This is a genomic window from Corynebacterium sp. HMSC070E08 (assembly GCF_001808895.1).
Taxonomy (GTDB): Bacteria; Actinomycetota; Actinomycetes; order Mycobacteriales; family Mycobacteriaceae; genus Corynebacterium; species Corynebacterium hiratae.
On sequence record NZ_KV794728.1, the window covers coordinates 1 to 83,988 of the forward strand.

Sequence of the window (83,988 nt, forward strand, 5' to 3'; positions counted from 1 at the left end):
CCCGTCATGTTCTACCTCACCCCGCTACGCACTCCAAAACCGGAAGAGCCCTTTAAGCCAAGCAGTTATTTCGGCTTTTCTCGACAAACCGGATACTGCTCGGGAACGCTCTTCTTCCTTCTCAAGAACGACTCGACCTACGAAGAGATTTTTAAAGATCGAAACCTTGAAGACTTTGTTTGGGCCGCGAGAAATCTCAAGAATATCGAGTTATTCCTTTCCCAACATTTCACTGGAGATCAAGGACTTCGCAATAACCTAAAATTCTACGCATTAATGCGTTTGCCGAGTCTTAGGGCACTGCGTCGAAACACAAACCCAAATTTGGAAATCCGCCCATTGCCCCTCCGATTTTATCCCTTCGGATAGTCAGCTCACCGAAATTACGCATTGGATACTCGGACTTGCACAAGATTTGGCAACCAAACGGTCAGAATCTTTGGATAAAATCTGCAAGGGATCCGAGCTTAAGACAAACATAGCCAAAGAGTAGAGCAGATCAGAATCGATGAAAGCGCTTATTCAAGGTAAGTAAGTCAGCACAGCAGACGAGAGGTACCAGAGATTGAAACCTCTCAGGCTTAGTTCCACCACTTTTTGGTTGCTCGTATTGGATAACTCGATTTCCACTTCCTGTTAACGATGTAGTTTTGGAAGTAAGATACGATTTGCGACAGTACCGTCTACTACCTGAGATTGAGATCGATTCGTAAAAATCACTGGACGGATCCCTCCAAAGATGAAACTGAATCGGCTTCCAAAAGCAAAGGAGCCCCATGAACGACTACAAACACCTCAAGAAAATGATCGCCGATATGGTCGCCGTGCAGGGCATGACTCGGAATAACTACGCGAGTCTCAAAAGTCGCACGAAGCTACTGCTCGACGAAGCTGAAAAGAAAGGCTGGACCCTACAGCAAGTTTGGAAAAGCACCTGGTTATTTCTCGACGGCGGCAAAGTTGTGGGAGGTACCTACGAACATGCTTTGTCAAATCAGGTGCACCTAGCGCGAACCCTCGCGACCCACAAAGAAGCCACAAAGCTAGTACTTTCGACAATCGGAGTACCAGTACCCGAGGGAAAAGTGTATGAGCCAACAGACCTTCAGATTGCAGTAGACGAGTTCGCTTCGCGCACGAGCGCCAAGATCATGAAACCGTCTTCAGGGGCGACAAGCACGGCAGTTACTTTGTCACTACCAGATGAAGACGCCTTCATCGAAGCTTGGACGTTGGTTCGAGAGAAACTGCCAAAAGCTAAAATCCTAGTTGAGGATCTCGTAGAGGGCTTCGACGTACGGGTAATTGTTATAAACGGCAAAGCTGTCGCGGCTGCAAGCCGAGTGAATCCTTTTGTCGTTGGAGACGGCCAATCCACGCTCGAAGAGCTCGTTGCCGCCCGGGAGAGCAACCGCGCAAAATCAGCGTATCTCAAAAGGCATAAGACACCAATCGATGATGGTTTCCTTCAGACTCAGGGAACCACTCGTGGTTCCGTCATCCCCGACAATGATGTCATCCTGTTAAACCGTTCAATGAACGTCGCAGGCGGAGGTGAGTCGATAAACGTTTACGGATCGATCTCCCGCGAGTTACTCAACTTGGCGGAAAAGGCCGCTTCTGCACTGCCCTTCCAACCGATCGTAGGAGTCGACATCTTAACTCCGGATCTGTCGTCACGGGACGGCGTCGTTTTGGAACTGAACGTGCAACCACATTTTGATCTCCACCACTACATAACCTATGGTGAGCCGGTGAACGTCGCAGCATTGGAAATTGAATCTCTCACAACGGAATCGACGATTGGTTCATTGGCCAGAGCGGAAACCGGACGCCAATCATCTCCGTTCACCATAAGCCTCGACGGTCCTATCGAAATTCGGGTGTCACATTCGAAATAGCGAATTCCGGAGCTAGCAGCTCGCTGGAATCGTTGCCTCTCTTAAAGCTGAAACCACTGAGCTCCGAAGCATCTCACCTCTGGTGAAAGTATCCACAGATAGCCAATACGTTGTCAGCAACTCCGCCTGATAGTGCCTGGGATTCTACGCTTAGCCCCAATCTGGGGCAGGCTATGTTTAGCTGCGTTCCCCCTCGCTTTGTGGGAACTAGTCACTGGCATCAGTATGGCTTGTGTTCGCACTTGTCTGAATATATTCCAGAAGTGTTCCTATATAGCTTGTCAACATAGCGGGCGGATTAGCTGGCGTTGACAAGCTATATAGGAAACCCCAAATATCTTGAAGGTACTAGACTAGTAATCGTCAACCCGTCTCTTTATACCCAAGAAAAGTTTACGAAATGCCAAACACTATCGAGTTCAGCCACCTGGATGTTTCAAATCAACGCGTCTCCCTTCTTGCTAAATTTGATGGTCAAGAACATTCCTTATGGTACGAATTCGATCGTGAAGTAAAGCCCAGCACAAACGCCGTCGCAGTAGCCTTGAGCACTCTTTGCGGCACAAAGTTCGACTCAATCTTCTACGACTTTCCCATTGCTGATGAAACCACGCAGCTAATACAAAAATTCACTAAAACTCCGGTTACCAGCTCAGCATCTTGCATGCCCGTCGCGCCTCGCGGTGGTGGACGCATTCTAAGTTTCTCTGGAGGCTTCGACTCATTTGCGGCACTCCGATTACTGGGCAGCGAAGCCCACCTTGTTTCACTTGATTTCGGAGGATGGTTCGAACGTGAGGCTCGGTTCTTCAACAACTTCGATCCGCTCGTTATCAAAACCAATATTCGGCAAACCCCGACCCAGAAGAATTCGTTGGCCACAAACCATTGGACTTTCATGGCGACCGGCGCGATCCTCACTGCGGAGTACTTCGGAGCCACACAGCACTCGTTTGGCTCCATCCTAGGGGAAACCTTTTCTCGGCCAGTCAAATCTCCTAAACGGGTAGCACCACTCGAAATGATGGGATTGACGGAATCACCTGTCACTAATGGAATCACGGAGCTCGGCACCGCGAAACTTCTGCTTCAAAGTGATCCACAGCTCGTTGCTGATTCGATCAAGTCACTGGCCGGCAAGACAGATCGAAAGAGGTATTTAAAAACTGCAATAGCTACTCTCCTAGCACCCCAGTACTGCCAAAGCTTGAGCCTGCCGGAATTGCCCGGGAGTTGGTCCGCGCCGATTAGCATTACTGACTCATACACCACCACCATGAGCCTTTTGTACTTCATCTCAGTCGGTAAATTAGAGTTAATCGCTCCCCTATTCAGGGAAATTCCAGACAGTTTACTATCCTTTGCATCGGAAACCGACATGGAATTCATGCTGAAAGCCAATACTGACCATTACCAGTTTTCGCAAAGGAAGGATGCAGGAAAGCTTCTGGCAAGTTTAGAAAATTATGGCTTCTCCCCTTATACAGAGTTTGATTGGAACAACGCTAAGGCGACTCGACAGTTTTTAAACCATCTCTTCGGCAAATAGGAATTATCTTCGCTTTTGTCTTCATTTTTCAAAACAATAGAGACGACGCCGACTTTCTTTAATTCGTTTATTTTACCACAAAATAAGGAAGGTCTTGAGATGTACGCCTCAAGCCATCGGATACTTTTCTAGCTAATCGGACTGGCATCTCGTAACGTGGTATTTCTCCGAACGGCTCGCTACCTATACCTTTGACGGTACTTCTCCATAATCGTTTCCAAATCACGAAACAATGCTGGGCCGTACTTCGGATGGCGCAATCCAAACTCCACGCTGGCCGGAATAAAGCCGGCTGGGTTACCCAAGTCGTGGCGAATGCCTTCGTGAGCTACAACATGGACGGGATCGCCTTCAGAGATGAGCAGATCGATGGCATCGGTAAGCTGCAGCTCCCCGCCCTTCCCCGGTTTGATACGTCGCAAGGCATCAAAAATCGCACGATCCAGCAGGTAGCGTCCCGTAGCCACCAAGTTTGACGGTGCATCCTCAGCCGCAGGCTTTTCCACCATGCCCACGACCTTCTTTACGCCGTCCTCGTCGGTGTCCTCAATATCAAACACGCCATAGTTCGACACGTGTGCCGGATCCACCTCAACAGCTAACAGCACCGATACGCCATGCTCCTGGCGCACACGAATCATCTCGCCCATTGCTGCAGTGGGCTCGATGACGTCATCGGGAAGCATGACAGCAAAGTAGTCCTCGTCATCGTCCAAGACGGACTCCGCCAAACTAACAGCGTGTCCTAGACCCAAAGGCTTGTCCTGAACCACCGCCACCGGCTGGATAATCTGCGCGGCACGCTCAACCTTCGATGCCTGCTCATCCTTGCCACGTGCACGCAGGATCTCAACTAGGTCAGGAAACTCATCGAAATGGCGCATGACCTCGTCCTTGCTAGGTGAAGTCACAATAGCTAGCCGTGTTGCTCCGGTACCCGCGGCTTCTTCAGCAATCATCTCAATGCCGGGAGTGTCGACAACAGGCAGAAGCTCCTTCGGGACAGTCTTCGTCGCAGGCAGGAAACGCGTACCCATACCCGCTGCGGGGGCAACGACAGTGCGGACGGAAGTGGAATGAGCCATGGGTTAATCCTAATGCACTGGGAACCCCGCATAGGACCTCGGCCTACAAAAGAACGGAAGTTGTGGCGCACGCGCTTGTCGATGTCCACCCGTTTCCCTGCCTCACACGTCACCACAAACTAGACTTCGATCTGTCTCGTCCTCATGCACAAAGGAGTCTCTCATGCGTCGACCGCCACGCACCGGTAAAGCACTCGTTGCCTTAGCCCTCACCGCCTCTCTGGTTACCGGACAGGCAACCACCCCAGCACCTGCAGAGGCACAACAATTCCCATCCTTCCAGATGCCTGCCCTTCCCCAGTTTAATGAGGAACAGGTTCGGCAGGCCGTTGCTGCACTTGTTGCGCTTGCAGCAAGCGTCGGCGGCTTGGCGCTCATCGCCGGCATATTGCCCGGAGTCGGCTCCTCCAACGGCTCCTCGTCAGCCCCAGCACCGAGCACCACCCCTGCAACAACTCCAAGCACTCCCACTTCCACGCCTGAGTCCACTCAACCTTCAACCTCCCCGGCACCTACTGAGGAACCCAACTCCTCGGCGGAACCGACCACGAGCACAGCTCCCGCCCCAGTTACTTCCGTGGAGCCCTCCCCTGGTTTTGCGCAGCACGTAGCCGGCATCAAAGACCGGCTCGCCACCAGTGAAGAGAAAAATCCATTGTGGGCGTGGACCGCTCCCCGCGGCCCGCAGCTGACCCTGCCCACCCACGAAGGCAGCGGCCAAGCCACCCATCCTTCAGTCCTCTACTTTGAGAATGGTTGGAACGGTTGGAAGTACTGGATGGCAATGACCCCGTACCCAGCCAGCGATGAAGGCGCTGAGGATCCCAATGTGCTCGTTTCCAACGACGGCTGGACCTGGCAGGCTCCAGAGGGGCTAAATAACCCTATCGATGATCAGTTGGGCAAACCTAACCCGCACAATTCCGACACCCAACTCGTCATGGCTCCCAGCGGCGAAATGTACTTGACCTGGCGCATGGTCGATCGCCCGAACGGAAAGACCAACCGAATCTACCTAGTGAAATCCACCGATGGTGTGCACTGGTCGGAAAAGCAGGAAATCTGGACCGGCGAGCCGCACTTCATGTCCCAAGCCCTCATCTGGACAGGAGAGAAGTGGCGCCTCTACGGCGTCGCCAACCACACCGGTGTTCCTAATCGAATCATCTACTTTGAAAGCGACGATTTGAAGACGTGGTCTGCTCCTCGGTACCCCTCCATCGACCCCTACGTACCGAATGGTGAGCGCTGGTGGCACCTTGATGTTCAGCGCTACAACGGAGAATACATCGGCCTCGTGCACGTTATCCCGAGCGAAACTGTCCAGAAGGGCAACCTGTACCTGCTTCGCTCCAAAGACGGCATCAACTGGAAGCGCTCAGACACGCCAATCATTTCGCATGAGGAGTCCGGCTACCCCAACCTCTACAAGTCGACCCTTGTTCCCCACGGCAGCGGGGACAACCTCACCTTCGAGCTGTACTACTCCGGCTTCAGCGAAGGCCGCGCTGACTGGCGAATCAACCGTACGGTGGCGGAGCGTATCAGCGCGGAGTAAGCCCACCGTCGGCGTATCCCCGTTCAACGGGTGCGGACAATGCACGCACTCGTTGCGACTTAACGTCGTAATCAAAGAGAAAGGTCTGGCTTCCACGCACAATGCGTAGTACGCGTTTGCCGGGCCCATTCTCTTTGAAAGTGTACTCCACCTTGTCTTCTGGCTTGGCAACAACCACTGCGGTGAGAACACCGAAGTCCCGGCTGGCGCGGCCAAAGCCTAGTGTCCACGTATCAGTGGGTTTCTCGTTACGGAAAACAAGTCCACGCTGTCCCTCACGGTCGCCTCGGGCAAGGTTTGTATCTGTAGGGTCGAAGTAGCGCGAGCCGTCGATACCGTAGCGGATGAACACCAACTGGGTTCCATCGACAACAGATCGGAATCGAACTGTCTCATACTGCGAGCCCACGTATTCGAACTCTGGGGCCACATTCCAACGTTGCTCCGCGTACTCCACAGTGCGCGTCGGTTCAAGGCTGTCTGAGACCACAAAGGGGCCGCAGTCAACAAAGCACGCACTGCGATTCCAGTGAAGGCCTTCCCAAGCGGTGTCCTCAAGATCGAACGCCGACCACGATTCCTCGATCTGATGACCGACCAGTCGTGACGCTGCTTCAGCATCGTGCTCCTTCCCACGAACACTAAGCACATTATGAGCTAGGCGACTCTGGGCATAGGAACGTAACGAGCCCCTCACATAACCAGGGTGACCTGCATCAACGATGATGTTCCTTCCGCGGTCCCAGTAAGTCAGAGACAGGTGGTCAAAATGCCCATGAATTTGCCGCGGCGGCCCGAAGCGCAAGGTGTAATAGCTCTCCAAATCCTTAGGCCTGCGCTGACCAAACCCAGAACGCCCAAAAATGTAGCCCGCCTCATATACTTTCACTCGCGGAATCTCAGTCCCAGTTGCACCATTTGATAGCGCAAACTCCAACGCCCCTCCACGAACATACTCTGGGCGGCGTGGCATTGAGTCACCAATTTCAACGAATGTGCCGCCTGGGGTGAGGGAATGGGCAATAAATTCCTCCAGAGGCTGTTGCTTGGCACGCAGCTTCTCCGCACCCGGTGCCCCAAGCATTTCTAAAGCGTCAACAGCAGTCTTACGTAAACGTTCAATGTAGTTCGAGTACTCCGGTGCTTGTTCGTTGATGGCTCCTTCACCATCAATTATGACCTCAAGGCACGCTACAGCGCGCTCAGAACCGGTAGAGAGCATCGACTCATTACCCAGCCTATCCCCCACCACGAGCAGCGCAAGAGCCTGAGAGAGCCCATGGTTCCAGTAGCCGTCGAAATGCTCCATGAGCCACTGCCCGTGATAAGCGATAGCGTCGTACAGCCATTCGTCTTCAGGGAAGATTTCACTGAGGGCAGTCAGTGATGCCGCTCTAATCGCGACCGCGTGTCCTCCCCACACATGCTCATCGTCCTTCCATCTGGGAGTGGCGTGGTTCATCTCCCACCAGTTTGACGCCACTGTCCAGGCAAACTCTGCACCTAAATCGATCTCCTCTGACCACTCAGCCGCAGGTCTTTCCGCTGCCCGATCCACAATGAAGTCGATCCAATTCAGCGAGTGCAAATAGAATCGCACAGTCGGGTGCAGTTTCAGTTCCTCGATTTGAGTCCAAAACGGCTCGTCTAAGTCGAAGCGAACCTCGGGATAACTATGAATGCGGATCCCACCTCCCAGCACACGGGAGATTGTGTTCAGGCGACCTAAACCACCAGAAATGACGATGGGGCGTCCGCGGTCTGGGCCAGAGTATAGAGACATAACAATTCCTTTCGCACCGGCGGGAGACCCGTAAGCGTCCTCCTGTACGCCTCTGCGCGTAGTTAGGATTACCCTACCAACCTAGGCGACCTCGGTATTTCTCATGCAGCCCTTTAGCTACTTACTTCACTGCAGTCCAAGAAATCTGGACATACTGCTCTACCCATTCGCGTCCCGCTACAATAAGGAGTGGCCTAGGCAGTTAAGTAAGGAAATATCGTTGAAGAAAAAATTTGTATTACCCTTCGAAGCTAGAGCTTGTTCCCTTTTGGCCTACAGCGATGAATCGCTCGAACACGGATTTTTCGCGTACAAGGTTCAGTTTCCGTCTCTACCGGACCCGGAGAACTTCGCTCTCGAAAGTAGGTTGACGTGGAGTTCTGGGTTGGGTTCTCTATACCGATACTCGGAACCCGTAGAGGCACACAAACATTCCTCGCAAGCTTTCTTCGAATTGCCAGATGGATGCCGAGAAGTGGTCATCGAGCCCGTTAAATGGAAAAAGTCCAGTTCTCCTGCCCCCTCATTCGATTTCAATCTCATTGCCTATGGGCAGTGGTCAAGTGCAAATGTAGTTACTGTTTTTGGGGAGGAAATTCATGACTGATGTATCTGTTGTCATCGGTTTCCGAGACTGGGGTCTGAGAAGGCTCGAGCTCGCTCTAACGTCGGTCAAGGACTCTTTTGGCCGATACGATGGGGAGGTAATTCTTTCAGACTTCGGTTCCCTTAATCGGACTGAAAACGAGGAGCTCGCCGAACGAGTTGGCGCTAAGTATGTGTATTCAGAAGGCGAAGAGAATTGGTCGAGATCCCGCGCACTCAATGCTGGCTTCTCCATCGCCCAAGGCGAAATTCTCGTTTCAACCGACGCTGACATGGTCTTTACCCCGACCTCCTTCGAGCGAATCGTCGAGATTGCTAATCAAGAACCAAAGGCGGCATTCTTCCTCCAATGCCGTGATCTACCTGAAGGTATGGATGACTTGTGGGTATCCGAAAACCCGCAATCTTGGTCGACTATGGAAAGAGTATCCCGCTTACGGCCACGCTGGGGTATGGGCGGCATGATGGCAATCCGCCGAGAAGGCTTTGATCTGATTCGAGGATTCGATGAACGCCTTCACACCTACGGTGGAGAAGATCTCGATTTTGCCCAGCGAGCTCGCCGCGCCGGATATCGAACTTTCTGGATCGATGATGCGGACGTTCGGATGTATCACATGTGGCATCCGCCGACCATCAACACCGTCTCACAAACCGAACTGGGCCAAGCAGCAGTCCAATTCAATCGGAACGTCGTTTACAACGATAAGACCTTTATCCGAAACACTCGCCACTGGAAATACCGGAACGAAGATAAGAAGCCCATCGTGACGGTGGCTATCTCCACATTTAACCGAAGTCAGTTCCTCCGTGAGACGATTCTCTCTGTTTTGAACCAAACCGTCCAAGACTTCGAAATCGTCATTATTGATGACGGTGGCACTGACGACACCCGGCAAGTCGTTGAGTCTTTCAACGACCCTCGGATTCGTTACTTCTGGCAAGAAAACCAGGGTATCTCGGCTGCCCGCAACCACGCAGCGCAAGTAAGTCGAGGCTTTTATACAGCGGTTATCGATGACGATGACCTAATGCATCCTAGGAGACTAGAGTGGCAGCTGGAGGGAGTTGAAGCTGGCTCAGTTGGTAATGTCGGTTGCTTTATTAATTTTGAAGATTCCGATGGAAGCATGCAGCTGTTTGTAGGCAAGAACCCTACCGCCGAGAGAGCTATCCCTAAGGGGGCTGCACCTGGCCATGGCACATGGATGGTACAGACTGATGTCCTGAGGAAAGTGAAATACGATACTACGCTATCAAGCGGCGTCGATAACAACATTTTTCTCCGGATGCTGAGGTCCGGCTATAAAATCACGCACACGGGAAAGCCCGTTACTTTGCGCCGTATGCACCCTGGCCAAGTGACGAATACTGACGCCGGCAACCAGACTCGGGCGGCATCTGAAACTCTGAATTTCCTACGCTGGAAGTACGACGGTGCAGAGCGAAAGAAGGCCGAAGAGCTCTCCAAGAAAACACCGGAATGGCCGAAGATCGATGATAAACAGCTCATGATGGATCAGGCCCGTCCCTATCTTCCGGACCATCTGACAACGCGAACGGTAGTCACAAGCTCCACTTTGCCTAGCTTAGCCTGGGACGGTCAAGCAGCCTCGTCGACCATCAGAGTTCTTGATGGTTCCATGTCCCCTAACGAGGGAAGCGATCTCGCTGTATCCCTCATAAATGACGCTAGTTACAGCGACATGGCGTCGTTGCGTCAGACAGGTATCGATTTCGAAGTAAGCCAAACCAGCTCCACCGCTACTGGCGCAACTTTTGAGGCTTTAATCGGATGCATCCTTACGGCCCTCCAAGACCAACCAACTCAAATCGATTACGTCTTGTTCGTTCCCAACTCCGAGGGGCACTACGACACGTTCGCCGGTACCAAGGAGCAAGTTGCGGAGAAAATGTCATTCCTTGGCAATCCTGAAGGATCTTTCGTTGTGGGCGACAACTTTTTTGAGGTAAACTATGAAATTTAAACACATCCGCGAACCCGGCAATCGTTCCGGTTACGAGGTCGAGCTCTCCGAATATGATTCGGTCCCTCCTAGCTTGAAGTTGTTAGTTGATGAACTTCCCGAAGGCATCGACCCAAACCGTGAAGCGGTAGCACTCTACCTGGTTTTTCGGAATTGGTGTGGCGGCGAGTTCACTGTTCCACGGTGGATGTCTCCTCACACTGGTGAGGTCATTGCCGCCGATGCGAGCCCCGTGAGACTGAGTCCAGCTCCGTTTGAGTTTTATCCCAAAGGTCTACCTATTGGGACTCGAACAGTTGAATGCCATGACTCGATGAGTGGTTTATCGGAGGACACGATTGCCGTCCTTCCTGCACATTCGTGGTCAGGTGCCGTACGCGGGTATAACTCGGTCGCAGTCTCATCGAACGCATTCGTATTCCAACAAGATGATCAAGATATCGCTCCGCTTATCGGAATTGCGGTGCTTTTCGCAGATAATCTGAACGCCGACACGATTCGGGTACGTGGACGCATCGGAGCCGACCTAGAGCGCGAGATAGCATCGTTGCTCTCTAGCGTTCGCTTGGGATTCGAAGTCGAATATTGACCCCGACTCGCTCCCCTCTTGTGCAAACAGAGGGGAGCGGCTCTGTTACTCAGCGCTGCGGAAAAACTCTACAGTAGCACTGATTCCATCCCGCAACGATGTCTGCGGACTCCACTCAATCATCTGCGTTGCTTTTGAGGAGTCAAGTGATGAACGTGGGACATCACCTAATCTCGCGGGAGCAAAGATAGGTTCGTCCGGTGCTCCCACAGCCTTCGCTACCAATGTGTGGAGTTCGCGGTCGCTAGTTTCAATTCCGGTGCCAATATTAAACCGCTCGCCGTTTGCTTCATTCTTCGATGAAAGATAAAAGGCTCGTGCAACGTCCTTGACATAGACGTAATCACGGGTATTTGAGCCTGAGCCAAACACTTTGGTTGGTTCACCGTTGAGAAGACGCTGGCTGAAAATTGCCACGACACCCGCTTCACCGTGGGGATTCTGGCGCGGCCCGTAAACATTTGCAGGGGCCACGAAGCTACAACCAATGCCGTAGAGGCGGCTAAACATTTCCAAATAGAGTTCACCCGCAGCCTTCCCAGCGGCATACGGTGATTCTGGTGCCACGGAAGTCTCCTCGTCAACGGGGAACGATTCGGGCTGTCCGTAGATAGACCCGCCAGAGGAGGTATGGACAACTTTACGAACGCCATGGCGCCTTGCCGCGTCAGCAAGCTTCACCGTGGCCAGAACGTTCGTCTCACAGTCGTTCACGGGATCCTCGACAGACTTACGAACATCAATCTGCGCTGCTAGGTGATAGACAACCTCCGTAGGGTGTTGCGTAAACAGCTCATCGTAGTCAACGGTTCGGATATCGCCTTCGATTACGTTGACATCGCCGTTCTGTCGAGCAGATACGAGGTTGACCAGACGACCGGAGGACAAGTTGTCCAAAACTGTGACCGTATGGCCTTCTTCAACGAGAAGATCGACGAGATGGGAACCAATAAACCCGGCGCCGCCGGTCACGAGACAATGCATAGATGTGATGATAACACTGTCGCTCGTCACTGCATCTAATTTCAGTTCACGAGTATTTGCTCCCACTGTGGCATTACAGCAGTCACATCCCAACTGCGAGAATATTCTCTCGCTGCTGATCCCATCACTTTAAAGGATTCGTTTTCCCTGCCTTCCAGAATGACCTTAACACGAGCCTCTGGACTGCAGTCTTGGGCATAGTCACCGAAAACTTCCTTGACACCTTCGCGTTGCCAGAAGACAGGAATCGTCCGAGCAGCCATTCCCTCAGCTGGGGCTAGGTGGAAGCTCTCCAACTCGCTTGGAGACAAAATGTATCCAACGCCACGATGCCAGGAAGCAATATCAGCACTAAAAGGATCAAATACGACGTGCTCAGTAAGTAACTCGCTTCGGGCAATACGCTCAAAGAAGTCTAGGTAAAGTTGCTTTTGGACGGGGTCACTCCATACATGTGGATACTCCCACGGCATTCGTCCCTTAATACGCAAGATATAACGTTCGTCGATCTTCGCAAGTTGCTCAATTAAGTCGAGCGCACGATCCGGACGCTTGAGAAACGGAACCATGCCGACGAGCCCCAGTGCAAACTGCGCGTCACTAGTCTTCGGGCGATCAAAGTCAAGTAGATCGATGGTATTAGGCAAAACGATGGTCTTACTTTCGGCAAGTCCGAATCGCGCAATCGCCTGTTTACGGACCCATTCCGAGACAAATATCATTTTGTCAACCTTGTCCCAGGCGACGCCTTCCATCCATGGACCATCAAGTTCAAAGCGGTGCAGTCTGGCGACCAGTTTCGTCTCATGGGGAAGGTTATTCGAATACCAAGCCAGCGAGGGTCCTGCCCATTCACAAAATACCGTATCAGCCCATTCTGCGAGTTCTCGGCTAGTCTCCTCGTCATGTGTATGGAGCGTTGTCCACTTGTCTTGGCGCACTTTAAATGATGGATTTCGGGTAAGGAACTCCATCAGCTCGCCCATGAATTTGAGGTCATGGGACGCTACAACGATCCGTTGCTGCCGAATCTCTTCGGACTCTAACGCCGTGGATAAGGAGCCAGCGCGTTCGAAGTATGACATAAACCTTTCACGGGCTTTGCTCATCGAGAAATACTCGCTAGCTTCTGCCGCCTTCTGACGTGCTTCGGATATAAGTGGAAGGCCCGCTGCGACTCTTCTCGCGACTTCCTCAACTGTGTCATCGGCGCGAACAAAAAACGGGTAATTTTCGCCCCAGAGCTGTCGATGATCCTCAGTTTCGTTGACGATTGGTGCTGCGCCGGCCGCACCATACTCTAGCGCCTTCGTTGAGACCTCAAGGCTCGAATCTAATTCCGCTGTTCGCCATCCAAAACCGAGGTCAGCTGCCATGATCCGCTCGATGGATTCTGTACGGGGAAGCGCTCCCAGCCACGTCACCCCGCTATCAGCGTTGGCATGTGCCTTCTCCAGTGCTTCTCGCATTTTTCCAACCCATTGGGGGTCATCTTTGGCCCTGTTAAATTTCGCCCCCACCACATCGAGCTGAGCGTCAATACCGAGTTCCTTTAGTTTCTGCGGAAGCTCTAGCATTTCAAGGGTCCGCCACTCACGAGCAAGCTTTCCTGCGTACACGATTTTGAGTGTACGGTGCGTTGCCTTCTGCGGTTCTCTCGCAGTATTAAACGCGAAGTCCGGAATCATTGGAGGGATGAGCAGAACTTTTCCGGCCGCCTGCGGAACCAAGGATTCCCAATACGAGCGCGCAGCCTCGGTTTGCGCGAAAATCCGACGCGAACACTCTGCAATGTGTTTTAGCCGCTGTACATTGGTTCCGGATAGCTTTTTCGGGGGAAAAGGCAGGTCAGTAACATAGGACCACAGCATCGGAGAGATTTTCTCGTTCAAGCTGAAATCATAGACTGCTTGGAAGCCTCTCACTACAACCGCGGTAGCACGGTTCTCCTTAACGAGCCTTTCCACCAACTCAGCCGCAGCCGTCGTACTAAGGGCCGCGTCGTCTGCGATACCTTCGGGGGCATGGATGTGGATGTTTGCAGTCCCATCGATTGCGCTCAGCAGAGTACGGTTCTGCGGATGGCTTTTCAGCTGGATATGGACCTCATCGAAAACGCCAGAAAGCACTTCAGAAATTGACATCAGCCAGATAGAAGAGCCATCGATAACGTTCGGACTTACATCGCCGTAGACCACAACTGAGCTCATTAATCTTTCCCCTCTTCCGTACTATTGCACTCTGTTTCGCCGTGGAGCAATGCTCTAAAGACCGGTGCGTAAATATCATCATCCCAACTCCACGTAGTGGCGCTCTTCGAAATCACCACTGTCGCACGTTGACGAAGCTCTTCGGTGAAATGATTCGAGGTTTCGCTGGGGCAGACGATAACTACAGTTCCGTTTTCCTTTGCTTTTGTAATGTGGTCTAGCAGTCGGAGAAAACTGCTCGTCTTCTGCGTCGACAAAAGGCCCGACCACAAACCGCGCTCGAACTGGCTTTCTTCAATTACGAGATAGCTAGCATCTCTCAACGGTTTCCCTAAGAGGTGAGGTGAGGAGATGCGCTCAACACTCGCCAAGTTTTGCAAGGATTCCGCAGATTCGTGTGAGCCAATAAGCTCAATACGTCGCGTCCACATTTCAGAACGCGCGCTCATCAATCCGTGTAGAACTTCAGAGCTATCACTGTCCATAGTCTGTTCAGCAGCCAGGCGTCCAGCTGTATGTGCGTCAGGGCGTCCGAGGATGTGCGACGCCGGAATAGTTGATGGCGCAAATATGCTTTGTTTAGTGTGCCTCTCCTCATCAGGCTTTTCAGACAGGTCCGCTGTCAGCAATGACATGGGTTCCCTCGCAGCACGCCGGTCCTGCTCTTGGAGAGCCTTATAAATTTCCTGGAGCTGTTTTTCCAGGCGCAAATTGCGGCGTAAGGCTTCTTTGGTCAACCCTTCCGACTTCTTGCGTGCAGATATTGACATCACGGCAAACACAAACACGACCACAACTGCGCAAACAAGAAGTACCCTCCCGATAGCGCTGCTTGCCACTACAATAGCGCCAATAAGAAGTACGGTCGCCAATGCTACGAGGATGATCAGTCCCCGTCCGCGGCGAAAGTAGTCTAGGCTCATTGGAGTCATTCCTTCAGATGGTTTCCTGCTTACAGCGGGGGCGGATTTCAGATGATCCGCCCCGTAAACAATGGCTTAGCTCTGGATAGGTTTTTCAAGAAGCACCATGGGTGGTTCATACACAGCGGTGACTTCCGCGAGATAGTCGTGAGCCGGCTGCTTATCGTCTTTGCCCATGAGTCGGGCCCACTCGTGATACTGGGGTGCGACGACATCGGTCGGGCCATCAGCAATAATATGACCCTTTGAGATCCAGATCGTTCGTTTGCAGTTGTTCTCGATTTCTTTGATGGCATGCGAGACTAAGAAGAGGTTACCGGCGCGCTCTAGGAGCTCGTGCATGCGAGCACTAGCTTTGGCTCCAAACGCCGCGTCACCAGTTGAAAGTGCCTCGTCAATCATGAGGATGTCGGGCCGCACCGCTGTCGAGATTGCGAAGGACAACCGCGCGGACATTCCGGACGAATAAGTTTTCATTGGGCGTTTAATCGCATCTCCGAGTTCTGTCCATTCAGCAATCTCATCTATTTGCGCCTTCGCTCCTGAGGGACTCATTCCCAACGCCAAACAACCCAAGTAGATGTTGTGTTCTCCGGAAAGATCAGGCTGCAGTGCAGGTGAGACACCCATAAGCGTGGGTTGAGAACGAGTTAGAATGCGACCTGAGGTCGGCGCCAACCCGCCAGCAATCATGCTGAGAAGCGTCGATTTCCCCGAACCATTAAGACCGATGATGCCAATTGATTCGCCGGGTAACGCAATGAGTGAAGCATCGACAATGGCATCGACCACTGTTTTTCCACGGCTGACACGAGTCATACTGGCGTCTGAGGAGCGCCCCTGGCTGATTACATATCGTTTGGAGACGTTGTCTACGACGACGTTGGCTCGCTCCACATAATTGATGTCGGGAACGGATTGCATCTGAGCCGTACCCTTAGACACCTCGCTCGGGGATTCGGGAGTTTCTTGAACTTCTTGGTCGGCGGACTTATCCTCAAGCTCCTTTTTGGCTTCGAAGTATTCGCCTGGCGCGGGAGGCAGCTTAGACGAGTCGAACATATTTATCCTCCGCTCTCCAGAAGAAGATGAAGCCAAGTACAAATGCACCTAAACTCCATGCCAGAAGCTCTCCCCAAGTCGAAAGGCTTGGAGCGGTGCGATAAATCGAGGAATCGCGGACTGCGGTGAGGAAAATATAGCAGGGGTTGGCTGTCATTATTTGGTGAACGGCTGAATGCTCGGCAAATCTATCGATAGAAAACATCACGCCAGATAAGAAGAACAATCCGCGGGTCAAAAGGCCCAGTATCGTCTTCGCCTCTGGGACCTGGGCGGTGAGGCGCGCGGTGATCATCATTAGTCCGCACCCAAAAACGTGGATTAAAAGAAACAACGGAATAATGAAGATCAGAGTCCACGATGGGCCCGTTCCCCACTGGAAAAGAAACGCTGCTATCAGCGCCACCATAGCGGGCAACACGTTATCAATCATCGACCGCAGTGTGGTCGAAAACGGAATCGAAGCCCTAGGAAACTGAAACGCTCGGATCATCGATCGAGAGGACTGCATGAGGCTAATACCGGAATTCATAAGCCCCGTCATCATCGACATGAAAATGATGCCGATAAACAGGAAGCCAATGAAGTTCTCGATACCCCGTGAAGTCTTCAAAAGCATGCCGAAAAGGAATCCATATAACGCCACATCAAAAAGAGGATTCAAGACAAGCCACAATTGCCACAGGCGGTAGTCACGCGTAGTACGGAGTGCCTTTGCCCTCGCATCTGCAACGATGAAGAAGCGACGTGCCCACAGCTGTGAAATATAAGCACGCAGAGTCGGTCGCGTAGCAAGTGGATGCAGACCTTCCGGGTTAACAATCTGTACTCGGCCTTGGTGTTTCGCAACTTGGACGTTGAGCTCTTCGACTCCTCTCTGCGAAGTCTTGGAGCCTCGCCATGTATGCCGTGCCAAATGCATCAGCCCTTCCAGATCAGTTGTTGAAGAATCAGCGTAAATACTCGCGGTCTGCAATGTGTAGGCCGAGAATTGCTAACGGGCATTGTACCTACCCTGCCTGAGAAGTTCGTCGAGAACACTGCGAGCTTGTTCTATGTCACCCGCCGCCGATGAGAATGTAAGCGGAAGCTTCGAGAGTGGCGATTCGTCCACCGTGACACCCCACACTGCTACACCGCTACCGACGTAGTCAGCGTATTTTGAAGGCAAAAAGGGATTAACCGTGAAGGTCGAGCTACTCGTATCAGTATCATTCACTACCAGTGCATCGAAGTGCGTGGCTACGTTGAGAAACGTGAGGTACGGCATGTACCCGTTGATACGGAGCCGGCTGAACACTGGATGGTTCCATAATTCGCGGGTAAGTTGCTCGGGCTTCGCGGTAAAGATGTGAAGAAGAAACTCATCAGCATGAGGATGGTGTTCTAGTGCGGTAAGGACATCACCGATTCCTCGATTTGCGTAAAAGTTTCCGAAGTAGCCGATATTGATGCGTTTTGAGTCAAGCTCGTAGTCCGCTTCCACTAGGTGGTACATCTCTTCCGTGGGTACCGCATGATGGCGAATCGTCGATTTAGAGCGGACAAAGCTCTGTAGGTCCTCTGGATAACGCTCTAACATCACCCGCTGCTGATTCTCGTTGGTGAAAATGACTTCATCGGCGTACAGCAGTGTGACAAGCTCAGTGAGCTCGAAGTGCGTTGAATACGATATTTCGCGCCAATCGGAACGCTCTACCATCGTCTTCAGCCGGTAGGTAGTCACTCCTCGCGTGAGTTCACCTGAGCGGGGCGTACCGTCGACACCGACACTCAATGGATCCGAGAATTCTGCTTCCCATCGCGTTCCAGGATGTTTGCCTTTGAAAAGAGCGGCAGCAACGTGGGAACCGGACCAGAGGGCGCGCGAGTACATTGAGTCATATCCGCCTTGAACTTTGGCGCGTTTCGTTGCTTTACGTGCGGCTTGGCGCGCGTAGGAGCAGATTGCGCCCCAATGCGCGAAAGACGGCACAACATCGATCTCTTCGGCGTGCACGAGGAACGGATCGACAATTAGCCGCGTCGACTCGTCACGTCCCCGGACACGCTCCATATCGGCATAGTAGACGTCCACCAGCTCCGCGTCATTTCTGATGACTTTTGCCGTGACATTGGCTGAGGTATCCGCGTACGGGGGGAAGCAATAAGAGAAAACCAGCCGGTTCGCTTTTTCTCGGCGTAGGCCTTCCCAGTCCAAACCGGGAACGCCGACAGCCACTGCGGTATCGATAGCTCGCTGGGTATCGTCAGGATGTGCTTGGAGGTAACTTTTGACGAACCCGAACTGTGCTTCTTCGAGTGTGTGGAGAGCGCGGTGCTTCGGGTCAGCTTCATTGATTGTGCGAAGCTGTGCAATGCATTCAAGACGCTGGGTGACGTTAAAATCGAAGCTTTCGCTCTGGCGCGACACCGAATCAGAGCGAAGTGTGCGCACATAGGCAGAGCTCTCCCCTACCTTCGGCGTGCGGAAGAGCAGTCCTGGGATCTCAAGTAGGTGCGCAAAATACGCCACATCCTCGCCTGAACGAAGCAACTCATCGTAACGGTACTTCTGAGCTATCTCCGTGGGGATGATTTTGCTGGCATTAAAGCCCATAACCCACGGAGCGGAAGCGATCGGAGCAGTGGTACCACGCAATGCCGTAATTCGGGCGTTAAGCGAATTATCCCGGAAAGAGTGACCGTCAATGGTGTCAACGATAGGCAAGAGAGTGACCACCCCGTCATCGGCCTCTTTGAGGCCTGATTCGAGGTAGCGTGGTTGAAGAACATCATCATCATCGAGGAACGTGATGAAACGTCGGCGTGCGGATGCTATGCCAAGGTTACGAGCACGACCGGCCCCTGGGGTAAGACCGCGCAGTATTCGTATGTTCAACTCGGGAAACTGGCTAGTGAGTCCTTGGTCAAATTCGCGCGAAGTGCTTGCTTGTGTTGAAGAAACTCCGTCGCCGTTGAGTACGACGAGGACTTCGACGAGATCTTTCCTAATGCTCTGCTTTGCAAGCGAAGTAAGAGCAGAATAGAGGTTCATCTCTACAAGATTCGTTCCGTCTGTGTCCACGCCACCAGAGACGAAGGACGGGATAACAACTGAAATACCAGGAACATAGCTGCTCATCGAATTCTCTCCAGAACCTTATACATCAGGATTACTACTGAACCCGGCAAGTACTTTTTAAAAGGCTTAGCCAGAGGCGTGACTCGCGAAATGAGCAAGCTTCGCAATGTCACGGCGGTTACGGCAGGAGTGACCGGCTCTTGAGGAGCCGTGGACGGAGTCGCAGCAACCGTAAGCCCTTCAAGCCAATCCTCACTAGAGCGGTCCCCATTCTTCGCCTGCTCAATACGCACTTGAACCCAGCCATCACTGAGGTTGACCCCGGCAACGGCCATGTGCTCGCCTGTGTGATCTGCGACGAGCTGGCGAAGTTTCGACGTATCCGTTCGTGGAGCCCAAAACTCGATGTGGCGTCCCGCATCCACATAGCTCCTCAGGACTTCCATAGCTACATCCGGTTGAATGTCTAACAGCACTACTGGAAGAGGATCGACATCTGAAAGTTGCTTCCTAGTGAAACAGAAAGTTACAGAGCCTGAAGCCGGGGGCAGAACATGGGGAATTTCAGAGGATTCCAACAGCACAGCGTAGTCGGAGTCCACGGGAGGAAAACTCTTAAGAGAGGATATGCGCATCGGTGAACCTTCTCCTGCCCTATGGCTCTTCGTGCTGGTTGTTCACGGCATAGACGATGTCAAGGAATGCTTCGGGGACAACCTCGTCTCGCTGGGTGGCGACCCACTCACGCCCAGAAGGGGAAACGGTGAGCTTCGAGTGGTCGTCGATAAGCGTTGTCCATGCCTCCGCAAGCGCCTCAGGATTCTCTGGTGGCACCACGATTCCTGCACCGAGATCCTCAACGATTCGGGCCGCTTCCCCCTGCACCACTGCAGTGGTGTGGACACCTAAAGACATCAACTCATAGGTCTTGGATGGCACCGTGCGGTTGAGTGGATCCCAATCGGTCAGGTGGACTAGAGCCGTATCCGCCCATTCGTAGATAGTCTGCAGTTCGTCAGCAGGCACTCGATGCTCGATAGTCGCGTTAATGCCGAGAGCTTCCATCGTCGCTTTTGTGGCATGCCACGTAGCACCGTCGCCGACGATGCGCAGATTGATAGTGTAACCGCGGTCTTGTGCGATCTTCACGGCCTTCACCGCATTATCGATTTTCTGTGCACGGCCCACAGTTCCGGCATACAGAACATTAAGCTCTGAAGAGGAACGCTGCGACTTGTCACTAGCGATGAATTCGGTCTTGGGGGGAAATACATTACGCACCGTCCGGATGTGGCGCTTGCCTTCCGCTCCCCTATCCGCATCGTCTTTCTCCATATGCTCAGTAAGATCCTGCGAAGTCGTCATGATGCCATCAGCGTGGTGAAGGGCGTGGTTCATGGCACGCTCGGTCAGCGCCGTGAGCAGTTGGAAGGGGCCCTTAGTCAGGATAATCTCACGAATAGAGCGTTTGCCTGTTCCTGAATTCCAGTCGCCTTTTTCTTTCAGCAGCTCCGGCCACGCATCACGGAGATCGATGATGTAGGGAGTGTGGAGAATTCTGGCAACGAACTGCGTAACGACAGCCGTGGGAAGGGCCGGGACGGTGCCGATAACCAGATCTGGTTTGAAGCTCTTGAGCTGCTTGCGCTTAGTCGCTTGCATAAACAGCATTGAGCCAGCTACTGAGGCCTGGTTAAGGATGCGGTGCGTTAGCGAGGGACCAGCTGGAAAGAAACCCGAGCGCAGAATCTTCTCGCCGGAGGTTCCGGTTTCTAGCTCGTTCGCACCGAGGATGTTCTTCCTCGAGAACCACTGCTTGAGCCCGAGGCGGCGCTGATAATGCGGTGGTGGCGCGATGACGAGGACTTCATGCCCGGCCTGGACAAGAATTTTGGACAACCACGACCAGCGGCGCTGCGGAACTCCATTCTCGGGAGCCCAGTATTGAGAGAGAACGAGAATCCTCACGCTTCGTGCTGCCTCCTGGCTTTCAAGTGATGGTGAGTGGCTAGTCTAACCGCTTAATTTAGCGCCAAATGCCCTTGGTATCGATGACAGTCTTGCCCTCGAGCAGAGATTGATCAAGACCGACGAACTGTCGGTGGTTGACCAGAAGGAGGACGACGTCGGCAGCCGCGATGGCTTCCTCTGTGTCCTGCTTCGTCAGGTTTGAAAGATTGTTCAGCACCGATGGCAATGTCTCCACGTTGGGCTCAACAACGCGGATATCTAGCTGCGGGTTATCCACGCCTAGGCGTTTGACGATCTCGAGGGACGGCGATTCACGCAGGTCATCGATATCGTTCTTGAAGGCGATGCCGAGGGCAGCAACGACGGGATTATCTTTTCCTTCAAGGGCCTTGAGAACTTGGTCGATGACCCACTCCGGCTTGCCGTCATTGACGTTGCGCGCCGTGTGGATGAGCTTTGCCTCTTCGGGTGCAGCGGAGACGATGAACCACGGGTCCACGGCGATGCAGTGTCCGCCCACGCCTGGCCCAGGCTGCAAGATGTTGACGCGCGGGTGGTGGTTTGCCAGCTCGATGAGCTCCCAGACATCGATTCCGAGACGGTCACAGATGAGGGAAAGCTCGTTAGCAAAGGCGATATTGACATCGCGGAAGGAGTTTTCCGTGAGCTTCGCCATCTCAGCGGTCGTGGCATTCGTGAGAAGAAGGTCCGCGGTGCAGAAGGTGGCGTAGAGGTCACGGGCGAGTTGGGCCCCCTTCGGAGTCAGGCCGCCGATGACGCGGTCATTGTTTTCCATCTCCTCCATGATCTTGCCGGGAAGAACGCGCTCTGGGCAGTGGGCGACAAAGATGGCGTTCTCATCCTCGTCATTGAGGGACAGGTCAGGGCGCAGCTCAACGAGGTGCTTGGCCATATCCTCCGTGGTTCCAGGAGGTGAGGTGGACTCGAGCACTACAAGTGCACCGGGTTTCAGGTAAGGAGCAAGCGCTTCGGATGCCGCACGAATGTACTTGGTGTCTACGCTGTGGTCCTCACGAAATGGAGTGGGAACGCAGACAATGTAGGCATCGGCATCGATCTGTTCCGTCTGGGCCGATAGAGTTCCATCCTCGACGACTCTTGCAAGCAGCTCCCCGAAGCCTGGTTCGAAGAAAGGCACCGTGCCGGCGTTGATGCTGTCCACGGCATCCTGATTCACGTCGATGCCGACTACGGGGATTCCCTTGGAAGCTATGAACGCCGCGGTAGGAAGGCCGATGTAGCCAAGACCAACGACGCTGACCTTGCCAAAGGCACGGGAATCGGTTTTGCTCGGAACCATGTCCGCCTTTCTATTAATTCGCTGCCAATTACGGTAGCACGGTGACGGTTACCGGCTTGCGGTCGAATGGGCCGATGTCGGTGTTTTGTCTCACCCCATATTTCATTCCTGCGTCCCTGCGTGAGCATTTCCCAGGTGTGCTGCGTGTGCGACTACAGTAGGCGGCTATGGCACTCAGGAGAAACTACGCGCGCTATGGCGCTTCAACGACTTTTTTCGACTCTGTCGAGGAGTTTCTCAGCTCCCCCGTGCCCGCCAGCTCTCCCGAGGAAGCTGAGGCCATATCGATTCGCTACGGCGCTGCATTCATGGATGTGCTCGTTGAGGATCGTGGCGCCGATGTCACTATCGTGCTGTTTCACGCGGCCATCGACCCAGCGAAGACCTCTCTCCCTGTCTTCATTGGGAGGCAGATGGTTGAAGGCGTTGATGCGAACGTGGTGTATATCTCCGATCCCTCGCTGGATCGGGGCGCAAGTATTGGGTGGTTCACAGGGGATGAGTCACGCCCATTTCAGGAGGACCTTACTTCCTGCCTGACTCATATTCTCGCTAGCTTTCACTCTGATGTGCCGGCCCAGGAGGTGGGCCAGAAGACAATTTTTTTCGGGGCATCAGCCGGTGGATTTGCCGCGCTGTATTTCTCGCGCCGCTTCCCCGGTTCATTGGCCGTGGTGTCAAACCCCCAAACCCATATCGGGCGCTACCTTGAACCACAGGTAAAGGCGTACCGCAAAAAGTGTTGGAGTAGCCGGAAGCTTTCCAAGACCACCATGACCTTTGACTTGGTTACTGAATACGGCAAGGGTTTCGAGAACTACGTGGCTTACCTTCAGAACAAGGATGATGAGTTGCACTACACCCAGCATTACCTGCCGTGGTCCCAAGCAGTGGCTGAGCACCCTCAGCAGTGGAGGCTTCTCCTCGGAGATTGGGGCGAAGGGCACGCCCCTGCCCCACAAATGCTTCTTACCGGAATTCTCGGCTACGCAGCATCACTAGCTGGCGATTGGGAGCGCCTCTTCGAGGACGAGATGTTTGCCGGCTCAGACTAGGGCCGCCCCTAGTTGCGTAGCTTCTTGTTCAGCTGGTCCAAGCGCGCGATCACTTTGTTAGCACGGTCCTCCCCGAGAACGCTGCGCACGTTCGCCACGATGCTGGTCCGATTCTGATAAACGCTGTCGATGGCTTGGTCAACTAGCCCACGCACGCCTTGGCTTCGCGCTGAATTCCAGTTCTCCTGGCTGACGAAGCGCGCCTTCCCGCCTCGCTGCTGCATGACGAGTTTTTTGACCCGAACTCCCTCGGCTCGCTCGCTTTGTGCCAGAATCCGGAAGCCGCGGAGGATATAGCCGTGCTCTAAATGAAGGCTCACTAAAGTCCGAAAGGTTCCGTTCTCTGTGGGAACGTACGCGAAGTGCCCGATGCTTGGGTTATTGGAGGCAGCAAAGCCCTCGACTGTTTTGTAAGAGGGGACGCGTCGCCCACGGGAATCCTCAATCCACAAGCTCACAAGGAGCTCATTATCGAGCTCATCATTCGACTCCCCGTGGATGACGAAGCTGACATCTCCGCTGGCGGGCTGAAGAAGGTAGTGCTGGCCGCTGCCAACGGTGTCATCAATATTTAGCGGTGTGCTTGTGCTCTGCATCTGCTTGGCCACCGTGGGAAAGCCCGCCTCAAGGGCAGCGACATCCGTAAATGGGGGGAACGCAGCCATGTTCTCCATGAGGCGCGCCATGACCACGCCCGGATCATGGCGCATAGCATTGTCTTGCCCTGCGTGAATAGCCCGCAAATAGCCCACTTGGGAGGCATCCAAAATGACCGGCGCATAGCGGTCTGATTTATCGTGTGGCCCGCTTTGGGGTTCCACAACGGACCCGTCTTCCTTCACGGAGCAGATAGACATTAAACCCATCGAATTCATCGGTGTGTGGGCCTCGCGCAGGTGGAAGAACTGACCATCCGCATAGACCGCTTCAATGCCGAGCGGCATGCTGACGAGCATGCCTTCAAACTCCGGCTTGATATAGGGCGCAGTGGTTTGGAAATAGTGAGCGGACAAGACGTCATCGTCGTCTAGCCGGTAGCGCCCAAACGTTCCCTTAAACCCAATTTCTTGAACGTAGCGACGCACCGCTGTCCACCCGCTATCACCATCAGGAAGCTCATCGAGGTGCAATATGTCGAAATTGTGCGCTGCCTCCTGCAGCTGCTCCTTGAATTTCTGCGGTAAAGACTTAGAGAAGGAGACAATGTGCTTCACATTGAAGCCTTCGGCGGCCTTAGCAAGTGTTGGCACGGTGTGGTTGAGGAAAATGTCCGTACGCAACGACAGGCGTGCATCGTCGTAGAGGTAGTCGCGGTACTCGTCTTCCGAGAACCCAGTCTGTTCATTGCTTGCTCGCCACGACGCCGAATCGGGGACGAAGAGACTAAAGCGAGTGTGTCCAACAAACATGAAGAAACCTCTACCTCTTCCCTGCGAGTGATATCTGACGGACAGTCTAGCTTTGCTTGGAGGTGGGCCTGAAAGCCGCCACACTGGGACGCTTGAAAAAGCGGCTTGTGCTGGCGATTTGTAATCATCACTGCAGACCTTATATAGTTACATCTCGTTGCAGCGAGCAAGCCTTTGTTCAAGCAACCCACACATATTCCTCCATAGCTCAGTTGGCAGAGCATTCGACTGTTAATCGAAGGGTCACTGGTTCGAGCCCAGTTGGAGGAGCACATAAATCACCCCCACCGACCTGCTTTTATGCTAACTGGTGGGGGTGCTCTCGTTTTCAAATGTCCCCCGGTTGGCCCCAACGGCCTCGCAAACCCGTGCTTGCCCTCCAAGCTTCCACTAAGCTGTACCCATCACAACGAAGTGCCCCATCCACAACGCAACAAGCTTTCAAGCAGAAGAAACCTAAGAGGGACAATGACGACAGTACGAGTGACCATTGAGCCCGCTGTGCTCGATTGGGCAATTGAACGGACTGGTCTGAGTCTCGACGAGCTGGTGAAGGATTTTCCGCGGATTAGGGAATGGGTTGAAAATACTTCGCAGCCAACTTTGAATCAGGCGCAGGACCTCGCCAAGAAAGCTAAGATTCCTTTCGGCCGTCTTCTCCTGCAAACCCCTAGCGAGCCTAGGATTTCCGTTCCGGATTTTCGGACAGTTCGAAACCTCTCTCTTGAGACCTTCAGCCCGAACCTTGAGGAAACCTTGGCTGCTTCGGAATCCCGCCTTGATTGGTACGCCGATTTTGCCGAGGAAGAGGGCGTTGGTGGTCCTTCCTTCCTCGGATGCGCTGACACTAATAAAACCCCAGAAGCTATAGCCGATCGAACAAGAGAAGTACTAGGGCTTGCGGCAGACACTTTTTTGCAAGGCCCTGACAAAGTGAAAACCCTCTGTGCGACTCTTGAGAACTCAGGTATTTTGGTGTCTCGCAATTCAATTGTCGAGAGCAGCACCACCCGTCCGCTGAGCATCGATGAGTTTCGTGGGTTCACGCTTATCCAAGCACCCTATGCTCTGATATTTATCAACACCCGCGACAGCAAGACAGCCCAGCTTTTCAGCCTTTCGCACGAACTAGGACACGTGGTTCTAGGCCAGCCGGGAATTTCAGATCACGGGGAAAGTCGCGATATTGAGCGTTGGTGCAATCGATTCGCTGCAAGTTTCCTTGCCCCAACTCCGCTCGTCTTGAGCACGGTTTCACCAAGTGATTCCTCATTCGATAGCGTCAAAGCTCTTTCCCGCAAGTCAGGGATGAGCCAAGAAGCCGCCCTGTGGAGACTGGTGCACCTCAACGTCATTGATAGGAGTGAGGCTTCCGCGCTCTTCCCTCTCGTTGCGTCGCAGCCAATCCAAGCCACGGACTCCTCGTCAAATAAAGGCGGCCCGGCGCGGCACCGTGTGGTAAAAGCCCGCGTGGGAAACCGATTCTTCGATGCCGTAACCTACGCAGCTGTTGCAGGGAAGATTCCACAGAAGGAAGCTGCTCAACTCCTTGGAGCCGCAACTGCTGACAGCCTAAGTAAGCTCATTGCGCACTCCCCCTCTGCTGAATGGAGGGCCAGTTAGCGTGTATTTAATCGACACGAACTTTATCGGGACAGTAGCATCTGTCTATCCACGCGATGTGTTTCCCTCTTTGTGGGTTCAGCTTGAAGAACCGATTTTCAGGGGTGATTCCTATTTCCACAAGACCGTCGATAAGGAAATGAAAGAGTGGAAGGATCCAACTCTTGATTGGTATCTGAAACACATAGATCCGCAATACATCGTGAGCACCGACGACAAAGAGCTTGCGTTTTATACGGATGTGGTTCGCTGGGTCGCGAACGAACGTCAACCACGATACAAGGACAGGGCTGTCAACGTGTTCATGGACGCAGCGGATTCGTGGTTGATAGCTTCCGCTCTCAGGCACGACGCAACCATTGTGACCAATGAGGTGCGCGCAGCCCCTGATTCACGGAAACACGTCAAGATCCCTGATGTCGCCGATCATTTTGGGGTGCGCTGCATCGACCTTCTTGCTTTTCTAAGAGAGATGGAAATCAGCATTTAGCTGATTCCTATCGCTTCATCACGTGCACATCTACACCACCAAACAGGCTGAAGCAGTTCACCACTACTTCAGGGGCGCTGGCAGGTAGGTCTGCGGGGTCAATGGCACCGCCTTCGACCTTGATGTCGTGGCCACCAAAGAGGCCGACGCCGTTGACACGAACGCGGAATCCTTCCGGGACCCACACATCGACGCCGCCGAATACCCCGACCGCTTGGATTGTCGTGACGTGTTCTTTGAGGGAGGCGCCGCGAAGATCTACATCGGTGCCACCGAAGATTCCCATCGTCGTGTGATGAACGGCGATGGGAATGCCGCGCACAGTGCTGCCGCCAAAGATCCCGAGGGAAAGCCCCTGCGCACCCTGTGCAGAGGGTTCAATTTGAGCTAGAGCACGGTCAACAGCGGTTGATGTTTCACCGTTGGTGGTGTTGACCACCTGCGAGGTTTGACGCGCTACCTGGTGGCTACCGAACAGAACTTTTTCTGGGGCCTCGATAAGGTCGGCGACAAGGTCAACCAATTCTCCACGAGTCGTGGCTTCGGCGCAGCTGCTGGAGCGCTCCTCGAATTCGGTCACGCTGAGCTGGCCTACCGACATCGCATCCGCCAACACCTGTGAAGCGGTGGTGCGCTCAGAGTTCGTGCATTTGATGTCTCGTGATTCCATGACTTGGATTTTACGTGGAAGCACGCTTTTAAGCGCGGCGAAAAGTGCTGAGCACTTCGCCGCGCTTATTCGTTCATTCCTGGGTTCTTGTTAGGACTCGATCTCGGGAGCGAAATCGGGCAGGCGCTCCCCTACTCCAAGGAGCTCAGCGATAGCTGCCACAGCGCGCTCGGCGGCCTTGCCGTCGCCATAGGGGTTGACGGCGTTGGCCATTGCCTCGTATGCGGCGGAATCGTCGAGAAGCAGTTTGGCCTCCGCCACGATAAGGCTTCGGTTGGTGCCCACAAGCTTCACAGTGCCGGCCACAACGGCTTCGGGGCGTTCGGTGTTCTGCCGCATGACCAAAACCGGCTTGCCCAGAGCCGGGGCTTCTTCCTGAACTCCACCAGAGTCGGTGAGGATAATGGTCGCACGGTCCAGAAGCTTGGTGAACTGGTCATAAGGCAGCGGGTCCGTGATGATGACGTTAGGCAGGGACTCAACCTCCGGAAGCACGGCGCCACGAACCTTCGGGTTGAGGTGCAGGGGTAGAACAAAGTTGATGTCTGGGTAGGCCTTTGCCAAATCCTTGACCGCCCCGCCAATTTCCTTCATAGCTTCTAGGTTCTCGCGCCGGTGCGTGGTGACGACGACAAGACGCTTGGCCGACTGAGCCGCTTCCTGGACGGCAGGGTCTTCGAACTCGGTATCCCAGCTTGCAGCCTCGAGTAAGGCATCGATAACGGTGTTGCCGGTGACCGCGATGTCCTTGGAACGCACGTTCTCGCGGCGCAGGTTCTCCATCGCCCCTGCTGTCGGCGCTAGGTGCAGTTCCGCGACCTGGCCGATGAGCTTACGGTTGGCCTCTTCCGGGAACGGCGAGTGGATGTCGCCGGTGCGCAGGCCTGCTTCTAGGTGGACAATTTTCACCCCACGATGGAACCCCGCCAGTGCTGCGGCCATAGCCGTTGAAGTATCCCCCTGGGAAATAATGACATCGGGCTGTTCGGCGTCGATAATCTCATCCAGCCCCATGAGCGCGCGGGAGACAATCTCATTGAGACCTTGGCCCGGCTTCATCAGGTGCAGATCCAGCTTCGGTTCAATACCAAACATGGTATTAACCTGCTCCAGCATTTCCTTGTGCTGGCCAGTGGAGACAGCAACCGATTCGAAGCGCTCGTCCTTCTCCAAGGCCGTGATGACGGGAGCTACCTTGATTGCCTCCGGACGGGTTCCGTAGACAGTCATGATTTTGGGTAGGGGCATTGCTCTCCTTGGATTAAGAGAAGTAAAGACACGTCAATTCTTCCATACGAAGGGAACTGACCGAATCCCATTCTCTGAGGCGTAGGGAAGGAAGGGGAATATACTTCCATTGAGCTAGTTCAAAACTACATGCACCTTATCATCTTCCCCGACACCCTTTTGTGCACGTAGTAATCTCGAAAACCCCCGAGAGATAGTAGATAGCTTCGCGCTGCTAGTTTCCGCTAGTCCTCGCTCACGGTGACTTCCCGTGGCTCTTCGAAAGCAGCCACGCGCGGCTCAGCTGCCGCCACGCTGGCTGTTAATAGCGCTGACATCGCCACGGCTGCCGAGACCGCGTGCGTACGCTTAGAACTCTCCACAGAACTTAAGTTAACCGAAGCGAATGGTCTTTGGGAAGAGTTCGCACAATATCTATTCGCCCCACAGCTTCACCGGCACCAACGCCGGTGGGCTTGGGCAGGTAGGCTGATCGTGAGAATTGCACGTTGCCCGTACGTTGTACGCAAACGCTGGCCGCTGCGCCGGCTCGAAGTAAGGGGATGACTAGTTTCCAATGATCCAATTTGTTGTGGGTGCTGCCGCCGGATACGTCTTTGGAACCAAGGCTGGGCGCAAGCGCTACCACCAAATTAAGGGCGCTTATGAAAAGGCCGTGAACTCCCCCGCCACCAAGGCCGCGGTGCGCTCAGCGCGCAAGGCCGTGGCCAACCGCTTGGATCCGGAGCCGCGTATGCGCGAGCTCAAGGACTACAACAAGGGACGCCGCGGCAAGCGGGGTGCCGCGGATGGAGTGCAGCCGGATCGGATTTACGAGCCGGACGAAGATTAACGCGCTGATTAGCGCACGCCGCGGAAGGCGCGGTCGTTGAGCTCGCGGCGGGCTTGCTCAAGTGCCACGAGGTCGGCGAAGAGTGAATTGTAGGACTCTTCGTCGTCGGAGGGGCGCATGCGGCCGAGTTGGGCCTTGAGTTGAGCTACTTGGTCGCCCACGCGGGCTTCCTGGAGGCGGGAGAGCACGGAATCGGCGTAGGCCTCAAGGTCGGTATCGGGGTTGCCGGTCTCCCCCAGCTTGATGGGTTCCACGGCCAGCTCAGAAACGAAGTTGCGGGCCATGAGATCCGGCATCTCGCCGGCCACGGCGGCTAGCCATTCCACGCCAGGTTGTTCAGCACCGGCGGTGACACCACCGAGGGTGGAGATGGCGCGGCGTATAGTGCGGTAGGCCTCGTTGGAGTAGGCATCCTCCGTAATGCCGTCGAAGTAGCTGCCGGCGATCTGCGGGTATTGCAGTGCCAGCTTGAGGGCCTCGCGCTGCGGCCACAGGTGCGGCTCCCGGGGGCCGGGGATGTGCATGACGGGAGCATTGGACTGCGCAGGAACGGAGGAGGTCTGCTCCAGGGAGGCAAAACGTGGGCGCTGTTCCTTCTTCGGCCTGCGGGCCTCCTGGCGTACCTGGTGGAGTACTTCCTCCGGGTCGGGCCAGCCCACCCAGCCGGCCAAGCGGCGGGCGTACTCGCGCTGCAGAGGTTGATCCCGGATTTGGGCCACGACGGGCACGGCGCGGCGCAGGGCCTGAAGGCGGCCTTCGGCAGAGTCGATGCTGAACTCCGAGATGACGGAGCGGATGACGAACTCAAACATGGGGATGCGGTCCGCCACCAAGTCGCGCACTGCGGCATCGCCGCGCGCAAGGCGCAGGTCGCAGGGATCCATGCCGTCGGGGGCCACGGAGACGAAGGACTGCCCGGTGAATTTCTGCTCGCCCTCGAAGGCACGCATGGCGGCCTTCTGGCCAGCCTCGTCGCCGTCGAAGGTGTAGATGAGCTCGCCGTGGAAGTAGGAATCATCCAGCATGAGGCGGCGCAGCACCTGGAGGTGGTCCGGGCCGAAGGCGGTGCCACAGGAGGCCACGGCGGTCTTCACACCCGCGGCGTACATGGCCATGACATCCGTATAGCCTTCCACCACCACGGCTTGGTGTTGCTCCGCGATGTTGCGCTTGGCCAAATCCAGGCCGAAGAGCACCTTGGACTTGTGATAGAGCATGGTCTCGGGCGTGTTCATGTACTTGCCCAGTTTGTCATCGTCGTAAAGCTTGCGTGCGCCAAAGCCGATGACGTTGCCGGATAGGTCCTTGATGGGCCACAGCAGGCGCCGGTGGAAGCGGTCGATGGGACCGCGCTTGCCCATCTTGGAAATGCCCGCAGCTTCGAGCTCCTCAAAGGAAAAGCCCATGCGCAGCAGATGCTTGGTGGCGGTATCCCAGCCCTCCGGGGCATAACCGCACTCGAACTCGTAGATGATTTCCTTGGAGAAGCCGCGGTCCAAGAGGAATTCGCGGCCGGCGGCGGCCTGAGGGGTTTCTAACTGCTGGCGGTAGAACTCGTGCGCGGCCTTATTGGCGGCGATAAGCCGGCGGCGCGTGCCGGGCTTTTCATCGCGCGCACCGGTGGAGCCGCCTTGGTAGTTGATGTGGTAGCCAATTTTTTGGGCCACAGCTTCGACGGCCTCCGGGAAGGAGACCTGTTCCATCTCCATGAGGAAGCTGAAGACATCCCCGCCCTTGCCGGTGGAGAAACAATGGTAGTAACCGCGCTGCGGGCGCACGTGGAAGGACGGGGTCTTCTCATCTTTGAAGGGGCTCAGCCCCTTCAAGGAGTCATAGCCAGCGGGCTTGAGCTGGACGTATTCGCCCACGATCTCATCAATAGGCGCGCGTTCGCGGATAGCTTGGATATCGCTGTCCGGAATTCTGCCTCGTGCCATGCGTACAGACTACCCCGCCCACGCAAGGTACAGGTACCCACGGCTGGGTGGGCAAGAGCCGCGAGTCCCACATCCTGGAAGAACTCATATGTGGGAATCGGAAAAGTGCGCGTTCTTGATTTCTTTTTCGGCCCCCGCACCTGCAATGATGGGGGCCATGGCCCAATCCTCCCCCTCCAAAAAATCGCTGCCGGCTCTCATCGGTGGTGCGGTTCTCGTCCTCGTCGCGGGCTACTTCGGCATCGACCTCGGTGACTCCAGCGATGGCGCGGACCAAAAGGCAGCGTCCTCATCTGATACGCCTGATGCGTCCGCTGCATCGGGCGCATCCTCTGCCGCTGGTGCGTCTGGTGGGGATGAGAGGGACGTCGCCAAGCAGGGCGGCTCCGACCTGCCCACCTGTTCCATGGATTCCTTGCCCCAGGAGGCCCACGAGACGGCCAGCGATATCCTGGCGGGCGGCCCCTATGACTACCCGGATAATGACAACGTGCGGTTTGGCAACTATGAGGGTGTGCTGCCGCAGCAGGACAGGAATTACTACCGTGAATACACGGTGGAAACGCCGGGGATTGGGCACCGCGGGGCCAAGCGGATTGTCACCGGTGGCGGGAGCGAGACCGACCCGGATGTCTGGTACTACACCGATGATCACTACGACAGCTTCTGCAGCATCCCGGACGCGGAGGACTAAGACATGCAGCGCATCCTGATTACTGAACCTATCCGCACGCGCGAGGACTTCTATGGCGCGCTTGGGCGCCTGCGCGGCTGCCAGTCCGGTGCGCCACGCAACCTCGATGCTTTGGCCGACTTCCTGCGTGAGCAGCACATCATGGCGATTATCGCTGCGGATTTCGACATGGTCGAGGAAGACCTGGCCCCGATCAGCATGGTGCTGAAGGACCAGGGTGTAGCACTCGTGCGCTAGCTCAAGAAGCCGAAGAGATCGGCGCTGCGCTGCGCCAGGCGCTCCAGGCGGGATTCGGTCATGGAGGCGATCTGGTCGATGATGGCGCGGTCGCGCTCCAGATCGGTGTCGGCCTGGTTCCACCACAGGGCGAAGGTAGCGTCCAGCGAGCCCGGCGCGCCGGCCACCAGGTAGTCGTAGACGCGGTAGATGCGCTCGCGCTGCCGGTCCTGACGGGCCAGGTGGGCGGGCTCATCCATGACGTAGAGAACGGCGATGGTCTTGAGCAGCGTTACCTCCGCCACTGCGCCGGGTGGGACGGCGAGGTCGCCGTGCATGCGGCCGAGGGGGCCGTCGTTGGCCGCCAGCGTGGCGGAGACGGTGGCGCCGACGTAGCGGCCGACAAGCTCCGAGGTCATCTTCTTTAAGTTGGCATAAGAGCGCAGGGAGTAGTCGAAGTTACCGATGGCGTTGATGACATCCAGCTGGCGCAGGCGGTCGGCTGCCTCGAGGAGCTCGTCGGCGGTACCGCCGAAGGCTTTTGCGCCCTTGTCCGCGAGGTTGGCCAGCTCCACCAGATCCCAGAGCACACCCAAAGAGATGCGGCGGGAGATGATGCCGTCTTCGACGTCGTGGACGGAATAGGCGATGTCATCCGACCAGTCCATGACCTGGGCCTCCATCGACTTGCGCTTATCGCTATGCCCCTGGCGCAGCCACTCCAGGACGTCGGTGTCTTCGTCGTAGGCGCCGTATTTGCGGTTGGTCGTGCCATCCGGGTTGGTCTTGGTCCAGGGGTATTTGCAGGCGGCATCGAGTGAGGCGCGGGTGAGGTTGAGGCCATAGCTGCGCGGGCCCGCCGGGGTATCCAGCACCACCTTGGGCTCCAGTTTGGTCAGGATGCGCAAGGTCTGGGCATTGCCCTCGAAGCCACCGAGCGCAACCTCGTTGAGGGCATTCTCGCCGTTGTGGCCGTAGGGCGGGTGGCCAATGTCATGCGTCAGGCCCGCCATATCGCACAAGTCCGGGTCCAGGCCCAAGCCTGCACCGATGCTGCGGGCAATCTGACTGACCTCCAGGGAGTGTGTCAGCCGCGTGCGCGGGGTATCGCCATCGCGCGGGCCCACCACTTGGGTCTTATCCGCTAGGCGGCGCAGCGCCGCGGAGTGCAGGACGCGGGCGCGGTCGCGGGAGAAGGCGCCGCGGTGCTCCTCGGTTTTGAGCAGGGCCGAGCCTTTGGGTGACTCGGAGGCAAGGCGGGCGACGTCTTCTGCGCAATAGGTATAGCTCACGGGTTTTAAGCTTAGGCGGAGTCCTGGTCTTCCTGGGTCTGCCTCGCGCCAATAACACGGTGGCGCAGGGCCTGGTTGGGGCGGATGAGGCGCTCGATGCGGTAGAAGGCCGTCCGCACGCCTTCGGTGCGCTTCTCCCCCAGCAGGGTGCGCAGGCCCAGGTAGGCTAGGCCACCGGTCTCGTGGGCCAGGTAGCGCCACCAGGGGATGGAGAAGCGCCGGGAAGGATAATAGGGCGTACCCATAACGGTCGCGGTGATTCCTTCTTGGCGGGCAATGAGGAAAGTGCGCAGGCGGTGGAGCGGGTCGGTGATGATGACAGCCTCGCTTACACCAAGCTTTTCGCGCGCAGCTACCAGCTCGCTGCGGGTGTCAAGGCCTTCTTCGAGGGCGGTGACTTTAAGGGGCTCGTCGTCAAGCAAGGCCCGTGCCACCCCGGCTTCGGTGAACCTATCGCCGGGCAAGTTCCCGCCCACCGTGATAATGGGCAGGTCGTGCGCGGCGGCGTACTCAGCGGCGAAGCGCACGCGGCCGCGAAGGATGCGGGAGGGGCGCCCGTCGTATTGCGCGGCGCCGAGGACAATAACGTACTTCACTGCCTGTCCACTTTAGCGTTGGGTGGCAGGTATCGTGGTTCGCATGACTACTGCTGCTCGTATTGGACGCGCCGCCCTCGCCGCCCTCGTGCTGGGGTTGGCCACTGCTAGCCCGGCCGTGGCTGCGGACTTCGTTGTTGCCGCGCCGGAGGCGGCCTCGCTCACGGATAAGGTGACGGATGAGGCGGGGGTTCTCTCGGACTCAGAGAAATCCGAGTTGGAGGACAAGATTGCCGCGCTGCAGCAGGAGCACCACGTGGTGATTTTCGTGGTCTTTGCTTCTTCGCTGCCAGAGGGCGCGGAGGCTTATGCCGGTGAGATTGTGCAGTCCAAGGGCCCGAATTCTGCGGCCTATGTGGTGGGTGTGGATGATTCCACCATGGGCGTGCAGACGGGCAATGACTGGCCGCGCGGGCGCCTGGATGTGATGTATGACGCGGCCTACGCCAAGCTTGCCGACGGCCGCCAGTTCGGCGCTTCTGCACTCGCGCTTGTCGACGCTGCCGCTTCCGGTTCTGCGGGGTCTTCTTCTGGCGCTTCTGCTGCTTCTGATTCCGATGGCTCGGGAGGCCTGTGGCTAGCTGGCGGCGCGGGCGCGCTGGCTTTGGCGGGTGGCGGAATCGCGGTGGCCAACAGGCGCAAGACAAAGAAGGACTCGGCGGCCACTCTGGAATCCGCGCGCCAGATTGAGCCGGGCAATACCGCGCAGCTGGACCGCCTGGACATGGCGACCTTGGAGAAGCTGGCCCAGGAGGAGCTGGTCTCCACGGATGAATCGATTCGCCGCGGCAAGGAGGAGCTCGATATTGCGGTGGCCGAGTTCGGCCCCGAGCGCACCCGCCCGTTCACGCGCGCGATGAACCATTCCACGCTGACCCTGCAGAAGGCGTTCCAGCTGCAGCAGAAGCTGCAAGATAACCTGCCGGAATCGACGGCGGAGCGCCGCCAGATGCTGGTGGAGATTATCTCCTCCTGCGGGCAGGCCGACGATGCCTTGGATGCGCAGGCGGCGGACTTTGCCAAGATGCGTGACTTGCTCATTAACGCCAGCTCCAAGCTGGATGAGCTGACGCGTCGGGTGGTCGACCTGCGCGGGCGCCTGCCGCAGGCACGCGCTACCTTGTCTACTCTCAGCGGCTCCTATTCCGAGGAGGTGTTGTCCTCCATTGCGGATAACCCAGAGATGGCGGAGGTCTCGCTCAATGAGGCTGAAAAGCTGCTTTCCCGCGGCCGAGAATTGCAGTCCCAGCCGGCTGGCCAGCAGGGTCCTTTGGTGGGCTATATCCGCGATGCCGAGCACGCCCTGGAGGTCTCCGACCGCCTGCTGAATGGCGTGGAGAATGCCGAGAACTCAATCACCGCGGCTCGCGATAACCTGCCGGCGCTCATCGATGAGGTCGAGGAAGAAATCGCCGAAGCCCAGCACTTGGAACAGCGCGGCAAGGCCCAGGGCTCGACTGCTGATTGGGCCGCCTTGGAGGAGTTGCTGGCCCGCGCCCGGGAGGCTCTGCGCGCAGCCCGCGAGCACGGTCAGGGTGATCCACTGGGTCAGTACACGGCGCTGACGGCTATCGATGGCGAACTGGACCAGCAGCTGGACACCGTCCGCGAAACCAACGCCACCCGCGAGCGCCAGATCGCGCTCTACCGCCAGCAGATTGCCGCGGCCGAGTCCGCTATCCAGGCAGCTGAGGACTTGCTCTCCTCGCGTGGCCGCGTGGTGGGCCCCGATGCGCGTGTGGCTCTTGCCGATGCCACCCGCCTCTTCGCCCAAGCCCAGAACTCCGCCTCGAAGGACTTGCGCGCGGCCCTCAACTACTCCCGCGATGCCGCGACTGCCGCGCAGACTTCGCTCAATCGCGCGAAGGAAGACCTAGAGGCCTACCGCCGCCAAGAACAGCGCCGCCAGGCCACCGATGCCGCGGGCAACATCCTCACCGGCATGGTGCTGGGCCAGATCCTCGGTGGCGGCAGCTCCCGCGGCCACAGTGGCGGTTTCGGCGGAGGCTTCTCCGGTGGTGGCAGCTTCGGCGGCGGTGGCTTCTCGGGCGGCGGCGGTGGAGGTGGCTTCCGCGGCGGCTCCTTCTAGCCGCCCTCTCCCCCTCCCCGCACCTAGGCCCTCCCAGCTGTCTTCACCCACTTCCCCGTCCTCTCCCCTTCCCCGCGCCAGTTCCTCCCAGCCGGCTTCACCCACTTCCCCGCGCGAGCCCTCGAGACCCGCGGCCCACACCCGGCATCTCATAACCAGGGCGGTCCCACATGGCATCTCGCACAAGGCTCCTTGCAAAAGGCATCTGGCAAAAGGCATCTTCTAGAAGGCGTTTTCACAGCTAAAAACGCCTTTTGCACCCTCTACATGGCGTTTTCAGCCCCAAAGGCGCCTTTTGACAGATGCCATCTGCCAGATGCCTTCTGCCGGACTGTCGGATGCCGTTTGCGGGATGCCTTCTGCCGAATGTCCTTGCACGCATCGGGCGGTTGGATACCGACTCGATTGTCGGCCAAGTAGATCCACGGATACGGGATTGGTGCACGTACATGATTGGTGTAAACCGGTCATGCACATGGTTCTGGCCAAACGGTTCGCCTCAGATGGTTGCAGTCAAACGGCTTACTTGGGGGCAAGTAAACCTTCTGCAATGCGCTAGATGGTTCGTTTGGGGGCAAGCAAACCTTATGACTGCAACCATCTGACTCGAACCCTCTACCGGCATACCAAGCCGAGCAAACACACTCGGAGAGCTCCTCTTCGAAGACAAACTCCACTACTCGCATGTCGGTGCAGGTTATATCGCGAAAGGTCCCTTTAGTTTGGTGCCTTTATTCTGGTCCCTTTGCCTAGTAAAGGGACCATCTATCAGGCGAAAAGCTGCGCCACATGGTCCCTTTGCACTCATAAGGGACCAGAGTGGAGGGACCAAACCAGAAGGACCATCTGTGAGAGAGCGGAAAGCACGGCCTAGCAGGCAGGAAGCAAGAAGGGGACGTGCGCCGAGCAGGCAGGCAGCAAGAAAGCGAAGTGGGCTTTGACGGGCAGCAGTGCGAAGTAGGGGTTCGGTGCACAAATGGGCGGCGCTGCAGAAGGTGGGCTTAGGTGCGGAAGGGGCGGATGGAGCCGTCGAGAAGCAGGCAACAGTAGCTGGTGAAGGCGGCGTCCGTGAGGGGGAGCTCGCCCACCGCAACTTCGAGGTCGCGGCCGCGCGGGGTGGTGCGGGCAACCTCGGCGGCGGGGCCAGACAGAGCGAGAATGCGGCGCTCGCGGCGGAAAGGATTCGTGCGCTCAAGCAGGTACTCGCGGCCCTGGCAGATCGCGCGCAGCTTGTTCACTGTGAAGCTGGTCTGTTCCGCGGAAAAGTCGGGCCCGCGCACGGTAAAGCGGCGCGCGCCCGGGATGTGCTCGAAGGCGATGGTGGTGTCCGTCCCGGGCAGCAGCAGGCCCGTCGGTCTCACGCGGGCGATGACCTCGCCCGCGCCATCCACCAGCGCCCCATCGCGCCACACCCAGCGTTGCATCAGAGGAACACCGCAATGATGGCGACGATAGTCATGAGCAGCAACGTCGCGATGATCGGGATCGCGGTCTTCTGCGTCCGAGCCTCCAAAATGACGCGGGTAAACCAGCTCAGAGCCGCAATCTCCGAGTGGTTGAGGTCATCGGAGTCATCGCTATTCTCGCCCTCGAACTCGAGGATGGCCTTGCGCACACCAGAGTTCTTGGAGGAGAACTGGGCAATCTTCAGCCCCTCGTGGTCCTCGACAATCCAGTCACCACCGGCCTCGTTGATGAAGGCAAAGGTGCGCCCGTCCAGCGAGGCCTCCAAGCGCTTATCGCGCTTGGGATTGCCCGCCAGGCGGTAGACGCGGTCGTCTTCCAGGGTCACCGACGCGCCCAGATCATCGAGGCCCAGCCGCCAGTGCTCGCCTTCCACGTCCGCCGAGCGTTCCTGGAACATGCCCAACGACGCCGGCCCCTCCCCCACGAGGAGGACCGGATTCTGGCGGTCGCTGCGGTCCCAGCTGGTGTAATGCATTAGCAGCCAGCCAGGCGGGCGGCCAGGTAAGCCTCAAGCTCGTCGAGCTTGACGCGCTCCTGCTCCATGGAGTCACGCTCACGCACGGTGACCGCGTTGTCCTCGAGGGTGTCGAAGTCATAGGTCACGCAGAACGGCGTGCCGATCTCATCCTGGCGGCGGTAGCGGCGGCCGATCGCACCAGAGACATCGAACTCCACGTTCCAGTTGGCGCGCAGCTTGTTCGCCAATTCGCGGGCCGGGGTGGACAGCTCTTCCTTCTTCGACAGCGGCAGCACGGCCACCTTGACCGGAGCCAGACGGCGGTCCAGGCGCAGCACCACGCGCTTATCGGTACCGCCCTTGGCGTTCGGGGCCTCCTCTTCGTCGTAGGCATCGATAAGGAAGGCCATCATGGCGCGGCCCAGGCCGGCAGCCGGCTCAATAACGTACGGGGTCCAGCGCTCGCCGGACTCCTGGTCAAAGTAGGACAGGTCCTCGCCCGAACCCTTGGTGTGCACGGAGAGGTCGTAGTCCGTGCGGTTGGCCACGCCTTCCAGCTCGCCCCACTTGGAGCCCTTGAAGTTGTAGGCGTACTCCACGTCCACGGTGCGCTTGGAATAGTGGGAAAGCTTCTCCTGCGGGTGCTCGTAGAGGCGCAGGTTCTCTTCCTTAATCCCCAGGTCGATGTACCAGTTGAAGCGGTCGTCGATCCAGTACTGGTGCCACTCTTCGTCCTCGCCCGGCTTGACGAAGAACTCCATCTCCATCTGCTCGAACTCACGGGTGCGGAAAATGAAGTTACCCGGGGTGATCTCGTTGCGGAAGGACTTACCGATGTTCGCGATACCGAACGGCGGCTTCATACGCGCCGAGGTCATCACGTTCTTGAAGTTCACGAAGATGCCCTGCGCGGTCTCCGGGCGCAGGTAGTGCAGACCCTGCTCATCGTCGACGGGGCCCAGGAAGGTTTTGAGCAAACCGGAGAAGGCCTTCGGCTCGGTCCAGTCACCCGGCTGGCCAGTCTCCGGATCGTTGATGTCAGCCAGGCCGTTGGCCGGCTCGTGGCCGTGCTTTTCCTCGTAGGCCTCGATCAGGTGGTCCGCGCGGTAGCGCTTACCGGTGTGCTTGGACTCCACCAGCGGGTCGGTGAAAACCTCAACGTGGCCGGAGGACACCCACACCTGGCGTGGCTGGATCACGGACGTATCGACGCCCACGACGTCATCGCGGGACTGCACCATGTGGCGCCACCACTGGCGCTTGATGTTTTCCTTGAGCTCGACGCCAAGCGGGCCGTAGTCCCACGCAGAGCGGGAACCGCCATAAATTTCACCTGCCTGGTAGACCAAGCCGCGGCGCTTACACAGGCTGACGACGGTATCAATGACGGATGCCATAGCTAATGGGACTCCTCTGGTAGGGGACAGTCTTTATACAGTGCGGCCTAGTCTAGCGTGCCCCTCATCGCCGCGTGCCTTCACCCCAAAAGTGTGGTGCATTTTATACACATTTCCGCATTCTTCGGCTATAGTACCGATAGCTCTCTTTTTAACTCTCCATCAATAGATATGACTGAAGGTGAATGGCGTGACCAACACCCAGACTGACACCCTTTCCTTTGATCTGGCGGCGGCTGCCACCGTGATTAGCGCTTTGGATTCACCATTGCGCATCGATATCATTCAGCGCCTCTCCGAGCGCGACCACTACGTCCACGAGCTGGTCGCCGCGACCGGCAAATCGCAGCCGCTTATCAGCCAGCACCTGCGGGTTCTCAAGCGCGCGAACATCGTCGACAGTGAACGCACCGGCCGTGAAGTCCGTTACTCTTTGGTGGCCCCTAAGGTGCTGCCTTTGCTTCGCGACGCCTCACTGGCCACCTCTTAATGGAAGTGTGTTGATAAACTAAGCCCCATGGCCATCCACGACAGTATTCCCAAACTCGGCGCTCGCAATACCCGCCAGCGCACCGCCGTCGTTGAGGTCCTGCGCAGTCTCGACAAGTTCGTCTCCGCCAAGGACATTCACCAGGCGCTTATCGACGGTAACCAGAAAGTCGGCCTCACCACCGTCTACCGCACGCTCCAATCACTTTCGGAGATTGAAGCCGTCGACGCGCTCCACATGCCCTCCGGCGAGACCCTCTACCGCCATTGCGAGAGCGATGCGCACCACCACCACTTGGTGTGCACCAAATGCGGCCGCACCGAAGAAATCGATGGCGGCCCGATTGAAGAGTGGGCCTCCTCGGTAGCCAAGGAGCACGACTTCGAGCTCACCGGGCACGATGCCGAAATCTTCGGCATCTGCGCCGAGTGCCGCGCGGCGTCTTAGACACGCCACTTTTCCTGCCACATCGAGGATATCTTCATCCCCCTTGACAGCACTACACAGCTCGCGCGCTACTTGACGCCGCCGAAGCGGCGGTCACGCCGCGCGTACTCCTCCACCGCGGCGAACAAGTCTTCCGGAGTGAAATCCGGGAAGAGCTTGTCCTGGTAAATCATCTCTGCGTAAGCCGACTGCCACAGCAGGAAGTTGGAGGTGCGCTTCTCGCCGGAGGGGCGCAAGAACAGATCCACGTCTGGCATATCGGGGTCATACATCACCGAGCTGACCGTCTTCTCATTGATGGAGCGCGGGTCCAGCTCGCCGCGGGAGACTTGCTCGGCGAGTTTCCGGATGCCGTCGACAAGCTCGGCGCGACCACCGTAATTCACGCACATCACCAGGGTCATCTTGGTGTTGTCCTTAGTCAGCTCCTCTGCGGCCTCAAGCTCCTTGATCACAGAGCGCCACAGGCGCGGGCGGCGGCCGGCCCAGACCACGCGCACTCCCCTCTCGTTGAGCCAATGGCGCTGGCGGCGCAGCACGTCGCGGTTAAAGCCCATGAGGAAGCGGACTTCCTCCGCGCTGCGGCGCCAATTCTCGGTGGAGAAGGCATAAGCGGAAAGGTAGGGAACGCCGAGGGCGAGGCAGGCATCGACGACGTCGAGAAGCACTGCTTCCCCGCGGCGGTGACCTTCGGTGCGCTTCATGCCGCGCTCCTCTGCCCAGCGGCCGTTACCGTCCATGACCAGCGCGATGTGGCGCGGCAGGAACTCCTGCGGGATAGCGGGCGGATGAAGGACTCGGTTCGGGTCAGGCGTAATCACGCATTACAGTCTACTGTTCCATGATCCCCAGCGCGCCAACGGAGCGCTCGAGGTGCCATTGCAGGTGGGCGCGGGTGAGGCGATGGGCCTCTTGGGCTTGGGCGTTCGTTGGTTGACTGGGGTGGTCATGGGCGATGAGCCACATGTGGTGCAGGGTTTCTGGGTCTACCTCGGCGGCGCCTGGTGGGCGGCATTGGTGGCAGGCGGCGCCGCCCACGGCTGGGTGGAAGGCGTGGTGCGGGCCGGGTCTTTGGCACTGGGCGCAATCGAAAAGGCTGGGCGCCCAGCCGGCGTGGGACATGGCTTTGAGAAGGAAGGCGTCGAGAAGCATGAGCGGATCGCCGTGCTGAAGCTTGTCGAGGACATCGACGCAGGCCTCATAGAGGTAGGGATCGCCGGGGGCATCAGCGGCGGCGAGGCGCTCGGCGGATTCGAGGGCAGCACACGCAGCGGTATAGCGCTCGTAGTCCTCGATGATGCGCGCGCCGAAGTAATCCACGGTATCGGCCTGGGAAATGGTGTAGAGGTTACGCCCGGGATAAAGCTGAACGTCGAGGTTAACGAAGAGCTGCAGGCGCGAGCCGAAGCGCGACTTGGCGCGGCGCACTCCCTTGGCCACCCCGCGCACGAGGCCGTGGTGGCGGGTCAAGAGCACGATGATGCGGTCCGCCTCGCCGAAATCATAGGAGCGGATGACAAGGGCGCGGTCGCGGAAGTTTTCGCGCATGTGGAAGTTCTCCGGCTTTTAGAAGCCCAGGCGGCCCAGCGCCTTCGGGTCCGACTGCCAATTCTTAAGCACCTTAATACGCAGGTCAAGGTAGACGTTTTGGCCAAGGAGCTGAATGATTTCCTTGCGGGCGGTACCCACGATGCGGCGGAAGCGGCGGCCGTCCTTGCCTTCGATGATGCGCTTCTGGCCGGGGCGCTCCAGGTAGAGGATGGCGTGGACGTTGAGGACGTCCGGGCGCTCCTGGCTAGGCAGAATCTCATCGACCTCGACGGCAACCGAGTGCGGCAGCTCGTATTTCAGACCGGAGAGCGCAGACTCGCGGATGAGCTCGGCGATGCGCTTGGACTGGTCTTCGTCGGTGACATGGTCGTCCGGGTAGAACTTGGGGCCTTCGGGCAGGTGGTCCACGATGACCTGGGTCAGCTCATCCAGCTGCACGCGCTCGGTGGCGGAAACTGGGATGACCACGGCATCGGGGTTCTCTTCGGCGAGCAGCTCATGCAGGGCGAGCAGCTGGGCGCCAACCTGGTCCTTGGAGGCTTTGTCCAGCTTGGTGACGATGCCGATGATGGGGGTTTTCGGGGCGACCTTGCGGACGTTCTCCAGGATCCAGCGGTCGCCAGGGCCAATCTTCTCATCCGCGGGGATGGTCAGGCCGATGACGTCGACGTCGGCATAGGTGTCTTTGACGACCTCGTTGAGGCGCTCGCCGAGCAGAGTGCGCGGGCGGTGCAGGCCGGGCGTGTCGACGAGGACGATCTGCGCGTCCTCGCGGTGGACCAGGCCGCGGATGGGGTGGCGGGTGGTCTCGGGTTGGTCAGCCGTGATGGCGATCTTCTGCCCCACCAGGGCGTTGGTCAGGGTGGACTTGCCGGTGTTGGGGCGGCCGACGAAGGACACGAAGCCGGAGCGGAAGCCCTCGGGTGTGTCGGTGTATTGCGAATAGTCGGCGGCGTTGGCTTCGCCCTCGGCTGGCAGGTCGGCGAAGGCGGCATCGAAATCAGTGCTCATATTGCCTCATATCATAACGCACGAGCTGCCGAGTCCCGTTTTTGTTGTGAAGCGCTGCTCTGACTCTCGACGTGCGGCCCCGAGAGCTTCCTGCCGATGCGCCGGCAGATGGTCCTTGTAGTTTGGTCCTTCTACTCTGGTCCCTTCTCTGTGCAAAGGGACCATCTGGTGCCGGTTTTCGCGTGCTAAATGGTCCCTTTAGTGTGCGAAGGGACCAGACTAAAGGGACCTTCTGTGCTCCTCCGGGGGTCATCCGCCCTGCAGATGGTTCGAGTCAGGCGGTTCTAGTCATAAGGTTTCCTTGCCCCCAAACGAACCATCTAGCGGCCTCCAGAAGGTTTGTTTGCCCCCAAGAGAACCTTCTGACCCGAACCGTTTGAGTAGAACCTTATAGCTGGAAACGACATCGTTGAAGGTGGGCCGCGAAAGCAGCAACGAGGTGCGGGTGAAGGTTGGTGGCGCGAGGTTATCCGCCGCATGTTGACTGCGAAAAAGCTTGCGCCACATGGCATCTTGCAAACGGCATCTTCCGAAAGGCGTCTTTGGTAGCAAAAACGCCATCTGGACGCCGCAAAAGGCGTTTTCACTCCTGAAAACGCCTTCTGACAGATGCCTTCTGCGGGATGCCATTTGCCGGACGCCTTGTGCGGGCCAAGGATCAGACTGGCGCGCGAGACCAAGCAAGACCAAGACTCAGGCTGATGCGCGAGACCAAGAGAACCAGACAGAGCCCAAGGCTGCAAAGGCGCGCGGGCAGCGAAAGAGGCGTGAAAGCTAGAGCTCCTCGACCTGGAACTGCAGCTGCGGGTGAGCGAAGGCATCCTGCGACTCGATGAGTAGCAGCTCCTGGGAATCCGCCTCGTAGGTGTTCTGCAGCAAGTCGAAGACGGAAGACGCGGTGCGCTTGAGCGCTTCCTTCGCATCATGCGTCTCCACGTAGTGGCCGGTGAAAAGCGAGGCCGTGACATCGCCCGAGCCGTTGCGCTTGAACGGCAGCTTGGGGGTAGTGACCAGGAAGGCGCGCTCGCCATCAACGGCGAGCATCTCAATCTCGTCCTCGCTGGTCTCCGGGCGCTGCACCGAGGTCACCAGCACAGTCTTCGGTCCGATCTCCTGAGCGCGCTTCACCGCGGCGAGGGTCTGCTCCAAGGTGCCGACCTCGGAGTCCGTCAGGTAGCCCAGCTCAAACTGGTTCGGAGTGATGATGTCCGCGACCGGAACGACCTTATCGCGCAGCAGCGGCGGGATTTCATCGGAGACGAAGCAGCCGGACTTGGCGTTGCCCATCACCGGGTCGCAGGCGTAAAGGGCACTCGGGTTCACAGCCTTGATGCGGTTCACGGCATCCACGATGGCGCCGGCGATGTCCGGACCGCCCTGGTATCCAGACAAAATCGCATCAATGCGCGGGAAGGCGCCGCGCTTCTCGATGCCGTCCACAATCGCCGTGACCTCTTCCGCCGGGATCATCGGCCCGCCCCAATCGCCATAACCGGTGTGGTTGGAGAAGTTCACCGTGTGAATCGGCCACACCTCATGGCCAGCGCGCTGAAGTGGAAAGACTGCTGCGGAGTTGCCCACGTGGCCGAAGGTGACGTGGGACTGAATGGAGAGGATGTTCATAATCCCCTATTGTGCTACGCCCCACGCAGCACCTCAACGATTGGCCTCATTTAAGCAAAGAAACTGTTTTAGCGTGGCCGTGTCAGGAGTGGCGCTAAACCCTTGCCGAGTCGCTTTAGATTCCGCCGCCGGGAACTTCCTTGTCCAGCTCGGCGCGCTCGGCCGCATCCGGGAAAGCCTTCGGACCAGAAGGCTTGGGCTGGTAGCTCACGCCGCGTGCTGCCAGGTCTTCGTACCAGTCCGCCAACAGCTCATTCTGCAGGCCGAACATTTCTTTTTCCTCCGCCGCGGTGGTGTGGTCATAACCCAACAGGTGCAGGCAACCATGCACTGTCAGCAAAGCCAGCTCGTGGCCCAAGGAGTGGCCGGCCGCGGTGGCTTGGCGCTGGGCAAACTCCGGGCAGAGCACGATATCACCCAGCATGGCCGGTCCTGCCTCCGCGGCGTCGGGGCGCCCGCCGGTAGCGCCCGGGGTGAGCTCATCCATGGGGAAGCTCATAACGTCGGTCGGGCCTTCCAGGTCCATCCAGCGCACGTGCAGCTCCGCGATGGTATCTAGATCCACCGCGGTAATGGTGCACTCGGCATCCGGATTCACGTCGAGGCGGCCGAGGGCATAAGAGCAGACGTCGATCAGCATCTCCTCGTTGACGCCGTCATAACCGGACTCGTTGATGAATTCAATGCTCATTTCTTCTCCTCCTGCTCAGCAAAGTTATCGTAGGCCTCCACGATGCGCCCGACCAGCTGGTGGCGCACCACATCAGCAGAGCCCAGCTCCGCGAAGTGGATATCCGGCACATCCTTCAGGATGCGGCGCACCAGGCGCAGACCCGAGACCTGACCACCGGGCAAGTCCACCTGGGAAATATCGCCGGTTACCACGATGGTCGAGCCAAATCCCAAACGAGTCAGGAACATCTTCATCTGCGCCGGTGTGGTGTTTTGGGCCTCGTCAAGGATGACGAAGGCATCGTTGAGCGTGCGGCCACGCATATAGGCCAGGGGTGCGACCTCAATGATCCCGGCCTCCATGAGCTTTGGAATCATCTCCGGATCGATCATGTCCCGCAAAGCGTCGTATAACGGGCGCAGGTAGGGGTCAATCTTGTCGTTCAAAGTGCCAGGCAGAAAGCCCAGCTTCTCCCCCGCTTCCACGGCCGGGCGGGTCAAGATAATGCGGCTGACCTGCTTGGCGCGCAGGGCCTGCACCGCTTTCGCCACCGCCAAGTAGGTCTTACCGGTACCGGCCGGACCGATACCGAAGACAATCGTGTTCTCATCGATGGCCTGCACATAGCGCGACTGCCCAAGAGTCTTCGGCCGCACGGCCTTACCGCGGCGCGAGACAATATCAGCCGCGAGCGTCTCAGACACGGAAGCGGGAGCATCCACCGTGACAAGGTCCAGAGTGTGCTTAACGGTATCGGTGCTCACCGGATGCCCACGGCGGGCAATCGCCTCGAGCTCCTCTAAGACCTTGCGTGCGCGGGCCACCTCATAGTCTGGGCCGGCGGCGGTGACTGTGGTGCCGCGAGCGAACAGGTCCACGCCCACGAGGTTGCCCAAAACGCGCAGGTTATCGTCCGCCGGACCGAGCACCGTGGCGAGGTAGGCGGAATCGAGATCAAACTTGGTGGTGATAATAGGCACGCTAAAAAGGCTACCAGCGCGCGGTCAGGGTGCCGATGCTGGCCAACGCCACCATGCTTGCCGACGCCGTCCGCAACACCTCCGGCCCCAACTGGATCGCCGTCGCACCGGCGTCCTGTAGGCGGGCTAGTTCCTCCGCGCCGATGCCGCCCTCCGGGCCCACCAGCAGGTAGATGGTCTCGGCGGAGTCGAGGTCAGCAAGATCCTTGAGCCGAGCCTCGGCGTCCTCGTGGAGGACCAGCGCGCGAGCACCGGAGATTTCCTGGCACAGCTGGCGGGTGGTCAGCGGGCCGCGCACGGCCGGCACGCGCGCGCGGCGCGATTGCTTGGCGGCTGCCACGGCAGCAGATTCCCACTTGGCTAGCGCCTTCGGGGCCTTCTTGGCATCCCACTTGGACACGCAGCGGTCTGCCTGCCAGGCGATGATCTCATCCGCGCCGGCCTGGGTGGCCAGGTCGACGGCGAGCTCGGAGCGCTCCGACTTCGGGATGGCCTGGACCACGATGACGCGCGGGGAGGGTTCGGGGATGATCGCGAGGTCGTCGACAAGCGCGGCCAGCGTGTCCTTGCCCTGCGTATCGGTGATGGTCGCGGTGGCGCGGCGCCCGGACCCATCGATCAGGACCAGGTGCTCCCCTGGTCCCATGCGCTTGACGGTGACCGCGTGGCGGCCCTCCGCACCCTCGAGGCCCACCGGCTGGCCAACCTCAGCGAGGGAGAGATCCGGGTGGAGGAAGACGGGCAGAGACATTAGCGGCGGAACTTATCGCGGAAGCGGCTAAAGAGGGATTCGCCCTGGCCATCCCCGGCGTGGTGGACCTCGGTGCCGCCGTGGCCGGCGGCGCGGACCTTCTCCAGTGCCTCGCGGGTCTTCTTATCCAGGTCAGTCGGGACAACAACATCCACGTGGGCGTGGAGGTTGCCAAAGCCGTCGGTGCGCAGGCGCGGCATGCCCTTTCCTTGGAGGGTGATGGACTCGCCCGGCTGGGTGCCCGGCGCGATATCGATGGTGAGCTCCTCGCCGTCGAGCTGCTCGACGGTGCACGAAGCACCCAGCGCGGCATCCACCATGGGCACGCGCACGGTCAGGTGCAGGTCATCGGCGTTGCGCTCGAAGACGGGGTGCGGCTCGGTGTGCACCTCAACGTACAGGTCGCCAGCGGGGCCGCCGCCGTGGCCGACCTCGCCTTGGGACGCCATGCGGATGCGCATGCCATCACCAATGCCGGCGGGGATATTCACCGTAATATCGCGACGCTTGCGCACGCGGCCATCACCGCCGCAGTGGCCACAAGGATCGGTGACTACTTCGCCGAAGCCGTAGCACTTCGGGCAATCGCGGGTGGTCATCATGTTGCCCAACATGCTGCGCTGGACCTCTTGGACCTGGCCCATGCCGCCGCAGTGATCACAGGTCACCGGCTTGGACTTGGACTCGGAACCGGTTCCCTCACAGCGGTCACAGATCACAGCGGTATCGACCTTAACCTGCTGCTTAACGCCGCTATAGGCCTCCTCGAGGGTAATGGTGGTGCGCAGGAGCGCATCATCGCCCGGCTGCACGCGGGAACGCGGACCGCGGGAGGCAGCTCCCCCGCCGAAGAACTCGGCGAAGATATCCCCGAGGCCGCCGCCACCGAAACCACCAAAGCCGCCGCCCTGGGCTGCGCGCTCCTCCATGGGGTCACCACCCATGTCCACAACCCGGCGCTTCTGCGGATCCAGCAGAACCTCCTGCGCAAGGGAAGCCTCGCGGAACTTCTCCGCGGCCTCGTCATCGCCCGGGTTCACGTCCGGGTGGTACTTGCGCGCCAGCTTGCGGTAGGCCTTCTTAATCTCGGCATCCGACGCCGACTTTTCTACACCAAGAATGCCGTAGTAGTCACGAGCCACGTACTGTCATCCTTCTATATCTCGTTGATGCTAAATCTAATCCGACGGGCCAGCTTACTCGCCCGCCAGAATTTCACTCACATAGCGTGCAACGGCAGAGACCTTGGAGATTGTTCCCGAGTAGTCCATATACGTCGGCCCCACCACACCGAGCCCGCCGAGTGCTGCGGCCTCCGAGCCGGTGCCGAATCCATAGCGCGTGGCCACGACGGAGGTTTGGCGCAGCTCATCGGCCTCGTTTTCTTCGCCGATGGAGACCGAAACATTGCCCAGGTCTGGCACGCGCGCCAGCAATTTCAGCACCACGACCTGCTCTTCTAGGGCCTCGATGATCGACGGCAGGCCCTCCGGTAGGGCCACGCGGGTGAGGTTGGAGGTTCCCGCCATGATCAGGCGATCGGAGGGCTGCTCCACGAGGGTTTCAATCAGCGTGGTGGCTGCTTTGAGGAGGTGGGGGCGGATGTCGACTGGGGAGTCGTCGACAAGCGCGGCCAGCTCCGCCGAAGCATCGGTGAGCGTCTTGCCCTCCAGGGCGGTGTTGAGGATATCGCGCAGGCGGTGGGTCTGCTCGGGGTCGATGACATCATCGAGCTCCACATTGCGCTGATCGACGCGCCCATTATCCGTAATCAGCACCAGCAGCAGGCGCACCGGTGACAAAGCTACGACCTCGCAGTGCTTGACGCGGGAGACCTTGAGGTTGGGCATCTGCACTACCGCGGCTTGCTTGGTCACCTGGGCCAGCAGCTGGACGGAACGGCGCAGCACGTCTTCCAAATCCACGCCGCCTTCGAGGAAGGTGAGCATGGCGCGGCGCTCGGCCTTGGAGAGCGGCTTGACGTCATGCAGCGTGTCGACGAACTGGCGGTAGCCCTTCTGCGTGGGCACGCGCCCGGAGCTGGCGTGTTCTTGGGCGATGAGGCCTTCGGCTTCGAGCACGGCCATGTCATTGCGAATCGTCGCCGAGGACACGCCCAGCTGGTAGCGCTCGAGCAGGGCCTTGGAGCCGACGGGCGATTGCGAGGCGATGTAGTCCGCGACGATGGCGCGCAGGACTTCTTGGCGGCGGGCATCGGTGGAGCTAGACATGTCTTTAAGGCTATCCGTTCTGGCGGTCAGGGGTGGAAAAGCTGTGGAAATCAACGACTACGGGCAGGTAGTTCACCGCCGCTTCCAAGTGGTTCTACTCAAATGGTTCGGGTCATACGGTTTACCTGTGCCCAAACGAACCTTCTTGCAGCCCAAGGAAGGTTTGTTTGCCCCCAAACAAACCTTATGACTGGAGCCTTTCCACTGGAACCATCTTCGAGCATCGATGCAGGCCGCTAATCAGCCAGCTGATGCGGACTCGGAGGTCGGCCCGCAGGCGGGACAAGCCCCTAGCGGGCGGTGTCTTCAGCGACGAGGAGGTCAGTGATGATGCCATCCGCGAGCAGGCGGCCCGCCTTGGTCACGCGGAGGCGCTCACCGGCACGCTCGAGCAGGCCGCGCTCGATGAAACGCGCGGCCACGGGCTCGGCGGCCGGCGCGAGCCAGGACGCCGGGATGCCCTCGCGCAGGCGCAGGCCCAGCATGATGCGCTCGGTGTGGCGGTCGGCGGCGCTGAGCTGCTCGCGCTCCTTGATGGGCAGCTCCCCCTCGCCCACGGCCTTAATGTAAGTCCGCGGGTTTTTCACGTTGAAGAAGCGCTCGTTGCCCAGGTGCGAATGCGCGCCCGGGCCCGCGCCCCACCAATTGCCGTCCACCCAGTAGATGCGGTTGTGCTGGCACTCCCCGCCCGGCTTGGCCCAGTTGGACACCTCATACCACTCGAAACCTTCGGCCTCGAGCGTGGAAGAGATCATCCCATAGCGCCGGGCCAGCACGTCCTCATCCGGTGCTGGCAGCAGGCCCTTCGATACCTTGCGGGCCATACGCGTGCCATCCTCCACGATGAGCGAATACGCGCTGATGTGATCCACCCCGGTCTCCAGGGCACGCTCCAGCGTCAGGGCAACGTCGGCATCTTCTTCTGTCGGCGTGCCATAAATCATGTCCAGGTTGACGTGCTCGAAGCCCGCGGCGATGGCCTCGCGCGCAGCATCGAAGGCCCGGCCCGGCGTGTGGGCTCGCTCCAACACGGCGAGCACCCCCGGGGAGGCGGATTGCATGCCCAGGGAAAGGCGGGTGAAGCCGGCGTCGAGAAGCCCAGCGAAGTACTCCGGCGAGGTGGATTCCGGGTTGGATTCCGTGGTGACCTCCGCGTCCGGGGCGAGGCCAAAGGTATCGCGGACCTTCGACAAGACACGGCCCAGCCCCTCAGCACCCAGCAGACTCGGCGTACCGCCACCGATAAAAACCGTTTCGGCCTCGCGCCCCACCTGCGCCGCCGCCATCTCCAGTTCCTTCTCCAGCGCAGCCAGATAATCGCTGGTCAGATCCCCTCCCAGCTCACCCGGGGTATAGGTGTTGAAGTCGCAGTAACCGCAGCGGGAGGCGCAGAAAGGAACGTGAATGTAGAGACCAAAGGGATCCATGGGAACAAAGTATCCGACAGCGCCGTTAAAGCGGTAGTCTATAGTGCAGATTTGCAACCCCGATAGTGAAGAAAGGCCTCTTTTAAGTGGAACCTCCGAGTCGATGTCCCCGCCGCCTCCTTAAGGCGGTGGGGTAAGCCGTGTTATCTGCCATCCTGATGATTGTGGCGGGTTTCGCCGTCATCGCTCTCATTATCGTGGCCAACGCCTACTTCGTGGCGCAGGAATTCGCCTTCATGTCGGTGGACCGCACGCAGCTGCGCCAGCGCGCAGCGACTGGGGATAAGCCCGCGGAGCGCGCCTTAAAGATCACGCAAAAGACATCCTTCATGCTCTCCGGCGCGCAGCTGGGTATCACGATTACCGGCCTGCTCATCGGTTATGTGGCCGAGCCCCTCGTGGGCCAAGGCCTGGGCCAGCTGCTGGGCGGCGTGGGCGTGCCCACGGGTGTATCCGTCGCGGTAGGCACCGTGGCGGCGCTTGCTATTTCGACGGTTCTCACCATGCTCTTCGCCGAGCTCTTCCCGAAGAACTACACCATCGCAGCCCCCATGAAGTCAGCGCTGTGGCTGTCCGCATCGACGATGTGGTACCTCAAGATTTTTGGCTGGCTCATCCACTTCTTCGAGTATTCCTCCAATGCCCTGCTCAAGTTATTCGGCATCGAGCCGGTGGAGGATGTCGATTCTTCTGCCACCACCGATGACTTGGAGTCCATCGTCGATGCCTCCCACGAGGCCGGCGACTTGGATGAGGACACCTACCTGGTGCTCGACCGCCTCCTCGACTTCCCCGAACACGACGTGGGACACGCCATGATTCCGCGCTCGCGCGTGGATGTCATCGAGCCCGAAACCACCATCGGCGAGGTGCGCGAGATGATGTCGGAGAACCACACCCGCTACCCCATCATCGACGATGAACACAATCCCATCGGCGTGGTGCACCTCTACGATGTGCTGGGCACCGAGCTGCCTCCTGCTACCCCGGCCCGCGAGATTATGAAAGATCCCGTGGTGGTGCCGGAGCTCATGCCGCTTCCCGACGTCGTCACGGAGCTTCGCGACGCCGACGAGAAACTCGCCTGCGTCATCGACGAATACGGCGGCTTCGTGGGCATCGTGACCATGGAGGACTTGGCCGAGGAAATCCTCGGCGATGTCACCGACGAGCACGACCTCGAAGAAACCGAGGAAATCACTGAGCAGGACGAGACGCACTGGATCGTCGACGGTGACACGCCCATCGACGAGGTGGAGCGCGCCATCGGCCACGACCTGCCAGAGGGCGATTTCGAAACCGTCGCCGGCCTGCTCATCGCGCACTCCGGAACGCTGCCGGAAGAAGGCGAAGAGCTTTCCATCGAGCTTGAGGCCGAGCCGGAAGACTGGGTCGACGGCGACGAAGCCCCCATCCGCACGCTCAACGTGCGCGTCGAGGAAATCGACCGCCACGTACCCTCCGTCCTGGCACTCGAGCTAGTGGAGGAATTCCCGGAAGGAGACGATGACTAATGACTGATACCTGGTGGTTCAACCTCCTTATCACTGTTCTCATCATCGCCGCTTCCGCGTTCTTCGTGGTCATCGAGTTCTCCCTCATGGGCGCGCGCCGCAACCGTTTGGAGGAAACCGCGGAATCCTCGGCGGCTTCGCGCGCAGGCCTGCGCTCGCTCAATGAGCTGACAATCATGCTGGCCGGCGCCCAGCTGGGCATTACCGCCGCGACCTTCGTCCTGGGTGCCGTGACCAAGCCGTGGGTCCATCACCTGTTGATGACGCCACTGGAGGCCCTTGGCCTGCCGCTGGGCGTTGCTGACGTCGTTTCCTTCCTGCTGGCCCTTTTCGTCGTGACCTTCCTGCACCTGGTCATCGGTGAGATGGCGCCGAAGTCTTGGGCCATTGCTCACCCGGAGACCGCCCTCCAGCTCATCGCGGTGCCCGCCCGCGGCTTCATCTGGCTCTTCCGCCCACTATTGATCTGGATCAACAAGATGGCCAACAAGCTGGTAACGATGACCGGCGAGGAGCCCGTCGACCGCGCTGGTGCGGCCGGCTACGACGCGGAGACCCTGCGCCACCTAGTCGAGCACTCGCGCCTGACGGGCACGCTTGACGACGACTCCGCGAACCAGATCACTGGCGTCATCGAGCTGGAAGCCTCCACCGCGGCCCAGTTGGCCCGCGAGCACGGCTCGGAAATCCTGCCGCTATCCTCCGATGCCACGGTGGCCGAACTCCACGACTTGGTGGTACGCAAGTCCATCATGCGCGTGCTGGTCTACCCGCGTACCTCGCGCATCCCCCGCATCGTCCATGTGCGCGATACCCTGCTCGCGGACCCGGAAACACCGGTGCTGGATTTCTCCCGCCCCGCACTGGCGGTGGGCTCCTCCTCCACCGTGCAGAAGACTCTGGACCAGATGCGCGCCCGCAACGAGCAGCTCGTCGTCGTGGGCAAGCCCACCAAGGACAAGACGGTGTGGATCCTCACCTGGGATGACATCATGGGCCAGCTGTGGCCGCAGATTACGGAGCAGCTGGACCAGGCCGTGCCGGCGTCGAAGAACCCGGGGGTCTAGCGCTTACGCGCTAAACGGGGGAACACGAAGCTAAGCGTGACACGGAAAGCTAGGCGTGGCACACGAAGCTAGACGTGACACGCTAACAGCGAAAAGCGCCACCGAGAGAGGGAATCTCGGTGGCGCTTTTCTTAGGTAATCCTTGTGTGTTGGCAACAAGGAAGTCTGTGATGCGGCGACTAGGCAGTCGTGGCGGCCTTCTTCTGACGCTTGGCGCGCACACGGGCAACAACGGCGTCGATACGCGCGCGCTCCTCCAGGAAGGGCGGCGGGTTATGCCCGCGCATGGTGCGCACGAAGGCGGGGTGTGCCTCAACGACGGTGTGGCGCCAGGCCTGCACTGCAATGAGCGCGGACTCGCCGGCGCGCTTGTACAGGTTCGGCAGGGAGACCACATCGAGGTTGCGGGCCACGGCGTCGGTTTGCGCCAGCACGTACTCAACCAGCTCGCGCAGGTAGGCGGCCACCGCGGCGGTGCGGCCGCGCAGGGTTTCTGCCAGCTCCGAAACCACAACGGGCGGGCCGGAGATGGGCAGGCCCTCAGCGAGCGCGCGGGCGGTAAGCTGCTTCGGTTCCTCAACGTCGTTGTCGCCGGAGGAGGCAGCCGAGATGGTGCCGGACTTCAGCCCGGAGACCAGCGCGTGGCGCAGGCCGATGAGTTCGCCGACACAACGCCCGGAATCCACGCGGGCGTCCTCGACGATGTCCCCCAGCTCAGCCAAGCAGTCGAGGGAGAGTTCATCATCCCAGTCCTCGATGGCCTCGATGAGGTGCTCAATGTAGTCAACGACTTCGTCGCCGATGTTATAGATTTCTTGGGTCAGCTCACGGTGGCGCAGCTCGGCTGCGATTTTGTGCATAGGCTGCCCTTTCCGCGAGAACCTCTAGTTGAGGTTTAGAGTTTTTCTGACCCCGCTGACTCTATTAGAGATTCTCCCGTGGGTCTGCGCGACACTCCGAAGGAATTCACAGACTCCATCCAGCCTTATTTCTTGCCGGCGTAGAGGCGCTCAATGTCCGCTGCGTAGCGCTGCGCCACGACATAGCGCTTCACCTTCATCGTGGGGGTGAGTTCGTTGCTTTCCTCGGTGAGGTCCTGGTCGAGGATGACGAACTTCTTAATGCCCTCGGCGTGGGAGACCGTAGCGTTGACCTGGTTGATGGCGTCCTGAATATCCGCGCGCAGTGCCGGATCAGCAGCTACCTCACGCATGCCCTTGGTCGCGGAAATGTTGTGATCGGCCTTCCAGCGCTTGAGCGCGTCCTCATCGAGGGTGAGCAAGACGCCGATGAAGGGTTTGCCGTCGCCGACCACCATGGCCTGGGAAATCAGCGGGTGGGAGCGCAGGATATCTTCCATCGGCCCCGGCGAGACGTTCTTGCCGCCGGCGGTGACGATGAGGTCCTTCTTGCGGCCGGTGATAACGAGCTTGCCGTCCTCATCGATTTCACCCAGGTCGCCGGTGTTGTACCAGCCGTCCTGCAGGGAGTTCTCGGTGGCTTCCTCGTTCTGCCAGTAGCCCTTGAAGACGATATCTCCCTTGATCATGATTTCGCCGTCGTCGTTAATGCGCAGCGTCGTTCCACCCAGCGGCGGGCCGACGGTACCGATGGACTGGTCCACGAAGTCCACGGCGGCAGCCGCTGCGGTCTCCGTCAGGCCATAGCCCTCGTAGATGGTCACGCCGATGCCGCGGTACCAGTGCAGCAAGTCCTGCGAGATGGCCGAACCACCGGAGATGCAGTACTTGACCTCGCCGCCCATCGCCTGGCGGATGGCGGAATAGACCAGCTTGTCAAAGGCCTTGTGCTTGGCCTTGAGGACTCGGTTAGGCCCCTCCGGAGTATCCAGCGCCTTGGAGTATTCGATGGCGACCTTTTCAGCTTGGTCGAAGATTGCACCCTTGAATGCGGAGGAGGCGTGGGCCTTCGCGGACGCGCCGTTGCGTACCTTCTCAAACACGCGCGGCACGCCGAGGATCAGGTTCGGGCGGGAGCGCGCGAATTCGATGGTGATGGTGCCGAAATCGGACCAGTGGTTCTGGGAGGCACCGCCGATGGTGACCGCCAGTGACACCGCGCGGCTAAAGACGTGTGCCAAAGGCAGGAAGGTCAAAACGTGCGCACCCGGCACGGCGATGGCACCAATGGGGTTGGTCAGCAGGCCGCGCGCCTCTGCCAGCCAATTGCGGTGGGTCAGCATGCAGCCCTTGGGGCGACCGGTGGTGCCAGAGGTGTAGACCAGCGAGGCGACGTCATCGGTGTTCGTGGCTTCGATGCGCTGGTCGACGGTGTCGTCGCTGATGTCGCGTCCCTCAAACTTCAGCGTATCGATGGCCGAAGAGTTAATCTCTAGCACGCGGCGCAGCTGGGAGGGCGAGCCGTGCAGCTGCGGGGTGCCATCCTCCTGCAGCTTCAGGTGCTTAACCAGCTCGGAGTGCTCGCGGGTTTCCGTAATGGCGAGGATCGCGCCGGAATCCTCAATGATCCACTGGACCTGTGACATCGATGAAGACGGGTACACCGGAACGGAGATAGCACCGGCGGCCCAGATGGCATAGTCCAACAGGGACCACTCGTAGCGGGTGGTAGAAATAAGAGCCACGCGGTCTCCCTGCTCCACGCCGAAAGCGATGAGGCCCTTGGCCACCGCGTAGACCTCTTCCACGAACTCTTTGGCGGTGACGTTGACCCACTCGTAGTTCGCGGGGCGGGTAAACAGCACGCCATGTGGGCGGGCGTGTGCCGTAGCCATCATGGCGGTAAGGCAGGTCTCCCCGTCTTTGATCTCGAACTCCGCTTTCGTATGCGCTTCATTCAAAGTCACAGTTGTGTCCTTTCCCACAAAAATTAAATTCCAGCCCACTCTACCAACCGGATTTCTCCCGCGCGCAGGGAGGGCGTGGCACAATTGGGGGATGTGACTACCCGTGATCTGCTTCAAGAACTTGCCCAACGCCACGGCGTGGCCTGCGAGTACACCGCCCAGAACGGACAGCCCGTGTACGTCAGCGAGGAAACAATTACCTATACGCTGCGCGCACTCGGCGTCTCTATCTCCGACCGTCCGGACGATGAGGAGCTAACCCAAGCCCTGTTCGAGGATTATCTCGAGCGCGCCTCCCGCCCGCTGCCGCCGTGCGTGGTGGCCCGCGAGGGTGCCGAAAAGTCTTTCGTCGTCCACGTCCACGACGGCGACCCCGTCACCGTCACCATCGAGCTGGAAAACGGCGAGACGCGGCCGACTTACCAGGATCCGAACAACGCCCCGGCTGCCGACGTCGCCGGAACCATGTGGGGCGAGGCCAGCTTCCACGTCCCCGGTGACCTGCCCTTAGGTTTCCACAAGCTGCACTTATCCTCGCCCGGCATCGGCGAACACGAATGCCCGCTCATCGTCGTGCCGAACCATCTGAGCACAGCAGATCGCTTCCTCGAGCGCCCCGCCGCGGGCGCGATGGCGCAGTTGTATTCGGTGCGCTCCGAGAAGTCCTGGGGCATGGGCGATTTCGGAGATCTAGCCGAGCTCGCGGAGGTACTGGCTCCGGATTATGACTTCCTCCTTATCAACCCGCTGCACGCGGGCGAGCCAATCCCGCCTGTGGAGGATTCGCCCTACCTGCCCACCACGCGGCGTTTCATCAACCCGATTTACATCCGCATCGAGGATATTCCGGAGCTGAAACAGCTCAGCCCGGAGCTTCAGGAGGACGTCGCCGAGCTCGCCGCCGAGTTCCGCGAGCGCAACCGGTCTGCCGAAGAGATCGACCGCGATTCCATCTTCGAGGCCAAGCTGCAGGTGCTGCAGGAGCTCTTCAACCAGGGAATGACCCCGGAGCGCCGCACCGCCTTCAGCGAGTACCAGCGCCGCGAGGGCCGCGGCCTGCGCAATTTCGCGCTGTGGTGTGCAGAGACTGAACTCTCGCGCCACAGTGGTCGCCGCCACGCGCTGAGCCTCGACGTCAACGACTTAGCCGAGTTCTATTCCTGGCTGCAGTTCCTCTGCGATGAGCAGCTGGATGCCGCCCAGCGCCGCGCGCTCGACGCCGGCATGAGCATCGGGCTTATCACCGATATGGCCGTGGGCATCCACCCCGCTGGTGCCGATGCTGTCAACCTCTCCGAGTACCTGGCTCCCCAGTGCTCGGTGGGTGCTCCGCCGGATGACTATAACCAGCAGGGCCAGGACTGGTCGCAGCCGCCGTGGCACCCGGTCCGTCTGGCAGAAGCCGGCTACGAGCCGTGGCGCGATTTGCTGCGCACGATGCTGGGCAACGCCGGCGGTCTGCGCGTCGACCACGTGCTGGGCCTTTTCCGCCTGTACTGGATCCCGCGCCAGTCCACCCCACTCAACGGCACCTACGTGACCTATGACTGGGAAGCCATGCTCGGCATCCTCGCGCTCGAGGCCGAACGCGCCGGCGCGGTCCTCGTCGGCGAGGACCTGGGCACCCTGGAACCCTGGGTCCAGAATGCCCTGCAGGACATGGGAGTACTTGGCACCACGATCATCTGGTTTGAGCACGCCAACGAAGGCCCCACCCCGCGCCCGCAGGATCAGTACCGCCACATGGCGATGTCCTCGGTGGGCACGCACGATCTGCCGCCAACGCTCGCCTTCCTGCGCGGCGATCACATCGCACTGCGCGCCCGCCTGGGTCTGCTGACCCGCCCGGTGGCGGAAGAAGAGGCCGAGGACCGCGCGTGGCAGGAAGAGGTCAAGGATAATCTGCAGGCCTATGGCATGTTGGACAATCGCGAGAACGAAGAGGACGTGCTGGTTGCCCTGCACCGCTATGTTGCGGGAACTCCCTCGGCACTGACGGTGACCAACGTGGTGGATATGGTCGGTGACGTGCGCGCACAGAACCAACCGGGCACGACGAAGGACCAGTACCCCAACTGGTGTATCCCGCTGTGCAATACCGCCGGCGAGCCAGTCCTCTTGGAGGATCTACCGAAGCAGGAGCTCTACCAGCGCCTCGCCCAAGCCGCCAAGAGGCCAGGGGACGAACGCTAAAGCGTCGTCCCTTTAAAGGACGACGCCCACCACTGCCACCACGACGATGAGCGCGATCATCAGCCACAGGGTCACGCTCACTCGGGATTTAGGCAGTGCCCGCTTGCGGTGGACGTGTTCGGAGCGCTCGGGGTCCCACAGGCCTTCGCGGTGATCATCGGGAGTCATGGTTCTTCATCCTAGTCACGGGCACAAGCCACGAATACACCCGGTCGATTGCCCACATCAGGAGCCACCCCATGACGGTTGCGGCCGGCACCGCCGTGACGGCGAGCACCGCCATTTGCACCCACACCGGCGCCTGCACGAGCCATTCCATGCCCTCAGGGTAGCCTGTTGTGCATGAGCCGTGCACCTTTCACCGTCACCTGCCCCGCGGGCACCATCACCGGCTACCTCGATGAGGACGTGGCCCATTTCCATTCCATCGAGTACTCCCACATCCCCGGGGATTTTGAGAACCCCGAACCCGCACCGCCACGTGACCAGGATGCGCGCACCCCTCACCCGGAGAAGATCGCGCTGACCATCACCGCCCCCGCGCCCAGCAACCGCGCGACGTCCCTGGCGCCGACGTTGGTCTATATCCACGGCGGCCGCTACGAGCACGGCTCCCACGAGGATCCCCGCGCGGAGGGCACGCCGACCGCGCAGGCGGGCATCGTCCACGTGCAACTCGGTTATCGTGTGGGTCTGCCGGGGCTTGCCCGTTTTCGTGATGACGAGCCCGACCGCTACCGCGCCATCGAGGACCTGCAGTTGGGCTTGGAATGGATCCAGAACAACATCGAGGCATTCGGCGGCGATCCCACCAACGTCACCATCTTGGGCCAGTCCGCCGGCGCCAACGCCGTACTGTGGCTGTGCCGGCGCGACCACTACCGAGGGGCGTTTCGGCGAGCGCTAGCTCTGTCCCCGGGCTTTCCGCGCGAAACCTTCGAGGAGCGCAGCGCCACTCTGCGCCAGGTGATGAAGAAGCCCATCACGCGTTCCTCCCTGGCGGCGATGAGCCAGGAGGAGCTCGCCGCCGGCTACGCCAAGTTCCGCAAGAAGTACAGCCTCGATATGGCGCTGGGCCCCACCCCGCTGGAGTGTGGGCAGCTTGCCGACGTCCCCCTCATCCTCGCCAGCACCCGCGACGAGTTCTACAACATCCCAGCCACGCAGAAGGTCGACCGCTCCCCTTTCCGTGCCCTCATCCTGCGCTATGCGGCGCCGCGCTTCGGCTTTCCCCGCAACGGTTTCACACCCTGGTATCAGGTGGCGCAGCACATGGACAAGGACCGCCCGATGGGCCGAATGGTGGGCGATTCCATCATCCGCCGGTGGGCGGCCGAAGTGGCGGAGAAGGCTCCGGGGAAGACCTGGATGGTGGAATTTACCCGATCCTCGGGCCCGGCCCTGCACTGCGAGGAGCTGCGTCCGCTCTTCGGCAGGACGCCGCTGGCCCAGTGGCTGCAGGACTTTGTGCGCACAGGCGAGCCCGGATTCGAGGCCTACCGCCCGGAGCACGCAATCTGGGAGTACAACCTGGATAACGACGAGCATCGCGTGGCGTATTCCAGCTTGGATTATATTTCGGCGGCCTTTGCTCAGGACGGAAGCTTGCTCTAGGCCAGAAGGGCCGCGCGCAGCGGCTCGTGGGTCAGCTCCTCCACCATCCACGGGCTAAAGGCAAAAGGTGTGGCGTCGACGGCAGCGAGCACATCGCGCACCGGCGCCCACTCGAAGGAGTCGACCTCCTCCGGGTTGGGCGTCGGATCGTCTTCGGTCTCGAAGAGGTAGACCGGGCAGATTTCATTCTCCACCACGCCGGAGGAATCCACCGCGCGGTAAGCAAAGTCCGGCAACACCAAACGCGGCGTACCGGTCAGCCCAAGCTCGAAGCGGCCGCGGCGCACGACGGCGTCGGCAGTCGGCTCATCCGGGCCCGGGTGCCCACAGAAGGAATTGGTCCACACGCCGGGCCAGGTCAGCTTGGACAGGGCGCGGCGGGTCAGCAGCAGCTGGCCATCGCGTACCACCCACGCGGAAAAGGCAAAATGCAGCGGGGTATCTGCGGTGTGTACGGCGGCCTTGTCAGCGGTGCCGGCGGGCTTGCCCTCCGGCGAGGCTAGAACGACGAGTTCCGTCATAGATTGAGGTCTCCTACATAGCGCACGTTGCCGATGCTAAAGCGCGCGTTCCAGAGGTTGCCTGGGGCAACGTTATAGACATATTGAAGGTTGGTGGACGCACCGGCGCCCAGCGGGTGATCCAAGCCCGGCGCGGCCAGGTCCACGTTGACCTCCGGGTCATAAGGGACGGGATCCACGGTGGCCCAGCCGCCGTTGCCGTCAGCGCGCTCGAGGGTGGGTTCCGCAAGGGCGTCGGCAGGCAGGGGCACCTCGTTGAGGTTGTGAATCTTCACCGTCAGCACCGTTCCACCGCCGCCGGAGTACAGCCCCTGGAGCTCGAACTCCACGTTGAGCCCCTCATCTTTGACGGGTGCCGCCAGGTTGGAGGTGACCTCATGAGCATCTACATCCTTGGCCTCAAAGGTCGGCGGCTCCGAGCTAGACACCACGATGTTGTCCTGCGGGCCCACGTCCGGCGGCTGGAGGATGCTGCAGCCTGACAAGGCAGCCAGGCACAGCGGGGCGCACGCTAGGGGGAGGTATTTCTTCACCGCGGATCCTTTTCCATCACGACTTCGGTTTCTCCCCTACCTTAGTCGACAGGTTGGATATTCCTATTAAGGGCGTAACATCGGCCGGCGATGAACTCTATTCTCCGCATCGTCCGCAGCGCATCCGCCCTGTGGCCGTTTTATCTTGGCGTCCTTATCACCGCGTCAGTCACCGCGATTCTGTCGCTGCTGACCCCGTTTATCCTCCGCGAAGCCACCGACACCGTCGTCGCAGGCGGCCCGCTGCGCACCATCCTGTGGTGGGTCGTGGCGCTCTTTGTGGCGGATGCGCTGGGCAACGTGGTGAAGAATATCGGCGGCTATATCGGCGATGTCATGGTCGCACGCCTGCGCCAGATTCTTTCGACGCGCTACTTTGCCAAGCTGCTCTCTGTGCCGCAGGGTTATTACGACAACCAGGTCACCGGCACCATCATCGCGCGCTTGGACCGCTCGATTGCGAATATCACGCAGTTCCTGCAGTCCTTCTCCAATAACTTCTTCGTCATGCTCATCCAGGCGGCAGCGGTGCTGGTCATCACCGCGGTGTACTACTGGCCGCTGGCCATCCTGCTGGCAGCGCTCTTCCCTATCTACATGTGGCTAACCGCACTGACCTCGGAGCGCTGGCAGGGGTTTGAGGCCATCAAGAATGAGAACATCGACGTGGCCAACGGGCGCTTCGCGGAGGTCATCGGCCAAGTAAAGGTGACTAAGTCCTTCGTCGCTGAGGCCCGCGAGTTGGCCTCCTTCGGTTCGCGCTACCGCACGGTGGTGGATACCACGAAGCCGCAGTCGCGCTGGTGGCATTCCATGGATACCGCCCGTGGCGCGGCCATGGCGCTGATCTTCTTAGGCATCTATGGCCTGATCTTCTGGCGCACCTTGGAGGGCCATTTCTCCATCGGTGACATGGTCATGCTCCTGCAGCTGGTAAACATGGCTAAGCAGCCGGTGTTCATGATGAGCTGGATCGTGGATGTCAGCCAGCGCGCCATCGCCGGCTCCAAGGACTACTTCAAGGTCATGGAGGAAGTCCCGGAGCCCACGGTCAACCCGCAGCTGGTCGCCGCCGCTGAAACCTCCGACGTGCCGGAGCTCGACCTCACCCCGGCCGAGCCGCTGCGCCCGACCGAAGGCCCAGTCTTCGCCTTCGAGGACGTGTCCTTCTCCTATGAATCGGATAAGCCGGTCGTCGCCGATATCACCTTCGCCGCCCAAGAGGGCCACAAGGTGGCACTCGTCGGCGAGTCCGGCGGCGGCAAGTCCACCTTGGTCAACCTCCTGTTGGGCCTCTACCAGCCCACGGAGGGAAAACTGACGGTACTGGGCCACGACACTGCGGAACTTACTGCGGAGCGCCTGCGCGCCTCAGTCGGCGTGGTCTTCCAAGAGTCCTATCTGTTCTCCGGCACCATCAAGGAAAACATCGCCTATGGCAAGCCGGGGGCGACGGTGGAGGAGATCGTGGGCGTCGCCAAGCGTGCCAATGCACACGACTTCATCGAGGAATTCCCCGATGGCTACGACACCGTCATCGGCGAGCGCGGCCTTAAGCTCTCCGGCGGGCAGAAGCAACGCGTGGCCGTGGCGCGCGCCATGCTGAAAGACGCCCCCATCCTCGTCCTCGACGAGGCCACCTCGGCGCTGGACACCAAGGCCGAGCGTGCCGTGCAGGCTGGTCTGGATGAGCTCATGAAGGACCGCACCACGCTCATCATCGCGCACCGCCTGTCCACCATCGCGGACGTGGACACCATCATCACCCTGGACCGCGGCCGCATCTCCGAGATCGGCTCGCCGGCGGAGCTGGCGCAGTCGGGCGGCATCTACGCTGAGCTGCTGCGCCTGACCCAATCCGCCTCCGCCGCCGACCGGCAGCGATTGAAAAAATACGGATTCGTCCAAGCCACCGACGAGTAAGGTGGGACGCATGCGTTTCCCTAGCCTGAAAGAACTCTCCGCCCGCGGCACCCGCAAGTGGACCGTCTATGACGAAGACGTCATCCCGCTGTGGATCGCCGAATCAGACTTCCTCACCGCGCCGGCGGTCAAGGAGGCCATCCAGGAGGCGGTCGACGCCGAATCCTTCGGCTACACCCCAGCGCCCAAGGCCTCCGAGCTCAACGCGGCAATAGCAAATTTCTACGAATCGCGCTACGGCTGGCGCCCAGAACACGTCTTCTGGATCGGGGATGTGGTGCGCGGCTTGTTGCTCGGCGTGCAGTACTTTACTGAGGGCGCGGTGGCCGTGCCGGTTCCCTCCTACCCGCCGCTGCTGGAGCTGCCGGAGACCGCCGGGCGCGAGAAGATTGAAACCTCGCTGGAGCTCGATGATATCGAGCGCGCCTTCCAGGCCGGCGCCGGCTCCATCCTGCTCTCCCACCCCTATAACCCGCTGGGCATTGTCTTTGATGAGGACTGGCTGCGAGGGCTGGTGGAGCTGGCGGAGAAGTACGATGCCCGCATCCTCTCCGATGAGATCCACGCCCCGCTGGTCTACGAAGGCCGCCACATCCCGCTCGGCGCTTTGTCCGACCGCGTTATTACCGTCACCGCCACGTCCAAAGCATGGAATACCGCAGGGCTAAAGTGCGCGCAGGTGATCTTCTCCAACACCGCGGACGTCGAGCGCTGGAACTCGCTGACCGGCGTAGCCAAGGACGGCACCGGCACGCTCGGCATCTTGGCGGCAGAGGCCGCCTACCGCCACGGCAGCGAGTTCCTTGACGAGGAAATCGAGTATCTGAAGAAGACCCGCGACTGGCTGGTGGAGGAGCTGCCCAAGCGCGTGCCTGGCCTCAAGACTTCCCACCCGCAGGCTACTTACCTTCTGTGGTTGGACTTTAGCGAGACCGCCATTGGGGATGACCCGAAGCCCGCGGCCTGGGTGCGTGAGCACGCCAAGGTAGCCCTCAACGAGGGTGTCACCTTCGGTACGGGCGGCGAGCATCATGCCCGTCTTAATTTCGCAACCTCACGCGAGCTGCTGGAAGAGGCGCTCGACCGGCTGGAGAAAGCATTTAGCTAAAATTTACATCTCATGTCATGGGCATTATCCTTAGAAAAATGTCCATAAATGACGTTCAGGCCCCCGCCCAGTCCGCTTCGAAGACGAGCTCGCCCATCGGCATCGTGATCGTTGCCTCCCTCATGCTCTTCTCCATGTTCTTCGGAGCGGGCAACCTCATCTTCCCGCCGGAGGTCGGTGTCTCCTCCGGCACCAACTTCTGGCCGGCCACCTTGGGCTTCCTCGCTGCTGGCGTGGCACTGCCGGTCTTGGCGGTGATCGCGGTGGCCATTTCCGGTCAATCCGTGCGAGACATCGGAAACCACGGCGGCAAGATCTTCGGCGTGGCCTTCTCCGTCATCGCCTACCTGGCCATCGGTGCCTTCTACGCCCTGCCGCGCACCGGCGCGGTCTCCATGGAGACTGCGATTACCCCGCTGCTCGGGTGGGAGGGCACCTTTGCCAACGGTGCCTTCAACGTCGTCTTCTTCCTCATCGCTTTGGCCCTGGCCTGGCGCCCGAATGACATCATCGACACCCTAGGAAAGTTCCTGACCCCGGCACTGGTCATCCTGCTCGCCGTCCTCATCACCCTCGCTACCGTGGCGAATCCCCGCGTTCCCGGCACCCCGACTGAGGAGTACGCTTCCGCGCCCTTCGTCACGGGTCTCTTTGAGGGCTACAACACCATGGACGCCATCGCGGGCCTGGCTTTCTCCATCGTCATCGTGACCTCGCTGCGTTCCAAGGGCTTCTCCACCGACCGGGCGCTGCTGCGCGGAACCATCACTTCCACCGTCATCGCCGGCGCGCTGCTCGCCGCTATTTATCTGGGCCTGGCGTGGATCGGCCAAACCATGCCGAACGGTGCATCCTACGATTCCGGCGCCGCCTTGCTTGCCGACGCCTCCAATCTCACCATGGGCAACGTCGGCCAGGCCGTCTTCTCCGCCATCGTCATCCTGGCGTGCATGACCACCGCCGTGGGCCTGATTTCCGCCACCTCGGAGTTCTTCGCCATGCTGGTACCGAAGACCACCTACCACTTCTGGGCTTGCTTGTTTACCGCACTGTCCATCGCCTTCGCCTTCCAGGGTCTGGACACGGTGCTTGCCATCGCGGTGCCCTTCATCGTGTTCTTGTACCCGCCGGCTATCTCGTTGATCGCGCTGACGCTTCTGCAGCCGGCGGTCAAAAAGAGGGTCACCTTCTACTGGGGCTTCCGCTTGGCGCTGTGGGTCTCCGTCCTGTGGTCCGCCGCCACTTCCTTCGGCGCCCCGCTCAGCTTCTCCCCTGGTCAAGACGTTGGCCTGGGCTGGGTAATTCCCACGCTCCTCGCATTTGCCATCGGGGTTATCATCGACGTTGTATCTACATCCTCGTCGAAGAAAAGTGAGTAGTCCATGACGCCTCGCGCGGCTCTATCCATCCTCGATTTCTGCACCATTTATGAGGGGGAGACTCCTTCTCAGTCCATGGCTAGGTCGGTCGAACTAGCGCAACAGGCGGAGGCCTTGGGCTTTAAGCGCATGTGGTACACCGAGCACCACAACATGCCCTCCATTTCCTCGTCCTCCCCGGCGGTGCTCATCGCCCACATCGGTGCGAAGACCGAGCGCATTCGCCTCGGTGCTGGTGGCATCATGCTGCCGAACCACGCGCCTTATGTTATCGCTGAACAATTCGGAACCCTCGCCGAGCTCTACCCCGGCCGCATCGACTTAGGCTTGGGCCGCGCACCCGGCACCGATATGAAGACCTTGGGCCGCGCCCTGCGCCGCGATAGAAACGCCGCCGAGCGCTTCCCCGAGGACGTCAAGGAGCTGCAGGGCTACCTTTCCGGCAAATCTCTCGTCCCCGGTGTGCAGGCTATCCCCGGCCACGGCACGAACGTGCCGATTTACATCCTGGGCTCCTCGCTTTTCGGTGCCTCGCTGGCCGCCAAGTTCGGGCTGCCTTATGCCTTCGCCTCGCACTTCGCCCCGCAGCACTTGGAAGCCGCCACGGCCTATTACCGCGAGAATTACCAGCCTTCCGAGGCCCACCCCGAGCCCTATGTCATCGCCGGTGTCAACGTCACCGCGGGGGATGACGCAGAAGAGGAATTCGAGAAGGTCTGCTTCCGCCGCGTGAAGGCCTTCGTCAGCCGCGGCAAGCAGCTCAGCGACGCCGACGTCGCCCGCATCATCGATTCCCCGCAGGGCCAGCAGATCATCAGCATGCTGCAATACTCCGCGGTCGGAAATGTAGAGCACGTGCGCGAGTACCTCACCGACTTCCAGAAGTTGGCGCAGGCGGACGAACTCATGATTTCCCTGCAATCCACAAGCCACAAGGCCGCGTTGGGTAACATGAGTAACCTGGCGCGCGCGTGGCAATTGTAGGCGTACGCGCATCGTTGCCCGTCACAGCGTTTTACATAGAGGAGGATCCCGGTGGCCCTTCGCGGTACTCAGCAGCACAGCATTATCGCTGATTATCTGCGCACCCTCATTCGCAGCAAGAAGCTTTCCCCTGGTGATTTCCTGCCCAGCGAGGCCGAGCTCTGCGAGCAATTCTCCTCCTCCCGCGGCCCCGTGCGCCAAGCCGTCGCGGCTTTGCGCTCGGAAGGGCTCATCTCCTCCGGCCGTGGCCGCCGCTCCGTCGTCCTCGGCCGTTTTACCTCGGAGTCCTTCGATTCCATTTACTCCGTTACGCACTGGCTGCGCGAGCGCGGCTTCGAGCCCGGCGCGTCCACGTTGTGGCTGGGGCGCTGCCCTGCTACCGATAGGGAGGCCGAGTTCCTGCGGGTAGAAACCGGCTCCCCCGTTATCTTTGTGCACCGCGTGCGCAGCGCCAACGGCATGCCCATCGCCATCGAGCGCATGTTCTTCCCATTGGACGTGGGCAGCCAGATCCTCAGCTTCGATGCCGACAATGAGTCCATCCACGATCACCTGCGCAAGCAGGGTGTGGACTTCGACAGCGTCAACCGCGAGCTCTCCCTTGCCTACGCCAGCGAGGAGGATGCGCGTTCCCTCAATGTCGAGCCCGGCATCCCGCTGTGGCGCCTGCACCTCGACATCTCGGATCACTCCGGACATCCCGTCGAGTGCACCGAAATCCTGTACCTCGGGGACCGCATGACGCTTGGTATGACGAACGTGCGCGGCACCACGTCCCCGCTCGAGGTCAAGCTGTCGGAAGGATGATGAGGGCCTGGATTGGTGCGCTGGGGGTGGTCGTGGGGGCGTCGTTAAGCGCGTGTTCTGCTGGCTCCACAGCAGTGGTTGATTCTGATTCCGCCGCGCTGACGCTGGCCACCACGACGCCGGCGACCTCCCTGGATTTCACCACCGTCGGCGGCGCCGCCATCCCGGCAGCCCTCATAAGCAACGTCTACGAAACCCTGGTGCGCATCTCCCCGGAGGGCGAGATCGTGCCCGGCCTGGCCGAGTCCTGGGAGGTGGACTCCACGCGCTACACCTTCCACCTGCGTGAGGCTTCCTTCTCGAACGGCGAGGCTTTCACCGCGCACACCGCCGCGTGGTCCATCAACGCGGTGAAGACGGAGTGGACGAACGGCATTAGCGCCCAGATGGACGTGGTGGAATCCGCCACGGCTGTCGACGATCACACGCTCGTTGTCACCCTTCACCGCCCCTCCGCTGGGTGGTTATGGTCTATGGGCACCGCTATTGGCGCGATGCGCACCCCCACTGACGCTGTGGGCACCGGCCCCTTCGCCGTCGCCGGCTTCTCCCCCAACGAATACATCGCCCTGCGCGCCCGCCCGGACTACTGGGGCACCCCGGCTGCCGAAGACATCACCATCCGCTACTTCCCGGATTCCCTCACCGCGGTTAACGCCCTGCGCTCCGGCGGGGTTGATGCGGTGTGGGGCGTGCAGAACCCCGAGCTGCTCGACACCCTCGATGACTCCATCGAAACCGCCGTGGGCACCACGAACGGCGAGGTGCTGCTATCCATGAATAACCAAGCAGCGCCTTTCGACGATCCCCGCGTGCGCCGCGCGGTGGCCTATGGCATCGACCGCCAGGCCGCCAACGAGATCCTCTGGGAGGGCCGCGCGAAAGATACCGGTGGCGCACCCGTCCCGCCGACCGATCCCTGGTTTAGCGGGAAGGACTACTACCCTTACGACCCGGCGCGCGCCCGCGCGCTGATGGAAGAGGCCGGGGCGGTGGGCACGCCGCTCACGCTCACCGTGCCGAGCCTGCCCTATGCGCAAACGCTCTCCGAGTTCCTCTACTCGCAGCTCACAGAGATGGGCTTTGAGGTCACGCTGGAAACCGCGGAGTTTCCCGCGGTGTGGCTGAGCCAAGTCATGGGCGCCAAGGACTATCAGATGTCGCTCGTCGCGCACGTCGAACCGCGCGATATCCCCACCATCTTTGGCAACCCTGACTATTACCTCGGCTACGATTCGCCGCAGGCCCGCACGCTTCTGGAGCAGGATGACATGAAAGGGGCCGTGGACCAGATCATGGAGGACATGCCCGCCCTGACCTTGATGAACATGCCCAATATCGTGCTCTACCGCGAGGGCCTGACCGGCCTGCAGCCGAATCAGATCACCGATGCCATTGAGTTGCGAGGAGTGCGATGAGAATCCTGCGCTTCCTCGGCACCATGTGGGCCGCCTCCATCATCATCTTCCTGCTCATGCGGGCCGTACCCGGAAACCCGGCGCGCGTGGCCTTGGGCGTCAACGCCACGGACGAGGCCGTGGAGAAGCTAACGCACTCCATGGGCCTGGACCGGCCGCTTCTCGTGCAGTACCTGGAGTGGATGAAAGGGCTGTTGACCGGCAACTTCGGAATCTCCCTGTCCTCGCAGCAGGACATCACCCCGCTGGTGATTGACCGCGCGCAGGTTACGCTGTTGCTCATTGGGCTGGCCATCGCCCTCGCCCTGGTCGGTGCTATCCCCATGGGCATCCTGCTCGCCCGCTTTCGCCTCCCCGTGCTCAATGCCGCCACGCAGCTGGGCATCGCGGTACCGAGCTTCCTCGTCGGTATTTTGCTGGTTGCCGTGTTCTCCGTGCACCTGGGATGGCTGCCGGCCAACGGCTGGCAGCTGCCTCGCGAGGGTTTGAGCCACCTCGTGCTTCCCGTCATCTCGCTGGCGCTGGTGCAAGGAGCGATGCTCACCCGCTACGTGCGCGCCACCCTCCGCGAGGAAATGGACAAGGACTATATCCGCACCGCCCGCTCCCTGGGTGAATCCCGCACCGGGGCGCTGATCCGTCACGGACTGCGCAATGCCGCCCTGCCGGTGCTCACCGTCACCGGCGTGCAGCTGAGCACCCTGGTGGTGGGCGCGGTGGTCATCGAGAACGTCTTCGTCATCCCAGGTCTTGGCTCAATGCTTCTCGACGCCGTCTCCACCCGCGACCTCACCACCGTCCAGACCCTCATCATGGTCTTCGTGACCTTCACGCTGACCGTCAACCTGCTCACGGATCTGGCCTACCGGGTCATCGATCCGCGGCTGAAGGAGGCGCGATGAAACCCGGCTATATTCTGGTGGGCCTGACCATCCTGCTCGCTATGGTCTCCCTGGTGTGGACGCCCTATGACCCGAACCTCATCTCCCCAGACCGCCTGGCCGGCCCCAGCCTGGAGCACCTCATGGGCACCGACCGCTTCGGGCGCGATACCTTCTCCCGCATCCTCGCCGGCGCCCAGATCACCGTGCTGGTGGGCGTGGTGGCGGTGGCCATCGCCGCCCTCATCGGGGTACCGCTGGGCATTATCGCCGGGATGCGCGGTGGTGGCTTCATCATGGCGGCCACCGACCTGCTGCTCGCCTTCCCCGCGCTCCTTCTGGCCATCGTCGCCGGCGCGGTGTGGGGCTCGTCGACGCTCACGGCGACCATCGCCATCGGCATCGCCGGCATCCCCTCCTTCATCCGGGTCACGCGCTCGGGCACGCTGCAAATCATGACGCAGGACTATATCGCCGCCGCCCGCATCTCGCGCGTGCCGCCGGCGCTCATCGCGTGGCGCCACGTCCTACCCAACCTCGGCGGCATCGTGGCCATCCAGGCCTCCGTCTACTTTGCGTTGGCCGTCCTCGCCGAAGCCGGCCTCTCCTACCTCGGCCTGGGCACTGCCCCGCCGACCGCCTCGTGGGGTCGCATGCTGCACGACGCCCAACCCCTCCTGGCCACCCACCCCCTCCAAGCGCTGTGGCCCGGGCTGGCCATCGCCGGCACCGTCCTCGGATTCAACCTGCTAGGAAGCCATGCTGACCGTCACTGATCTGCGCGTGGGCCCCGTCGGCCCCCTCTCCTTTTCCATCGCACCCGGCGAGCGCGTCGGCCTCATCGGCGATTCCGGCAGCGGCAAGTCCCTCACCGCCCTAGCCATCATGGGGCTGTTGCCCGACCACTTGCAGGCCACCGGCTCCATCCGCTTCAACGGCCAGGAGTTGCTGGGCATGCGCGACCGCGACCTGCGCAAGCTGCCGCTGGCCATGGTCTTCCAAGAGCCCATGACCGCGCTCGACCCGCTGATGAAGGTGCCCGGTTTCAACCGCTTCCCGCACCAGCTTTCCGGTGGGCAGCGCCAGCGCGCGCTCATCGAGATGGCCATGGCCCGCCACCCCAAGCTGCTCATCTGCGATGAGCCAACCACCGCCCTGGATCCCTTCACCCAGGAGGAGATCCTCTCCACCATCGTGGATGCCGCGGATAAGGAGGATACGGCGCTGCTGTTTATTAGCCATGACCGGGACGTCGTCAAGCGCGTGTGCGACCGCGTCGTGCGCATCGGCGAGCTCACCACTCCCGACCTCACCCCGCCGCCCATGCCCACCCTGGGCGACCCCGTCATCGAGCTGCAGAACGTGACCAAGGCCTACCACGGGGTGACCGCGCTGGACGACGTCTCCCTCACCGTCCGCGAGGGCGAGCGCCTCGGCATCGTCGGCGGTTCCGGCTCCGGCAAATCCACGCTGCTCAAGCTGCTCACGGGGCTGGCGGAGCCGACGTCGGGGACGGTGGCGGTGAAGAAGCGTGTGCACATGGTCTTCCAAGACCCTAAGGGCTCGCTCAACCCGCGCATGCCTATCTGGAAGATCGTGGCCGAGGGCGGCGGGACGCGCGAAGAAGCCGAGGCGGTGCTGCGGGAGGTCGGCATCGACGGCTTCGAGCGCTATCCCCGGGACTTCTCCGGCGGGCAGCGCCAACGCATCTCGCTGGCGCGCGCCGTGGTGGGCAAGCCAGAGATTCTGCTGGCGGACGAGGCCGTCTCGGCCCTGGATGCCACCTCGCGGGCCCAGGTCCTCGAGCTTCTACAGCGCGTAACGAAGGACATGACGCTGGTTTTCGTCTCCCACGACATTGACGTCGTGCGGCACTTATGCCCCACGGTGGCGGTGCTACAGGACGGCCGGCTCGTGGATCGCGGCGAAACGAGTAAGGTGTTCTCCCGATATGGAACACCCACTGCCGCAACGTCCTAATGCACTTCAGCTCTTTACCGCCTTTAACACCTCCGCGCGCCGCTGGCCCGGTGCCCTGCGCGCGGCGTTGGCGATCATTATCCCCGGCGGGATCGCTGTAGCGACGGGCCACCCGGATGCGGTACTGCTCATTTCGGCGGGCGCGTTCTCCGTCATTTATGGCGAGGGGCACCCCTACCGCACGCGACGCCGCGTGATCCTCACCGCTGGCGGGCTGCTCACGCTGGCGGCCACGGCTGGTTCCCTCGTCGGCGTGCATGGGCTGGCGCTGTCCGCGGTGTTTACGGTGGTGCTGGCGACGACCGGCGCGTTCGTGCAGAATGCGCTGCGGCTGCCGCCGCCGGGTTCCTTCTTCATCGTGATGGTGGCCGGCGGCTCCACGATGCTGCGCGGGGTCTCGCCCTGGGAGGTGGCCGCATGGAGCCTGGCCGGCGTGGCGGCGGGCTATGTGCTGGGCATGCTGCCGCGTTTCCGGGATCCGCACGGCCCGGAGACCCGCGCGGTGGCCGCGTTGGAGAAGGCCGCCGATGCCTTCGTGAACTCCGATAGCGATTTCCTGGCTCGCCACCACCAGGCGCAGTCCGCGATTTCCACGGCTTGGCAAGCGCTTGCCGACGCCGGCGTCATCCGCGGCGGTCGCATCCGCCACCCCGCCCAAGCGGAGCTGGTGCACCGCGCGCTGGCCGCGCAGCAGCGCATCGTGGCGCACCACAAGCAGGTCGGCGGCAACTCGGATGAGCTGTCTGATTCCCCCACCTACGTGGACCCGGACCGCACCACCATCCCGCACACCAAGCCGACGATGCGCTACCGCTTCTACCGCGCCGCGGTGGGCAATTCCCACGCGGTGGTAACAGCGGAAAAGATCGCGCTCGGTGGCCTGGCCACCGCGTTCATTGGCATGGCGCTGGGGCTCAACCGCCCGGACTGGGGCGCGGTCTCGGTGCTCCTGCTCTTGCAGTGGGGGCCGGACCGGGTTCCGGGAACGATTCGCGGTGTGCAACGTATGCTGGGCTCCGTCTTAGGAGTGTGCGTCTTTGCGCTCATTGCGTCCTTCAGCCCGCACGGCTGGGGGTTGGTGCTCGCGCTGGCCTTCTGCCAGTTCTGCGCAGAGATTCTGGTGGTGAAGAACTACGCCTTGTGCGTCATCTTCTCCACGCCGCTCGCTTTGCTCATGGGCAACTCTTCGGAGCACATGGCCCACACCATCGGCTCGCGCATGGCGGAGATTGGACTCTCCGTGGTCGTGGCGATGCTCTTCCTGTGGCTGTGGAAGCCGCGCGCCCAGCTGACCAACCACTACCGCCTGCAAACGCGCTGCTTCGAGGCGATGGCCGCCCTGCTCGGCGCGCTACTCATCAAGACCCCCGAGGAAGCGCTGGCACAGCGGCGCGACCTGCACTACGAGCTGCTCTCGGAACGGCGTAGCATCCAGTCGCTGGCGACCAACCACTCCGATATCAGCGAGTTCTGGGAGCGCCACACCGCCTTGCAACCGGCCGGCTACTTCCTCTTAGATTTCTGCGTGGTCAATCCGCTCTCGCAGCCCAGCCGCGCGGAATTGGACACGCTCATCGAGAAAATCACCGCAGCGGAAATGCGTCAATGATCTCGTAGCGGGGCCCACCGCCGCGCCCCTCTCCCAAGAAGGATTGGACGAGGTTGATTTCCGTAACCTCGAACTCGGGGCCGCGGTAGACGCTCAGTGCGTGCACCGCATCCGGGATGAGCCACGGATCACGCGTCCGCCTTCCGGCTCGGGCCAGCGTGAGATGCGGGTGCGATGGCTCAAGCATGAGGTGTTTGACCTGCCCTTTGACGCCTGCCCACAGCACCTGCTTCTCAAAAGACCCAGCGCCGCTCAGGCTCAGCGTGAGTGGGGACGCCTCAATGCCGCGCAGCGCCTCGCGGACCTCCACTGCGTCATTGGGCTGTTCCCCGAAAAAGTCGAGGGTGATGTGCCAGTTATCCGGGTCCGCCCACCGCAACCCGTTGTCCTTGAGCGGGCGCACAGCCCGTACGAGGTGCTCACGGGCCTCCGCGGAGGGAAAGAGGGCGCTGAAAAGGCGAATCATTTCACCGACAGCAAAAGGTTCGGATCGAGTACGTGTTCCTCCACGAGTTCGAAGAGAGCGAAGGCTTCCTCCAGCTCACGGACATTCTCATCAAAATTAGGCAGCGACATGGCATTCCAATCGACGCAGAAATAAGTGTCTTCATCCTAGCTCACAACACTGTCATTTCGCGCACCTGCGATAATGGTCACCATGAACTCTCGACAAGCCACCGGTCCCCCAGTAGGCATCTATCCCCACGACATGCACCCGGGCTTGGTCCCTGGCATCGGCGTGGAGGACCAACGCAACGCTTTCGCCCTCGACAAAATCACCTTTTTCAGCACCGCTACCTTCGTCGTAGCCTTCATCGTGTGGGGCATTAGCTCGCCAGAATCCGTCTCGGCCGCATCCTCCTCCGCCTTTTCCTGGGCCATCACGAACGCCGGGTGGCTGCTCAACATCACCATGATGATGGCCGTAGCCACCATGCTCTACATCGGTTGCTCCCGCCTAGGCCGCATCAAGCTCGGTACCGATGACGAAGAGCCTGAGTTCGGCTGGTTTAGCTGGGTCGCCATGATGTTTGGCGCCGGCATCGGCGTCGGCATCTTCTTCTACGGCCCGTCAGAGCCGCTGTCGCACTACCTCACCCCGCCGCCGCACACCGTCGACGGCAACAGCGTCGAGGCCCTGCACCAGGCCATGGCCCAGGCGCACTACCACTGGGGAATCTCGCCCTGGGCAGCCTATGCCCTCGTCGGCGGCGCCATCGCCTATTCCTCCTACCGCCGCGGACGCGTCCCTCTGGTGTCCTCGATTTTCAAGCCGCTGTTCGGCTCCCGCGATACCGACGGCCCGCTGGGCAAGCTTATCGACGTCCTCGCCCTCGTCGCCACGCTCTTCGGCACCGCCGCCACACTGGGTCTTTCCGCCATCCAGATCGGCCAAGGCGTCTCCATCATCCGTGGTGCCGGCCCGCTGACCAACTCCGTGCTCATCGTGATCATTGCGGTCCTGGGCTGCGGTTTCATCATCTCGGCGGTCTCGGGTGTCTCCCGCGGCGTGCGCTATCTCTCTAATTTCAACATCACGGTGACACTCGGCTTGGTCATCTTTGTCTTCTTCACCGGTCCGACCTTGCTCCTGCTCAATCTCGTGCCCTCCGGCATCGTGACCTACATCGACCAGCTTTTGCCGATGATGGCCAAAGGCCTGTCCTGGGGCGATGAAACCGTCGAGTTCCAGTCCTACTGGACTGCGTTCTACTGGGCGTGGTGGATTGCCTGGACGCCGTTCGTCGGCATGTTCGTGGCCCGTATCTCCCGTGGCCGCACGCTGCGCGAATTCACGGCCGTGACCGTCTTCGCCCCTTCCCTCATCCTCATCCTGGCCTTCACCATCTTCGGCGGCACGGCCATTACCTTCCAGCGCGAAGAACTACCCAACTTTGATGGCTCCGCCTCCGGCGAGCAGGTTCTTTTCGCCATGTTCGACAACCTGCCGCTGAGCAGCATCACGCCTTTCATTTTGATCCTGGTGCTGGCGGTCTTCTTCATCACCTCTGCGGATTCCGCATCGGTCATCATGGGAACCATGTCCTCCAAGGGCAATCCCGCCCCGAACAAGATCATCGTTATCTTCTGGGGCCTGTGCATGATGGGCATCGCTGTTGTCATGCTTCTGACCGGTGGTGAGGACGTGCTCACAGGCCTGCAGAACCTGACAATCCTCTCAGCGCTACCTTTCTGCATCGTGCTGCTCGTCATGATGGTGGCCTTCATCAAGGACCTGCGCTCCGACCCGGTATTCATCCGCCGCGCCTACGCGCGTGCCGCGGTGGAAAACGCCGTCGTGCGTGGCATCGAGGAGCACGGCGATGATTTCGAGATCACCGTCGAGCACGCCGACGAGGGCCGCGGTGCCGGCTCCGACTTCGACTCCTCAGCGCACCGCTACACAGACTGGTACCAGCGCACCGATGAAAAGGGCGAGAATGTAGACTACGACTTCGACACCGATACCTGGGCCGATGGCTACGACCCGAACTCTGAGCAGAAGGAGACCTAAGTGGGCATCCCCGACGATGTCGTCCTCGACGGCTACACGCTTATCGAACAGCACGAAGTGGACCACGAGTTCCTCATCAATGGCTCGCCGCTCGCCGTGGATACGCCTCTGCTATTCGCACTCACGATTGTTGGTGTTCTCCTCGTGGCGGCCAGCTTCTTCCTGCGCAGGCCGGGCCGCATCATCGCCGGGCTCTTGGGCGCGATCCTGACGCTGACCAAGCTGTGGTGGATGCCCATCGCACTGGCCCAACAGTTCAACGACAGCCAGGTCTTTGGCTACACGCTGAAGTACTACCCCCAGTACTGGCCGGCGGCCTCCATCATCGTGGTGGTCATCGCAATCATCGGCATCATTTCCGCCTTCCTCCGCCGAGGCTAGCGCGACTCCAACACCGCAATCGCAATGTGCACGCGGTTGGTACCGCCCAGCTTGTCCAAGATGTGCTTGATATGGGTCTTCACCGTGGTCACGGAAACGTAGAGCTGTCCGGCAATCTCCTGGTTGTCTAGGCCCTGGGCCACCAGCTCCGCCACCTCGTTTTCGCGCTGGCTTAAGCCCTCCAGTGGGCGGGGCTCAGGCGACTTGGCTGCGGTTGTGGGCGCAGGCTCAGGACGCTTGAGCGCCAGCAAATTCTTCAGCGCCTTCGGGCTCAGCAGCTGCTGTCCTGCGGCCACGGCCCGCACCGCCGAGACCAGTCCTTCCGGCTCGATGGTCTTCAGCAAGAACCCCATCGCGCCGGCGTGTAGCGCATCCACGATGAACTCATCCGTATCAAAAGCGGTGAGCATGACCACCGGAAGGTCTGGCGCGCTCGCGCGCAGCTGTCCGGCCGCCTCGATGCCGTCCATCACGGGCATGCGGATATCCATGAGAACGACATCCGGTTGCAGATCCAGCACGCGGGCCACGCCATCGCGCCCATTGCCGGCCTCGGCCACCACCTCGATGTCTGCTGCGCCTTCCAGGATGAAGCGGATACCGCGCCGCAGTGCCTGCTCGTCATCGACTAACACCACTGAAATCATTACGCGTGTGCCTCCTCCGGTAGCTCGAGGACCCAGGTGAAGGTGGAGGCGTCGTCAAGCACTATGAAGGTGCCTCCCGCCAGCCGGGCGCGTTCCTCCAGCCCCAACAGGCCATTGCCGCCGCCGGACTTCGGCTGGTGCGTCACCTTCTTATTCTGCATGGTCACCCGCACCTTATCCTCCTCGTTCTCCACGGTGAGCCTTACCTTCTGCCCCGGCGCGTACTTGCGCGCGTTGGTCAGCCCCTCCTGCACGGCGCGGCCCAGCGTGTGAGCTGCCATCGTGCTAAGCCTATCGATGCTCTCATGCGCGTCCCCTTTCTCATACCGCACCTTCGTCCCCGTCGCCCGTGCGCGCTCGATGTGTTCTTCGATGCTCGCGCGCGGATCCACCCGATCGTCCACGCGCAGCGCCTTGATCACCCCGCGCAGATCCTCCACAGCGGCCTTGGCCTCCGACTGGATGGTGTCTGCCGCCTCGGCGATGTGCTCTGGGTCCGCATCCTTGCGGTAGCTCAGGCCACCCGCGTACACGGAAATAAGGCTGAGCCGATGCGAGAGGGAATCGTGGATATCGCGGGCAATGCGGTTGCGTTCCTCCAGACGCGCCCGCTCCTCGCGCGAGCGCAGCTGGTCCTCATTAAGCTCCGCCAAGCTCACCAGCGTGACCTCGCGCTGGCGGCGCTGCGCGCGCACCGAGCCCGTAATCCAGGCAACGATGAGCACGATGGTTCCAAAGAACCCGTAACCGAAAACTGACAAGTAATTTACCTGCAGTTCAGGCACCGCCATGACGATTACATATGAGGCCACCAGTATCACCGTCCCCGCCAGGGACCACCGCAGGCTACCGCGTGAGATGAGCGAGGTCAGCACCACCAGCACTGAGAGCGACAACGGGCTAAACCCGCCCACCGCTAGGACGAGCAGCGCCACAATCAGCGCCACCGGGTGGCCCAGGTACTCCTCGTGAATGTTGCGTTCCCGCCGTGAGTGGTGCAGGGCGAAGGGCAGCAGAAGCCACGTGGCAATGTTGAGCAGAGCCATGACGCCGGAAACCATGGCTTGCTCGTCCGACCCGTCATAATTCTCGAGTTGGAGGATCCACGAAGCCGAATCCGCTATCGCGCAGAGCATAATAAGCAGGACCGTGATCCATAGTGGTCGCGTCTTTCTCGTCATGGTTGACACGATAACTCTCCCCCAGGGTATGGAAATCCTCCCTGCGGAGGATACCGGCACCCCGGGCGCAGTTCATAACCTAAACCGCATGAGAAGAACACAGACTTTATATGAACTGCTTACCGCCGCCGGGCTGGTGTTCGCCGTTTATGATTTCTCCCAAGGTCCTTTCGTCACTACCAGCGCGCTCGCCGCAGTGTTGTACGCGGCCGTGGCACTTGGTCTCACGTTGCTGATTTTGCGCAAGCACCCGGGCATTGCGCACGGGGTGGTGTGGGGCATTGCGGTTTCCAGAGTCGCCGGTCAGCTCAACGAGAGCATGAACCACCTCCTCATCCGCACGGTCCCAGACTGGCTGGTCATCGCTGGCATCGCCCCACTCACCGAGGAGGTCCTCAAATTCCTCGGCGTCATCTTCATTTGCACCTGCGTCATCCGGTCCCGCCACTGGGCGGATTACGTTTTCGTCGGCGTGGCCGTGGGGATGGGTTTTAGCGTGAGCGAAAACGCCGTCTACTACGTCAACATGACGCTGGAGAACCTCGATTCTGATATCAGGGGAACGCTGCTGGCGGTGCTTGTCCGCTTCATCGCGAATCCGCTCATGCATTCCTTCTTCACCGCAATCGCGGCTTACGGGCTCTCCCGCAGGCAACCGGTGCGTTGGTTGCTCATCGCCATGGCGGTGCACTTCACCGCCAATTTCGGCCCGTCTATCTCTACCGCGTTTGAGGACGCCTTCTGGCCCATCTTCCCCACCTTCCTCATCCTCATCGGCCTGTGGGTCGCCACGATTGTCAGTATTGTGAAACTCCGCAAAATCCTCCCTGCGGAGGATACCGGGGTCAAACCGCAGCTCTTAGGGTCAAAAGCATGAGAAACACACTGATTTATTCCTGCATCGGCGTCCTCGCCGCAGTACCGCTTGCCGACGCCCTCCTCCCCGACCCCACTCCCGACACCACCCCCGTGCGCGGCATCCCGGAGCTCGAATGCCCGGAGGATCCGTACGCCTCCTCGCAGACCTGGAACTGCGGGAGCGCGACCATCATTTCGGAGGAAGGCAGCTCCTCCCACGAGGTCGAGACCTACCTGCCGCGGCAGCACCGTTCCTTTACCGGGACCAGCGCGCTGACCGACGCCCCCATCACCACCCAGGCTGCCGAGCTCTACCGCGTCGAGGACGGCGACGGCATCACGCTGTCTCAGCGGCACAACAACACCATCTCCTTCCTCCACATCTACGGACCGAAGGCACGTGACTTCGCCGACCGCGTGCAGCCGGAGGACGCATGAAGTACCTGTACTACCTGCTGACCCTCGGCGCGCTGGCCGTGTCCGCCTTCCACTACACCCGCGAACCCTTTCTACCCGCAAGTGCTCTGGCCGCCGTGATCTTCGCCGCCGTACTCGTCCCCCTCACGCTGTTCCTCCTGCGCCGCCGGCCGGGAATTGCCCACGGCGTGGTGTGGGGCTTCGCGTTCTCCGGGCTCGCCGTGGAGCTCAATACGAACATGACACACCTCCTTGCCCGCGCGGGCCTAGAGTGGCTGGGCGCTGCGGGATATGCGCCGCTCATCGAGGAAGTGCTGAAGTTCCTCGGCGTGCTGCTTATCTGCACCTTCGTCATCCGGCCCCGCAGTTTGCTCGACTACGTCTTCGTGGGCGTGGCCGTGGGTATCGGTTTCACTGTGGGTGAGGACGCAACCGCCTTCGCGCGCATGACGGTGGATAACCTCGATTCGGATACCGCCGGGGCAATCGCGGCGGTGGTTATCCGATTGGTATCCAACCCGCTCTCCCACTCGCTGTTCACCGGTCTCAGCGCCTATGGCCTGTCCCAGAAGCAGCCGATGCGCTGGCTTATTTTCGCCATCGCGGTGCACGCCACGAAGAACCTCTTCCCGTCGTTAAGCACTGCGCTCGACGACGCCATCTGGCCCCTCCTCGCCGGCATGGTCGTCGTGCTCGCCGAATGGGTAGCCACCATCTGGGGCACTATTGCGCTGCGGAAGAAGGCGGCTGCGCATCCGACCCCGTCCCCTGCACCGGCGCACGCATAGCCTTCGTGGCCGGCGAGGGGTGGGCGTCCTCGGCGGCGAGGCGCTCAAAGGCCACCGCCGCCAGGGCCGCGGCTTGGTCTCCCAGGACGGAATCATCAAAGCGCACCAACGGCGAGTGGTTCCACTCGCGCATGTGCTCCGGGGTGTGCGGATCACCGGTGCCGAACCACATGAACGTGCCCGGTACCTGGGCGAGCACCGCGCCGAAGTCCTCCGAGGCCATCATTGGTGTGTCCATGGTCAGTACGTTTTCCGCCCCGAACATGCCGGCCCACAACGACGCCGCGAACTGGTCCTCGCGCGGTGAGGTCTTCGTGGCCGAATACAAAACCTCAAAGTCCACCTTCGCGGTACAACGGTGCGAGGCCGCCACGGAGCTTGAGACCTCGATGATCATCTGGCGGACGGCGTCGATGTGTTCGTCGCGAAGCACGCGCACCGTCGCGCCCAGCTCCGCCTTGTCCGGGATGACGTTGACCGCCCCGTCGCCCGCGCGCAGGTTGGTCACCGTGATAACAATCGGCGAGTTCGCGTCGAAGCGCCGGGTCAGCGCCACCTGCAGCGCCACCTGGATCTCCGCCAAGGCGGCAACCGGATCAATCGCATCGTGCGGGCGTGAACCATGCCCGCCCTTGCCGTAGACGGTGATACCCAGGTTCGAGGACGAGGCCATCATCGGCCCGGCGATGTGATGGAAGGTACCCCGATCCTGCGGGCCGACGTGCAGGCCGTAGGCGGCAATGGGGCGGCGGCCAGCAGCGTCGAGCACGCCCTCATCAATCATCGGCTGCGCACCACCCGGGCCTTCCTCGCCCGGCTGGAACATGAAGATGACATCGCCCAACAGCTCCTCGCGGTGGCGGCAGAGCATCTTGACCGCGCCGATAAGCCCCGCCGTGTGCAGGTCGTGGCCACACGCATGCATGTTGTTATTCGTCGAAGCGAAAGGGCTACCGGTCTGCTCGCGCACCGGCAAACCGTCCATGTCCGCGCGCAGCAGCACCGACACCGGGCGCTCGCCGCGCTTGCCGCCGCGCAGCACCGCCACAACGGAGCTCAAGTCGCGCCCGAGCTGAATCTCCAGCGGCAGGCCTTTAAGAGCTTCGAGCACCTTCTCCTGCGTGCGCGGCAGGTGCAGCCCGACCTCAGGGTTCTGGTGCATATCGCGACGGAACTCCTGCAACTCCGGAAGCAGCTCCCGGCCTTCCTCCACGAACACTTGGCTGGCCAAACGCTCCCCCAGCTTGGCCGAAACCATCGGAAGCGGTGGCAGTTGCTGACGGTGGCGCGGTGCCATCTTCATGGTGTCATCCTTTCCGAGCATGTGCGCCGAGCATACCGGAATCTGTATTAAGGTAGCCGTTTATGAAGCTCTTCTCCGCGCTGGTGGCCAGCTCCCTGATGTTCACGCCCGGCTCCTCCTACCAACTGTCGAGCCGCGACGAGGCCTCATCGCAGTGGGCCGTGGACACCATGTTCAACGTCATCGATGGCTTGGGTACCTCCTCCCACCTACTCACCGACGCATGGTCTACGGAGCAGGAAGAGTACCCGTACCCGATTAAAGAAATCGACGAGGTCTCCCTCGTGGAGCGGCGCGCCACCGACGAACCTGGCCGCGAGAAGTGGATCGTGTCTTCGCCGTCGATGGGGCGCGATATTCCCGTCGACGTCGTCGTGGGCAACGGCGGGCCCGTTGTGTACTTTCTCGAGGGCGTAGATTCCCCGGAGACCTCGAACTGGATCACCAAGGGCCACGTGCGCCGCGTGTTTGGGGATACGGATGCGAGCGTGGTGATTCCGTCGCAAGGCGCAGGTTCCATGTGGACCGATTGGAGAGAGGACGACCCCAAGCTGGGGCGCCACAAGTGGGAAACTTTTGTCACCACCGAACTCGCGCCGCTGGTGGAGGCAGAGCTCAACCACAACGGCAAGCGCGGGCTCATTGGATTGTCCATGGGAGCGTCGGGCGCGGTAATGATGGCGAACAACAACCCGGGTTCCTTTAATGGCGTGGCGGGAATTTCCGGCTGCTATTCCACCACCAGCCAGGTGGGCCAGGGCACGGTGGACTTGACGGTGCGCACCAAGGGCGGCGACCCAACGAACATGTGGGGCCCGCGCGGATCGGAGGATTGGCTACGCAATGACGTCATGTCCCACCCGGAGGGGCTGCGCGGCACGGCGCTGTACCTCGCCGCGGCCTCGGGCGCATGGACGGACGAGGAACTGGCGGCCTACCCCGGAAAGTCCGTCAATGACCGCATCGGGGGCACCCTTTTGGAGGCCGGCTCGCGTCGCTGTACGGAGGAGTTTTCTGCCGCGCTTGCCGACGCCTCCATCCCCCACACCACCGACTATCTCACCGAAGGCACCCACGACTGGGTGATGTTTGGCAAGCAATTGCAGCCGGCGTGGGATGCGATTAAACCAGCGCTCTACTAACGTCGACAGCATGTCCCAATTCCGCAGCGCTTTCCTCCCTGCCGCCATCCTCGTGGCCGGGCTTGTCCTCCTCGCAGTGTTCTACGTAGGCCTAAGCCGCCATTACAACTCTCAGGAGCTCCAAGCGCTTATCGAGGGCGCCACTGCCAACGGCCAGGACTATACCGTTGTCATCCACAACGAGTTGACTGGGAGCTATTCGTTTAACGCCGAGTAATTCTGCGTTTCGGTTGCGGGGTGTTGGGGCCTGCCTCGAGGTTCGTGCCCATGGGCAGGAATTAGAAACCTACATCCGCCACCGCATTCGGAGATCGCGCTGGTGGACCAAAGAACCCAGCAAGCCAGAGGACTTGCACGCGAGCAGCTCTGGAGAGGCCTCGATCTGCGGGGCCTCCCATCTCTACCCCTTTTCACTTCCAAAACTAGGGATAGACAGCTAACACCCGATGCGCTATAGTTAACACACTTTTAAGATTGTCACCTAACTCACATCAGGCGACATTTTTCGACCACCCTTTGGCTTTCGCACTTTGGAAACGAATTCAGAGCCGGGCCAGCCCCCTTCGGATAGATTCATCTGACATCACGATTAACACGAGCCATTTAGAGATGGATTCCAAATGCATTTTATACGACAAGTTATTACACAATCTTGGAAACTATCGCCTTGGAACAACTTTTTAGTCCTCGTCTCCATTGTAATCTCGTCAATTTGTACCGTCATTGCCCCGTATGTTCTCGGCAGTGGAGTCAGCTCTCTCCTTAATAGTTCAAACAGAGAGGACTTCATTACAATTGGCCTACAGCTTTCTATACTCTATTCGCTGATTTGGTTTTTAGGAACATCCTCAAGATACATATTGTTTCCAACGTATGGAACGATTGAGCAAAAGCTGCAGTCAGAGCGGATGGCTAGGTCTCTCACCGATAGCATCGATGCCAGCCCTAGCGCACGTTCGCATGCTGATAATGGAGAGATTTCATTTGCCATTGATAGCGAGGCTTCCGCATATCGTGACACATTGTCCAGCATTTACCTGTCTATATTGCCGGCAACCATTTCTTTAGTCTCCGGTATTTTCCTAGTCATTGTTGCCAGCACTTGGTTAGAAGGAAGGGCCTGACCCCCGGAAAGTAGACACGTCGGG

General features: G+C 59.9%; 77 protein-coding genes and 1 tRNA gene. 37 read left to right on the plus strand and 41 right to left on the minus strand.

Going from position 1 to position 83,988, the window contains the following annotated elements; genetic code table 11:
- From HMPREF2526_RS13455 to HMPREF2526_RS01400, 3 genes are all read left to right on the plus strand, one after another.
- On the plus strand, positions 1-369 hold a 369-nt coding region (locus HMPREF2526_RS13455), incomplete at its 5' end, for a hypothetical protein (protein ID WP_210384381.1).
- 407 nt (positions 370-776) lie between these two features.
- Positions 777-1,901: a hypothetical protein gene (locus tag HMPREF2526_RS01395; protein ID WP_070545381.1), complete on the plus strand. Its 1,125-nt coding sequence runs from the start codon at positions 777-779 to the stop codon at positions 1,899-1,901.
- Positions 1,902-2,301: 400 nt separating this feature from the next.
- Complete coding sequence (locus HMPREF2526_RS01400; RefSeq protein ID WP_070545383.1) at positions 2,302-3,450, plus strand: hypothetical protein; 1,149 nt, start codon at positions 2,302-2,304, stop codon at positions 3,448-3,450.
- Positions 3,451-3,629: 179 nt separating this feature from the next.
- Here HMPREF2526_RS01400 and HMPREF2526_RS01405 read toward each other — a convergent pair whose 3' ends face one another.
- Positions 3,630-4,535, minus strand: a complete 906-nt coding sequence (locus HMPREF2526_RS01405) for a UTP--glucose-1-phosphate uridylyltransferase (protein WP_070545385.1) — start codon at positions 4,533-4,535, stop codon at positions 3,630-3,632.
- 163 nt (positions 4,536-4,698) lie between these two features.
- Here HMPREF2526_RS01405 and HMPREF2526_RS01410 point away from each other — a divergent pair, with 163 nt between their 5' ends.
- Complete coding sequence (locus HMPREF2526_RS01410) at positions 4,699-6,093, plus strand: hypothetical protein (protein ID WP_070545387.1); 1,395 nt, start codon at positions 4,699-4,701, stop codon at positions 6,091-6,093.
- Here HMPREF2526_RS01410 and HMPREF2526_RS01415 read toward each other — a convergent pair.
- The gene (locus tag HMPREF2526_RS01415) at positions 6,080-7,876 is read right to left on the minus strand and encodes a heparinase II/III domain-containing protein (RefSeq protein ID WP_070545389.1); all 1,797 of its coding nucleotides are present in this window, start codon (positions 7,874-7,876) and stop codon (positions 6,080-6,082) included. The two genes, HMPREF2526_RS01410 and HMPREF2526_RS01415, sit on opposite strands and share 14 nt — an antisense overlap.
- Positions 7,877-8,475: 599 nt before the next feature.
- On the opposite strand from HMPREF2526_RS01415, the gene HMPREF2526_RS01420 reads away from it, so the two are divergent.
- Entirely contained in the window at positions 8,476-10,470 is a 1,995-nt protein-coding gene (locus tag HMPREF2526_RS01420) for a glycosyltransferase family 2 protein (protein WP_070545391.1), read from the plus strand.
- Positions 10,460-11,059: a hypothetical protein gene (locus tag HMPREF2526_RS13160; RefSeq protein WP_148139525.1), complete on the plus strand. Its 600-nt coding sequence runs from the start codon at positions 10,460-10,462 to the stop codon at positions 11,057-11,059. The genes HMPREF2526_RS01420 and HMPREF2526_RS13160 overlap by 11 nt, the downstream gene beginning before the upstream one ends.
- Before the next feature lie 45 nt (positions 11,060-11,104).
- Here the strand turns inward: HMPREF2526_RS13160 and HMPREF2526_RS01425 are convergent, their stop codons facing one another.
- The 9 genes from HMPREF2526_RS01425 to wecC all read right to left on the minus strand — a co-directional run bounded on the left by HMPREF2526_RS01425 (position 11,105) and on the right by wecC (position 22,594).
- Positions 11,105-12,043 (minus strand): NAD-dependent epimerase/dehydratase family protein, encoded by a 939-nt coding sequence (locus HMPREF2526_RS01425; protein ID WP_070545393.1) that lies wholly within the window; start codon positions 12,041-12,043, stop codon positions 11,105-11,107.
- Between the two features lie 41 nt (positions 12,044-12,084).
- A complete protein-coding gene (locus HMPREF2526_RS01430; RefSeq protein WP_070545395.1) occupies positions 12,085-14,253 on the minus strand; it encodes a glycosyltransferase in 2,169 nt (722 codons plus the stop codon).
- Positions 14,253-15,176, minus strand: coding sequence for a hypothetical protein (locus tag HMPREF2526_RS01435; RefSeq protein WP_070545396.1), 924 nt, complete (start codon positions 15,174-15,176; stop codon positions 14,253-14,255). The genes HMPREF2526_RS01430 and HMPREF2526_RS01435 overlap by 1 nt, the downstream gene beginning before the upstream one ends.
- A gap of 75 nt (positions 15,177-15,251) precedes the next feature.
- Entirely contained in the window at positions 15,252-16,238 is a 987-nt protein-coding gene (locus tag HMPREF2526_RS01440) for an ATP-binding cassette domain-containing protein (RefSeq protein ID WP_083295494.1), read from the minus strand.
- A complete protein-coding gene (locus HMPREF2526_RS01445) occupies positions 16,222-17,214 on the minus strand; it encodes an ABC transporter permease (protein ID WP_246819842.1) in 993 nt (330 codons plus the stop codon). Before HMPREF2526_RS01445 ends, HMPREF2526_RS01440 begins: the two co-directional genes overlap by 17 nt.
- Positions 17,215-17,232: 18 nt before the next feature.
- Entirely contained in the window at positions 17,233-19,362 is a 2,130-nt protein-coding gene (locus HMPREF2526_RS01450) for a glycosyltransferase family 2 protein (RefSeq protein WP_070545398.1), read from the minus strand.
- Positions 19,359-19,904 (minus strand): hypothetical protein, encoded by a 546-nt coding sequence (locus HMPREF2526_RS01455; RefSeq protein WP_148139526.1) that lies wholly within the window; start codon positions 19,902-19,904, stop codon positions 19,359-19,361. The genes HMPREF2526_RS01450 and HMPREF2526_RS01455 overlap by 4 nt, the downstream gene beginning before the upstream one ends.
- Before the next feature lie 52 nt (positions 19,905-19,956).
- Positions 19,957-21,270: a glycosyltransferase family 4 protein gene (locus HMPREF2526_RS01460; protein WP_070545402.1), complete on the minus strand. Its 1,314-nt coding sequence runs from the start codon at positions 21,268-21,270 to the stop codon at positions 19,957-19,959.
- A 58-nt stretch (positions 21,271-21,328) separates the two neighbouring features.
- Complete coding sequence (gene wecC, locus HMPREF2526_RS01465; protein ID WP_070545404.1) at positions 21,329-22,594, minus strand: UDP-N-acetyl-D-mannosamine dehydrogenase; 1,266 nt, start codon at positions 22,592-22,594, stop codon at positions 21,329-21,331.
- Positions 22,595-22,761: 167 nt separating this feature from the next.
- Here wecC and HMPREF2526_RS01470 point away from each other — a divergent pair, with 167 nt between their 5' ends.
- Complete coding sequence (locus tag HMPREF2526_RS01470; RefSeq protein WP_070545406.1) at positions 22,762-23,649, plus strand: hypothetical protein; 888 nt, start codon at positions 22,762-22,764, stop codon at positions 23,647-23,649.
- Positions 23,650-23,657: 8 nt separating this feature from the next.
- On the opposite strand, the gene HMPREF2526_RS01475 is transcribed toward HMPREF2526_RS01470, so the two are convergent.
- A complete protein-coding gene (locus HMPREF2526_RS01475; RefSeq protein WP_070545408.1) occupies positions 23,658-25,058 on the minus strand; it encodes a glycosyltransferase in 1,401 nt (466 codons plus the stop codon).
- Between the two features lie 197 nt (positions 25,059-25,255).
- On the opposite strand from HMPREF2526_RS01475, the gene HMPREF2526_RS01480 reads away from it, so the two are divergent.
- The 3 genes from HMPREF2526_RS01480 (at position 25,256) to HMPREF2526_RS01490 (ending at position 27,171) form a co-directional block, all read left to right on the plus strand.
- A tRNA-Asn gene (locus tag HMPREF2526_RS01480) sits at positions 25,256-25,328 on the plus strand.
- Positions 25,329-25,541: 213 nt separating this feature from the next.
- The gene (locus HMPREF2526_RS01485; protein WP_232760842.1) at positions 25,542-26,681 is read left to right on the plus strand and encodes an ImmA/IrrE family metallo-endopeptidase; all 1,140 of its coding nucleotides are present in this window, start codon (positions 25,542-25,544) and stop codon (positions 26,679-26,681) included.
- Between the two features lies 1 nt (position 26,682).
- Positions 26,683-27,171, plus strand: a complete 489-nt coding sequence (locus tag HMPREF2526_RS01490) for a DUF4411 family protein (RefSeq protein WP_070545413.1) — start codon at positions 26,683-26,685, stop codon at positions 27,169-27,171.
- Between the two features lie 7 nt (positions 27,172-27,178).
- Here the strand turns inward: HMPREF2526_RS01490 and HMPREF2526_RS01495 are convergent, their stop codons facing one another.
- The 3 genes from HMPREF2526_RS01495 to HMPREF2526_RS13340 form a co-directional block, all read right to left on the minus strand.
- Positions 27,179-27,841 (minus strand): DUF1707 SHOCT-like domain-containing protein, encoded by a 663-nt coding sequence (locus tag HMPREF2526_RS01495; protein WP_070545415.1) that lies wholly within the window; start codon positions 27,839-27,841, stop codon positions 27,179-27,181.
- A gap of 90 nt (positions 27,842-27,931) precedes the next feature.
- Positions 27,932-29,089, minus strand: coding sequence for a non-hydrolyzing UDP-N-acetylglucosamine 2-epimerase (wecB, locus tag HMPREF2526_RS01500; protein WP_070545416.1), 1,158 nt, complete (start codon positions 29,087-29,089; stop codon positions 27,932-27,934).
- Between the two features lie 224 nt (positions 29,090-29,313).
- Positions 29,314-29,451, minus strand: coding sequence for a hypothetical protein (locus HMPREF2526_RS13340; protein ID WP_157844611.1), 138 nt, complete (start codon positions 29,449-29,451; stop codon positions 29,314-29,316).
- Positions 29,452-29,645: 194 nt separating this feature from the next.
- Here HMPREF2526_RS13340 and HMPREF2526_RS01505 point away from each other — a divergent pair, with 194 nt between their 5' ends.
- The gene (locus HMPREF2526_RS01505; RefSeq protein WP_070446667.1) at positions 29,646-29,921 is read left to right on the plus strand and encodes a hypothetical protein; all 276 of its coding nucleotides are present in this window, start codon (positions 29,646-29,648) and stop codon (positions 29,919-29,921) included.
- Positions 29,922-29,929: 8 nt separating this feature from the next.
- Here HMPREF2526_RS01505 and dnaG read toward each other — a convergent pair whose 3' ends face one another.
- Positions 29,930-31,858: a DNA primase gene (gene dnaG, locus HMPREF2526_RS01510; RefSeq protein WP_070513561.1), complete on the minus strand. Its 1,929-nt coding sequence runs from the start codon at positions 31,856-31,858 to the stop codon at positions 29,930-29,932.
- A 157-nt stretch (positions 31,859-32,015) separates the two neighbouring features.
- Here dnaG and HMPREF2526_RS01515 point away from each other — a divergent pair, with 157 nt between their 5' ends.
- Both HMPREF2526_RS01515 and HMPREF2526_RS01520 read left to right on the plus strand, forming a co-directional pair.
- Positions 32,016-32,552 (plus strand): guanyl-specific ribonuclease, encoded by a 537-nt coding sequence (locus HMPREF2526_RS01515; RefSeq protein ID WP_070545482.1) that lies wholly within the window; start codon positions 32,016-32,018, stop codon positions 32,550-32,552.
- 3 nt (positions 32,553-32,555) lie between these two features.
- Entirely contained in the window at positions 32,556-32,789 is a 234-nt protein-coding gene (locus HMPREF2526_RS01520; RefSeq protein WP_070517865.1) for a barstar family protein, read from the plus strand.
- Here the strand turns inward: HMPREF2526_RS01520 and HMPREF2526_RS01525 are convergent.
- Both HMPREF2526_RS01525 and HMPREF2526_RS01530 read right to left on the minus strand, forming a co-directional pair.
- Positions 32,786-34,060: a deoxyguanosinetriphosphate triphosphohydrolase gene (locus HMPREF2526_RS01525; RefSeq protein ID WP_070545417.1), complete on the minus strand. Its 1,275-nt coding sequence runs from the start codon at positions 34,058-34,060 to the stop codon at positions 32,786-32,788. The two genes, HMPREF2526_RS01520 and HMPREF2526_RS01525, sit on opposite strands and share 4 nt — an antisense overlap.
- Positions 34,061-34,071: 11 nt before the next feature.
- On the minus strand, positions 34,072-34,656 hold the full coding sequence (locus tag HMPREF2526_RS01530) for a YdcF family protein (RefSeq protein ID WP_070545420.1): 585 nt from the start codon (positions 34,654-34,656) through the stop codon (positions 34,072-34,074).
- A gap of 43 nt (positions 34,657-34,699) precedes the next feature.
- Between HMPREF2526_RS01530 and HMPREF2526_RS01535 the strand changes: the two genes are divergently transcribed.
- Entirely contained in the window at positions 34,700-36,745 is a 2,046-nt protein-coding gene (locus tag HMPREF2526_RS01535; protein WP_070545421.1) for a TPM domain-containing protein, read from the plus strand.
- A gap of 1,001 nt (positions 36,746-37,746) precedes the next feature.
- On the opposite strand, the gene HMPREF2526_RS01540 is transcribed toward HMPREF2526_RS01535, so the two are convergent.
- The 3 genes from HMPREF2526_RS01540 to HMPREF2526_RS01550 are packed head-to-tail and all read right to left on the minus strand — an operon-like array spanning position 37,747 to position 40,066.
- A complete protein-coding gene (locus HMPREF2526_RS01540; protein ID WP_070545423.1) occupies positions 37,747-38,169 on the minus strand; it encodes a hypothetical protein in 423 nt (140 codons plus the stop codon).
- Positions 38,169-38,687 (minus strand): hypothetical protein, encoded by a 519-nt coding sequence (locus tag HMPREF2526_RS01545; protein WP_070545425.1) that lies wholly within the window; start codon positions 38,685-38,687, stop codon positions 38,169-38,171. Before HMPREF2526_RS01545 ends, HMPREF2526_RS01540 begins: the two co-directional genes overlap by 1 nt.
- Positions 38,687-40,066 (minus strand): glycine--tRNA ligase, encoded by a 1,380-nt coding sequence (locus tag HMPREF2526_RS01550; protein ID WP_070545427.1) that lies wholly within the window; start codon positions 40,064-40,066, stop codon positions 38,687-38,689. The genes HMPREF2526_RS01545 and HMPREF2526_RS01550 overlap by 1 nt, the downstream gene beginning before the upstream one ends.
- Positions 40,067-40,256: 190 nt before the next feature.
- Here HMPREF2526_RS01550 and HMPREF2526_RS01555 point away from each other — a divergent pair, with 190 nt between their 5' ends.
- Together HMPREF2526_RS01555 and HMPREF2526_RS01560 are read left to right on the plus strand one after the other, a co-directional pair.
- Complete coding sequence (locus tag HMPREF2526_RS01555; RefSeq protein ID WP_070519606.1) at positions 40,257-40,556, plus strand: ArsR/SmtB family transcription factor; 300 nt, start codon at positions 40,257-40,259, stop codon at positions 40,554-40,556.
- Between the two features lie 27 nt (positions 40,557-40,583).
- Positions 40,584-41,003 carry a Fur family transcriptional regulator gene (locus HMPREF2526_RS01560; protein ID WP_070545429.1) on the plus strand — a complete coding sequence of 140 codons (420 nt, stop codon included), beginning with the start codon at positions 40,584-40,586 and terminating at the stop codon, positions 41,001-41,003.
- A gap of 68 nt (positions 41,004-41,071) precedes the next feature.
- On the opposite strand, the gene HMPREF2526_RS01565 is transcribed toward HMPREF2526_RS01560, so the two are convergent.
- From HMPREF2526_RS01565 to hemW, 11 genes are all read right to left on the minus strand, one after another.
- Complete coding sequence (locus tag HMPREF2526_RS01565) at positions 41,072-41,824, minus strand: isoprenyl transferase (protein WP_070545430.1); 753 nt, start codon at positions 41,822-41,824, stop codon at positions 41,072-41,074.
- Positions 41,825-41,834: 10 nt separating this feature from the next.
- The gene (gene recO / locus HMPREF2526_RS01570) at positions 41,835-42,551 is read right to left on the minus strand and encodes a DNA repair protein RecO (protein WP_070525526.1); all 717 of its coding nucleotides are present in this window, start codon (positions 42,549-42,551) and stop codon (positions 41,835-41,837) included.
- Positions 42,552-42,569: 18 nt separating this feature from the next.
- Entirely contained in the window at positions 42,570-43,565 is a 996-nt protein-coding gene (gene era / locus HMPREF2526_RS01575; RefSeq protein ID WP_046649038.1) for a GTPase Era, read from the minus strand.
- A gap of 288 nt (positions 43,566-43,853) precedes the next feature.
- On the minus strand, positions 43,854-44,195 hold the full coding sequence (locus HMPREF2526_RS13165) for a hypothetical protein (RefSeq protein ID WP_141756313.1): 342 nt from the start codon (positions 44,193-44,195) through the stop codon (positions 43,854-43,856).
- A 144-nt stretch (positions 44,196-44,339) separates the two neighbouring features.
- Complete coding sequence (gene pdxY, locus HMPREF2526_RS01580) at positions 44,340-45,188, minus strand: pyridoxal kinase PdxY (RefSeq protein ID WP_070545433.1); 849 nt, start codon at positions 45,186-45,188, stop codon at positions 44,340-44,342.
- Positions 45,189-45,303: 115 nt separating this feature from the next.
- Entirely contained in the window at positions 45,304-45,879 is a 576-nt protein-coding gene (gene ybeY / locus HMPREF2526_RS01585) for an rRNA maturation RNase YbeY (RefSeq protein WP_070446682.1), read from the minus strand.
- Complete coding sequence (locus HMPREF2526_RS01590; protein WP_070545435.1) at positions 45,876-46,841, minus strand: PhoH family protein; 966 nt, start codon at positions 46,839-46,841, stop codon at positions 45,876-45,878. The genes ybeY and HMPREF2526_RS01590 overlap by 4 nt, the downstream gene beginning before the upstream one ends.
- Positions 46,842-46,851: 10 nt before the next feature.
- Entirely contained in the window at positions 46,852-47,592 is a 741-nt protein-coding gene (locus tag HMPREF2526_RS01595) for a 16S rRNA (uracil(1498)-N(3))-methyltransferase (RefSeq protein ID WP_070545437.1), read from the minus strand.
- Positions 47,592-48,734 (minus strand): molecular chaperone DnaJ, encoded by a 1,143-nt coding sequence (dnaJ, locus tag HMPREF2526_RS01600; protein ID WP_070545439.1) that lies wholly within the window; start codon positions 48,732-48,734, stop codon positions 47,592-47,594. Before dnaJ ends, HMPREF2526_RS01595 begins: the two co-directional genes overlap by 1 nt.
- Before the next feature lie 54 nt (positions 48,735-48,788).
- The gene (gene hrcA, locus HMPREF2526_RS01605; protein ID WP_070545441.1) at positions 48,789-49,823 is read right to left on the minus strand and encodes a heat-inducible transcriptional repressor HrcA; all 1,035 of its coding nucleotides are present in this window, start codon (positions 49,821-49,823) and stop codon (positions 48,789-48,791) included.
- Between the two features lie 290 nt (positions 49,824-50,113).
- Entirely contained in the window at positions 50,114-51,250 is a 1,137-nt protein-coding gene (gene hemW / locus HMPREF2526_RS01610) for a radical SAM family heme chaperone HemW (RefSeq protein WP_070545443.1), read from the minus strand.
- A 140-nt stretch (positions 51,251-51,390) separates the two neighbouring features.
- Here hemW and HMPREF2526_RS01615 point away from each other — a divergent pair, with 140 nt between their 5' ends.
- Both HMPREF2526_RS01615 and HMPREF2526_RS01620 read left to right on the plus strand, forming a co-directional pair.
- Positions 51,391-52,764 (plus strand): hemolysin family protein, encoded by a 1,374-nt coding sequence (locus HMPREF2526_RS01615; RefSeq protein ID WP_070545445.1) that lies wholly within the window; start codon positions 51,391-51,393, stop codon positions 52,762-52,764.
- Positions 52,764-53,831, plus strand: coding sequence for a CNNM domain-containing protein (locus HMPREF2526_RS01620; protein ID WP_070545447.1), 1,068 nt, complete (start codon positions 52,764-52,766; stop codon positions 53,829-53,831). The genes HMPREF2526_RS01615 and HMPREF2526_RS01620 overlap by 1 nt, the downstream gene beginning before the upstream one ends.
- A 179-nt stretch (positions 53,832-54,010) precedes the next feature.
- On the opposite strand, the gene HMPREF2526_RS01625 is transcribed toward HMPREF2526_RS01620, so the two are convergent.
- Positions 54,011-54,691: a hypothetical protein gene (locus HMPREF2526_RS01625; RefSeq protein ID WP_070513599.1), complete on the minus strand. Its 681-nt coding sequence runs from the start codon at positions 54,689-54,691 to the stop codon at positions 54,011-54,013.
- Positions 54,692-54,816: 125 nt separating this feature from the next.
- On the minus strand, positions 54,817-56,658 hold the full coding sequence (locus tag HMPREF2526_RS01630; RefSeq protein ID WP_070513603.1) for an AMP-dependent synthetase/ligase: 1,842 nt from the start codon (positions 56,656-56,658) through the stop codon (positions 54,817-54,819).
- Between the two features lie 93 nt (positions 56,659-56,751).
- Between HMPREF2526_RS01630 and malQ the strand changes: the two genes are divergently transcribed.
- Positions 56,752-58,851, plus strand: coding sequence for a 4-alpha-glucanotransferase (malQ, locus tag HMPREF2526_RS01635; RefSeq protein WP_246819119.1), 2,100 nt, complete (start codon positions 56,752-56,754; stop codon positions 58,849-58,851).
- 12 nt (positions 58,852-58,863) lie between these two features.
- Here malQ and HMPREF2526_RS13345 read toward each other — a convergent pair whose 3' ends face one another.
- Positions 58,864-59,019, minus strand: a complete 156-nt coding sequence (locus HMPREF2526_RS13345; protein WP_168162657.1) for a hypothetical protein — start codon at positions 59,017-59,019, stop codon at positions 58,864-58,866.
- Positions 59,020-59,193: 174 nt separating this feature from the next.
- On the opposite strand from HMPREF2526_RS13345, the gene HMPREF2526_RS01640 reads away from it, so the two are divergent.
- Positions 59,194-60,465, plus strand: a complete 1,272-nt coding sequence (locus HMPREF2526_RS01640) for a carboxylesterase family protein (protein ID WP_070545451.1) — start codon at positions 59,194-59,196, stop codon at positions 60,463-60,465.
- Here the strand turns inward: HMPREF2526_RS01640 and idi are convergent.
- Positions 60,462-60,986, minus strand: a complete 525-nt coding sequence (idi, locus tag HMPREF2526_RS01645; RefSeq protein ID WP_070545453.1) for an isopentenyl-diphosphate Delta-isomerase — start codon at positions 60,984-60,986, stop codon at positions 60,462-60,464. The two genes, HMPREF2526_RS01640 and idi, sit on opposite strands and share 4 nt — an antisense overlap.
- Positions 60,983-61,519, minus strand: a complete 537-nt coding sequence (locus tag HMPREF2526_RS01650) for a hypothetical protein (protein WP_046649026.1) — start codon at positions 61,517-61,519, stop codon at positions 60,983-60,985. Before HMPREF2526_RS01650 ends, idi begins: the two co-directional genes overlap by 4 nt.
- A gap of 90 nt (positions 61,520-61,609) precedes the next feature.
- Between HMPREF2526_RS01650 and HMPREF2526_RS01655 the strand changes: the two genes are divergently transcribed.
- The 10 genes from HMPREF2526_RS01655 to HMPREF2526_RS01700 are packed head-to-tail and all read left to right on the plus strand — an operon-like array spanning position 61,610 to position 73,608.
- On the plus strand, positions 61,610-63,442 hold the full coding sequence (locus HMPREF2526_RS01655; protein WP_046649025.1) for an ABC transporter ATP-binding protein: 1,833 nt from the start codon (positions 61,610-61,612) through the stop codon (positions 63,440-63,442).
- A 10-nt stretch (positions 63,443-63,452) separates the two neighbouring features.
- Positions 63,453-64,550 carry a MalY/PatB family protein gene (locus HMPREF2526_RS01660; protein WP_046649024.1) on the plus strand — a complete coding sequence of 366 codons (1,098 nt, stop codon included), beginning with the start codon at positions 63,453-63,455 and terminating at the stop codon, positions 64,548-64,550.
- A gap of 38 nt (positions 64,551-64,588) precedes the next feature.
- Entirely contained in the window at positions 64,589-65,929 is a 1,341-nt protein-coding gene (gene brnQ, locus HMPREF2526_RS01665) for a branched-chain amino acid transport system II carrier protein (RefSeq protein WP_049154806.1), read from the plus strand.
- Positions 65,930-65,932: 3 nt separating this feature from the next.
- Positions 65,933-66,913 carry an LLM class flavin-dependent oxidoreductase gene (locus HMPREF2526_RS01670; protein WP_070545455.1) on the plus strand — a complete coding sequence of 327 codons (981 nt, stop codon included), beginning with the start codon at positions 65,933-65,935 and terminating at the stop codon, positions 66,911-66,913.
- A 51-nt stretch (positions 66,914-66,964) separates the two neighbouring features.
- Complete coding sequence (locus HMPREF2526_RS01675; RefSeq protein WP_070545457.1) at positions 66,965-67,720, plus strand: GntR family transcriptional regulator; 756 nt, start codon at positions 66,965-66,967, stop codon at positions 67,718-67,720.
- Positions 67,720-69,138 (plus strand): ABC transporter substrate-binding protein, encoded by a 1,419-nt coding sequence (locus HMPREF2526_RS01680; RefSeq protein WP_070545459.1) that lies wholly within the window; start codon positions 67,720-67,722, stop codon positions 69,136-69,138. Before HMPREF2526_RS01675 ends, HMPREF2526_RS01680 begins: the two co-directional genes overlap by 1 nt.
- Entirely contained in the window at positions 69,135-70,040 is a 906-nt protein-coding gene (locus HMPREF2526_RS01685; protein WP_070545461.1) for an ABC transporter permease, read from the plus strand. Before HMPREF2526_RS01680 ends, HMPREF2526_RS01685 begins: the two co-directional genes overlap by 4 nt.
- On the plus strand, positions 70,037-70,795 hold the full coding sequence (locus HMPREF2526_RS01690; protein WP_070545483.1) for an ABC transporter permease: 759 nt from the start codon (positions 70,037-70,039) through the stop codon (positions 70,793-70,795). The genes HMPREF2526_RS01685 and HMPREF2526_RS01690 overlap by 4 nt, the downstream gene beginning before the upstream one ends.
- Positions 70,779-71,999, plus strand: a complete 1,221-nt coding sequence (locus HMPREF2526_RS01695) for an ATP-binding cassette domain-containing protein (RefSeq protein WP_070545463.1) — start codon at positions 70,779-70,781, stop codon at positions 71,997-71,999. The genes HMPREF2526_RS01690 and HMPREF2526_RS01695 overlap by 17 nt, the downstream gene beginning before the upstream one ends.
- Positions 71,971-73,608, plus strand: a complete 1,638-nt coding sequence (locus HMPREF2526_RS01700; RefSeq protein WP_070545465.1) for an FUSC family protein — start codon at positions 71,971-71,973, stop codon at positions 73,606-73,608. The genes HMPREF2526_RS01695 and HMPREF2526_RS01700 overlap by 29 nt, the downstream gene beginning before the upstream one ends.
- Here HMPREF2526_RS01700 and thpR read toward each other — a convergent pair.
- Positions 73,583-74,074, minus strand: a complete 492-nt coding sequence (gene thpR, locus HMPREF2526_RS01705) for an RNA 2',3'-cyclic phosphodiesterase (RefSeq protein WP_083295496.1) — start codon at positions 74,072-74,074, stop codon at positions 73,583-73,585. The two genes, HMPREF2526_RS01700 and thpR, sit on opposite strands and share 26 nt — an antisense overlap.
- Before the next feature lie 183 nt (positions 74,075-74,257).
- Between thpR and HMPREF2526_RS01710 the strand changes: the two genes are divergently transcribed.
- Both HMPREF2526_RS01710 and HMPREF2526_RS01715 read left to right on the plus strand, forming a co-directional pair.
- Entirely contained in the window at positions 74,258-76,123 is a 1,866-nt protein-coding gene (locus HMPREF2526_RS01710; RefSeq protein ID WP_070513640.1) for a BCCT family transporter, read from the plus strand.
- Positions 76,124-76,504: a hypothetical protein gene (locus HMPREF2526_RS01715; protein WP_070545467.1), complete on the plus strand. Its 381-nt coding sequence runs from the start codon at positions 76,124-76,126 to the stop codon at positions 76,502-76,504.
- Here the strand turns inward: HMPREF2526_RS01715 and HMPREF2526_RS01720 are convergent.
- Complete coding sequence (locus HMPREF2526_RS01720; RefSeq protein ID WP_070545468.1) at positions 76,501-77,151, minus strand: response regulator; 651 nt, start codon at positions 77,149-77,151, stop codon at positions 76,501-76,503. The genes HMPREF2526_RS01715 and HMPREF2526_RS01720 overlap by 4 nt on opposite strands.
- Positions 77,151-78,332: a sensor histidine kinase gene (locus HMPREF2526_RS01725; protein WP_246819843.1), complete on the minus strand. Its 1,182-nt coding sequence runs from the start codon at positions 78,330-78,332 to the stop codon at positions 77,151-77,153. Before HMPREF2526_RS01725 ends, HMPREF2526_RS01720 begins: the two co-directional genes overlap by 1 nt.
- Before the next feature lie 88 nt (positions 78,333-78,420).
- On the opposite strand from HMPREF2526_RS01725, the gene HMPREF2526_RS01730 reads away from it, so the two are divergent.
- Genes HMPREF2526_RS01730 through HMPREF2526_RS01740 form a run of 3 tightly spaced genes read left to right on the plus strand, consistent with a single transcriptional unit; the run spans position 78,421 to position 80,395 of the window.
- Entirely contained in the window at positions 78,421-79,209 is a 789-nt protein-coding gene (locus HMPREF2526_RS01730; protein WP_083295497.1) for a PrsW family glutamic-type intramembrane protease, read from the plus strand.
- Complete coding sequence (locus HMPREF2526_RS01735; protein ID WP_046649005.1) at positions 79,206-79,628, plus strand: hypothetical protein; 423 nt, start codon at positions 79,206-79,208, stop codon at positions 79,626-79,628. The genes HMPREF2526_RS01730 and HMPREF2526_RS01735 overlap by 4 nt, the downstream gene beginning before the upstream one ends.
- On the plus strand, positions 79,625-80,395 hold the full coding sequence (locus HMPREF2526_RS01740; protein WP_070545472.1) for a PrsW family glutamic-type intramembrane protease: 771 nt from the start codon (positions 79,625-79,627) through the stop codon (positions 80,393-80,395). The genes HMPREF2526_RS01735 and HMPREF2526_RS01740 overlap by 4 nt, the downstream gene beginning before the upstream one ends.
- Here the strand turns inward: HMPREF2526_RS01740 and HMPREF2526_RS01745 are convergent.
- Positions 80,331-81,698 carry a M20 metallopeptidase family protein gene (locus tag HMPREF2526_RS01745; RefSeq protein WP_070545473.1) on the minus strand — a complete coding sequence of 456 codons (1,368 nt, stop codon included), beginning with the start codon at positions 81,696-81,698 and terminating at the stop codon, positions 80,331-80,333. The genes HMPREF2526_RS01740 and HMPREF2526_RS01745 overlap by 65 nt on opposite strands.
- A gap of 62 nt (positions 81,699-81,760) precedes the next feature.
- On the opposite strand from HMPREF2526_RS01745, the gene HMPREF2526_RS01750 reads away from it, so the two are divergent.
- Both HMPREF2526_RS01750 and HMPREF2526_RS01755 read left to right on the plus strand, forming a co-directional pair.
- Positions 81,761-82,840 (plus strand): alpha/beta hydrolase, encoded by a 1,080-nt coding sequence (locus tag HMPREF2526_RS01750; protein WP_070545474.1) that lies wholly within the window; start codon positions 81,761-81,763, stop codon positions 82,838-82,840.
- 10 nt (positions 82,841-82,850) lie between these two features.
- Entirely contained in the window at positions 82,851-83,057 is a 207-nt protein-coding gene (locus HMPREF2526_RS01755) for a hypothetical protein (RefSeq protein ID WP_070545476.1), read from the plus strand.
- Positions 83,058-83,988 lie beyond the last annotated feature (931 nt).

Coding starts and splice junctions, on each gene's coding strand:
- HMPREF2526_RS01395 (WP_070545381.1), top strand. CDS start 777: ATGAACGACTACAAACACCTCAAGAAAATGATCGCCGATATGGTCGCC.
- HMPREF2526_RS01400 (WP_070545383.1), top strand. CDS start 2,302: ATGCCAAACACTATCGAGTTCAGCCACCTGGATGTTTCAAATCAACGC.
- HMPREF2526_RS01405 (WP_070545385.1), bottom strand. CDS start 4,535: ATGGCTCATTCCACTTCCGTCCGCACTGTCGTTGCCCCCGCAGCGGGT.
- HMPREF2526_RS01410 (WP_070545387.1), top strand. CDS start 4,699: ATGCGTCGACCGCCACGCACCGGTAAAGCACTCGTTGCCTTAGCCCTC.
- HMPREF2526_RS01415 (WP_070545389.1), bottom strand. CDS start 7,876: ATGTCTCTATACTCTGGCCCAGACCGCGGACGCCCCATCGTCATTTCT.
- HMPREF2526_RS01420 (WP_070545391.1), top strand. CDS start 8,476: ATGACTGATGTATCTGTTGTCATCGGTTTCCGAGACTGGGGTCTGAGA.
- HMPREF2526_RS13160 (WP_148139525.1), top strand. CDS start 10,460: ATGAAATTTAAACACATCCGCGAACCCGGCAATCGTTCCGGTTACGAG.
- HMPREF2526_RS01425 (WP_070545393.1), bottom strand. CDS start 12,043: ATGCATTGTCTCGTGACCGGCGGCGCCGGGTTTATTGGTTCCCATCTC.
- HMPREF2526_RS01430 (WP_070545395.1), bottom strand. CDS start 14,253: ATGAGCTCAGTTGTGGTCTACGGCGATGTAAGTCCGAACGTTATCGAT.
- HMPREF2526_RS01435 (WP_070545396.1), bottom strand. CDS start 15,176: ATGAGCCTAGACTACTTTCGCCGCGGACGGGGACTGATCATCCTCGTA.
- HMPREF2526_RS01440 (WP_083295494.1), bottom strand. CDS start 16,238: ATGTTCGACTCGTCTAAGCTGCCTCCCGCGCCAGGCGAATACTTCGAA.
- HMPREF2526_RS01450 (WP_070545398.1), bottom strand. CDS start 19,362: ATGAGCAGCTATGTTCCTGGTATTTCAGTTGTTATCCCGTCCTTCGTC.
- wecC (WP_070545404.1), bottom strand. CDS start 22,594: ATGGTTCCGAGCAAAACCGATTCCCGTGCCTTTGGCAAGGTCAGCGTC.
- HMPREF2526_RS01470 (WP_070545406.1), top strand. CDS start 22,762: ATGGCACTCAGGAGAAACTACGCGCGCTATGGCGCTTCAACGACTTTT.
- HMPREF2526_RS01475 (WP_070545408.1), bottom strand. CDS start 25,058: ATGTTTGTTGGACACACTCGCTTTAGTCTCTTCGTCCCCGATTCGGCG.
- HMPREF2526_RS01495 (WP_070545415.1), bottom strand. CDS start 27,841: ATGGAATCACGAGACATCAAATGCACGAACTCTGAGCGCACCACCGCT.
- wecB (WP_070545416.1), bottom strand. CDS start 29,089: ATGCCCCTACCCAAAATCATGACTGTCTACGGAACCCGTCCGGAGGCA.
- HMPREF2526_RS01505 (WP_070446667.1), top strand. CDS start 29,646: ATGATCCAATTTGTTGTGGGTGCTGCCGCCGGATACGTCTTTGGAACC.
- dnaG (WP_070513561.1), bottom strand. CDS start 31,858: ATGGCACGAGGCAGAATTCCGGACAGCGATATCCAAGCTATCCGCGAA.
- HMPREF2526_RS01515 (WP_070545482.1), top strand. CDS start 32,016: ATGGCCCAATCCTCCCCCTCCAAAAAATCGCTGCCGGCTCTCATCGGT.
- HMPREF2526_RS01520 (WP_070517865.1), top strand. CDS start 32,556: ATGCAGCGCATCCTGATTACTGAACCTATCCGCACGCGCGAGGACTTC.
- HMPREF2526_RS01535 (WP_070545421.1), top strand. CDS start 34,700: ATGACTACTGCTGCTCGTATTGGACGCGCCGCCCTCGCCGCCCTCGTG.
- HMPREF2526_RS01540 (WP_070545423.1), bottom strand. CDS start 38,169: ATGCAACGCTGGGTGTGGCGCGATGGGGCGCTGGTGGATGGCGCGGGC.
- HMPREF2526_RS01545 (WP_070545425.1), bottom strand. CDS start 38,687: ATGCATTACACCAGCTGGGACCGCAGCGACCGCCAGAATCCGGTCCTC.
- HMPREF2526_RS01550 (WP_070545427.1), bottom strand. CDS start 40,066: ATGGCATCCGTCATTGATACCGTCGTCAGCCTGTGTAAGCGCCGCGGC.
- HMPREF2526_RS01560 (WP_070545429.1), top strand. CDS start 40,584: ATGGCCATCCACGACAGTATTCCCAAACTCGGCGCTCGCAATACCCGC.
- recO (WP_070525526.1), bottom strand. CDS start 42,551: ATGCGCGAAAACTTCCGCGACCGCGCCCTTGTCATCCGCTCCTATGAT.
- era (WP_046649038.1), bottom strand. CDS start 43,565: ATGAGCACTGATTTCGATGCCGCCTTCGCCGACCTGCCAGCCGAGGGC.
- HMPREF2526_RS13165 (WP_141756313.1), bottom strand. CDS start 44,195: ATGGCATCCCGCAGAAGGCATCTGTCAGAAGGCGTTTTCAGGAGTGAA.
- pdxY (WP_070545433.1), bottom strand. CDS start 45,188: ATGAACATCCTCTCCATTCAGTCCCACGTCACCTTCGGCCACGTGGGC.
- ybeY (WP_070446682.1), bottom strand. CDS start 45,879: ATGAGCATTGAATTCATCAACGAGTCCGGTTATGACGGCGTCAACGAG.
- HMPREF2526_RS01595 (WP_070545437.1), bottom strand. CDS start 47,592: ATGTCTCTGCCCGTCTTCCTCCACCCGGATCTCTCCCTCGCTGAGGTT.
- hrcA (WP_070545441.1), bottom strand. CDS start 49,823: ATGTCTAGCTCCACCGATGCCCGCCGCCAAGAAGTCCTGCGCGCCATC.
- hemW (WP_070545443.1), bottom strand. CDS start 51,250: ATGGATCCCTTTGGTCTCTACATTCACGTTCCTTTCTGCGCCTCCCGC.
- HMPREF2526_RS01620 (WP_070545447.1), top strand. CDS start 52,764: ATGACTGATACCTGGTGGTTCAACCTCCTTATCACTGTTCTCATCATC.
- HMPREF2526_RS01625 (WP_070513599.1), bottom strand. CDS start 54,691: ATGCACAAAATCGCAGCCGAGCTGCGCCACCGTGAGCTGACCCAAGAA.
- HMPREF2526_RS13345 (WP_168162657.1), bottom strand. CDS start 59,019: ATGACTCCCGATGATCACCGCGAAGGCCTGTGGGACCCCGAGCGCTCC.
- HMPREF2526_RS01640 (WP_070545451.1), top strand. CDS start 59,194: ATGAGCCGTGCACCTTTCACCGTCACCTGCCCCGCGGGCACCATCACC.
- idi (WP_070545453.1), bottom strand. CDS start 60,986: ATGACGGAACTCGTCGTTCTAGCCTCGCCGGAGGGCAAGCCCGCCGGC.
- HMPREF2526_RS01655 (WP_046649025.1), top strand. CDS start 61,610: ATGAACTCTATTCTCCGCATCGTCCGCAGCGCATCCGCCCTGTGGCCG.
- HMPREF2526_RS01660 (WP_046649024.1), top strand. CDS start 63,453: ATGCGTTTCCCTAGCCTGAAAGAACTCTCCGCCCGCGGCACCCGCAAG.
- brnQ (WP_049154806.1), top strand. CDS start 64,589: ATGTCCATAAATGACGTTCAGGCCCCCGCCCAGTCCGCTTCGAAGACG.
- HMPREF2526_RS01670 (WP_070545455.1), top strand. CDS start 65,933: ATGACGCCTCGCGCGGCTCTATCCATCCTCGATTTCTGCACCATTTAT.
- HMPREF2526_RS01680 (WP_070545459.1), top strand. CDS start 67,720: ATGAGGGCCTGGATTGGTGCGCTGGGGGTGGTCGTGGGGGCGTCGTTA.
- HMPREF2526_RS01685 (WP_070545461.1), top strand. CDS start 69,135: ATGAGAATCCTGCGCTTCCTCGGCACCATGTGGGCCGCCTCCATCATC.
- HMPREF2526_RS01690 (WP_070545483.1), top strand. CDS start 70,037: ATGAAACCCGGCTATATTCTGGTGGGCCTGACCATCCTGCTCGCTATG.
- HMPREF2526_RS01695 (WP_070545463.1), top strand. CDS start 70,779: ATGCTGACCGTCACTGATCTGCGCGTGGGCCCCGTCGGCCCCCTCTCC.
- HMPREF2526_RS01700 (WP_070545465.1), top strand. CDS start 71,971: ATGGAACACCCACTGCCGCAACGTCCTAATGCACTTCAGCTCTTTACC.
- thpR (WP_083295496.1), bottom strand. CDS start 74,074: ATGATTCGCCTTTTCAGCGCCCTCTTTCCCTCCGCGGAGGCCCGTGAG.
- HMPREF2526_RS01710 (WP_070513640.1), top strand. CDS start 74,258: ATGGTCACCATGAACTCTCGACAAGCCACCGGTCCCCCAGTAGGCATC.
- HMPREF2526_RS01720 (WP_070545468.1), bottom strand. CDS start 77,151: ATGATTTCAGTGGTGTTAGTCGATGACGAGCAGGCACTGCGGCGCGGT.
- HMPREF2526_RS01725 (WP_246819843.1), bottom strand. CDS start 78,332: ATGACGAGAAAGACGCGACCACTATGGATCACGGTCCTGCTTATTATG.
- HMPREF2526_RS01730 (WP_083295497.1), top strand. CDS start 78,421: ATGAGAAGAACACAGACTTTATATGAACTGCTTACCGCCGCCGGGCTG.
- HMPREF2526_RS01735 (WP_046649005.1), top strand. CDS start 79,206: ATGAGAAACACACTGATTTATTCCTGCATCGGCGTCCTCGCCGCAGTA.
- HMPREF2526_RS01740 (WP_070545472.1), top strand. CDS start 79,625: ATGAAGTACCTGTACTACCTGCTGACCCTCGGCGCGCTGGCCGTGTCC.
- HMPREF2526_RS01745 (WP_070545473.1), bottom strand. CDS start 81,698: ATGAAGATGGCACCGCGCCACCGTCAGCAACTGCCACCGCTTCCGATG.
- HMPREF2526_RS01750 (WP_070545474.1), top strand. CDS start 81,761: ATGAAGCTCTTCTCCGCGCTGGTGGCCAGCTCCCTGATGTTCACGCCC.
- HMPREF2526_RS01755 (WP_070545476.1), top strand. CDS start 82,851: ATGTCCCAATTCCGCAGCGCTTTCCTCCCTGCCGCCATCCTCGTGGCC.